Genomic DNA, 115,343 nt, shown 5'->3' with positions numbered 1-115,343 from the left:
TTCTAAAAATCCTACGTATGAAACGTGTGGGGAGGCTTATGAAAAGTAATGACAATCTCCATCCACATCTTTTTATTTTTGCTGGAGAGCCTAGTGGAGATTTACATGGCGCTCACTTAGTGAAAGCTTTTAAGGAGCTATATCCTAGCTGCTGGTTCAGTGGCGTGGCTGGCCCTGCTCTGCGAGAAGAAGGGATTGTCAACATTATGCCCATGGAAAAATTTGCTGTCATGGGTTTCTCAGATGTCATTAAAGCTTTGCCTAGTCTTTATAAACAATTTTATTATATACGCGACTATGTGTTAAGCACTTGTCCTGAATTAGTAATTTTCATTGACTATCCAGGCTTTAATTTACGCATGGCTCGTGCTCTGCGAAAAGCAGGATATAAAGGTAAGCTCGTCCATTACATCTGCCCTTCTGTATGGGCGTGGGGCAAAAAGCGTATCCAACATATGGCTAAAACATTGGATATGTTACTCACCATTTATCCTTTTGAAAACATAAGCTTTAAGCCTACTTCCCTTAAAGTCCAATATGTGGGTAATCCCCTTCAAGAGTATATTTCCCAACATCTTTACGCCCCTTCTTGGAAAAGTCACTTTTGTCCACCCGAGCATTTATTGATTTCCATCTTTCCTGGCAGCCGAGAAGCTGAAATCAAAAATAATCTTTCTAAGCAATTAGAGGCAGCTCTCCTTTTTCAAAAAGAAAATCCTTCTACAACTTTTGGCATCTCTTGTTCTAACGCATCCCTTAAACCGCTTATTGAAAAGATCCTTAAAAAGCATCGCTTGCTTCATGCTTTTATTGTGGATAAAGCACACACCTACGATTTGATGCGTAATAGTCATAGTGCCATAGCCAAATCAGGAACAGTTACCCTTGAATTAGCACTCCACTGCTGCCCTACAGTGGTTGTCTATCAGCTCTCTACCCTTAATTGGTTGATTGCTAAATTTATAATTAAATTGAATCTACCTTACTATTGTATCGTTAATATACTCAGTGGCCAGCGCTTATTTCCCGAGCTTATAGCAGAGGGTTTTACCCCTAAAAAGGTCGCAAAAGAGCTAGAAGACATTCATGCAGGCTCTTCAAGAGCACGTTGCCTAGAAGGCTGCCAGCAAATTGTTGAGCTTTTCCAAGGAACCCATGCCAGCCAGAATGCCGCGCAAGCTATACATTCTTTATTATCATGAAAGCTATTAAACGCTATTTTTCTCATTATTTGGTCCCTCGTGTACTTGCTTATGCCGGTAAAGCTTTTTTAAAACTTTTACTGATGACCTGTCGCATTCAATTGGAAGGACTGGAGGAATTTTGTAAACATGTTAAGCAGGGAAATTGTATTCTTATGCTTTGGCATAATCGCTTGATGTTGGTAGCGACTATTTTTCAGAGCTATACCCCGCAATTTAATTATACGGCTTTTATTAGCCAAAGTCGTGATGGGGAACCCTTAGCATTATTCGCGAATAGTTTTAAAAATGGACGTACTATACGTGTTAAGCACAATGCAAAGCATGAAGCTTTAAAGGAAATGATCAACAGATTAAAAAATAGTTTAGATATAGTTTTAATTACTCCGGATGGCCCACGCGGACCACGTTATCAAGTTAAGCCCGGTCTTGCTTTAGCAGCTAAACAGACAGCTGCTACCGTATTCCCTTTCAGCTGGTCAGCTAACCGCTTATGGCAATTAAAAAGTTGGGATAAAATGATGCTTCCTCAGCCTTTTTCAAAGATTTATATGAAGATTGGCTCCCCTATATCCTATCCTGCTCACATTAATCTAGACCATTATTCTCATATGCTCGAAAATGCTCTTATAGATACCGATCAATCAGCTTATCTACATTTTAGCAATAAGCCTTTATAAATAATGATGAAACATTTTGATTCTTAGGGTGCCAGGCAACTAAAATCTATTGACAACAAGGTAATGATAAGTCATAACCATTCATTAAAACAGTTATTTTTTTTAAGAGTAGAAGATTTATGGAAGAGACTAAAGCTATTCAAGTGCCAGCAAGTGAGATTCAAAATATTTTAAAATTTATACAAAATAAATTTTATCGTATACCTCTTTACCAATATCGCATTAATGCTGGATTTCCCTCCTTCGGTGAAGGAGATATCGAAAAAAGAATTGATTTAAATGAACTTTTGATTAAAGAACCGGATGTCACTTTTCTTTTAAAGGTGTGTGGAGACTCGATGATCAATGCAGGGATTCATCATAATGATATTATAGTCGTTGATCGAAGCATAGAGCCCTCGGAAGGAAAAATTGTTATCGCTTCTTTGAATGGTGAATTAACTGTCAAACGTCTACGTCGCGTAGCGGATAGGCTGATGCTAGTCGCTGAAAACAAAGCTTATGCCCCTATTGAAATCACTGAGGATACAGAATTACGCATCTGGGGAGTGGCAATAAGCGTTATTCACGCTCTTTAAGAGCTACGTTAAAGAAAATAAAGCTTAACTAAAGACATGATCGGTAAGATGTTCAAGCTTTTCTTAAGCTCTTAATTTCATGGCTTTTAAGAGCTTTATCAAGAAAAAGTGTTTCCTTGTTTTAAATGGATTAGAAAAATGCTCAATTTAAAGCATCCCTGATTTGCATTAAAAGATTATTTTTAATCATATGGCTAACACCTTTAATGCTATTAAAAAAAGCTTTAGTATTAGAATGTCCATGGCATTTAATAACAAGGCCTTCTACCCCACATAAAAGAGCTCCTTGGTATTCGGCATAATAGAAAAGAGCTTGTAAATACTCTAAAGGCTCTTGTAAAAAGTTTAGAGGATGATCCTGCCGAGTTTCCCTCAGATATTCAAAAATAAAATCCGCAAGTCCTTCGCTCGTTTTAACAAGAATATTACCTGTAAATCCATCCGTCACTAATACATCTACCTTTCCATAGAAAACTTCCCGTCCCTCTATATTGCCATGAAATTCCATGTAAGGAACCCCATCTATAGAGTGCTGGCAGACATCTTTTAAAAGCTGATAAGCTTTACGAACGACAGAAGTCCCTTTTTTAGATTCCGACCCAATATTCAGCAGCCCAATTTTAGGTATTTTTATGCCGCTCGTGCATTTTTGATAGGCAGCTCCCATGTAAGCATACTTTACCAAATGCTCTGCTTTACAGGAGACATTGCCTCCTACATCCACAATAGCTAAGGAGCCATTTTTTGTCGGCAAAGTTGCTAATAGAGCAGGTCGTGTGATACCAGGCAGTTTGGGCAAAGAAAGAGTAGCACTAGCAACTAAAGCGCCTGTATTACCAGCAGAAACTAAGGCATCTATCTGCTTTTTTTTGAGAAGCTTGATTCCTACAGCGGTCGATGATCTTTTTTTCTGGCGTAGAGCAATCAGGGGGTCTTCCCCCATTTCTATGAAATTAGCCACAGGTAAAAAAGTTAAGCGATTGAACTTTTCTGCAGGCAGGCTTGTTTTTGCTTTAGCCCTATGCTCGTTGATAACGGATTGAGTAGCTAACGCTATAAGCCTAAGAGAGGGATCTAATTGATCAAGCGCTTGAATAAGAGCATCAAAAATTATCGTTGGCGAGCTATCGCTCCCCATTAAATCAATCCCGATGCGCAATATTCAAGTTCTCCTTTAAACTAAGCTTTTCGAGCCATGACAACACGCCCATTATATTGTCCACAAGAAGGACAAACTACATGCGGCAGCTTAGGAGATTGACAGTTAGAGCAATTAGCTAATTGTTTAGGCTTTTTTGCATGGTGTGCGCGCTTAGAATTTTTGCGGGCATTAGAGTGACGGTTACGTGGTACTGCCATGGGGTGTTAACTCCTCATCAAATTATAAAGTTTATAAGTGGGCAAAGGGACGGTACCCTTCATCTTCTGAATTACCGTCGGGAGAATCGCTATCTCGAAAAAATTTATTAAGCTCGCCCCGATAAGGGCATTGGCCGTTATTGCATTCCGCAAAAAAAGGAGCGGTCAGCAAAATGTTTTCTCTTAGCATCTCCTGAAAGTTGTAAATTCCCGATTTTATTTCTTCTGCCGGCACGGTATGATAAAAATTTTCTAATTTTATCGGTGTTTTTACCGCTTCATTGCAGATCACACACGGGAGAGTGGCAAACGTTTGAATGTCAAAATGTAAGACCAAATCGTTTTCTGCTAAATAAGCTTCCCCTTCTACGACCACTGGGTCAACAAAGCTTAACTCTTTTTCATGAATATCTAAAAACTCAGGGCCAAGCTTTTCAACAATAGCTTCTGCATGGCCATCTCTAAGTTGTTCAACATATATTTTAAATGCTTCGTTCATTCTTAAAATTCTACTCAAAGAGTTGATTTTTATCCAGTAAAAAAGCAAGCCTAGCTTTCCTAAGCTTGCTAAAGTCTGCCAAAGTCATCCACTTCTACTCATCTTGGTCTAAAAATTAACCTTATAGTCTAAGCAATTAATTTTTTAAAAATTAGAGAGTTGCTTTTCTATTATCCATTTTCTAAAGAAGCTTATTGGAATGATCGACCTTACTCTTTTTTCTAGCTAATAACAGGTTTATCGGCTATGATAGCTCTTTAAATCACGAAAGGTGTAAGGGCTTTTTCAATAGCCTAAATGCTAGGATGTTAATACCATAAAAGTTCAACATGTATCCAGGCATTTATTGTCTTTGGTAGATCACTTGAGTAAGCTTTTGGCCAGGCAAGGACGCTCCTACAGTTTTGCAAAGCTATCATGTTTTTCATACATAATCATGAAAGACGCTTAAGATAAAATGATCCTAGCCTATTGATCTCTAGACATCCCACGACTTAGCTCAAACACTTTTCGTCCAAAATTAGGTAATTACAATGGACGAAATCCTTTTAAATATTGAATCCAAAGAAATCCGCTATGCTCATCTGCGCCATGGCCAACTACATGACTTAATCGTAGAAAGAAAAAAAGAAAGACAGTTAACGGGCAACATCTACCGGGGCCAAGTTACTAATATTCTTCATAACATTCAATCTGCTTTTATTGATATTAATGAAGGAGAAAATGGTTTTATTCACATCTCTGACATCATTGAAAACACGAAAAAATTCGAGCAAGTTTATGAGATGGATTTTGATCTAGATTATGACATCAAAACTCTAGATGATAAGCAGCAGCAAAATTTAGATATCGAGCAGGTCATGAAAATTGACCAGGATGTTCTAGTACAAGTGGTCAAAGAGCCTATTGGTTCAAAAGGTGCACGTTTAACCTCTAACATTTCCATCGCCGGGCGCTATTTAGTCCTGCTTCCCAACTCCATTCACCGGGGTGTTTCTCGTAAAATTGAGGATCGCAATGTGCGTGAAAGATTAAAAAAGTTAATTCGCGCTTTTGAAATGCCCAAAGATATGGGCTTAATCTGTCGAACGGCTAGCGCGATTGCCACTCCTGAGATGTTGATTGAAGAAGCTAATGATTTGCTCAACACCTGGAATAATATCATGGAGAATTTCAAGAAATCCAGTGAACCCACTCTTCTATTTGCTGAATCCGATATTATCAAGCGTGCAGTGATCCATGCGGTCGATAAACGTTATGAAAGAATATTGGTAGATGACTATAACGTTTATCAAACATGCAAGCGCTTATACAGCCGCTACGCCAATGAGCATGCTTTATGCATCGAATATTATCGAGATAAAGTTCCTATGTTTGAACGCTTTAATGTAGAGAGGGAAATAGAAAAAACTTTACGCCGTAAAATTTGGCTACCTAGCGGTGGTTACCTCTATTTTGATCGTACTGAAGCCATGCATACGATCGATGTCAATTCTGGGAGAAGTTCTAGTAACAAGACAGACGTAGAAGAATCGTTAGTAAGGATTAACTTAGAAGCTACGGAAGAAATTGCGCGGCAATTACGTTTGCGCAACGTGGGAGGGTTAGTCATTTGCGATTTTATCGATATGCGTTTACGTAAAAATCAACGCCGAGTTTTAGAACGCCTCAAAGAATTTATGAAAGAGGATTCGGCAAAATGCACAATTTTAGGAATGAGCGAATTTGGCTTAGTTGAAATGACACGCCAACGTAATCGAGGTTCTCTACACCAGACTATTTTCTGCAGCTGTCCTTATTGCGGAGGCAGTGGCCTTGTTAAAACGCACGAAAGCATCTCTATCGAGATTGAAAGGGCCCTTAAAAAAGTAATTGGATGCCATCAGCAGTTTGCTTTAAAACTGATCATTCATCCTGAACTAGAAAAATACTTAAAAGTTATTGACCAACAGTATTTATTTAAGCTGGCCGAAGAATTAAATGCGCACCTTCAAATTGCTACTGATGACAATATGCACATCAATGATTATCATTTCCTATCCACGATAAATAATAAAAAAATAGATGTCTGAGGTTTGGCATGGGCTACATGAAACTATTGAAGAGCCTAAAAAGTGAGGAAGCCCTTAACTCCAAACAATATGAAATTCTTGAAGGCTTTTACCTAAGTTTTACTCAAGCTGTCACTGAAAATAATAAGCCTATGTCAGCTTATGAACCTATTATCACCCAATATCTACAATTTGTCATTCAGGAAAACCAACAACCTTATGCATTTGAGCCTTATCATCGTGCCATTCGCACTCCCTATGACTACTACCGTCTGGGATTAGAAATGATGCGCCCTCTTATTGCTTTTGCTTATTCTAAAATCCACCACGCTCGATATATTGAAGAAATTGAAACGCATTTAGCTAATCAAGAAAATGTTATATTATTAGCTAATCACCAAATTGAACCTGATCCTCAAGTTATTTGTCTAATGCTAGAAAAAGACCATACTCGTTTAGCGGAGGAAATGATTTTTGTAGCGGGACATCGAGTCATTACTGATCCTCTAGCCATTCCGTTTAGTAAAGGATGTAATTTATTATGTATTTTTTCTAAAAAACATGTAGAAAATCCTCCCGAAAAGAAACAAGAAAAGCTTCTTTATAATCAACGTGTCATGCATCAAATGAGCCAACTGCTTGCTGAAGGCGGCAAATGCATTTATGTCGCCCCCAGTGGCGGCAGGGACCGTGCCAATATAAATACCGGCCAAGTAGAAATAGCTCCTTTTGATGCTCATAGTATTGAGATGTTTTGGTTAATGGCTCAGCATTCTGGGAAAAAAGCCCATTTTTATCCTTTAAGCTTGTCCACATACGATTTATTACCGCCTCCTCAAAGTGTCGAGAAAGAATTAGGAGAAAGGCGCCAGGCAAAATGCGCTCCAGTACATTTATCTTTTGGACAGGAAATAGATATGATTAATTTTCCTGGGAGCCAACACTTAGATAAAAAAACTAGGCGCATAGCTCGTGCTCAATACATCTGGGAGCTTGTTATACAGCAGTACTGTCTTACCAGAAGCTGTGCATCCTTTTCCAGCCCCCAACAATAAGCTTATCGAAAGCATCTGGTCGGTTTCCTCTCTACAATCTATAGCTAACGGTGAGCTGATTGTGGCTCTAAATATTTAAGACTTTTTTATGTCCTACAAGCTTATAAGCTTTTAAACAGGTCCATATGCAACTATATGCTTTAAAAAAACTTACCTTAATTTGAGAGGGGGCTGAGGAAATATTGATTCTCTTTTTAAACCATAGATGAAGTTTTATGAGCATATTATATAAAAAGTCACTAATTTTACTTGAGATTATTCAAATGATCGAGGAAGCTATTTTACCTCTTATCAAGAAAGGGTAGAAAATCAAATCAACATGGAACAGGCTTTCATTCTTAAGCTGCTGCCAGAAATATATTTAAAAATTTTTTACTTAGAAGGATTCAGATGGTTAATAAAGTTTCTTCATTTCCTTATCAAATTGAAAAGGAAAATCTAATTCATGAGGAACACCCCTTTCGTTCTGATATCCCCTCAGAAATATGGATAAAAATTTTCCTCAGCCTATCGGTTAGAGACTTAGTTACCTGCCAACAGGTATGCAGAGGGTGGCATCAATTAGCTACCGACCCTTTCTTATGGCATTCTTTTGTTTGTCAAAAGTTTCCTTCTTTACCTCATTTGAGCCAAGGAAAATATACTCAAGATATGTACATCACCCAAGTTGTTATCTCAACAAATATTAAAGAAAAGCGGTGGTCGCAAACATTTGAGCTAGACTATGAAGAAGGCGAGGGTAAGGCAACATTTTCTCCTGATGGTCAATGGATTGTTACCTGCTCGCAAGACCACGTAGCTTGCGTGTGGAATGCTCTTACGGGTAAACCTCTACTCACCTTGTCGGGACATACAGCGCACATTAACAGTGTAGCGTTTGCATCGGATGGAAACTCGATAATCACAAGTTCTAATGACAGTACCGCTCGCGTCTGGGGTTGGGAGGTAGACAGATGGATATGTAAATACATATTAGAAGGCCATCTTAAATCGATTGTATGTGCTGCTTTTTCTCCGGACGGAAAATGGATTGCTACAGGGTCTTCTGATAGTGATGTTCGACTATGGGATGCCGAAACTGGGGAATACAAGCATACTTTAAATGCTGGAAATGAGTCTGCCATCAAAAAATTAGCTTTTTCTCCTGAAGGCCCATGGATTATCATGGAATCTTGCAATAATACCGTGCAGCTATTTGACTTCCAAACACAAAAATGTTTATTTTTTTCTCAGTCTACTACGTTCTATAGCTGGGCTTTTTTCTTGGATACAAAGATGATAATCTTGTCCCAAGGTAAATTTATGGTTTGGTATGAACTTTCTAAGGCTATGCGACTTATATATACAGCGACGCAATATAAAGACCCTCCTCTATGTGCAGCCTTTTCCCCTCACGAATCTTTGCTTGCTATTGGATTTGAAAAAGGCATTGTTCGCCTTTGGAACTTATATTCAATGGAAGAATGCCTATCGGACTCAGTAAGGGAAAACGCTGGCATCAAAAAAATAGTTTTTTCTCCAAACGGACAATGGATGGTTACAGGCTCTTTGACCCATTGTGATCTATGGGAGGTACAGACATGGGAGCATTTATATTCTATACCTCTACCTTATCATAATGAGCTAAGTTTTTCTCCTCATGGTGGTCAATTAATTATAGGCAAGGTAGTTATCAATTTTTATCCAGCGAACAAGCAATTAATAATTAGCCATCCAGTCTCAGACAAATGAAATATTATAATTAGTGTAAAAGTGGTCAGTGTGTGTGTAGCGCTACCTAAGCTTTTGATGCTAAGGTGTAAATGTAAATCGAAAAACGTAGTAAATAGAAAAAAACAGCTATTTGCGAGCTTTTTTGACTTTGCAGATGCCCGCAGAACCGCATCTGAAGCTCTGTATACCCTGTGACCGCTTACTAATTATACGCTTAAAAAAAACTAAGTCTGCATATTCAATCCTCTAAAAACTACCTCTCTACTTAAGGAAATGGTTTCATAAAGTATAGGGCTGCATAAGGAGCTGCTCAAAAGCTTATTATTTAATTTTTCTGAAGATCTATGTACAATCAAATTGACATGATGCATTCATCAGGTTTAAGAAAAAGCTTGAGATTATCTAGAAAATATCGCCTTAAAGACAACAGCTAGGCGTAGGGATGTGAACCATAAAAGATTGCATATTACCATGCTTAAGACCTCTTTACCAAACATTCTATTTTTCTGAAATGAAGGAAAAATTATAATTCAAAACATAGACGTAGTTTTTAAAACCTATTGCTCTCATTTTCTTCTTTTTCCTCACTAGAAGAAAATGTACTTCTTTGCTTAAGTTGCTCAGGCGTATTGATCAGAGTGTAATAAAGCCCCTTGGCTTTATCCATATGCCCTTTTATAAGCAAGCCTAGACGGCGTTTATTGTCTTTGCCTATACAGGCATGCGCAAAGCTTAGCAACTCACCATGCGTGAGTGTTCTAAGCGCTTGAATTCGTTTATCTATCCAATCAAAACGTCCCTCATACTTGAAGGCTAAGCTATGTAAAAGAGCTCCCAAGGATTCCATATTATGGGGAGGTTTCTCCAGCTCTTCTAAAAGAGAATTTTTAATTATTTCAAAATTTTTGGGAGTCAAATAGTTTTTTTCAATTCCCTGCAAAAAGCTTTCAATAAACAGTTCAAAGCGCGCTAAAAGATCACGAGAATCATGAGTATTAGATTGTACAACAAATGCTAGAAATAGTTTACGTTCAATTTCTTCGGCTGCGCTAGAAATAAGATAACCTGTCTGCTGCCGAGTGCGTAACTCAGCAAAAAAGGGCTCCTTCATCGCTTTCATCAATATCTGCTGAGCAGCACGTTCTTTAAGTGTAAAGCTAGAATTTTCGATAGCTAATAAAGTGGCACTGCCTTGGACGGGAATTTTCATTTCCAAGAGAAAAGGGCCTTCAGCTGAAGATAAATCAATGATTTCAGCGTGTTTGTGCATTTGCTTTGGATAAGGAGCGCTATCTAAAGTTTTGATTAAGTTATCTGCATATTCTTTAGCCTGATTTTCAGTGACGTTTCCATAAATCAATCCTTCGACAAAAGACTGCCTAAATAACGACTGGACATCTTCCTGGAACTTAGCAAAGGAAAGTTTACGTATTGCGCTTATTTTCTGATCCACTGCGGCATATTTTTTATAGATCGTTTGTTGAAAGAGCTCTTTAGCTCTTTTTAAAGGGGCTCTCTTATTAAAGTTTTGATAACGCCTTAGCAGTGATTGTTTAATTATCTTAAACGTTTGTTCTGAAAGCTTTAGATCTTTTAGCTGTTTAAGAATTTCTTCAAATAAAAGAAAAGCATGGTCATTATAACCGGTGATTTTGAAAGCTAGCCCATACTCGGTACGTGCCACACTAAAATTTAAACCTGCCACAGTGGCCGCATAGCTAAATTTGCTAAGATTTTCTTCCACTGCTTTAATGTAGATATCGCCCATCACAATTTTATTAGCATCCCCTATATCTATCGCAGGAGTTCTAATATTAAAATTCAAATAAAGTTGAGGAATGAGGAAATGCTGATCTTTTGCATAGTAAATCGTACCATGTTCTGAGTCTTCAATGAGGTGAGGGTGAGGCAGAGGGGAAAGGTGTGTCTCCTTGCTAGGTAAGGCATGAAGCAAATCCAAAGATTTAGGTAAAAAAGGATTGGGAGGAGGCAAAGTAATCTCAGCAATAGGGGTAGCAGATGCCCATTCTTGCATTTTAAAAGGCTCTATAGCTTTCATTGCATAAGCCACCTGTAGCCACTCTTCTTGATGGGTAGATTCTACTCCGGTCAAGGAAGAGGGTGCTTGAATCAAAAAACGACAGTTGGAGGGAGTTAAATAGTCCAATAAATTCTGTACATCTGCCTGGCTAAATTTTTGAATCACTTTAGTTTGCTCAGGATAAGTGGCTATATTTTCTCTAACTAAAAGGTCGGCATTTTTCATAGCCGCTGTAAACACCTCCTCTCGTTGTTGATATTCATAGTTGAGTAAGTTAATTTGTCTAACCTCATCATAGATATAACGAGGAAAAGGCTTTTCTTTCATCAGCGCTAGAGTTTGAAAACAACGTAAGATTATACGATCAATAGATTGAACTCCTTTATCGGTAAGATCCATTTGCACAAACAAAACTAAATTTTTTTCTCCTAGATTAAAAGTGCTGCATCCTAAATTTTCTGCTAATTTTTCACGTTTCAATTGCGCTAATAAGCTCTCCTTACCTTCATGTCCTAATACCTGGCAAATCAAACGATCAGGGTAGGTATCTTTCATTTCAGCAAATTCTTGGGGTAAATCCCACACTAACGTCAATTTGCGTATATTTTGGATAGGGGTGATATAAAAAAGTTTAGCTTCCATGTCAGGATTGTTTAGATCCATAGGAGGAACATAACAATCCTTATGTTTATCAGAGATATCACCAAATTCATCAACCGTTAACCGTGTCATTTCTTCTAAAGGTAAGTTAGATACAAGTAATAAACGCATAATATTAGAGCTATAATACTCGTTATACCATGCTTTTAAGATCTCTTGCGAAGCGGCTTTTAAAGTAGTGGAATTTCCTATGTTAAAACGGTAATTAGGATGTCGAGGATTCTGTATATGCTTCATGACCATCACCTCGCGAACGTCATCGTTTTCATAGTTTTTAGCATATTCCTGATCAATAGCGTTCAATTCTCGCACAATCCCTGACACGTTAAATAAAGGCTCTTTAAAAAAGCTGGCAAAGCGATCTAGCGCTTGAGGAAAAGCTTCATTATCGATGGAAAACATATAAGCGGTGTGATCATTAGCAGTAAAAGCATTAGAAAATCCGCCATGTTCTGTAATAAAACGTTGAAATTCTGATTCGTTGGGATACTTCTTTGTCCCTAGAAAAAGCATATGTTCCACAAAATGAGCAAGGCCAGGATATGGGTCGGGATCTTGCCAACTACCTGCTCCTACAACCAGAGTTGCAGAGGATTGATTTGTTTGAGGATCGGAAATCAAAACGGCTTGTAGTCCATTGTTAAGTTTGATTTTAAGTACTTGTGTTTGAGAAAAGGTAGGAGTTTTGACCTTCAGTAAAGCTTTATCTTCAATCAAGGTATAGCCCTTATTTTCCAGCGCTGGTAAAAGGGGGAAACCCAATAAAGAGCCCATACATCCTAAGGTAATTATTAGATAATTGATCTTCATAGCTTTGATGGTAGAAGGTTTAAAAAAAATCGAATATAGAAGATCTGCCAAAGAGACTCAAGAAAAAATTGAGAAAATAGAAGAGTAGAAAATAGAATTAAAAAAGTTTAAGTTTAAGAGAGGCGACGGCTGTCCTAGCTAAAACAAGTCTCGCTTGCTTCTTCTCTCCTCTCCTTGCCTTTTAAAGGTTTTACATTTTATAATAAACGAAAAAAAATAATCGAGGATGTTATCCCTTATGCTGGACATTAAGCTACTACGCAAAGATGCTAAAGGAATAGAAGCAAAACTAAAAACAAAAGATCCTAGCATCAATTTAACTATTGTGATGGATCTGGATACGCAATTGCGTACTCTAAAAACACAATTAGAGGCTTTAAAGGCCACACGCAATGAATTTTCTCAAAAAATTGGAGAGATGCGTCGCTTCAACCAAGATGCCAGTGAAATGGTTAAAGAAGTGGCTTCAATGGCTGATGAGATCCATTCGCTTGAGCATCAATGCCAGCAAGTAGAATATTCTTTTAATTACGAAATTTCTAAACTTCCTAACGTTCCCATGGAGGACATTAAGATTTCTGCTGATCCTAAGGAGAATGTTATCTTTAAAGAGGTGGGAAATAAAAGAGATTTTGATTTTGCTTTCAAAAATCATGTCGAACTTAATGAAAAATTAAAGTTATTTGATTTTGAACGCGGCGCCAAAATCTCTGGCTCCGGATGGCCTGTGTATCGAGGCTTAGGAGCACGTTTAGAGTGGGCACTTATTCAATATATGCTTAGTGTTCAAATCAAAAATGGTTTTGAACAATGGATACCCCCTCTTTTGGTAAGAAAGGAAATTGCGTATGGATCCGGGCAACTGCCTAAGTTTGAAAATCAACAATTTAAAATTCATGATGAAGATTATAATCTTTATTTGATACCTACCGCAGAAGTCCCTTTAAATGGACTTCATGCTCAAGAAATTTTAAATCCAGAAGAGCTTCCTCTGAAATATACTGCTTACACGCCATGCTTTCGCCGAGAGGCCGGAGCTGCAGGCTCTAACGAGAGAGGCTTAATTCGCGTCCATCAATTCAACAAAGTAGAAATGTTTTGCTTTTGCTCCCCTGAGCAAAGTTCTCTTCTTTTTGAAGAAATGTTAAATAACGCAGAAGAAATTTTGCAAGGACTAGAACTTCACTATCGCATGGCCTTGCTAGTAACAGGAGACATGTCCTATGCTTCGGCTCGTACTGTGGATATTGAAGCTTGGCTGCCAGGACAGAATCGGTATTATGAGGTCTCTTCTGTCTCCAATTGCACGGATTTTCAGGCCAGACGTTCAAATATCCGCTTTCGCCGGGAAAAAGAAGGAAAACCTGAATTTGTTCATACACTCAACGGTTCTGGCTTAGCTACCTCACGTTTAATGGTTTCTTTGCTTGAAAACAATCAAAATGCGGATGGCTCCGTTACTATCCCTAAAGTATTGCAAAGCTATCTAGGAGTAGAAAAGTTAGTCCCTCATTAAGATGGCAAACTACTTAAAACCCAAGCTTAATAAATATGATCTAACCTTTGTTAAGAAGATGAAAATTAAAAGCCACATCTCTTCATGTTTTTTTCACTGGGTTACAGGTAGGCTTCTAAGGTTTAAAGCCTTCCAGCAGACGCTAAAAATATTTGGGTGGTAGCTTTGTCTTAACCTCCTTGAATGAGACTGGATAGGATAACCAAGAATGAAAAATTTAGGTAAATAATAAAAACAGATCAGAAAGTTATAAAATAAAATTTTTATGTTTACTTCTTATTTTTTACCCACACCAATAGGCAAAAAGAATAAATATTCTAAAAAACCCATTTTTCCCTAACTTATATAAAAAACGGACTCCCCTCATGTCTCATTCGCTTATTGACGATTTAATGCTTTTACTCGATCAAGCTCCTACAGCTTGGCATGCAGTAGATTATATAGGCAGATCTCTCCATGCTGAAGGATTTACTGAACTGGAAGAAGCCCAAGAATGGGAACTAGAAAAAGGCAAAGGCTATTTTCTTAAACGTAATGGGTCTTCAATTTGTGCTTTTATCACTCCTCAAGAATCGTTCAAAAAAGCCCACCTTATTGCCTCACATACAGACAGCCCTGGCTTCAAATTAAAGCCTAACCCTGAATTTCGCCGCGATAATATGACTATGCTTGCTACCGAAATTTATGGAGCGCCTCTTCTCACCTCCTGGTTTAACCGAGACTTAGGCCTAGCGGGAAGGGTCTTTTTAGCTGGCTCTAACAATGAAATTAAACAGGCGTTAGTTAATATTGATAGCCATCCATTAATCATTCCTCAACTTGCTATCCACCTTGACCGTGAAGCTAATGAAAGAGGCCCCTATTTTAACAAACAAGAGCATTTTTCAGCCTTGGCCGCTTTAGATGCAGATCCTCAGCAATCATACCTTTTGAAAATATTGGAAGATAATATAAAAGATTCTTTCGAGTATATCTTGAGCCATGATTTATTCTTATATCCTTTAGAGAAAGCTAAACTTATAGGCCCTGAAATGCTGAGCGGTTATCGCCTAGATAGCTTGGCCAGCGTTCATGCAGGTTTGACAGCCCTTAAAACCAGCCATCCGCAAAAAAATATTCTGAATTTAGCTGTTTTTTGGAACAATGAAGAAATAGGCTCAAAAACAGCCCAGGGAGCTGACTCCCCTTTTCTTTTACAGGTTTTAGAACGTATAGCCATAGCTTTAAAGCTTTCTAGAGAACAATTTTTGGCTCTTTTACCTCAATCTTTATGCTTATCTGTAGATTTAGCCCATGCCTTGCATCCCAATTACATGGAAAAACACGATCCGCGTCATGCTCCTTTAATGAATAAAGGCCTTGTAATTAAATACAATGCAAATCAACGCTATGCCAGCGATGCTCAATCTTCAGCTAGCATCGTCCATTTATGCGAAAAGCATGTCATTCCTTATCAATTCTTTTCATGTCGCAATGATATTCCTTGTGGTTCTACCATTGGTCCCCTCCAAGCTTCTCAAACAGGCATTACAACAGTTGATATAGGCTCACCCCAGCTAAGTATGCACTCTGCTCGTGAGCTTATTGCTACCCAGGATCATCTAGAAATGTGTCGCTTGCTAGCAGCTTTTTTGCAAAGTTAATTTAAATGAGTAGAATGAAGAGATAAGAATAAAAGGGTGTTAACATTATCATTTTGCTGATACCCTTAATTTTAATGAATAGACCAAAAAATCTATAGTCTTTGCCTTCCTGCAAAATCTTCATTGTGCGACCTATTGCCACCCGTAGAAAGACTTCAACTTACATTCCTCAGCAAAAAAAATAATTAGGAATTTTGAAGGCTAATCGAGTAAGATGTTTTCTTTAAAGGTTTAAACTAAACGACTGAAAGCTATGCAAATAGATACGCAAAACGTCGATCATTTAGGATTGGTAGCTTAGAATGTGTGAGGAGATAGGATTAGTTGACCTTATTGATCAAGCAGCAGGTAACCAGGCGAAGAATAAGCATCTAACCTATGGGCAAGCTGTTAAATGCATGATCTTAAACGGATTGGGATTTGTAAGTCGGAGGCTTTACATGTATTCTGAATACTTTGAAGATAAACCCATCGATCATTTATTAGGTAAGCCAGAGTTACCCCTGAGCAAATTGATGATAATGTTTTAGGCAGAACGCTGGATAAGTTATTTGAAGTGGGCGTGACTGAGCTTTTTACTAAAATAGCTTTACATACGATCATAATGCTTGGTATCCAAGTAAAAAGTTTGCATTTAGAGGCAACAAGTTTTCATGTAGATGGAAACTATGAGAGCCTATTAGAACAAGGAGAAGCGTGCATTCGTCTAGTACAAGGCTACAGTAGAGACCATAGGCCCGATTTAAACCAAGCTGTCTTGCAACTCATCACCTCTAATGAAGGCAATATCCCTTTATACATGCAAGCTGCTGATGGCAATAGTAGTGATAAAACCGCCTTTACGCAAATTGTTGGCGAACATCTTAAAAGCTTTCGGCAAGCCGTAGAGAATCGTTATATAGTAGGAGACAGTGCTCTTTATACGCCAGCCACCTTGCAAGTTTTTAAAGAAGAACAAAGCTTATTTGTCAAGCGTGTGCCCATGCAAATCAAAGAAGCTAAAGAGCTCATATTTGAAGTGCCTTACGACAAGACGGTAGAGATAGCAGAAGGCTATCGAGCTTTTGAGAGTACCTCTTGCTATGCCGGTGTTGAACAAAGATGGGTAGTTATTTTTAGCCAAGCATTATCTTAAGGGCAGTGAAAAAGAATCCAAAGCTTTCTTTAAGTTTATAAAGCAAGAGTTTTTTGTCCAAATGATGCTAAGCGCCAATTAGATAAGTTTGCAAAAAAGCTTAAATATATACAAATTATAGAACCTCAAGTTATAGCAACTCAAAAGCATACTACATCTGGTCGACCAAAAGCTGGGCAAAAAGTCTCTATATCTAGCTATTACCTAGAAGGAACAGTAGCTTGCTCTTTGCTTAACAAGGTAGATTTGGAGAGGAGTAAAGGGTTTTTCATCTTAGCGACTAATGACATGGATGTAACCTCTTTTCCTGCACAAGAGTTGTTGAAAACATATAAGGCTTGAGCAAAGTGTAGAAAGAGGATTTAGATTCTTGAAAAACCCCGATTTCCTTGTCTCTTCTTTCTTTTTAAAAAAGCCAGAAAGAATTGAAGCTCTTTTAATGGTAATGACTCTATGCCTTTTAGTCTATTCTGCGCTTGAATATAAAATTCGAGAAAAATTGCGAGAAAATGGTGAGAACTTCATAAATCAGCTTAAGAAACCTACGCAAAAGCCAATAACCCGCTGGGTGTTTTTCTGTTTCCTAGGCCTCCATATGGTCTTTATTGACCATAAAAAATTGCAAATTACCAATCTGAAAGAACGCCATAGAATTATCCTTAGATGCTTAGGGCCTCCTTACCAAAAATTCTATTATTCTGAAATGCGGTGAGAAATCACGGCTTTAAGTACCCCTTAGGTAGATGTTCAATGGTGCTAGAAGAGATAAGATTCATTGTATGGCCTCTTTTTAAGTTTTATGCATGCTTCTTGGTGGCTCGTTAGAGGTATTTATATACATGGAGAATAAGACAAAACAGGCAAATAACATCTAAAAGCAGCTTAGCGGCATGCTTAGGCAAGCTAGCACCATAAAAACCATTAAAAATTCTTCTTATCCTTTATCAGAGAAGCATTAACTTCGGATGCTAATGGTTCTATAATAAGTCGGAAGGCTATCTATATTCTCAAAACCTTCTGGACCTATAGATATCTTCATTTTAACAAGCTAAATGCTGCAAATACATACTCTCCATTTATAATCTAAAACGTTGCTTTATTTTGTTAGGAATACTTTCCAGTGGATTTCGATCTAGATAAAGATTTAACTCGTTTGGCAGATGGCCTATTTCTGCTGGAAGGGAGGTAAGCTGGTTGCTGCTTAATTTAAGTTTTTCTAGCCGAGTAAGCTGCCCTATTTTTGTTGGAAGAGTAGTAAGCTGATTATTGTCTAATTTAAGCCTTTGCAGCTGCGATAACTGCCATATCTCTGCCGGAAGGGTGGTGAGTTGGTTCTTGTTTAAGTAAAGCCTTTGCAGCTGCGATAGCTGTCTTATCTCTGCAGGAAGGTTGGTAAGCTGGTTGTTTTCTAAGTGAAGTCTTTGTAGCTGAGATAGCTGCCCTATTTCTGCTGGAAGGGTGGTAAGATAGTTGTTTTCTAAGTAAAGGCATTGCAGCTGAGACAGCTGCCTTATCTCTGCAGGAAGGGTGGTAAGCTGGTTGTTGCTTAATTCAAGCGTTTGCAGCTGAGATAACTGCCCTATCTCTGAAGGTAATAAGGTTAAGCCTATCCTTGCTACATTTAACTTCCTAATATCTTTGCTATAGCTTTCAATCCACTCCTTAAAAAGCCTGCCTCTTTCTTTTAAAGGTAAATTTTTAATTTCTTCTTTCCCTAAATATTCTTCTCCTCCCCGAAGTTCTTTCCATATTAAAAGTCGATTAATGTTTACAAGATAAGAGTGGTAATTAGTGAGGGTAAAATCTCTTTTTTCTTCGATGCTTCCCTTAAATTCTAAAGGAGAAATAGACGTAGCTTGGGTAAAGGTTTGCCTGAAAATTGCATTTACCTTTGCTGCCTTTGAAAGCTCTTCTTCTAGCTTATAAATCCTATCTAAAACAAAAGTCTGCTTGTTAACGTCTCCTGCAGGAAAATGCATCTTACTTATTTGCTTATAGAGGGAAGGCATGACTTCTGTAGCCAGCAAATGTCGCCATCTCGTACAAACACTAGACAAGGAAGGTGCGGCGCAAACCTTTAAAATAGGAACTAATATTTCATTAGGTAGATGTTCAATGGTAATAGAAGAGCAAGGATTCATAGCATGGTCTCCTTCTAAGCTTTATGCTTATTTTTATTTATCTTTTAGGGACATTCATATACATGGAAAAAGCAAAATAGGCAAGCTAGATTTAAAAACAGTTTAGCGGCTTGCTTAGGCAGGCTAGCAATGCAAAAGACCATTAGAAATTGTTTCTATCTTTTAGCAGAGTGACATCCTCTCCACCTCGGGATGCTATCGGAAGGTTAGCTATATTCTTAACATTTTCCAAATGCATTAATTTATTTAGTACATTAAGTGATGCAGATACAACCTTTTCCAGTTATAGACTAAAAATCTGCTTTATTTCCTCAGGAATACTCTCTAAAGGATTCCCATTTACCTGAAGCTTTTTTAAAGCAGTTAGCTCTTTTATTTCGGGAGGGAGGGAGGTGAGCTGGTTATTATTAAGGTCAAGCTCTTCTAGCTGAAATAGCTGCCCTATCTCTGCCGGAAGAGTGGTAAGCTGGTTATTGTCTAAGTCAAGGTGATGTAGCTGTGATAACTGTCCTATGGCTGCTGGAAGAGTAGTGAGCTGATTGTTTTCTAAGTAAAGCCATTGCAGCTGGGATAGCTGTCCTATCTGTGAAGGAAGAGTGGTAAGCTGATTGTTATTTAAGCAAAGTGCTTTGAGCTGAGATAGCTGCCCTATCTCTGCAGGAAGAGTGGCTAGTTGGCTTTGGCTTAATTCAAGCCTTTGCAGCTGTGAAAGCTGCCCTATTGCTTTAGGAAGGATGGTAAGCTGGTTGTCGCTTAAGTAAAACCATCGCAGCTGCGAAAGCTGCCCTATCTCTGCAGGAAGGGTGCCTAGTTGGTTGCTGTTTAGCCAAAGATATTGCAGCTGAGACAGCTGCTCTATCTCTGCCGGAAGAGTGGTAAGCTGGTTGGTGTTTAAGCCAAGCATTTGCAGCTGCGAAAGCTGGCCTATCTCGGTAGGAATGGAGGTGAGCTGGTTATTGTCTAAGTTAAGCGTTTCTAACTGAGAAAGCTGCCGGATTTCCGCAGGAATAGCGGTTAGCTGGTTATTATTTAAGAAAAGGTATTGCAGCTGCACTAAATACCCTATCTCTGCAGGAAGGGTCGTAAGCTGGTTATTATTTAAGCGTAGCTCTCGTAGCCGCGGTAGTTGCCTTATTTCTGCAGGAAGAGTGGTAAGGTGGTTATTATTTAAGTAAAGGATGTAGAGATTTGGTAGCTGTCCTATCTCTGTAGGAAGGGAGGTGAGCTGGTTGCTATCTAAGTAAAGACCTTCTAGCTGCGATAACTGCCCTATCTCTGCCGGAAGGGTGGTAAGTTGGTTGTTATTTAAGTAAAGGAATTGCAGCTGCGATAGATACCCTATCTCTGGGGGTATAAGGGTCAATCCACATTCAGTTAAGTCTAAGCTTCTAATATTTTTGCTATAGTTTTTTATCCAATCTCTAAGTAGCTTTCCTTTTACTTGTAAAGGCAAATATTTGATAGCTTCTTGGTCTAAGTATTCCTCTCCACCAGGGATTTTTTTCCATGTTAAGAGGCGGTTAATATTTACAAGATATGAGGAGTAATTAATCAGCGTAAAATATCTTTTTTCCTCGGTTATCCATTTAAATTCTAACTCTAAAGGTGAAAGCGAGCTAGCTAAAACAAAGGTTTGTCTAAAGATTGCATTTACCTTTTTTGTTACAGAAAGATCTTCTTCTAGCTTATAAATCCTATCTATAATAAAAGCCTGCTTGTAAACATCACCATGGGGAACATGCATCTTACCTATTTGCTTATAAAGGGTGGGCATGACTTCTGTAGCTAGTAAATGTCGCCATCTTGTACAAACGCTAAATAAGGAAGGTGTGACACAAGCTCCTAAAATAGGAGCAAGTATTTCATTAGGTAGATGTTCAAGGGTGATAGATGAGCTAGGATTCATGGTAGGGTCTCCTTTAAGCTTTATGCCTATTTTTAGTTGCTTTTTAGAGAAATTCGTATATATGGAAAAAGTAAAATAGGCAAGCTAGATTTAGAAACAACTTAGCGCATGCTTAGGCAGGCTAGCAATGCAAACGACCATTAGAAATTGTTTCTATCTTTTAGCAGAATGACATCCTCTCTACCTCGGATGCTATTGGAAGGTTGTCTATATTCTCAACATCTTCTAAGCTCATCAATTTATTTCTTTACTACATAAGTTGTTGCAAATACAAATTTTTCCAGTTATAGCCTAAAACGTTGCTTTATTTTCTCCGGAATATTTTCCAGTGGATTTCCATTTAGATTAACATTTAACCAGTCTGGCAGGTAACCTATTTCCGCTGGAAGAGAGCTAAGTCGATTATTATTCAAGTTAAGGTCTAACAGCTGGGATAGCTGCCTTATCTCTGCTGGAAAAGCCGTGAGCTGGTTGTTGTGTAAGTGAAGCCATAGCAGCCGTGATAACTGCCCTATCTCTGCCGGAAGAGTGGTGAGCCGGTTATTGTGTAAGTAAAGCCATTGCAACTGAGATAATTGCCCTATCTCTACTGGAAGAGTGGTAAGTTGATTGTTATTTAAGAAAAGGTATTGCAGCTGCGATAGATACCCTATCTCTGCCGGAAGAGCCGTAAGCTGGTTGCTGTTTAATTCAAGTCTTTGCAGTTGAGACAGCTGCCCTATCTCTGCCGGAAGAGTGCTAAGTTGGTTGTTTTGTAAATGAAGGCTGTGCAGCTGTGATACCTGCCCTATCTCTACTGGAAGAGTGGTAAGTTGGTTATTATTTAATCGTAACTCTCGTAGCCGCGGTAGTTGCCTTATTTCTGCAGGAAGAGTGGCAAGGTGGTTATTATTTAAGTAAAGGATGTAGAGATTTGGTAGCTGTCCTATCTCTGCAGGAAGGGAGGTAAGATGGTTGCTGTCTAAGTAAAGCCCTTCTAGCTGCGATAGCTTCCCTATCTCTACTGGAAGAATGGCAAGTTGGTTATTATTTAAGTAAAGGTATTGCAGCTGTGATAGATACCCTATCTCTGCAGGAAGAGTGATAAGCTTGTTGCTATCTAAGTAAAATCCTTTTAGCTGCGATAGCTGCCCTATCGCTGAGGGAAGAGTGGTAAGCTGGTTGTTTTTTAAGTAAAGCCATTGCAGCTGAGGAAGCTGCCCTCTCTCTACCGGAAAAATGGTCAGTTGGTTATTATCTAAGTAAAGCTCTTCTAGCTGAAATAGCTGCCCTATCTCTGCCGGAAGAGTGGCAAGCTGGTTGCCTCCTAAGTTAAGACTTTTCAGCTGAAGTAGCTGCCCTGTCTCGGCAGGAAGAGTGGCAAGCTGGTTATTTTCTAAGTTAAGCGCTTTCAGACGCGATAGCTGTCCTATCTCTATGGGAAGAGTGGTAAGTTGGTTTTGTTCTAAGTTAAGACTTTTCAGCTGAAGTAGCTGCCCTATCTCTGCAGGTAATAAAGTCAAGCCCATTCTTGTTAAATCTAAGTCTTTAATATCTTTGCCATATCTTTCAATCCAATCTCTAAATAGCTTTCCTTTTACTTGCAAAGGCAAATATTTGATTGCTTCTTGGTCTAAGTATTCCTCTCCACCAGGAATTTTTTTCCACATTAAAAGTCGATTAATATTTATCAGATAAGAAGAGTAATTATTCAGAGTAAAATATCTTTTTTCCTCGGTTATCCATTTAAATTCTAATTCTGAAGGTGAAAGAGAGCTAGCTAAAGCAAAGATTTGCTTAAAGATCGCGTTGACTTTTGTAGCTTCGGGAAGTTCAGCTTCTAATTTATAAATCTTATCCAAAATAAAAGCCTGCTTGTTGACATCTCCTTGAGGAACATGCATCTTGCCTATTTGCTTATAAAGAGAAGGCATGACTTCAGTAACCAGCAAATGTCGCCATCTTGTACAGACGCTATATAAAGAAGGCGCAGCGCATACCTTTAAAATAGGAGCCAGTATTTCATTAGGCAGATGTTCAAGGGTGATAGATGAGCTAGTATTCATAGTAGGGTCTCCTTTAAGCTTTATGCCTATTTTTAGTTACTTTTTAGAGAAATTTGTATATATGGAAAAAGCAAAATAGGCAAGCTAGATTTAAAAGCAACTTAGCGCATGCTTAGGCAGGCTAGGAATGCAAAAGACCATTAGAAATTGTTTCTATCTTTTAGCAGAGTGACATCCTCTCCACCTCGGATGCTATCGGAAGGTTAGCTATATTCTCAACATCTTTCCAATGCATTAATGTATTTTTCTTTAGTACATTAGATAGCAAAGATCCAAACTTTGCCAGTTATAGACTAAAACGTTGCTTTATTTCCTCAGGAATACTTTCCAACGGATTTCCATCGAGTTGAAGAGCTAACCCCTGCGATAGCTGCCCTATTTCTGTAGGAAGAGCGGTGAGCTGGTTGTTACCTAAGTAAAGCCCTTCCAGCTGCGATAAATGACCTATCTCTGTCGGAAGAGTGGTAAGCTGGTTGTTTTTTAAGTAAAGCCATTGCAGCTGAGAAAGCTGCCCTATCTCTATCGGAAGAGTGGTGAGCTGGTTGCTGTTTAAGTCAAGTGCTTCCAGCTCAGAAAGCAGCCCTATCTTTGCCGGAAGAGCGGTAAGCTGGTTGTTTTTTAAGTAAAGCCATTGCAGCTGGGCGAGCTGCCCTATCTCTACCGGAAGAATGGTCAGTTGGTTATTATCTAAGTAAAGCTCTTCTAGCTGAAATAGCTGCCCTATCTCTGCCGGAAGAGTGGCAAGCTGGTTATTACCTAAGTGAAGTAATTTAAGCTGAGACAGCTGCCCTATCTCTACCGGAAGAGTGGTAATCTGATTATTGTTTAAATTAAGCTTTTTCAGCTGCGATAAACACTCTATCTCTGGGGGTAGAAAGGTCAAGCCAGATTCAGTTAAATCTAAGCTTTTAATATCTTTGCCATGATTTTCAATCCACTCTCTGAAAAGCTCTCCTTTTTTTGTTAAAGGTAAAGCTTTGATTTCTTCTCTCCCTAAATATTCTTCTCCTCCAGCAAGTTTTTTCCACATTAAAAGGCGGTTAATGTTTACAAGATAAGAGCAGTAATTAGTTAGAGTAAAATATCTTTTTTCATTAGGTTTATCTTTAAGCTCTAAATCTAAAGGTGAAAGAGGGCTAGCTAAAGCAAAGATTTGCTTAAAGATTGCATTTACCTTTTCTGCTACAGAAAGATCTTCTTCTAGCTTATAAATCCTATCTATAATAAGAGCCTGCTTGTAAACATCATCATGGGGAACATGCATCTTGCCTATTTGCTTATAAAGGGAAGGCATGACTTCAGTAGCCAGCAAATGTCGCCATTTTGTACAGACGCTATATAAAGAAGGCGCAGCGCATGCCTTTAAAATAGGAGTCAGTATTTCATTAGGTAGATGTTCAATGGTGAGAGAAGAGCTAGGATTCATGGTATAGCCTCTTTGAAGCTTTATGTCTATTTTTAGCTGCTTTTTAGAGGTATTCATATACATGGAAAAAGCAAAATAGGCAAGCTAGATATAAAAACAGTCTAGCGGCTTGCTTAGGCAAACTAGTACTATAAAAGCCATTAGAAATTCTTCTTATCCTTTAACAGAAAAGCATTATCTTCGGATGCTAGCGTTTCTATAATAAGTCGAAAGGTTATCGATATTCTAAACACCCTACAAACGCATCCATTTATCTCTTTAGTAGATTAGGTGCTACAAATACAAACTTCTCCATTTATAGCCTAAAACGTTGCTTTATCTCCTCAGGAATACTTTCCAGTGGATTTTCTTTTAGATTAAGATTTAACCCTTCCGCCAAATAAGCTATTTCTGCTGGAAAGGAGCTAAGCTGATTATTACATAAATTAAGCACTTTCAGCTGAGATAACTGCCCTATCTCGGCACGAAGAGAAGTAAGCTGATTATTGCTTAAATAAAGCTCTAACAGCCGTGAGAGCTGCCCTATCTCTGCAGGAAGTGTGGTGAGTTGGTTATTATTTAAGTGAAACCTTTGCAACCGCGATAATTGTCCTATCTCTGTAGGAAGATTTGTAAGCTGGTTATTGCTTAAGGAAAGCCATGCCAGCTGAGATAGTTGCCCTATCTCTGCAGGAAGGGTGGCAAGCTGGTTGCCGCTTAAGTAGAGGATGGATAGCTGAGAAAGCTGCCCTATCTCTGCAGAAAGAGTGGCAAGCTGATTATTGATTAAGTAAAGCCTTTGCAGCTGCGATAGCTGTCCTATCTCTGAAGGAAGGAAAGTAAGCTGATTATTGGTTAAGTAAAGCCATTGCAGCTGAGAAAGTTGCCCGATTTCCATAGGAAGAGCGGTTAGCTGGTTCTTATCTAAGTTAAATCTTCGCAGCTGCGATAGCTGCCCTATCTCGGTGGGAAGAGACGTGAGCTGGTTGCTGCTTAACCAAATCTCTTGCAGCTGTGCCAACTGCCCTATTTCTGCAGGAAGAGTGGTAAGCCGGTTGCTGCTTAATTTAAGCCTTTGCAGCTGAGACATCTGCCCAATCTCTGCAGGAAGGGCGGTAAGCTCGTTGCTGCTTAATTCAAGCGTTTGCAGCTGAGAAAGCTGCCCAATCTCTGCAGGAAGGGCGATAAGTTCGTTGCTGCTTAATTCAAGCGTTTGCAGCTGAGAAAGCTGTCCTATTTCTGCTGGAAAGGAGGTAAGCTCGTTGCTGCTTAAGCAAAGTTGAGAAAGCCGCGATAGCTGACCTATCTGTGCTGGAAGAGAGGTAAGCTGGTTATTCTCTAAGTAAAGGTGTTGTAAACCAACCAGCTGCCATATTTCTGCTGGAAGGTTGGTGAACTGGTTATTGTTTAAATAAAGTTTATTGAGCTCCCATAGTTGCCTTATCTCTACAGGGAGAATGATAAGTTCGTTGCAGTTTAATTTAAGCTCTTGGAGCTGAGAAAGCTGCCCTATCTGTGCCGGAAGGGAGGTAAGTTGGTTTCTATCTAAGTTTAAGATCGCTAGCTGAGAAAGTTGCCCTATTTCTGTAGGCAAAAACGTTAAGCCAACTCCCTGTAAATCTAATTCCTTAATATCTTTGGCATGATTTTCAATCCACTCTCTGAAAAGCTCTCCTTTTTTTGTTAAAGGCAAATACTTGATTTTCTCTTGCTCTAAGTACTTCCTTCCACTAGGGAGGTTTTTCCACATTAACAGGCGATTAATATTTACAAGATAAGAGGTATAGTTAGTCAGGGTAAAATACCTTTTTTTCTCAGCTTTACATTTAAATTCCAACTCCATAGGAGACAGTGAGCTAGCTAAAGCAAAGATTTGCTTAAAGATTGCATTTACCTTTGCTGTCTCTGAAAGCTCTTCTTCTAGCCTATAAATCCTACCTAAAATAAGAGTCTGCTCGTTAACATCTCTATGAGGAGCATGCATCTTACTTATTTGCTTATAAAGGGAAGGCATAACTTCTGTAGCCAGCAAATGTCGCCATCTCGTACAAACGCTAAATAAGGAAGGTGTGACGCAAACCTTTAAAATAGGAGCTAGTATTTCATTAGGTAGATGTTCAAGGGTGATAGATGAGCTAGTATTCATTGTAGGGTCTCCTTTAAGCTTTATGCCTAATTTTTAGTTACTTTTAGAGAAATTCGTATATATGGAGAAAGCAAAATAGGCAAGCTAGATTTAAAAACAACTTAGCGGCATGTTTAGGCAAGCTAACAATATAAAAAAACATTAGAAATTCTTTCTATCTTTTAGCAGAGCCAGCCTTCCCTGCTTCCGATGCTATCCAAAGATTATCTATATTCTTACACATCTTTCCAAGGCATCAATGTATTTTTCTTTATTACATTAGATAGCAAAGATCCAAACTTTGCCAGTTATAGATTAAAGCGTTGCTTTATGCCCTCAGGAATACTTTCCAAAGGATTTCCATTTAGATCAAGGCCTAGCTCCTGCGATAACTGTCCTATCTCTATCGGAAGAGTGGTGAGCTGGCTGCTGCTTAAATCAAGCTCCTGCAACTGAGATAGCTGTCCAAGTTCAGCAGGAAGGATGGTGAGCTGGTTTTGTCTTAAGTTAAGACTTTTCAGCTGGAGCAGCTGTCCTATCTCTGCAGGAAGAGTGGTAAGCTGGTTTTGTCCTAAGTTAAGACTTTTCAGCTGAAGTAGCTGCCCTATCTCTGCGGGAAGAGTGGTGAGCCGGTTATTATTTAAGTTAAGCTCTCTGAGTTGCGATAGCCGCCCTATCTCTTTAGGAAGAGAGGTGAGCTGGTTGTTGTCTAAGCAAAGCGTTATCAGCTGCGATAAACGACCTATCTCTACCGGAAGAGTGGTAAGCTGGTTATTGTTTAAATTAAGCTTTTTCAGCTGCGATAAATACCCTATCTCTGGGGGTAGAAAGGTCAAGCCAGATGCAGTTAAATCTAAGCTTTTAATATCTTTGCCATGATTTTCAATCCATTCCTTAAAAAGCCTGCCTTTTTCTTTTAAAGGCAAATACTTGATTTTCTCTTGCTCTAAGTACTCCCTTCCACTAGGAAGGTTTTTCCACATTAACAGGCGATTAATGTTTACAAGATAAGAGGAGTAATTAGCCAAAGTAAAATATCTTTTTTCCAGAGTTTTGGATTTAAATTCTAAAGGAGAAAGAGATTTAGCTAGGGTAAAGGTTTGCTTAAAGATTGCATAGACCTTTGCTATTTCAGGAAGTTCAGCTTCTAATTTATAAATCCTATCTATAATAAGAGTCTGCTTGTGAACATCACCATGGGGAACATGCATCTTGCCTATTTGCTTATAAAGGGTAGGCATGACTTCTGTAGCCAGCAAATGTCGCCATTTTGTACAGACGCTATATAAAGAAGGCGCAGCGCATGCCTTTAAAATAGGAGTCAGTATTTCATTAGGTAGATGTTCAATGGTAAGAGAAGAGCAAGGATTCATGGTAGGGTCTCCTTCTAAGCTTTATGCCTATTTATATTTATTTTTTAGGGATATTCATATACATGGAAAAAGCAAAATTAGGCAAGCTAGATTTAAAAACAGTTTAGCGGCTTGCTTAGGTAAGCTAGTACTATAAAAAGCCATTAGAAAAGGCTATGAGGTGCTTTTTTATAGAACATACCAGCTTTTTCACTGGATATCTATAGGCCATGGAGATGGGAGCTATAGAAAAAGGTTACAGCAGATCACAAAAACTATCCACCCTGGCACCAGCTATAATTGATGATAGTTCCATCCTAAGATAAAAAATTTAATGAATGAGCATCGATCAGCCAATAGCAAAGGTGGGACTGTTTAAGCTTACCTAACAGCAATCTTAAATAAAAGCATTTAGCTTTTCTGTATCAATGAATTTTGATTGAGGTGGAGTTGTTGTTCAATTTTTTCATAAGGAACAAGGGCAGCTTCCTCATGGATGCCTTCGCAATATTGTGCCGCTGCTTTCCAACTTTCTTCCGAAGCCAGATTCTCTTTCCACCACGGAAAGGTGCGACATTGTCGTGGGCGTTCTTGATAGATAGAACATTTTTTATCTTTTAAAAAAATACAATCATATTCATTGTTAAAATTTTTCTTTTCAATCAGTGAGTATCGATTCTCGCGCTGACGGGTGTATTTTTTCTTAAACATCTCTAAAGACATCTTTAACAGCTTAGCAACTGCTTGCATCTCTAGTTCTGTTATCCATACGTATCCTGGCGAGCCTGTGCAGCATTTTCCACATTCAGTACATTGAAAACGTAAGCCTTCTTTATACCAAGGTAAAGCTTTAGAAGTTTGGGTATTATCATTATTTTTATCCATCACGTCCTCCTGCAACAGCCTTAAACAAATTTAAGCCCTATAAAACATAATAAGGTCTACCTATCAATGGCCAAACAATAGATCTAGCGGCAATTTCTTAAGCTGTAGCCCAAGCAAAGGGAATGACCTCGGCAATCGTAGAAGCCTGGTGACGTAGCATCATCAAGCGATCAAAACCTATTGCAACGCCACAAGCATCAGGAAAACCTTTTTTTAAGGCTTCCAAAAAAGCTTCATCAATGGGTAGCTGATTTTTGCCTAAACTATCCCTTATTTGATTTGCTTCCATCAAACGCTTACGCTGCTCACCTACATCTCCCAGCTCATGATAGCCGTTAGCAAGTTCTAAGCCGGCGTAATAAATCTCAAACCGTTCCGCGATCTGCTCGTCATTTTGCCATTTTGTCTGAGCGAGAGCCGCTTGGGTGGCAGGATAGTCAGTCAAAACACAAAGCTTATCTTTTCCTAATTGCGGTTCAACCACCATAGCTAAAATAAGATTTAAAAGAGCATCTTTCCCTTCTTTTTCAATCTGAACGTAGGGTTGAATACCTCTATTCTGCAAATATTCTATCAAATCAGGAATAGAAGCTTTAACATAATCTAAATTAGCGTATTCCTGCAGAGCTTCACGATAACTTATGGTGTAAGCAGGCAAGGGACCCAAGAACAGACGAACAAAATCTAAAGCTTCTGCAATCATAAATTCATAAGAGACACCTAAACGATACCACTCGGCCATCATAAATTCAGGATTATGCTTACAACTAAATTCAGCGTCACGAAAAACATGTGATAGCTGATAAATATCACTCATTCCTTCTGCAAGAAGCCTTTTCATCCCATATTCTGGGGAAGAATGCATATAGCGTATTTCAAGGTTTGCATAGCGGGCAGGAATTAAATCGATATTAGCATCAATAGAAGCCCCTTGAGTAAGAATAGGACAATCCACTTCTAGGATTTGTTGCTTGGCAAAAAACTCTCGTGCTTGGGCTAGCATGTAGGCCCGATCCCTAAGGATCTTGACTCTATTTAACTGGGCAGCCATCTATGAAACGCGAGAAACATATTCGCCAGTGCGCGTATCAACTTTAACTTTTTCACCCTGTTCCACAAAGATAGGCACCTGAATTTTAGCGCCACTTTCTACCACAGCAGGCTTCAACACACGACCCGAAGCTGTATTTCCTCGCGCTCCTGGAGAGGTTTCAGTTACAATCATGTCGATGAAAGTAGGAGGTTCTAGTGTAACGGGCTGCCCTTTGTAAAATACTATAAAATACAAATGGTCTTCCATTAACCACTGAGCATTATCGCCTATGCTTACAAAAGGGATTTTAACCTGGTCAAATGTTTTATCATCCATAAAGACTACCCCATCGGCCTCTTTGTAAAGCATGCGCATTTCAGCTTCAACTACATCGGCCACATCTGCTTTATCTCCTGATTTAAAAGTCTGCTCAATGGTACGGCCTGTAGTAAGATGCTTTAATTTCACACGATTAAAAGCTTGTCCTTTGCCGGGCTTAACAAATTCATTGCTTACAATTGTATAAGGTTGTCCATCCACTTCCACTTTTATTCCAGCTTTGAACTCATTTGTACTAATTTGTGCCATAAAAATTCCTTAAACTCTGCTTTTTTTTTTAAATAATAGATAACAATTTACCATAAGTGAGATAGATTTGTCCAGTTGTACAAACAATAGATTACTTAAGTAGACGCTGTTACATTTTCTTACTCCTGACAAATGGCTATATGGCCAACGAAGGCAAAAATCAATCTACCAGGCGATTAACTCCTAAACTTTAAGCCTCTTAATGTTATATTTACGCCTGTACAAATTTAAGCTAATGATTAACAGCTAGAAGCTTTCCCCAATATATTGGGGGGCATGAGTACCTCTACTATGCTAGGTCGGGCTTTTTCCAACCTTCATCAATCTTTTAAGTACTTACTCTACCATCCTTCTGGCCAATTTGATAGCAAGTGTTCTGAAGCTAAAGGATAAACATCTTATCGACACCAAACTTCTGCTACGAAAAAAATGTATGATTAAAATAGTGAACGAGCTAGGGAAAAAACATATCTCTAATGAAATCCCCCTTTTCTTAAAAAGTGGGGGTCTAGCAAAAATCTATGCAGAGCCTACCCAAGAAGGCGAACTATGGAAGAAAATCGAAAATTTACAAAAGAAACCTTGGCTTACGTAAAGGAGGATAATAAAATGAAGCGAAAATTTATCTTAAATGAGAGTATTCTTATTCCTTAATAATAAGGAGGTTAGGGATTTTATGACCTCCGCATCACTCACCAAATTGTGCGAAATATCGACATGAGTGAGCGACCTATTGCTTTCCACAAGGTTAGCTAAAGCAGTAACACCCTTGTCGCATATCAGGTTAATCTTAAGAATAAGCTCGCTGATTGAAGGATTGTATTTTAAGGCTTTAGATAAAGCTAGAGCACCTTCATCCTCTATGCGATTATTTTCGAGAACAAGCTTAGTAATTGAGGTCTTGCCCTTTAGGGATTTAGCTAAAGCAATAGCGCCTACATCTGCCAGTTGATTATTAGAGAAGTTTAGCTCAGTGAGCGAATAGTTTCTTTCTAAGCTTTTAGCAAAAACGATAGATCCTTCTTCATTTAGTTGATTATCACTAAGTTCAAGAATGGCAAGCGAGGAATTACTTTTTATCCCCTCAGCAAAAGCCATGATACTTTGAGAGTCTAACGGTATATCATAGAGTCTTAAATGGGTAATTGAAGGTGTACCCTTTAGAGCTTTTGCTAAAGGGATTGCTGCCGGATAAGCTATCTCATTACCCCAGAAGCTCAGCCGATTGAGCGTCTGGTTATTTTCTATGACCTGTGCTAAAGCCGTAGCAAATGGATAAGCTATTGGAAAGCCGGAAAGGTCTACCTCTTGAAGCGAAGAATTTAGCCTAAGACCCTCTTTTAAAGCTTTACATTCTTCTTCTGAGAGAAGCTCTTGGGTAATCTGAAGAGTGCGAAGAGTATTCTCAAATAAGGCTCTAACTTGCAAGGTAATCGCTAAAGAAGAAGGAGGGAGATTGTACCGCATTAGCAAGGAAGGATCGCGGTGAGGTAACGTTAAACTTCTAAGACGTGGATAGGTCTCGATGAGCAATGCAACCTGATGGGCAGGAAGATTTACGCATCCTTCTAAATCAAGCTCTTCTAGAGAAGGAGCTTCTAGCTGTAGAGAGGTTAATGCTGCATTATTTTTTAAAGCAAGAAAACGCAAGTTGGGAGCTTTTAAAGCCAGCTTAGAAAGACGCTTACAATTAGACAAATCAAGATAATTTAAGCAAGGCAATTCTACGAAAGAAAAAGATTTTAAGGCATCGCAATGACTAGCATCTAACTTGGTAAGAACCTTAGAAGCTTCTAATAACCGTTTTAAAAGAGATCTATCTAAAGATTTACAATTTTTTAAAGACAAGCTGTTGAAAGAAGAAGCAGCCATAGCTTTAAGCAAAGCTAGCTCTTGCTTTTGCTTAGAAATTTTTAAGAAAGCTAGGGCAGCTTCACGTAAGCCATCAGTTAAAAGTTCTTGAAAAGGTTCGATATTTCCTTTTTTTATAGCAGCGGCGACCGCTTGAAGATGGCGAGGACAGCTTTGGCTGATCAGCATCTCTAATTCTTTTAAAGACTCTTGAGGCAAATAGCGCTTTTCATGCCTGGCTAGATCTTTAGCGGGTATATTGCTTGATTTTAAAAGTGAATTGGTAGTGCTACTAGTTACTAAGCATTGCTGAGCTTTATCATAGAAATGTCCTGGCCCCTTCAAAAAGCGCTCGTAAGGAGAAGCTGTTGTATCTTGCAAAAGGTGGGCATAATATTTTCCCAGTGAAGGATCTAAGCGGAAGAGAAGTTCTAGAGGAGTTATCGCGGCGTTGCTTTCTATAGCATGCTGCATACAGGTAAGTTTTTGGTAAAGTCTAACAATAGTTTTTGGAGGCAAAAGAATAGAAATCACAGGTTTTTGCTTGTTATAAGCATACACATAATCACGTTCTTTTTCGTTAAAGAGACTCTCATAGCGCTGCTGCTGCTCATTGAGATTCTTTAGCCAAGTTTGCAATATTTCTAGGGGCTTAATTTTTAGGAAAACTTTTCTCGTTTCAGAATGAAGAGCAGTGTGCATTTGATTTAAGCAAAATAAGATACATTTAACTTTCAGTTTTTCGTCCTTGGAAAAAGAGGGAAGAAAAGCATGGTCGTTATCGATACTTACGATTTGTTCTTTTTTTTCACCTTGATGATTAGTAAAGGATTGCAAGATGTAATTATCGGGTTTACCATCCTCCGGATTAACTAACATAGCTAAGAGCATCATATTGTGCACCCGATGCAAATCTAGATTGGTTAAAGTGCTGCCTGCTTTTAAAACCCCATCTAAATTCTTTCCATCGCTTGTTTCTGAAACTAACAGAGGATAAGGGTGATGACGAATATTGTAGCATTTGAATAATTCAGTCTCGGGAACGCCATGCCCAATAATCAAGCGATGAAGCCTTCCTACCGCATACTCCATTCCTGCCATCTCAGGATAAGGCTTAAAATGAAGCTTACGATGCAGATAGCTAACCGCTACAACAGCACTGCGTCCATATGTACGAGGCAGCTTATAAAATTCTAAGCCTGCATCAAGCGGAAGTTGCTGCACGACGTGGGGATGTAACTTTGCTTTTCCAGAATCGACGCCTTCCCATTCAAATCCTTGACCCGTAGCTTTTGAAGTAAAGACAGCAAGAGAGCGTAGGTAAGCGAAGGCTGGTAATTGAGCTTCAAGGCAGGAAAGAACTTGCTCGAGATGAGGGTCATGGGCATGTTTATTAACAAATTTTAAAATCTTAGAGGGATGGGCTTTAGCACCAGCCCCATTTTTAGCTAGCTCAATGAATATAAAGAGATTGTCTTCAGCCATAGCTTTTTCTAACGGCGTCTCCCCTTGACGAAGAAGATCTGGGTAGTCCAAATCCGCTCCCCTCTTAACTAGCTTGGCTAATAAAACACTAAAGCGACAAGATGCATAAGAGGCACGGTTAATTAAAGGAAAAATAGGAGGAGAGCTCTGTCCGTCTAAAACATTAGGATCAAGCTTTTCGTGTGCCAACAAAAGTTCTGCGATTAAGAAAATTTGCTCTTCTTCCAAGTTAGGTAAGTGATAGATGCGCATAAGCTTATGTAAAGCTGTTTGTCCTGCTTCATCGGCTTGATTGATTTCAGCTCCTAGTTGAAGAGCTAGCTTAACCAAAGAAGCCCTACCTAGGTCGATAGCCGTAAACAACAAATTTTGCTTTTGTGCCAAGGAAAGAGGCAAAGGCGGACAAAACGAAAGATTAGCAACAGCTTTTAGTGGAGTAAGCTGGGTAGGAATACGATTGGACCAATCTAATGAGGATAAAAAAGCACCCACTTCTTCTTCAAGGGAGATCAGATACGGTAAAGCTTTGGGGGAAGATAAATGTGTAGAGCCGACCAGAGCTTCAACAGTTGTGCTTTGATGGTGCAGAGATAGTAAGGCGTCGAGTGGATTGGCATGCGTTTGCATAAGAACTTGGTAGCAGGCAAAGGCGGTCGGCTCTAAAACTTTAAAAAGATCGTGGTGAGTGACTAAATCTTGCTTAAGCTTATCCTGCAATAGCTGCAGTTTTTTAAAAAATATAGTCAATAGTCCCTTCGGCAATAAAAGGGGAATATCCAACTTTTTTTCAGCTGTCTCATCTAAAAAATCTTTGTTTGTTAACTGTTTTTGGAGAATAAGCCTTTTATATTGTTGATTTCTTTGGTCTAGTCGCTTAATCCAGTGCAGCAAAAAATCGAGGGGGTTTAAATTTTTTAGAAATTCTTTGTTTAAGGGGGCAATAGGTTGGTCCATGCATCCTTTCAGCAATAGAGGCAGGCATTTTAAATGAATTCCATGCCCTTTTTCTGCTGGAATAATCGCAGGCTCAAAAGCTTGATCATTATCAATGCAGACAAGCTTTAAGCCTTCCAGCTCTTGATCTTTCCAAATAAGTTCTACAATATAGTTATCGGCTTTGCCATCATTAGGTAGGATAAAGAGACTGGCCAGGATTAAGCTGCTAAAAGCCTCTTTATCAATTTTTTGTAATAAAGGTGGAAGATGACGAAAAAGCTCTTTTATAGATTTTTTAGGAAAAAGCTTAGCGATCCAGCGTAAAGCTAAAGATAGCTCAACTAAAGAAGCTAAAGAAGCATTTGCGGCTAGCTTAGGATGTAACTTTAGTATGGTTAAAAGCTGCCAAAAATTATTTTCTTCCTTATTTTCTAAAAAGTCTTTACGAAAAATGTCCAAGCCTTGCTCGTCAGATTTTAAGCTAAAATCTCCTGTGCAGGAAAATTCTTTTAAACGCAACTCTTCTGGCAGCTGCTCCACCCATGTTTTATAAGCATGGAAAAGCTTTCCAGGAGCAGATGAGTAAGGCTTATGTGCTTCTTCTAAGAAATAAGGCCAGCTTTCAATAAGCTCTTCAGCCGTTAGTTCATCGCATAATAAATCAAAGATTTCCAAGATACTGATGAGGTCTACGAGCAAAATCGCTGGAGGGCGTTCGGCTTCAAGAGAATGACCTATTGTATAGCCTACCTGCACTGTATAAGACTCATAGCCAGTAGCTTTACATAATCTCTCTTTAAGCTGAGGATATTCTTTAAATATCTGAAAAGAGGTTTTGCCTTGCCATAATTGCTCATTAAAGATCTGTTTGGCTTCCTCATCTGGTAAGGCGTGCCAATTGAAAATCCTAATATGTGAAATTTTAAGGAAAGAGGTAGGAGCGGCAATTAGAGATTTTGGCGAAAAAGCTTGGGTTAAAGAAGTAGCAGCATACTCCCAAGCCGGCTTCAAATAATCAGAAATAATTGCCGCTTTAGGATTACCTTTACAATGTAAACCGCCTAAAGAAGCAACTGCATGCCTACCATGCGTATTGGTACGGCAAGGCAGCCCTAGATCATCCATAGAAAGCATAGCAAGAGCTTTATTTATATCGAGGAGAAGAAAACCCACGGAATCTCCACAGACCTGGGCTTTCAAGGCTAGTAAAGCTTCTCGCTTCTCTAAGGCAGAAGCCTCAAGGAGCTGGGTTATAAAGTTAGTATAATAGGTCTCTAAGATTTTTAGCTTATCTTTAAAAGAGGAAGTTGTAATTGAAGTGATAGTATCCACAATAGTAGCTAAGACTCTATGAAAAGGTTGTAAACGTGGGTAGGAAGCCACGCTTATTCCCTGTTCAATTATCTCCTTTCTTTGTTCTTCCGTGACTATAAACCAAGGTAACTTAAGATTAGGCACAAGCTTAGCCAGTTTATTTCTTTCTTTGGCAGTATAAAGAGAAGATTCGGCATGAAGGTGGGCTATGGTTTCTCCTAGGAGATCTTTTTCTTGGCCTAAATAATTTATTAAACGCTCCTTTAAAAGCTTTTCTTCCTGTGTGCTTTTTATAGGCATTTGAGGCCATATTTGGGGGCAAAGAGGAGATAAAGAAGGAGTAGCGCAGTTTTGCTGTGTAAAAGGTGAAAAAGAAACATCGCTGTCAGGGCCTTCTGATTCTATGACGGGCTCTTGATGGAAAACGCGCTGCAAAGGGCCTAGCGGGTGAGTGATTTGCATATAAATTCTTTAACTTCTTTGATTGTTACTAAGAGGTTGTTTTTCCCTGGAGAAGGCACTTTAGCTTATTAAATAAGCATCTATCTTTCTTCATAAAAAACAGTTTAAATCCCTAAAATTTTGCCCCAAATATTAAAATTGAATTTTTAGAGATTTTTTCTTATTTCGTCAAGAAGAGGTTATTTTCACGCACTTATTTTAAATACAAGTCAGCTAAAAAAATCTACTTTACAAAAGATATTTTTTAGCGAAACAGGGAAAAAATTTGATTGAGGATCTTAGGAGTATTTACGCCCACCTACCTTTTAGAGGGTCGGATTAGCTATAGCAACATCACTAATTTCCTTACTATCTAGCTCTTTAAAAACCTAACAACTATGGCAATATGCTAAAAGGCAAGCTTGCCAAATGCAACCAGCTAAAGGTAAAATTATTCATTGAGGATACGACAAAAAAGGATCTTATGTGGATTAAAATAACATCAGTGGTTAGCATTTTTCCTTACCATTAAAGCAAAATTAAGCTAGGAGCCAAGCTTTTTCTTCCACGCACTCTTTGCTATAAATTATGCTTATCTGTAATTTTTATAGGCTGCGGAAAGCTAGTTTTTAGGTAACAGTTCAGATACCCCCCAACCAATGCCTGTTCACCTCAACGAAATGGCCATCAATAAATATTGATTTCCTTTAGTATGAGAGATTTGCTATTCTATAGACATGAATGCAGATAACCCAAATTTTATGCCCTCTATTTCCGGTAAAGATTTTGATGCTCTTCCAGCTGCTATTCGCACTTATATTCGCTATCTTGAAAAGATCATCGAACAGCAGCAATCTCAGATCCAACAGCAACAGGCCCAGATTCAACAGCTGCAAGCTCATATCCAACAGCAGCAAGATCGTATTAGTAGCTTAGAGGATCAACTTACAAAGAACAGTTCTAATAGCAGCAAACCTCCTAGCAGTGATGGCTTGAAGCGGAAGCCAAAAAGCCAACGTCGCCCATCAGGCAAAAAACCAGGTGCTCAACAAGGACATGTGGGAAAAGGCCTTCTTCAGGTGGAAAAACCCGATTTCTTGGTGATTCATACACCCACAATGTGTCAAACATGCCAAACAACCCTTAGTGAAATCAAAGGTGCTTGTGTAGAAAGACGTCAGGTTTTTGAAATTCCTCCTTCTAAGTGTGAGGTGACAGAACATCGGGTGGAGGAGAAAAAATGCCCTTGCTGTGGAAAAAATAGTAAAGGAATATTTCCTGAAAACGTTAGAGGGCCTGTGCAATATGGCGAGAGAGTTCAAGCCCTGGCAGCTTACTTTGCCGATCAACATTTTATACCCGTGGACCGCGTCTGCGAAATTTTTGAGGATGTGTTTGATGTAACTCTTTCACCTGGCACTTGTGTAAATATCGACAAAAAACTCTTTGAGAAACTTGAAACCTTTGAAAATAGTCTGAAAACATACTTGCTAGCCACACGCGTTTTACACTTTGATGAGACAGGCATCCGCTGTGAAAAAAAACTATCGTGGGTGCATGTAGCCTCTTCACCAAGGGCTACTTTATACACCCTGCATGCTAAGCGCGGGCAACAAGCCATGGATGAGGCAAACATTTTACCTCAATTTAAAAGTATAGCCATTCATGACCATTGGTTTCCTTACTTTTCTTATGAACAAATGTTGCATGGATTGTGCAATGCGCATCATTTGAGAGAATTGACGTTTATGCATGAGGAAAAACAGGAAATGTGGGCAAAACAAATGAAAGAATTACTGCTTTTTGCCCAGCAAGAAGTAGAAAAACATGTAAATCAAGAAGCTCTACCTCCAAAGCTTTTACAAGACATTGAGCAGGCTTATAAACAGAAAATTATTGATGGGCTTACCTATCATTCTAGCCTGCCTCCATTGCCAAAAGGTAAAAGAGGTAAGCAAAGGCAACGGGAAGGTAAAAACCTTCTGGACCGTCTAAAAGAAAAGCGAGAGTGCGTGTTGCGGTTCATGTACGATTTTGCCGTACCCTTTACCAATAACCAAGGCGAACAAGACATTCGTATGGTTAAGTTAAAGCAAAAGATATCGGGTTGTTTCCGTAAGCCTAAAGGAGGGCAGATTTTTTGCCGCATCCGCAGCTACATTTCTACGGCACGCAAACAAGGCTGGAATGTCTGGGATGCCTTGGCAGATGCCATCCGAGGCAGCCCTCGTCTATTAGCCATAGATCGACAGGCCAACTTGCAAGAAGCCATTACCTAGCTTCTATTCCATTCAAACGTTCCTGAATAAAAAAAGGGTATCTGAACTGTTACGTTTTTAGGTGGGTAATCTAAAAAAGTCCTTATCAAAATTTAAGGGTATTTAATTTCCAATGGGAAGATAAAAAGATAGTCTTTATCTAAAGACTTAAAAGCCCTTCCCCGTAACTTTATTTCTTCAGTTCCTTAAGAGCCGAGAGGCATTTATAGCCATTCTCTACATTATTACTAAAACATTAAATTCTCATGCAGAAGGCTGCTTCAATCCCCATCAAGCTTAATTGAAGAAGGCTTTGAAATTGGCTAAAGAAGAATAGCATTTATTGCTTGCAAGTTCATTCGTAGCCCTCTTTCAACGTTTCTTGAATCTAAAGTTTTATCTTTAACATCTCCCATGGGAAGAAAATTTCTCTCTTCTAGAAAAGGCTTCTCACTCAGAATTTGAGACCTAAGTTTTTTTTGGTAGGTTTATTTAATATTAAATTGTCTCTAAGCCCTTGCAAGATAGCCACCAAGCAAAGAAGTTCTCGATGACATGCAAAAAGTCTTAATTTTTAGCCTTTAAAAAAATTCAAAGCTAGAAATATATTAAGTAAAGGCCTACGCATTTGAAAATGCTTAAAACAAAAACTGAATTTTTTATATACCATCTTAGGATGATAAAAACTAACAGCGAGGATATATATGTTATATTGGTCATTAACATTTTTGATTATTGCTATCGTGGCAGGTTTAATGGGTTTCAGAGGTATTGAAGGCATAGCCGCTACTATCGCGAAAGTTTTATTCATCGTTTTTCTTATCCTTTTTATTATTACTATGGTATCCGGCTATGGGATGATGGGTACCCCTCAGCCTTAAATTAAAGGATAAGCAGCAATTTTTTCTAAAGAGATACTAAGTTACAGGCTTTTCTAAATTTTTGTAGCTTGGTATCCACTTTAGAAAGCTAATCGCTTGAGGCTTGCTAAACATAGACGCTTTAAGCTTTCAAGTATAAAGAATTTACTGAGAGAGCAAAACTTGCTAGAAAATTAGACATTTTTCTCACAAGTTTTTAAGCGATATAATTCCTAAGATTATTTTCACCTGCCTTATAGATAACCCTAGCATGATTGCATGCTTATAAAAAAATTTGCGACGTAAGATCTTCTTTCTAGGCCAACGGGATTTAGCCTGCCCTGGATTAAAATTATTAGCAACCCTTCAGGATAAAACCTTTAAAAACAAGCTGGAGCACGGTAACCAAGCGGCTAATTATGAAAACCTCACCTGCAAGCAATTTCTTCTTTTTTTATCTCCTCTCTTTATTCTAGCTGCTAAGGCTCTAATCAAGTCAAATCGTATAGACGCAACCTGCCTTATTCACCCTTTTTCTCACCTTTTCTTTCGGTAGCCTATATGATTTTCCCCCTAAAACTATGCAAAAAAACAAGCTTAAATCAAAATATTCTTGAAAGTATTGATAAAATATTATCCAATCAGTCTTAATCAACAAATGTAAACATACTAAAGGTAGATATTTATGCTTCCAGCCTTACCTGCAGAGGAAATGATTTTAAGACTTTTGCTATCAGGCGTGCTGGGTGGTTTAATCGGATTTGAAAGAGAACGATTGAGCTGGGTCGCTGGCCTACGCACGCATATGCTTGTATGCCTAGGATCTACCCTTATCATGCTTGTTTCCCAGTACGCTTTCCATGAAGTCGTGCATGAAGGACTAATTAATCTAGATCCTTCACGCGTAGCTGCCCAGGTGGTTAGCGGAATTGGTTTTCTAGGAGCCGGCACCATCCTTTTTTTAAAAAATGTGATCCGCGGTCTGACAACAGCAGCAAGCTTATGGGCCGTGGCGGCAGTTGGTCTAGCTATTGGAGGAGGGCTTTACTTGGCAGCAGTTAGCACAACCTTGCTTATTCTAGTCATCCTTGCTGGAATAAAACCTCTTGAAAAAAGATTTATCAAAAAAAATCGAGCCGTAGGTCTACGGTTTGGCGCCAAAAATGGTGCTATTCACTTAGCTTCCCTGCAAGAGATTTTAATCACTTTAAATAAACGTTATGATTCTAGCCGCCTACAAATAGAAAAAGTAGGAGATAAAGAAATTTTTCATTTATTGTTCAAGGCTGCTTCCCAAGCTCATTTTATAGAAATAATTGATGAACTACGTAAGCTAGAGGGCATTGAAAATATCGAACTTATTGATGATGCAGGAGCCTTCCCCTAGCTCTCAATAGATCTTTAACCTTTCCTTAACCTTAAAACCTAACTTTTTTATTTTTGGTTATCTCGCCTTTTTGACCAACCTCTTAGATTCAGAGTATAAATCTTTTAATGTCTCCAAAAAGAGGAGAAAGACTAAAGCCGCGAGACGGACAAACCTTAAAGGCACTAAAAAATGATGCTTCAAAATTTATTCAAGGCTAGGGAAAAAATGATAAAGGTAGGCAGCTCTACAAGAAGCTTGAAAGAAGATTTTTTCTCTAGGCAGCTAGCCTATCAGCGAGCAGCGTTGAACCCTAACCCCCTAGAAATGAATAAGATAGCAAAATTTTGAATATCTCAAGAGCCATGTTGATAGCTTAGGGGATAAGAGCTAGTATATGCCCTACTATAGCAAACCAAACGATTAGATCATTTAAGCCACTAAATTCCTAATAGTTAGGGATATCTATAAACAGGTAAGCGATCATAGGGAGGGAACCCGCTTAAGCTCTTGATACTAAGAAGATAATGCAAATCAGATAGTGTGCAAGAAATAGAAAAACAGATATTTGCAAACATTTTGACCTTGCAGATGCTCGCAGAATCCTATCTAAAGCTGAGCTTATCCCGTGATCGCTTGCATAAACCGGAGTAAGTTTATTCGTTTCTCTTATTCGGAAAGAAATAATTCTCTATTATATATTTAAAAGACTATTCATAATAAAATTATATCCTTAATTTATATAAACAAGTATAATAGTGTTTGAATGCTTATTTTTAACTCGTGGAGCTTCTATGGTTAATCCTCTTCATCAAGCTAGCCCAAACCTTATGATTCAACAGCCTGCAGAATCTCAACAAAAGATTTTTCAGGGCTTTAACATATCTTCCGACGGGAAAAGTGCGATAAAAATCCTCCGGGTAGGAGGTAAAGAATTAAAATTTACAGTCTTCTTTCCTAGTAATATGCAGACTGATGGCCGCCGTCATAAATATCTGCAGCATTTTAATGATGATCAATTGAATCGCTTGGGGCAGTATGCGCTTGACTTAGGCCTGGGGCAAGCAAAAAAAGAGGCTCGAGGAAAATTAGAAGCTATTGTTCTAAACACCACCTCTTCTGGTAGCCTTAATGAAATATTAAAAAAATATAGCAAGCTAGAAGCACCTAAGCAGATCTCTGTAGAGTATTATAAAGAGCGCCTTAATATGCTGCAACACAGCGATTCTTTGGCTCAAGATAAAGAATTACAAGATAAACTCAAAAAATATGAGGGAAAGATAGCTGCTCTTCAACAAATTCAGGAGATGTGGAAGAAAAACTTTTCTCCTTCCCAGGAACAGCCAGAAACTGTCACTCCTGACCAAACAGCAGAAGAAGAAACTCTTCAACCAACAAAAACTAGGCCTGCAGATGATCAACATGACGAAGAAAAACTGTTAAGCCAAAGAGATAGAAGAAAAAAAGAAGCTTTGCTGAAAAAAGATAAAAGCACCCCTCCTTTAAGACCTCCCCATAAAGGTAATGTTGAGGAAGAGAAAACGAGCATTGTGCACGAAGAAGCCGCCGCAAGCTAAAAGTCTCTTTAGTGGTTAATCTTTTTCAATAGCCGACAAAACAAATAAGCTTCCTCTTCTCTCATAGTTTTCTATACAAGTCAAAATTTACAAGCGCTTGGCTAGGAATATATGCTACTTTCCTTACATTAAGAAAATAAATAAGACAAATAGATAAGAAAAAAAGGGTTTAAATAAGTTTTATAAATTAAAACAGTTTCTCTCAGGTTTTTAACTATCTTAAAAATGTTAAATTTTACCCTAAGAATTTCCTGATTATTAGATAAATTTGATGTTCTGATAATCATGCATAGCTTTAGGCGTTTGCTTTTTGCCACATCTCCTCTCTGCTTCTTTAATAGGCCGCTACGCTTGAAATCTCTTCCTCCTCGCTTTATGATCTATATACTTACCGTAAATAAGTATCATAAATTTTATCGAATCGCAAATAATATACTTGAATTTTTAATTAACTGCAATTTTTTAAATTATAAGGTCTTATGTTTCTTTTCCTTTCTTAGCTCTATATTCTACATTAACTTTTAATTGATAAGTTTGCAGAAGCAAGAGTGCTACTTTAGCATCTAATTGTTGAGCTTCATCCCTTAGCTGTTCGATTCTTTGGCTTAACTTTATTACTTTAAAATTTAACTGGGTGAATTTAGGATTTAGTTCTTTTTCTTTAAACCCAAAATTTTCTATTTCAGTGTAAAGATCTTCTAGCTCGGCACTTAAATGTGTTTCTTTATGTATTAATTGTTTTTCTTTAAAACTTAAGAGTTTCCTTTCACTCGCTAACTGTACTTTTTTTGCCTCAATGTGTTTAAATTCTTTTTCTTCTTTCTTATAATCTGTTAAATTGTTAACAGCATTTATATGATTAATAGAAGAATCTAAAGGAGCCAAGGGGAATGTCATAAAAAACCTCTTATAGATTAAGGTTAAACCTCTAATATAAAAAGATTAGAGATCAGCCAAAAAATTTTCAAGCTTTTTTAAATAAAAAAATAAGCGCAATTTAGTGACAGATAAGGTGCCTTAAAAGCGAAATGTAAGAAAAGGAAGAGAAGGTATGAAAGATTTTAATAAAAACAACTAGAATGCTCATCGGCCTGCTTCATTAATAAGAAAACACTTCACTAAATATAAATAATCACTCTACAAATCAAGTTACTAAATAAAATAAATATCTTTCTCATCGTAGAGTAACTTCGCATTTTATAAAGATAATATAATTAATAGATAAAAAATTAAGAGCTTCTTTGTTAATTAACTTTACCTCCTAGGGCTTTGCATAAAGTCACATAACTTAAGGCATATTCTTCTTCCGCTACAAGCCATTGCATCCTCCGCCGATGAGCCTCGTCCTCTGCTAGATTAAAGGCAACGAAATCACCTATGCCCTGCTGATAAAGAAGATGCGCTCTCTTTAAAGAACTAGCAGCATATGAATAGATATTTTTATTCTCTGCCAACCGCTTTTCTTCACTTTGCAGCGAATGTAAAGCAAGCTGAACCTCTTCCACAGCATTTAAAAGCTTTTGATGGTAATGGGAAAAAGCTACTTTGGCGCGCGCTTTATAGACATTTACACTGGCTTTATTTTTGCCTGCATCGAATAAAGGAAAAGAGGTTAAAGGCTCGTATAGCCAATACAAATTTTTAAAACTTAAAATATCTGCTAGCTGCTTACTCATTCCCCCAATACTCCCTATTAAGGCAAAATGAGGTAGAGCTTCGGCCATTACTCTTCCAATACGATAAGTCGCAGCAGCTAGCTCGCGATCTGCCTGACGTATGTCGGGGCGCTGATGCAATAAATCAGAAGGCACCCCTAAAGCTACCTGAACCTTAGGTCGAGGCATAGGCGCATAGCATAAAAGATTTTCCTCAAAAGGCCATAGGGTCTCCCCCATCAAAGTAAGTAATCGGTGTTTATATTGCTCGAAATATTTCTTAAACTGTAAGATGGCATTTTTACTTTCACAAATTTTTATTTCAACCTGGGCGATAGAGTCTAAAGTGGAATGATTAAGTACTAATCGTTCCTTTAAAAGATTAGCTCGGGCTTGCAGAATTTGCTGATAGTCTTCCTCTGCTAACAATTGATGTTGAATGCTTCTTAATCGAAGATATGCTTTTGAGACCTCTGCTGTAATTGAAAGTTGAATAGCCATCAAATTCTCATGGGAAGCCCCAAGTTCTGCTTTTCTTGCCAAATTTTCACTGCGAAGCCTTCCAAACAAATCAATTTCCCAGGAAACCATAGGGCCCAGATGAAAGAAATCATAACGTCTTTGGTTTTTGACATTTTGAGTTTTTAAGTAATTGATCAAGCTTGGTTGCTGAAAAAGAATCCCATCTGCTGGAGAGACTGCGTTAGTATGACCCATACCCATATGAACCATAGGGAAATAATCCGCTCTAGATTCTAACAATAAAGCTTGATATTCTTGAAGGCGCTGATAAGCAATATGAACTTCGGGATTATTTTCTAAAGCTCTATTGATCAATCTCTCAAGCACCGCATCGTGAAACGCTGCCCACCAGTTAGGTAACTCATCCTCTTCTTGGACCACTGAAGGCACTTGCTTAAGTAAGATCTGATCCTGCCCTATCTCCCAGTGATCAGGCAGCCTTATTTGAGGATTTTTATAAGCAGGGCCTATCCTCTGGCAGCTAGTATAGATACCACTCATCGCTATTAATGCTAGGCTGAGGTAAAAAAACTTATTCATGGTGGGTGTCATTTCTAGAATCTGGTATAAAAACATCCATTACTTGACCGACAAAAAAACATTTCTGTGAGGTTTTAAAGCGATAAATGAGCTGCACTACTCGCGTGTCTATACGTTCCATAATTGAGCCCGTAAGATTTTTCTTAGGAACCATCAGAGGCTTAATTTTTACAAAACTTAAAGGGATAGGCTTATGATTTTCTCCTCTAAAAAAACCTATTGCCTCTTGGTAAGGCCTAAGATAAGAGATTTCATCTTCATTAACCGACACCTCTACAAAACACTCTTCAATATCCCCTAAAATCATCAAAGGTTCTGCTTTAGAGGCTTGAGCTAACTCACCCGCATGAATGTTAACCTTTAATACCGTGGCCTCTAACGGAGCTCTTATTAAAGTATCATCTAACTTCTGGCGAGAAAGCTCTAAAAGAGCCTTTTGATACGCCACCTCAAAGTTTGCTGCATCCAAATCAGGTTGCCAAGCGCCTGCCTTCAATTGCTGAAGTTGAGCCATTAAATAGTCATATTTGGCTCTTTCTACCTCTACAAGATAATTCTTTTGATTAAGTTCTCCGGGGCTTATCGCCTGCTTAGCTAGGAGATCTTGAGCTAATCGTTGTTGCCTTTCGGCTTCATCTAGTTCTACTTTAGACTGATGGAGAAGAGCTTGCTGAGATGTTAGGTTTTCACTTCTAGGAAGAGCTCGTAAGCGCTCTAATTGCGTCTTTGCCTTTGCTAAAGCTGCTTCGCTTGCTGCCATCTCATGAAGCAATTCTTTATTTTCTAATTGAAGCAGAGGATCACCTAGACTTACTTTATCACCTTCATTAACAAAAACCTTATCAATTCTTCGCTCATTAGAAGCTCGGATAGCGACCTCTTCGCTTCTTGGAATGACTATGCCCATACCAAATATAGCATTTTTTCTGGCAATAAAATGTAAATAAGGATCTTCTAAGTAATGAATATTAGGCTCTTTTTTAAAAAAGACCATCCAGTTAGCTGCTAAAAGCCCTATAAAAGCTAATAAAGCTAAAACTATGAAATATTTTCGTTTTTGGTTCATCCTCTTGCCATGCTTTTAAATAATCTTATTATTTGGCCCTTTTTAAGGTTTATAAAAAAACAGCTCCTTTTTTCTTATTTTCATAGAGGCTATCACCAGTCTTTAAACAACCTTTTTTATTTTTTAGCTCATCTTCTTTGTAAAGCTTCGCAGCTTGCTCGGGAGTGGCTTTTTGCTATAAGTGAGAAGAAATTAAAAAACCTTCTCATTCCCCTTTAAAAAAATCTTAAAAAAATTAATAGATTTTCTCGATTATTCCATCATTCAATTCTATGATGCGATCAGCGTACTCTAATATTCTTTTATCATGGGTAGCTACAATCACTGCATTTTTTGATTTTAAGGCATGCGTCTTTAATAAATTCATCACGATTAATCCGTTTGCATGGTCCAAAGAACTGGTAGGCTCATCGCAAATGATTAATTGAGGCTGATGGATAAGAGCTCTAGCTAAAGCTATCCGCTGCTGTTGACCTCCTGACAGCTCCTGAGGCCATCGATTGGCTAAAGGAGCAATACCTATATCTGCTAGAGCTTCATAGGCACGATTTCTTGCTTCTTGTTTAGACTTATTCTGTAATAAAAGAGGTAATTCAATATTTTCAATGCAAGTTAAAGAGGGCATTAAATAAAAATTTTGAAAAAGAAACCCAATATTTTCGCATCTGAACTTAGTTTTCTCTTCCTCATTCAAATCGCGAGTATTTTTTCCAAAGATTTGGATCCTTCCTTTGTCTTCTTTTAATATGGTGCTTATGATAGAAAGAAAGGTTGTTTTGCCACATCCTGAAGGGCCCATTAAAAAAGCTAACTGGCCACTAAAAAAGTCAACGGTCAAGTATTTTAGGACCATCTGTTGCATCTTAGCAGTGCCATAGCTTTTTACTACATCTTGACATCTAACAGCTATTTCTTGTGCCATATTTTTGTCTATTTGCTCATTACAATTTTAGGATCTTCTTTCAAAACTCTGCGGATACATATCCGGGCTGCCAATAAGTTAATTGAAACGATCGTAAAAGCTGCAAGTAATAAAATTAAGGGGGGAAATAGAAATGCAATCGTACCTTGCGACAAGATAATCATTTGACCTGCTAAAGTTGCAGCCCCTAATCCTAGCCCAAAGCCTATGATTCCTGCGACCAACGCTTGGAAATATATCATCTGAGCTATGGTAAGCGGGGTGGCGCCCAGAGCACGGAGCATGGCAAAAAAGGGCAAAGAGTCAATCGTTAACATATAAAACATAATACCTACAATAGCAATGCCTAGCAAAAAACCTGAAAGGACTGTGGTTCCAAAATTAATCAACACGCCTGTACCTAAGAAATACCAGATGGAACGCCACTTAAATCCTTCTCGAGTGAAAGCTGAAAGCCCAGTTTGATCTTTTATATGTTGAACCACTTTTTCAACATTTTCTCCAGGCTGTACTCTGGCCAATATGAAACCTAAATGACGATTTTTAAAAGGCGTTAGATTTTTATACTGCTGATAGGCCATATACATAATTGGTTGAGGATAAAAGCCTAAGGTTAATTGAGCGATGCCCACAACGACAACGTACTGATCAGCTACTTCCAAACTATCCCCTAGCTTAAGATAAGAAGGTTTACCATCGGCCCCATCAGTCACTAAAGCTTTTTGAACAGCATGTTGGTCTAAAATAATGCCTCCCTCGTGTCGCAGGCTTTCCACCACCCCTTTAACCATGTGTTGAGGAGCACCTAACAGAGAATTTTGATCGATTGCCACCACTTGAGCTTCATGGAACAACCCATTAGAAAGCTTTAAAGGTAAATAGGTCATCGACAACGGGGCTGCCCAAAGGATTCCGGGAACACTTCTAACCTTATCAATTTGGCTGTCAGACATTTCGCGTATTTTATCTATATGCTCAGTTCCTGGATCCATCACCCAAATTTCTGGAGTAGGTATGTCTGTGATGAGTCGATAGGAACGTTCCACTAGCCCTAAAAAAATAGCCGATTGCTGGCAAATCAGAAAACTGGAAAGAAAAATGCCAAATATAAGACCTAAAAATTTAGCTTTATCTCCTATTAGCATTTTAAAAGCTACTACGAGCATGATAAGAATCTCTAAGATATTTTAAAATTAGCGCTTGAAAAAAAAGCACTCGACTTACAGCAAACATAGCAAACTTACCCTATATAAAAAAAATTATAATCTTTAGCAAGCAATCATTTTAAAAAAATCGAAGCTTTGCTCTCTATTGAGGGAAAAGCCTAAAGAGTGATATAAGTTATTATCCTAGTTAATGTGAGGGAATAAAAAAGCTTATATGATTAATGTTCTTTCTGTTCAAAATCTTACAAAGATTTACCCTGGAAAAATTCCTTTTACAGCGATTGATAAAATCTCTTTTGATTTAAAAAAAGGAGAAATTTTAGGGTTGCTAGGACCTAATGGATCAGGCAAGACGACTACAATTCAAATGCTTTTGGGTACACTGGCCTACACTTCGGGAGCTATTTTTTATTTCCAACAAGACTTTGCTCAAACTCGTTCAAAAATCCTTGAGAAGGTTTCGTTTGCCAGCACCTACACCAGTCTTCCTTGGATTCTAACCGTTAAAGAAAACCTAGAAGTCTTTGGTCTACTCTATGGTCTTACCCGAAAGGAAAGTGCTATAAAATTTGATCCCCTCTTAGAACGCTTTGGAATCCTTGGGAAGAGGAATCAGCGGGTAGCTTCATTATCTGCGGGGCAAGTCACTCGTCTCATGCTAGTTAAAGCTTTTTTTACTGATCCTCAGATAGTGCTTTTAGATGAACCTACCGCCTCGTTAGATCCTGATATAGCCAGCGACATCTGTTCTTTTCTTCTTGAACAAAGAGATAAAAAGGGGCTTTCTATCCTTTTTTCCTCTCATAAAATGGAAGAAGTCATGGAAGTTTGTGATCGTACAATTTTCCTTAAAGAGGGTAAAATCATTGCTGACGATCTTCCCGAAAAATTAGCTAAAAGCATTTCAGCCGTTCACGTTAAATTATGCGTACATGCAGGCCTTAATCGTACCATAGCAGTAGCCGCAAATGCTGGTTTTAAATATAGTGTTGATCATCGAAATATCGAAATTCTCATCGAAGAAGATAAAATTCCTGCTTTTCTGCATGCTTTAAGTAAAGAAGGAGTAAACTATGCCACTATTAAAATAAAAGAGCCTTCTCTCGATGATTTCTTTCACCATATAGCCAAGAAGAACAATGAACTTTAGTAGAATCAAAGGCGTTTTCTTTCGTTATTATTATAATGCGATTAAAGGACCCAACCAGCTATCCGATATCTTTTACTGGCCTCTTGTAGATATTCTTCTCTGGGGCTTAACCTCACGGTGGATACAACACCAAAATCATGTAGCCAATCTTCCTTTGGTGCTTATGACAGCTTTAATCTTTTGGCAAGTGACCTGGCGTGGATCGGTGGATATTTCTATAAATATTCTTCAAGAGTTCTGGAATCGCAACTTAGTTAACCTTTTTTCTACTCCCTTAAAGATTTGTGAATGGATAATAGGAACGATATTACTCTGCTTATGCAAGCTAATTTTAACAGTAGCCTTTGGAGCAGTTACAGTCTACTTACTTTATACATTAAACGTATTTACCGTGGGATGGCCATTTCTTCCTTTTGCTATCTTGCTACTTATGTTTGGATGGACCCTCGGCTTTGTTGCCGCCAGTATCATTATTTACTGGGGCCATCAAGTCGAAATGTTGGCTTGGATGATCGGTTTTCTATTTGCGCCTTTCAGTGCTGTATTTTATCCTGTAAATATCTTGCCCGCATGGGCCCAGAAAATCTCCTGGCTCCTGCCCTCCACCTATATTTTCGAGGGCATGCGAAGTATTTTAGATGAAAAACCCTTCCCTTATATCTACCTTTTTTATAGCTTAACTTTGAACGCTATTTACCTAACATTTTCTATTTTTCTTTTTAAATGGATGTTTGAAAAGAGCCGCCAAAAGGGTTTAGGGCGCTTAGAATAAAAGCTTTTACCTTGATCTAACACTGATTTAAAGAGGAAATATGCCTTTTACAATTGAAGGACAATGGGTACCCAGCAAACCAACTTCTTCAAAGCCTTCGAAAGGCGTAAAGATTCGTTTAGTCAAAAGAGGTAAAAATATTTTAACAGCTATTTTAAATTTAAATATGCCTTCTAACGAGCTCATTCATCTAGCCTCTCATCTCAAAAAAAAGCTTGGGTGCGGAGGTGCAATCAAGGATGCAGATATTGAAATCCAAGGAGATAACGTCAGCAAAGTTAGAAAAATTTTAGAGGAATATGGCATTAAATCTTCTTAAAAAATTCTTTTATTCTTTGAATGAAAGAAGTTGCCAAAGCTTACGCTTTAGATAAAAAGAAAGCAAATTTAAAAATAGGAAGAACCTAGGGCTTAAAAAGTTATGCTGATGATTGTGCGCCACGACCTCTGACAAGCCAACGGCGGGTCAAAGATGCTGTATAAGAGATTAGGGAAGGCCCCTAGTAACCGATGACTTAGACATTAGGTTACAAACCACCTTAAGCTGCATGGGTAAAGAGTCCAGGTTGTAGATGCAATATGCTATTGTAGACGTTGATCAAAAGATTTAAAAGGCTGTTTTATAATAGTGGCAATACCACCTATTACCAAAGCTACTGAGCAGACAGCACTTATAACTACGATCCCTTTTGGTATCGCTAAAATTAAGCCGGCTAATTTCATAATTTTAAATGTTGTATAGGTAGCTAAACTATAAGATACAATATTTTTAGCTCCGATAGGGATGGGACCTAAAAGTATCGTAGATCCAGGAATAATACGCTTACTTAATTCATAAACAACCTTTTCTGTTAAAGCAATACCCGCAAAACATATAGCTGCAGTGGAAGGATTAAGAATCTTTGCACCTTTAATGGCATTTACAAGATGAGCTCCAGCAAAGCCTTGAATAGCACAAAAAGCTTCGTCAAGTATTGGATATGAACTTCTAATCATAAAACAACTCCTAAATCAATTCTAAGGGTAAAGCACCGTTAAAGATGATAACTTATCGGGATTAAATAATATTTTCAAGCTTTTTAATTACAATGATGTAGATGTGCTTACTCAAACCGGGAGCTCATAACTTTCTTGGTGTACGTTAATTATCCTGCAATTTTTCCAATACAATAGAATATCCCAACGCAGAAATGATATTTGCAAAGGATATAAGCGTTAGGTTATCCTTTTTGCCTGATCGGATGTCTTGAACGATAGAAGGTGATAAGCCTGCTACTTTGGCAAGCTTTCTAACAGAAATATGATCTTCCTCCATTAAAGCAATGATCAACTCAGATAATAAAAGCTCTTGGTGTTCTTCACCAATCCTTTTCTTATGAGCTGGATCTTGAGCAAGCCTTTCATGGGTAGATAAAACTTTTTTAGCCATAATAATCCTTCCGATTTGACTCTTACCTTATATTAGAGAAGTGTCCTGGGATATGCCCAACACCGGAGCGTTCTTGAACCAATTCATCGAAGGAATGCAACAGCTCTATGAACTTCAAGCCTTCTTAGATGTTCGGCTTCTTCGCCCTGGAGAGGCTCCTTCTAGGGTTAAAGAGGATTTACTAGTATTGCCGGGAACTTAAAGAGAAGTTGCTCTCCTTTATCTCCCTAATATAAATAGAACTAATGTAATACACATTACTCAATAGCAAGACCCTCCCTCACTTAGCGTGGTCCGAAAAAACCAAAAAGCATTACCGTCCAAGACCTTACTGCCAATCTCGTTTCGATTATTTCTTACATTGCGAATATTTCGAATAAGTGCTATTGTAAGAATAGAAGACCATTTAATAGGAGTATCTAGGTTATGCAATCTTTTCACTTACCTGAGCCTATTATGCCTAGCGAAAGCGAGGTAGAATTAGCTCGAGCTTCTAGCCGTATCCTTTCTTCCATGGACTTGCAGAAAGGAAAAACCGTTAAAATCCTACTTGAAACTGATAATTATCAACAGAGTTCGGTTACCTTGCCTTTTTCAGCCTTTAAGCTGTTGATGACAGTGCTCACTCAAATGGCAGAAGGAAATGCAATCACGTTAATTCCTGTGCATGCGGAACTTACAACCCAAGAAGCTGCAGATTTACTTAACGTTTCACGCCCTTATCTGATTCGACTTCTAGAAGAAAAAAAAATTCCCTTTCGTAAGGTAGGGACAAGGCGCCGAATTCTGTTCCAAGATTTAATGGATTATAAGGCTAAAATTGACGCAGCACGTCGTAAAATTCTAGATGAGTTGGCTGAAGAAGCACAAAACCTGGATATGGGATATTAAATGGCTAGCTTTATCGTGATTTATGACTCATGCGTCTTGTATCCAGCTCCTCTAAGAGATCTTCTGATGCGACTCGCATTAACAGAGCTTTATCAAGCGAAATGGACAAAAGATATTCATTGCGAATGGATGCGCAGCCTTTTAAAAAATCGATCGGACTTGACTGAAGAGCGTCTGGAAATGACACGAGCCAAAATGGACTTACATGTCAAAGATTGTTTAGTTTTTGACTATGAAGAGCTGATTGACAATTTGAAGCTACCAGACCCAGATGATCGACATGTATTAAGCAGCCATCAAAGCAAACGCACAAACTATTGTGACCTATAGTTTATCGGATTTTCCTCCATCAGCTGTGGCCAAATATGGGATTGATGCTCAGCACCCTGACGAATTTCTAAGGCATCTAATCGATTTGAGTCCCAGCAAAGTTATGAAAGCAGTGCAAGAAACCAGATTAAGTTTGAAAAAACCTCCAAAAACCTATCATTACGATTTCTCTTCCAAGAAGACTCTTCTATTTTAAAGGAAGTTGATAAACGCAACTCCCAGCATTTGTCAATTGGTATTTCTAGGTTATTTTTGAATAGATTCCCCAAAATGTACTCAATTGACATGAATGAGTGCATTTTGTAGAATCGCTAGTATGAAAAAATACGAAGATAAATTAGAAAAATTGTTAAACAGGCCTTTTTTTACTCTTAAAGAAGCGGAAAATCAAGGCATTCCAAGATGGTCTGTTATCTATTTAACTAAAAATGGTATCTTGGAAAAACTTTGTCCAGGTGTTTACCGATCCTCCACTTATGAACCAAAAGTAGATTTTGACTTGGAAAACCTAGCTTTTACAGCAGCTAGTATTCCAGAAGGAGTGATCTGTCTCATTTCTGCTCTTTGTTATTACGACCTAACAGATCAAATCATGCGTGAAGCTTGGATCGCCATCCCAAATCAAAGACGTTCACCAAAACGTCCTAACGCTCATATTGTGAGAATGCGTAATACTGACCTTGGAAAGGAAACACTCACCATGGGAGAGTACACGGTTCATATTTTTGATAGAGAGCGAACAATTGTAGATGCTTTTCGTTACTTAAGTAAAGAAATCGCTCTTAAGGCATTAAGGCAATATTTTACATTAGCGGATATAAAGCCTGATTCAAAGAAATTAATTGAATACGCGAACATTTTGCGCGTTAATATCAACCCTTATATTTTGTCTTATACCACATGACTGCTGATCTAGAAAAATCTCTTAAAGCTCGTTTGCGAGTGATTGCCAAAGAAACACGTCGGGATCCAGCTGACCTTTGGCAAAACCTTATTTTAGAAAGATTTCTTGTGCGCTTAGCAAAATCGAATCATAGAGAGCGATTTGTTTTAAAAGGCGCCGTATTATTGTCTAAATACATTAATCTAGGCCGAGAAACTAAAGACTTAGATTTTCTTGCCAATGGAGTTAGCAACAGAGTTGATGATCTTTCTCTTATATTTGAAGAAGTCTCAAAGATAGAACTCGATGATGGCTTTACTTTCCAAAATATTAAGGTGGATCAACTTACTCATCCTCATATGCGTTACTCTGGAGCTGAAATCAGCGCAATGGCTTACTTTGGGCAAATTAAGCGCAAGCTTTCAATCGATATTGGTTTTGGAGATATTGTTGAACCAATTCAATATTCGATTCCTTTGCTTAAGGGCGCAAAAGGAGCTATATTTGAATCGAGCGTGAATCTTTCCTGCTATCCTAAAGAATTCATATTTGCAGAAAAATTAGAAACCATCGTTTATCGTGGGTTTTTAAACAGTCGCATGAAAGATTTTCATGATGTGCATTCACTTATCCTCAACGAGTTTTCTACTTCTTTTCGCAATTTAAAATTAATTATAGAATCAGTTTTTGAGCATAGAGGTGCGGCTTTAAAGCTTCCTATCGCATATAAAATAGCCGAATTACCGCAACTTAGGACATTTTGGCAAAGCTACTTGAACGGCTTAAAGATTGATGAGAATACTCTCCCTAAGAATTTTGATGATTTGCTTTCTAGGATCAATGAATGGTTAGTTAGCAAAAACATAAAATAAAAAGTTCGAAAGCTTGCTAAACTGAAGAGTCAACTAACCAGTCACGAAGCCAATCTGCTCAAGTTTGATCAACAGAGATTTATAACTGGTGAATTAGAGGTAGACTCCTATAACCGCCTTAAGTGTCATACTCAAGACCAGATTGAGAAATTAAAGCGCGATATGGAAGATATGAAACTTACTGACACGGCTTTTGAAAAGTATAGCCGCTACGGAATTAACCTTTTGACCCACATGGATATTTACTTCCAAATGGCACCCTTGGACGTGAAACGGAAAATGCTTGGTTCGATATTCCAGGAAAATTGATTTTTGCAGATGGAAAGTATCGAACCGAAGGAATGAATCCAGTTTTGTCGCTTATCCTTCAGAAAACGAGAGAGTTACAAAAAGAAAAAACCGAAAACATTGTCATTTCTGAAAATGTCTCCGGGGATATGCCGATGACCGGACTCGAACCAGCACTTAGTTGCCTAAAGTAGATTTTGAGTCTACCGCGTCTACCATTCCGCCACATCGGCTAAAAAAATTAAAGATGATCATAATTCTTGTTAGCCTAAAACTGCAAGCAAAAAAGGTAAAAACTCCTCTAACAGCAATCCTATTCTTTCGATCGCTACCTAGGCTGGCTAGCCTCTCATTTATTTTTTAGCTTTTTTTTCATGCCGCAGTAGCGGCCTCTTTAGGTTGCAAATACTCACTATTCAATTGCTCTATAGTTAATTGTCTAGTGATTAATTGACGCCAAACCCAACGCAAGGGTCCAAAAACCGAAGCATAGGGCCTAGAATCGTAAAGGCCAAATAGCGCTCGATTAATAAAAAGTAAGGAAATAAAAAAGATAAAGGGAATGATGCCCACAAATCTTTGCATCTTTAAAGATAGGCTTGGTTTAGGATTAGCTTTGCAAAGAATAGCAATTTTTCTGCAAAACAACATTTTATTATGGATAGTATACTGTGCAGTAAAGCGCTGCTTTACAGTTTTTTCTACTGAGCAGATGACTTGATAATTTTTTCCGATATAACGCTGCCCAAACGTAGGAACTTTATCTTCACTATGGTGGAAATTATACATATGCGGACGGCGGTGAGGCAGCCTTGTTTTAAGCTCATCCCATTTTTTCCCATAGGTTGCCGATATGCCTGGAGCATTGAAAGAGAAAACCCCATGAACTAAGCTAGGATTATCTATTGCTGTATAGCGTGCAAGAGCGCCGCCTAGGCTATGGCCGGTTACCAATGCATTCTTATTCTGTTCTAACCATTGAGTGATGTTTTTCTTTCCCCTTGCATAAGCAATATAACCCACCCCACGAGGATCAAAGTCGGCAGCTAATGTGGCTAAAAAACCTCTTTGCGATAATCCAATACGTGTTCCAGAAAAAGCTAAAATAGGCGGCGCCTTTTCATTTTCATCTACCGTTTTGAAACCATAAGCGTACATTCCCATCCATAGACGGATTTCACTTGCTTCATACTCTACCATGCGACCCTCAAAAGGAATTTGGAACCGCTCACCCTCTTTAGGATTAAAGTAGGCTAATTGCTTGCCTACTAATTCTAGGGAAATAAGCTTTTCCAATTCGATATGTGGATCTTTCTTAAAAACCACTTTGTTAATAAGGTTTATTTTGTAAGCTTGATCAAATAGTTTTTGAATGTTAGCTTTTATTTTAGGCTCCCAATGTTTGTTAGCAATACTTGAAGAAAAGATAGAAAGCCAAGTCATTGTTTTAGAACCAACAGGCTTAATGGGTTTCACAAAGCCCAAAGACTCAAATTCGAATCTTATCTTTCCTAAAAGTTCATTATAATTTTCAAACACCTGACAAGCCTTTAGAGAACTTAAATTTTTTTGCTGCCCGCTTTTTATTCCAGCTTTATGAAAAGCATATCTTTTTAAAATTTTAGCAGCAGAGGGAGAAAGCTCGACCTTAAGCTCAGTCTTTAAATAGGCATCCAAACTTTTTGACAGTGTTTTCTTATCTAAAACTGAAGACTTTAATTCACCTTTAAGACAGGTTTCTGAAAATTGCGACCACGAAAAAAGATTTACCATAAAATAGCACTCATTTTATTTTTATATAAATAAATTAAGTGTTATTTTAATTGTTATTATTTAAATTCAGAATAAATTGATATTAATTTAATATTAAGATATTAACTCTTGAATAAAACACTTTTCCAGAAAAGGTTTTATTTCTAAAGTTTTTTTAAATTGATAATATTGCTTTAAAAGCTCAGCGTGACGAGTTTCGCTGCTTGATTGCCGAATCGCACGAATCAATAGATTCTTGGGAGTGTGTTCCATGTCGATGAATTCGATAACTTGAGTCTTGTAACCTAAAATTTCTAATAGCTTGGCGCGCGCTGCCTCAGTCACTAAAGCAGAAAAACGCTCTTTTAATATGCCATGGGATAAAAGAGGCTCTAAGCTTTCACATTGCACCTGTTTATATAGCTCATGTTGACAGCAAGGAACTACCATAATTACTTGCGCCTGCCAGCGCACGGCTTTTTCTAAGGCTGCATCGGTAGCTGTATCGCAAGCATGTAAGGAGACCATTAAATCTATAGGTTCATTTCCCATATAAGCATTGATATCCCCTTGTATGAAATGCAGATGAGTAAAACCTAATTTCTTGGCTAAATTCTGGCATTGGACTACCACATCAGCTTTCAAATCTAATCCTGTAATTTGCACCTTATACTTGAGTTGAAAATGTAAATAGTAATAGAGTGCAAAAGTTAGATAAGCTTTGCCACATCCAAAATCAACGATTTGCAAAGTTTTATCTTTAGCAAAATAAGGAACAATATCCTGGACCATTTCCAAAAAACGATTGATTTGACAAAATTTATCGCGTTTTCCCGGTAAAACTTTTCCCAAATTAGAGCTCACACCTAGCTCTTGCAAGAAAGGAATGGGCTCATTTTCCTTAAGAAGATAATTTTTTGAGCGGTTGTGATTGAGTAAAGGAGTAGCTTTTTTACTAGCAGGCTTATGAATGATAGTTGCCTCACCTTTTTTACTAATAAGTATCTGATAATCTTTAGAGACGGTACAAAAAAGAGCTTGCTTATAATGTTTTAAAGCTTCGAGAATTTTTTCAGTTCCTTCTTCTACAGAATAATTTTTATGGATAACCTTTTGATTTTGCTGATGGCTAAATTGCAATCTCCACTTATTTTTAATAGAAAAAGGGCGAATGGTAATTTTCTGAGAAAGAATTCTATCTCGTGGGGAACTTAATATGGCCTGTAAAAAGCTATTTTCTTGTAAAAGCTCTTGAATCAAAGAATTTATTTTATCTAACTTCATAATGGCTTAAATAATAAAGAATTTAGAATTTGAAAATAAGTCTTTTGTTTGCTTAAATTGTTTTTTTTATTACTCTGCTCTGTTAAATGAGAGGGTTTCCATGACGCAAGAATTTTTAAATAAAATCGATAGCCAAATTCAAGATAAACATTTGCTTAACCATCCTTTCTATCAAGCATGGAGCCGAGGAGAGCTATCTAAAGAGTGTTTAGTAGAATATGCCAAAGAATATTATCAGCATGTAAAAGCATTTCCTTGTTACCTTTCTGCTCTTCATTCTCACACAGAAGATGCCGACACAAGGCGCCATCTTCTTAATAATTTAATTGAAGAAGAAGCAGGTTTACCTAACCATCCTGATTTATGGAAAAGTTTTACGCAACAATTAGGTGCCAGCACTGAAGAAATAGAGGCCCATCGTCCCTCTCCAAGTATGCAAGCAATAATTCATACTTTTATGGAAAGCTGCAAAAACTCTAGCACCGCCGAAGGAATTGCTTCTTTATATGCTTATGAGAGCCAAATACCTTCTATATGCATTTCAAAAATTAAAGGTTTAAAAGAACATTACGGCATGCAAGAACCCAGCCATTGGAAATATTTTTCAGTACACATAGAAGCTGATAAAGAACATGCTGCTGTGGAAAGGAAGCTACTGGAACGCTATGCAAATAAAAGTAATGAAGCTTTAATCGCCGCCTCTGTCGAACGTACTCTCCTTGTTCTATGGAATTTTTTATCTAGTTTATGCACGCGCTACCAGCTGGCTTGTTCAACAAGTGAATCCATTTAAAATTTAAATAAAAATGTTAACAGGAAAAGTTTAATGAAAGACTCTATCATTCAATCAGCACTACGTGCTTTTCTAATTGCTTTATTTACCGTAATAGGAGGCTGCTTAGCCATTTTATTGATTATTTTTGGCATGAGTGCTTTTAATACCTCTACCTCTACTGAACCTACAAAGGATTTTAATATTGAAGTTTTAGCTAACGCTGAAGGAAAAAGAGAAGCGTTCTCTAACCAACCTGTCATCTTAAAAATTAATATTAATGGGATTGTGGGCTTAGATAAATTAGATCAACATCATATTAGTCAAATGTTAATTCAATCACGTGAAGGTATCCTTAAGAATAATCTTGTTAAAGGCATCTTACTGCACATACAAACACCAGGTGGAACTGTAACTGATGCGGATGGTATTTATCGAGCTCTTAAAGCTTATAAACATCAATATAATGTTCCTATCTATGCATTTGTAGATGGCATGTGCGCCTCAGGAGGCATGTATATTGCAGCAGCTGCAGATAGGGTTCTTGCAACTGATACGAGCATTATCGGTAGCATTGGCGTAATAGCCCCTTCCGTCCTTAATATTTCGCAACTTCTGGAAAAGCTAGGTATTCAATCCTTAACTCTTTATGCAGGTAAGGGTAAAGATGGTTTAAATCCTTTACGGCCTTGGCATGCAGGTGAGGAAAACAATTATAAAGAACTTATCGATTACTATTATAACGAATTTGTAAATATTATGACCGCTAACCGTCCTCAGTTGGATAAAACCAAGCTGATTCAGGAGTATGGAGCCAAAATTTTTCCTGCTCAACAAGCTAAGGAATTAGGCTATATCGATGAAAGCGGCGTAACTTTAAACGAAGCTATTTCTCAACTTGCTAGGCAAATGAGTATTGAAGGTCCCAATTATCGTGTAGTTCAGATGCAGAAAGAGACCTGGATTAGCGAAATTTTTAAAACGCAATTAAAAGCTTTGAATGGTTCCATAAAACATGAATTGCAAATTTCACCTGCCTATGATCCTAGGTTATTAGGTCAATTTCAATATATGTTTCGTCCTTAAAGCCCTTATACCTAAGCAATTTAAGTAGCAGTTTGCTTTAGGTAAAATTTAAATGCAAAATTAAGGTGAGGTTAAGGAATCCTCTGAACTCCTCTTAAAGTTTGCATTTAAATTCAAACCCCCTCTCATCTAGAATAGTAGTTAAAGGTCTTAAAAAGGTTTATGATGAATGACATTTATATCATTGATGCATCGGGCTATATCTATCGCTCTTATTTTGCTATTCAAAACATTACGAATCACCAAGGAGAGTCCACGAATGCCTTATTTGGCTTTATCCGTTCGGTCTCAAAACTCATTATTGATTTCCAGCCTTATCATTTAGTGGCGGTCTTTGATGGTCCTCGCAGCATTAATGCACGTACTAGTATCTATGCCGACTATAAAGCCCATCGACCCGATATGCCCCCTGACCTTCTTTATCAAATCCAATGGGCAAGAGAATACTGCGCGCTGCGAGGCATCCCTATTTTAAATATTCCTGAAGTAGAGGCTGATGATACAATGGGAAGTATTGCAGTATGGGCCTCTCAACAGCAACAAGCCAAGGCGTATATTTGCACAAGCGATAAAGATATGTGTCAGCTAGTAAATGATCAAGTCTTTATTCTTAATACTTTTAAAGATAATCTAATCATGGGAGCCCAAGAAATTGAAACAGTTTATGGAGTGCCTCCCCATAAAATTATTGATTTTTTAGCTATAACAGGTGATGCCTCCGATAATATTCCGGGTCTTTCAGGGTTTGGCCCCAAAACTGCTTCCGCACTTTTACAGCAATTTGGCTCGTTGGAATACATCTTGGCCCATCCGGAAGAAATTCCCGGAAAAAAAAAGCAAGAGACCCTCATTCAAGAAGCTGAAAAGGCCCTTCTTAGCAAGCAACTTGTTACTGTCAACACTCATGTAAGTATTCCTCGCGAAGAAAGCTTCTATCGCTTGATTCCCTGCCAGAAAGAGCAGCTAAAAAGCTTTTATATCAGCAAAAACTTTAACTCTTTACTTAAAGAATTAGAAAAAGAGATACCCTCCTCGAATCCACTTGGATTAAGTGCAAGCGACGAACAGGTCGCCTATCAGTGCGTAGATGATGAAGAAAGCTTGAACGCTCTTGTAGGTGAACTCATGCTTCAAAAGGAAATTTGCTTTGACACAGAAACGACCTCGATACATGCCTTAAAAGCAGAACTGATAGGCATAGGCCTATGTTACCAACCTTCTCAAGCATGGTATGTGCCTGTTAATGGTCAGCTGGGCCTTGAAAAAGTAGTTCAGACTTTAAAGCCTCTTTTTGAAAATTCTTCTATTGGCTTTTATGGCCACAATGTTAAATACGACCTCCATGTACTTAGCCTTTACGGCATTCAAGTGGCCAACATTACCTTCGATACTATCTTGGCCTCTTACTTGCTTAACTCGCATAGGCGCCAACATTCTCTCGATACCCTTTCTTTAGAATACTTTGGTAAAGTGAAAATATCCATCCATTCATTGATTGGAAAAGGCAAAAAAGCCATTACCATGCGTGAAGTGCCCCTTGAACAAGTGATGGCCTATTGTTGTGAAGATGTAGATTTCACCTGCCGTCTTAAGAAAGTATTGAAAAAGCAGCTGCAGGAAAGAAAATTATATTCTTTATTAAATAATGTTGAGTTACCTCTTCTTAAAGTTTTGTTAGAGATGGAACGGCAAGGAATTTATTTAGACAAAGAATTTTTAAAGAATTTTTCCATAAAGGTTACTGCCCAAATTAGGGTGCTTGAAAAAGAAATTTATTTAATGGCAGGCGAAGAATTTAATTTAAACTCTCCTAAGCAAATGAGCGATATTCTTTTTAACAAACTAGGCATACAGCCTCCCAAAAAGACTGCCACAGGCAACTCTACCAGTGCCGAAGTTTTAGAATTTCTTCAACATCAATATCCTATTGCTAGTAAATTGATGGAATATCGCATGCTAGAAAAGCTGCGCTCCACCTATGTAGAAACTCTACCCTTAGAAGTTAACCCTAAAACCCATCGCATCCATTGTACCTTTAATCAATCTGTAGCTGCTACAGGCAGGCTATCTTGCCAAGATCCTAACCTACAAAATATTCCTGTGCGCACCCAATGGGGCATTCAAATAAGGCAAGCATTCCGTCCTGAAAAATCAGGGTGGAGCTTCTTGGCTGCAGATTATTCGCAAATTGAACTGCGTCTTCTTGCTCATTTAAGTGAAGATCCTACCCTTTTGGAAGCTTTCCAAAGTAATCAAGATATTCATTTAAGAACCGCTGCAGCAATTTTTAATGTCCCTCTTGAACATGTGACAAAAGAGATGAGATATCAAGCTAAAACGGTAAATTTTGGAGTCATTTACGGCCAAGGCCCTTTTGGGCTTTCCCAAACATTAGGGATTGATGTCAAAGATGCTAAGCTTTTTATTGAGATGTATTTTAAGCAATATAGCAAGGTTAAAGAATACCTAGAATCCGTTAAAGAATCGGTACGTAAGCTAGGAAAAGCAGTCACTCTTACAGGCCGCGAAAGACTTATTCCAGAAATTAATAGCAAAAACATGCAAATCCGGGCAGCAGCAGAAAGGCTCGCTGTCAATGCCCCTATCCAAGGTACGGCAGCCGATCTGATCAAGCTAGCTATGATACAAATTAATGAAAGGCTTCACAAAGAAAGAAAATTAGGTTACATGGTTATACAAATTCATGATGAATTAATTTTTGAGCTTCCTGATTTTGAAATTCTCTCGATAGAGCCCATGGTTCGTGAAATCATGCAAAATGTTTTTAAATTAAAAGTTCCTTTGATTGTAGATATCAGTATTGGCAAAAATTGGAAAGAATGTTAGCATTGTCTAAAGTTGCCGTAACGGGCGGTCTTTCGTGTGGCAAGACATCAGTCTGTCATTTCTTTAAGAGGTTTGGCGCTTACGTAGTAAGTGCAGACGATATTGTACACCGACTGCTTTCCCCTACCACGAATCTCGGTCAGCGCGTTATTCTACTAATTGGCAGCGATATAGTCATAAATAATCAAATCGATCGTTCTAAAATTTCACAAAAGGTATTCAAACAACCCTTATTGCTTAAATCTCTTGAAAGTATCCTACATCCTGCAGTTCAAGATGAAATTAAGAAACACTATGATTTAGCTAATCAACAAAAAAACAGAAAGAAATTATTTGTAGCTGAAATTCCCTTGCTTTTTGAAGCTAGGCTAGAAAATTTTTATGATACAGTGATTAGTGTCGTAGCTGATTCAGACAAAAGTAAAAAGCGTTTTCAAAAAGCTACAGGAAAAAGTATTGAAGAATATGAAAGGCGCTCAGCAAGGCAGCTGTCTATCGATGAAAAAGCTCATAGGGCTGATTATGTTATTGTCAACGATAGCAACCTATACGATTTAGAAATTGAAACAAAAAAGTTAATGAACATTTTAACCCATTAAATTTAGGAGTCTGATTCTTAAATGGATCCAGAAAACACTCATTTAGAGACGCCCTACTCTACCTTTGAAGAGGGCGAAGAGAATCAACAAGAGCACCCATCTATCAACACGACAGCTATTGTTCCCCCTGGCGAAACAATTAAAATCGCTGAAATTCAACGCATGAATATCGATCAATTAAACGCGTTTAGTAAAAAAATTGGCCTTAAACACCTAGGATCTCTTACTAAATCTCAAATGGTTTTTGAAATCGTCAAGGCGCTTTCAGAAAATCCTGCCGAGATTCTGTATGGCGAAGGCGTATTAGAAATTTTGCCTGACGGATTTGGCTTTCTACGCTCCCCCAACTATAACTATTTACCTTCCGCAGAAGATATCTACGTTTCCCCAGCGCAGATTAGGCGTTTTGATCTGAAAAAAGGTGACACCCTTTCTGGGACTATTCGGCCTCCTAAAGATAAAGAAAAATACTTTGCTCTTCTCAAAGTGGATAAAATTAATGGAAAAACTCCAGAAAAAGCCCGCGAGCGAATTCTTTTTGAGAATTTAACAGCTCTGTATCCAAGCAAACGTATGGTCATGGAAACAACAAAAGACAAGCTATCCACGCGTGTTTTGGATCTTGCAGCTCCTATTGGTAAAGGCCAGCGTGGACTAATTGTAGCCCCCCCTCGTACAGGTAAGACGATTATCCTTCAAAATATTGCTAATGCTATAGCTATTAACAATCCAGAAGTCATTGTTATCGTCCTCATGATCGGAGAAAGACCTGAGGAAGTCACAGACATGCAGAGAATTGTTAAAGGAGAAGTCGTTTCCTCAACTTTTGATGAACCCCCTGAAAGACACGTACAAGTAGCAGAAATGGTCATCGAAAAAGCAAGGAGATTAGTCGAGCATGGCAATGATGTCGTTGTTCTGCTAGACTCTATTACAAGATTGGCCCGTGCCTACAATACAATAGAACCCCATTCCGGGAAAATTTTGACAGGCGGTGTAGATGCTAATGCTTTACATAAGCCCAAACGTTTCTTTGGCGCCGCAAGGAATATCGAGCAGGGAGGTTCGCTGACAATTATTGCTACTGCATTAATTGATACAGGGTCTCGTATGGATGAGGTTATTTTTGAAGAATTCAAAGGTACAGGTAATATGGAGCTAGTGCTTGATCGACGTTTAGCTGAGCGGCGTATTTATCCAGCGATTGATATTATTAAGAGTGGAACCCGTAAAGAAGAGCTTCTCTACCATCCTAACGAGCTAGAAAAGGTCTATTTACTACGGCAAGCTGTAGCTGATCTAGCGCCTAACGATGCAATGAATCTAGTTGTAGGCCGCCTGAAAAAAACTAATAGCAATGTGGAATTTTTATTATCTATGAAAGAATAAGTTATTTAAGCTACTTTTTTTTTATTTGATTAATTTAAGTAAGCAAAAATGCCTTTATTTTTTAAGTCGAACACATACAGAAAATAGGATGCAACATGCGCAAAATTCAACTTCTCGTCATTTCTTTAATCCTTCTAGGCGGAGGATGGTGGCTCTGGTCTAATAAGGGAGATGTAAAAAATATAGTGACTCGCTATGTAGAAAATGGTGAATTTCAAACACTAGAAGCGCGCTATACTCCCCAGCAAATTATGGATGCTCATTCTCGTGAGCTTTTAGGAGATACTAGCTATCAATATAAGGAACCCCAGTATAAATATCATCCTTACTTGCTGATGGAAGTTAAATTTACAGCCGATAAAAAAACACGCGAAGGGGTAATTTTATGGAGTTTAACAGATGGAGAAATGGTTCTAAACACTGAAACATGGGAAAGGACCCATGGTTTTGAAGATGCTATTAATGCACAGGCCACACGTGAAGAATTTAAAATACTTAACGCTTTAGCCAAATTTAATGGCATTCGCACGAAAGAAGATTTGCTAGCAGATCTGCAACTAGAAGCTGATGTGGTAAACCCATGGATTGAAAGTGCTCTCCAAAAGCAGCTAATCACTCGTAAGGGCAATCTATTGCAATTACATTTTGAAAACCCTAAAATCCTTGTGACTCCGCAAACAAAGTTTAATAGAATGTTGGTTTCTAAGCCTTACAACTATTCTCAACGTGTTTCTGAAAAGTATACTCCTTCTCAAATCGAAAGGGTTGCTAAATGCGCTTTTGGCCATGATTTCAGCATCCGCCGTATAACTGAAGTATATCTACCTGTTTATGCCATCCACGTAGAAAACCCCGATGGTTCTCTTACCATCACCCATTGGAATGCTGTAACAGGCCAGATGATCAATCCTAAGTACTTTAAAAATGGCCAAGAAAGAATTAAACCAGCCGGGTAACAACAGCAGGCGCGCACTTTGAAAATATACATGGCGTTTTTGATCGTTAAGAAGCCATCTAAACCACGCGAAATATTTTAATAGTTTTTGCCTGATCACTTAAGATATTTAGGTTTATTACAGCCCCTTCATGAGAGAGGATAATATTTGCTTATCACCTCAAATTCTATCCTCTCTTTTTAAGTAACCTTCAATAAAAATAGGCTGAATGTTTAGCTGCTATTCTAGGCTTTCTACCTGCATCGGAAATTTAGAAGCCTAGCGATACTGGCAATTCTCAATTCTTTCTAATGTTTTACTCGCCCTGCCTCACCTTATCACCTGAAGCAAAGCGCAAATCTTTTACCTCTATTTCTCTATCGATCGACTATGATGTTGGATCGTTTGAGAGAGCCAATTACATTTTCATTGCTAAACCTTTTTCTTGTGGGAATGGGATTTACTTTTTCCTCTCTATCGCTAGAGGGTTTTCTTAATCTTTTTCTTAAGCCTTTGTGCTTGGATACGTAGCTTTTTTAATCCTTGATAGCCTTTAAGATCTGTTAGCACTTTTGCTTACACTCGATGATATACTTTTTTATTCTTGACAGTTAGGCAACTTTTCTTGATGACTCAAAGGTTACATTTTCTTGTACTGCATTTAAATGTTTACGAGAAGGCCTTAAAACAAAGATTTCATCTAGCGTCTTTTCGAAATCACGGAAGAGTTCTTTTGAATTTTCATGCTCAACAATTTCTCTTACAACTTGACACAAAGCATCCACTCTAGACTTTTCTACTAGGCTCCCCAAGGTTGCTAAAGGGAGTTTGTTCTTAATGAAATTTGTTTGAGACAAATGAAAAAGAAAGCAGTGGTCAAACAGCAGGCTTAGAATCAAAGGTCGCTCTGATCCCTCAACGCCGCACTGTTTGGCCAAACTGCAAAACCCACAATGACTACTCCAATCTTCAATAAAAACCTCTACTAACCATCTCACAGTATATCCTTGCATCACATCTTTCATATTCCAGGAAAGATTTGCAGCCATAAGATAGCGATACTCATTTTCGCCCTCATATTTAAGGGCTATTACCAATCGTTTTTTATGATGAGAAGGAACATATAACCTTGCTCCCCCGGCTTGCACCACATTTTTTTTATCACCGCGAATGAAAATTTCCTGATTCCAGCCTTTGTAGGCTTCAAAGAATTCTTGGCACGAGAGAGACTTTTTACCTCACATGACTTTTTGATTCTTTCTGAGCTGAGTAATGATTTGCACTCCAGGCCAAATACCTTCTACTCCATCTACAAACAAGCTGTTGCCGTAAAGAGCATCAGCCAGTACACAAGTGACCTTAAAAGCAGGAAATTCACAAGCAAAATTTTTAAGTAATTGTAAAGCTAGTGTATACTTTTTTGGATATTCTATTGACCTTTTAGGCTCTTTTGGACGGTCTTTTTTAGAAACCCCTAACTTTTTTAGCTTCCTCACTTCCTGTTGCCATCTTGTGAGTACGGGATCGGGAGAATAAAAGGCAAAGGAGAAGGGAATGCAAAATTTTTTAGTAACTAGCTGAAGAAATACTATATTTTGACCACAAAAATAACCACTAGTTTTTTTATCACGGATTTTATGTAAATGATGCAACTTCTCAGCATTTTTTGATCGACTGTGATCTTTATCATCGATAACAAGAACCCCTTCTGTGATGCCATGTTTATGCAGGACCGCGCGAACACTACAAATTAGCAGCCTATTCCAAGCAATCTTAGCACGTCTAAACATGGCCGATAAAGCCATCTTTTTATAACTTTTAAGCCCAGCCCTTTCAAATTTTGCCCAACAGATTGAGTTAGTAACTAATATTCCCATCAAACAAAAGGCTAGCCAACACCATTGAATTTTGGATAAGCTATTGAGGGAATTTTCTTGTTTGAGAGCAACTTCAAGTTGATTTAGATATTCTTTAATAAAGGGAAGCGGTTGGGAAAACATAGACAAAAAATTATTTTTAATGAGTTGATAAGCTACCACATTATTTTATTAAAAAATAGTCAACAAGAAAAAAGTACATCATCGAGTTACAGCTTAATTTTAAGGAGGAGATTTTTTGAATAGCCTAAAATTATGCTTTTTACTTTTAAATACAATGAAAGGGATAGACAGCACATTTAAAACAAAGGCCACCAGCCTTGCCATTATTTTCAGAAAAATTCTGGATGAGAGCCTAGCCTAGCCAAATACAGACATTTATAATCCGTCCTATAAATCAGCAAAACGTCAGGTTTAAGATGACACTCGCAATAGCGAATATAGTCTCCGGAAAGAGCATGATCGCAATATTTTTCAGGTAATTTTTTCCCCGCTCAAAGTCGAGTAACAATTTTATCCAACTCGTCGATTATTGCTTGCCTATACTGATATTTTTTATAAGTCTTTTTAAATCGACTATAAGGCTTAAGATCTAGCACTGGGTTTAACTCCCATATTTTCCCAAAAATCATCCATGGATTTATAAACCATTCCGCCCCCCTCATCAAGTTCTTTCATAGCTGCAAGGGTTTCCTTGTTGGGGGTACAAGGGAAATCCTTTCTAAGATAAGAAAGCACTAATTCACTAAGATTCAAATGAGCCTTAGCGGCTAATATCTTGATGTAAACCCTTTCCTCAGGGGTACACTCTATAGTCATTCTGACTTTATCCTGATTGGTATGAGAATGAGCACCCATATACACCTCCTTGGTTAAACCCCTATTTCATCATTTCCCCAGGATTTTTGTAAATGCCATCTACCCAGAGAATCCTCGAAGAATAGAGCCCCCTCATACATGCGAATGAGATCAATAGATGGCCGCCTTGTCTTTTACTAAACGTGGTTATGTTCGCCATTTATCGCTCTACTTTCCTCTTCTCATCTCCTTGTATGTTGTTACTTTACCTGAGGAGAGGTAATAAACTGAGTGTAGGTGGCCTACCTTACATTCCTCAGCATAAAAAATAATTTGGGATTCTAAAAGACTATCAAGTAAAATATTTTCGATTAGGTCATCTGTCTTTTTATAGATTTTTTTCAAATTGAAAATCTATAAAAAAACTGGCGTTCACCTTTATAATGTTTAATTAAAGAAAAAACAAAAACATCCATAAAAGGAACGCCATGAAAAATGTTACTATAAATTCTAGAGAAGATCAAGAAAGACGACTTCAAATCAAAAACATCCATCAGCAGATGAAAAATTTGGCTGTTCAAGGAACGGGAATTAGTCCTTGGGAAGCTCAAATTTTAGTAGGTCTGATTGAGGAAGTGTACTTTTCCGAACTTAACCAAAGCCATTTAAAACCAGGGCAAATTAAATATCATTGTGTAGCAGCTGAAGAAGGAGCTGGCAAATCTTTAAAAGAGTGCAAGATGTTACCTGTGGTTTTGACGTTGTTTGACCAACGAGACAAAGGAAATTTTTCCCAAGATAATAATAAAGATAGAAGTGTTGAGCTAAGAAGGAGAAGACTTGTGCGTATAGCTGAAGAAGCTAAAGAGCAAGGAGGATACTTAACTCAAGAGGACCTAGCAGAATTGTTAATGTGCGATATAAGAACCATTCGAAGAGATATTAAAGAGCTTAGAACAATAGGCATCTTATTACCCACCCGAGGTCAACAAAAAGATATAGGCCCTGGTGTCAGCCATAGAGCTATTGCCATACGGCTTTGGCTGGAGGGCAAAGAGCCTGTGGCTATTGCCCAGCATATTAAGCATAGCATAGAAGCTGTGGAAAACTATCTACAGAAGTTTAAAAGAGTAGCCTTTCTTAAAAGCAAACATTTCAATGAGTTTGAAATAGCCTTAACGGTAGGAATTTCCATCTATGCTACTAAAACCTTTTCTCTGCTATATGAAGAGTTTAAAGATAAAGCCTTTTTTAAACAAAGATTGGAGGAAGTTTATATAGTTGGTGCCCAATATTATCATGCGCAAGACGAAAAAAAAAGAATGATGTCGTCGAACGACTCTATCAGGAACGAGCGGAGGCTGCCATGAAGAAGAATATCGATGCAAACCATGCTACATTTTGCCCTCAAGCATTTAAATGCTTTGAAGGTGCTTTGGAAGCGTTTTTTTCTCATGAGTGCCCGCAGCTAGGAGGAACAAGGACAAGGCAAGTACTGGTTAAATCAATAGCGGATATGGTGCGTCAATTTTATCCGCAGACCTCTCATATGCAGCCGGGGCAAGTTACATGGCCGACAGTCCACCGCAACGAGTTTTCATCTTATGGAAAATCTATTCAAAATACACGTTTAACAACGGTAATTTTAGATTTGGTAAGCTCGCAAGATGCTATAGAAAGAGCCAAGGGGAAAAAATTAAGGGTTATAAAAAAAGAAGCTGTGGCGCGGATGTGCAAGCAAGCTTTTGATCAAGAAGGTTGCTTAACCCATGCGGAATTAGCTATTTTGTTGAAGATATCACCCCACAGCGTAGGCAAATATATCAAGGAGTGGGAATTAGAAAACCGCGAGGTTCTTCCGAGAAGAGGATCTATCCATGATATAGGCCCTACTTTAACTCACAAAACAATGATCATTGAAAAGCTCTTTATCGAGCAAAAAACTGTTCAGCAAGTGAGCAGAGAAACAAAACACTCTTTACCGGCGATACAAAGGTATATATCCACTTTCAAGCAAATATTGCTATGCAAACAAAAAGGTATGTCTACAGAAGAAGCAGCTTTTTCGGTGGGTAGGACATCGCGCTTAGTTAATGAATATGAAAAGATTATCGAACAATATAAGGAGAAAAATTATGTTATAGCCGCATTATTGAAAAGTGAAATTGGAATTGAAACAAGAACCCAGATAACAATAAATGAAGGTGTTGATAAAAAATATTAATCAGAAAAAAGATTAGGTTAAATGCCAGTTAATGACAAGTGTCCTTATTTTCTATAAGCTAAATAATGAGATTAAGAAATGGTTAAATAGATATGCAAAACATTGACCATTCAGGAGGGATAGCTGAGAATATATGAGGATATAGGGGGAGTTGGCTTTATTGATCAGCCAGTAGGCAACAAGGCAAAGAATAAGCATTTAGCCTATGGATAAGCTGTTAAATGCACAATCTTTAGTGAAGAGAACTTTGTAAGCCGCACTCTTTACATGTATTCTGAGTATTTTGAAGACAACCCGATGGGTCATTTATTAGATACGCTCCTAATCCCTAGCCAGATTGGCAAGAATATTTTTAAGGAAAACACTTGATAAGATATTTGGAATGGGAGTGACTAAGCTTTTTACTAGAGTAGCTTCGATTAAAGTGCTTAGCATCCAGGTAAAAGCCTGCATTTAAGGACGATAAGTTTTCCTCCAGATGAAAACTATGAGGGTTTATTTAGCACAAGGGAGAATCGTGCATTCGTCTAGCCAAAGGTTACAGTCGCAATCCTAGACTAGATTTCAATCAAGCTGCCTTGCAAGCTATCAGTTTCAAGGAAGGAAATATCTCTTTATATATGCTGCCAATGGCATTAACAGCAACAAAACAGCGCCGACGTCACTTATTGCCAAGCACTCTACTAAGGAGCTTACCTCAGGCAGAAGAGAATCGCTATACAGTAGTCGACTGCGCTCTTTAGGCCCCGGACACCTTTTACATAAGCCTTAAAGAAAGTACAGAGCTTATTTGCCATGCCTATGCCCATGAAAATTACTATAAGATTTTAAAACAAAATGTTTATAGATTATTTTAATTGCTAAGAGGTTTTAATAATCGGTAGCCCCTGATCCCCTACCTGGCAGTTGTAGCTTAAAGCATTTAGTTAACTAACTGTCAGATATGACTACCTTAGGGGACTCAAAGCGGCGCCTTGCCCCTCGAAAAACACCTTTGGCTTGATGATTTAAAGTCGCATCCAGTTCAAGCATAATTTTCACGCCTTTATCTACATGATCGATCGTATATTCTTGGTAAACTTTTTCAGAGCTTTGTTTAGTTTTCACTCCATCTTTACCTAAAGGCAGATCGGAGATAAGAAGAAGAGCCCCAAGGGGAAGCTTATGGTAATAGCTAGCCATAAAAAGGGTGGCGCATTCCATTTCTATCGCTTGAGGACGTGTTTTTTCTAAACGGCTTTTAAAGTTTTCGTTAAACTCCCAAAAACGCTTGTTCGTGGTGTGCGTAATGCCAATGTGATAAGTGGAATTTTGCCGATCAAGAACATTACTTACACATTTTTGTACAAGAAAATTAGCCATCGAGGGCACCTCCTGCGGAAAATAAAAGTCCGATGTCCCTTCTCCTCTTATACCTGCCACCGGCACAAAGTAATCCCCAATTTTATGATGCTTTCTCAAGCCTCCACACATACCTAACAGCAAGGCGGCACGAATAGGCAAAAAAGCGCACAGATCGATGATAAGGGCTGCTGCTGCAGACCCTATTTTGAAATCCAAGATACTTACTTTTTCCTCTGGAGAGTGGGCTACAGAAAACATAGATCCCTCTAGGATAGGTAGATTACGATCATTAGCAAATTGCCTAACATAGCGAGGGAAATTAGTAAGCAGCAGGTAAGGTTGAAAATCTTGCACGGTCGATCCTGAATAACGCTCTAAAGTATCTGTAGCAATCTTTTCTTCCAGGGGATTCACATTGAAATTATAATTACAATCTTCTTCCATTAAATTTACCTTATTTATTAGTGTCATTTCTCAACTTCTAACGAATCAAAGTTGCGTATAAAAGGCCAAGGAGCAATTTCTCAGCTACTCCAAAAAGAATAGTAACCATTCAAAAAAGACTTTAAAAAAGCAGTCTAGCTCGGGCCTCATTCTTTTCTCAAGCATTCTTTATCTTTTTAAGAAAGGGAGGGATAGAGCCTGTGGCAAGTGATTTGCCTATCTTTTTCTTCTTTTAAGATCTTTTTGGTTCCTCATCCTCTTCTTCGATAAAAAATGCATTTATCATTGTGGGAAAAAAAGCGCTACCTTTTTATACAAAAAGAATATTAATCTCCTCTTAAATTCTTAATTCACAATTCATGAGGGAAGCCCATTATCTGCAGAATTTAAGGTGGAGAAATTCCCTTACTTTTTACTAAGAAGGTTTTGACAAAAGCTCCTTCTCTGCATATTTCTTGCTACTGTAGATCGCACACCCTGTTCCACACAGGCAAAAAAACCCTCCAACTATTAAGGGTAAATAGGAATTAGCAATAAATCCTAGATAACCTCCTAAAAAAGGACCTACACATCCTCTAAGCCCCACCAATACTACATTGATTCCCGTAAAGGCAGCACTATTTTCTTTCCGAGCAAACCTAGGCCCTGATAGATTCCAACACATCTCGCTGCCTGCCTGCATAATTCCATAGACAAAATAAGCCACGTACACCCATATCCAATGTAAGCTAGCTGTTATCAAGAATATAGGAAATAAAGTAGCTAGAAAACAAATCAAAAAAGTTAAAATATAAATGTTTATCTTATTAAAAAATAAAGCCCATATACGGGTAGTCAATGCAAAGCCTATCCCTTTGCAAACAGAGATAGCAATGACTAATTCAGTATAAGAAAGGTGGAGCACTTCTAATGTAAAAACAGGTAACGCTGGCTGCATAATCATAAGCCCTAGCCCTCCACACATAAAGATCAGTTGGAAGTGGGCAAAATCTGGACGCGCTCTCATTAACTTGATAAAATTCCTCCAAGGCTGCACGAGGGTGTCTTTTAAATTCTGCTTATCATTTAGAGGAGGGGGTTCCTCTTTAGGCAAAGGGATAGTAACTAATAAAAAATTGCTCAATAAACTTATTCCTGCTGCTATAAAAAATCCCCACCGCCAAATGCCAGGACTGTTATCCATCCATCGAGAGATAAATAAAGGAAAGAAAAGGCTAGTTAAATAATTAATTGAAGAGCCTACGGAAAAGATTTTACTTCTTGCTTCGGCATGAATTTTAATTTTTAGGATTTCCATCCATGCAGGTATAATGGCTCTGCTGGCCATCATATAAACTGCAAAAGCGAAGATATAAAACCAATTATTATCAATAAAGGGGAAGAAAAAACAGGGCAAAAGTCCTATAACACTTGCACATCCTATGCTCTTCTTTAGCAAGTCATGCCTTTTCTCTACAAAGGAGTTCCAATAGAATGAAGCAATAGCTACAACAGGCTTAGAACTAATGAGCAAAGTGATCTGTAAAGGCGAGGCATGCAAATCTTTATAAAAGATAAAAACTAATAAAGTATACATCGCCCACAGCGGGGCATTTAAGAGATGGCTCCCTATAAAGACATAACGTGTGTTTTGGCAAACTTTCATAGCAGAGAATTGTATAAATTATTTTCTGAAAATACAATATAAAATATGGAGGGCTTTTAATAATTAAGCCTCTAGTAGCTCAATCCTTTATTAAATTATTTTAATTAACAAAAGAAAGCCGTAGCTTCTCTAACATCTACCAAGCTAATTTATCGGAACTTCCTCCTTTAAGATGTTTGGGTTATATTAGCTAAAATGTTACACTACTTTTCATTTTAAACTAAACAATTACTGGAAAGATGTGAGCCCCTTAGAAAATAAAGTAGACCTGCAAGCTGAGATTTTTAAACGCCGGACATTTGCCATTATCAGCCATCCTGATGCGGGCAAAACGACCCTGACAGAAAAGCTGTTGCTTTATTCCGGTATGCTTCATACCGCAGGAATTGTACGGGGGCGTAAAGGACGCAAAGCTGCCGCTTCCGATTGGATGGCTATGGAACAAGAAAGAGGGATTTCTATTACCTCCTCGGCCATGCAGTTTCCTTACAAAGAGACATTGATTAATATTTTAGATACCCCTGGTCACGAAGATTTTTCTGAAGACACCTATAGAACTCTCACAGCTGCTGACTGTGCTATTATGGTTATCGATGCTGCTAAAGGGGTTGAGAAACAAACGCGTAAGCTCTTCGAAGTGTGCCGACTTCGCAAAATCCCAGTCTTGACCTTTATTAATAAAATGGACATGCCTGGACGCGATCCCCTCGACCTTATGAATGAAGTAGAGAATGTGCTCGGCATTCAATCTACAGCTTTTAATTGGCCGATTGGCTGCGGAGCTTCTTTTAAGGGTGTATACGATCGATTAGAAAAGCAGGTGCTTCTTTTTGCAAAAACATCAGTTGGTGGCGCGCAAAAAGCTGAAATCACCCGTTATCCTCTAAATAGCCCTGAAATCGTTCTGCTTATGGGAGAAGAAGCTCACCATCATTTAATGCAAGAGCTAGAATTATTAGAAATGGCGGGTAACCCTTTTGATTATAAGCATTTCTTAGCAGGTAACGTGACTCCCGTATTTTTTGCATCGGCTTTAACCAATTTTGGTGTTGAACCTTTTTTTGATGCCTTTATCCATCTTGCCCCGCCTCCACAACCTCGCCTAGTTAACTTAAACAATGGAGAAGAAAAAACGCTCGACCCTGTAGAAGCACCGTTTAGTGCCTATGTTTTTAAAATACAAGCTAATATGGATAAAAAACATCGTGATAGCATGGCTTTTTTAAGGATTTGCTCAGGTAGATTTGAGCGCGACATGCTTGTTAAGCATCATCGCACGGCTAAAGAAGTACGCCTTTCGCGCCCTCATGGCATGCTGGCTGGAGAACGTACCATTGTGGATACAGGCTATGCTGGCGATGTAATCGGTGTAATCAATCCCGGTGTATTTTCCGTAGGCGATACCATTTCGACTAAAGGCGGTTTCAACTTTAAACCTATTCCGCATTTTCAACCCGAAATTTTTGCGCATGTTTCTCCCAAAGATGTGGGCAAGCGTAAATCCTTTGATAAAGGTGTTTATCAATTAACAGAAGAAGGAGCCATACAGCTTCTTAAACCTTACGAATATGGCGCTGAGCTAATCTTTGCTGCTGTAGGGCAGCTACAGTTCGAAGTGATGCAATACCGCTTAAAAGATGAATATGGTGTCGATACAACCGTTTCTTCCTTACCCTACAAATGCAGTGCTTGGCTACTGGGTGATATTAAAACTTTTCAAAAACCTAGTAACAGCTTAATCGTCCAAGACCGTTACAATCGGCCGATCGCTTTATTTACTGAGACATGGGAAAAGCAGTATGCTGTTAAACAAAACCTTGAGCATCAACTGGTAGATATCCTTTAATAAAAAAGCTTTTTTTAGAATTTTCATTAACTTTTTTGCTAAAGCACCTAACTTTTATCTGTGTTAAAAGCATAACAAGCATAACTTTGCTTAACCTTGTCCCCTCAGCCTTCAAAGGCCAAGCTTTACTACAATAGACTTTAAGTGAGCTAACTTATGGACTGTTTTTTAAAAAATTAAAGACCTATCTAAAAGCTTTAATTTTCTTCGGCCGTTCTTTCTATTGTCTGAAGAATCTGCTTAGGGAGAATAGAACTTTTTTGAGGCTTAACCCTAGCGGCTAGTCGAGGTTTGTATTGATGGGAATAATTTTCGGTATCAGACTCATTTTGCTGATTACCTAAAAGCAGTTTATTATAACTGTTTTGCTTTTCCATCTGCTCTGAAAGAGCTAAAATTTGATCCCGCAGAGTTAACAGCTCAATGTTATCAGCGCCTGCCAATCGAGCTAAATTTTTTAACCTTTCTTGATCGCTTTCAAGATCGGCATGCTCGGGATGAAGGTCTTTTAACTTATTGATTTCCTGCACCATTGCACCTCTGAAAGCTTGCATAGAATTTAGGAGCGGCTCTCTACTATTCATGATCACTTGAAAGGCTGGAGCATTTTGCGCCATAATAGCATACTGCTCTTCTTCCATATTGGCTAACAACTCACGCAAAACATTTACGAGAGCGCTCATGGCAATTTTTAATGCTTCGTCTATCATCTTTACCTCATTAAGCTCATCACGTATAATATCATTTTTTCTATTGGAAAAATGCATATTTTATTAGGTTTTATGTATTCAATTGATTTTAAAAGGCTTAAGGAATGGTTCTTAGCTGAGAAACGCACTCTTCCCTGGCGTCATCATCCATCTCCTTATGCTGTCTGGGTATCGGAAGTCATGTTGCAGCAAACTCAAGTCTCCGTGGTTATTCCTTACTTTCATCGATGGATGCAGCGATTTCCCTCTATAGCTTCCCTTGCTGAGGCAGATCTTGATGAGATCATTAAAATATGGGAAGGTTTAGGATATTATTCAAGAGCAAGAAGCTTACATCAAGCCGCTCAATATGTTGTAACTCATCATCAGGGGCAACTCCCTTCTAATGAAGAGGAATTAAAAAAGATAAAAGGATTAGGCCCTTACACCGTGGGGGCCATTTTAAGTTTTGCTTTTCGTCAACGTGCTGCAGCTGTAGATGGCAATGTTATTCGCGTCTTATCCCGTTATTTTGAGATTAAAGAGGATTTTGCTAAAAATAAAACCGTAAGTAATTTACGTAAAATTGCCCTAGAAATCCTCCCTGAGGATGAGGCTTGGATTCAAAATGAAGCTCTCATTGAACTAGGGGCAACAATATGTAAGAAAAAGCCTAAATGTATGGAGTGTCCTTTAAGATCTAGCTGTAAGGGCTATAGGAATGGTACAGCTCAGCAATTACCCTTTAAATCCACCAAAGTGGAAACAAGCTATCTATATCGAGCAGTTCCTATCATTATATTTGATAATAAATTACTTGTCAAACGAGGACAAAAAGGTGAAATCATGTCCGATTTACATGAATTTCCTTATTTTGAAACTCCTCCCCTGGGCTGGAGCTATCAGCGTCTTCAAGAAGAGATATTTCTGCAATGGTCTTTAGAAACTCAATATATCAAAGAGCTTCCCCAAGTTAAGCACTCTTTTACAAGATATCAAGCTAGTTTAAAGCCCGTACTCTTTCATTCTTTGTATGAAAGGCCTATTACGGATCATACCTGGCTCACTCATGAAACGCTGAGGCAGCTGGCCTTTTCCTCAGGTCATCGTCGTATCTTCATGGGCCTAAATTTAAAAGCATGACTTTAAAGACTTCTTTTTCCCACCTTTCAAATCGAAAGCTTTAAAATTTATCCCTTAAAATGCTAATGATCCTAGCAAAACTCCCCCTTAAAATAGCGGCGCAAGCTTTTGCCTTTATTAAATAACAACTTGCTAAAAAAAAGTATGAGGAGTAAATCTATTAGGTAAAAAGAAGCACCTTCACCTAAACTTGAAGAAGGTGTTAACTTATAAAACTCAAGGAGCCTAAATGATCCCCTCCAATTCAACCTCTAGCATACAGACAGACTTTCGAGCTACAGTTTCAGCGAATATAGAAGATGCTGTCTCAGGGGAGTTGATGAATAAAGCGGTTACCTTAGTCCCTTGTGGCCACACCTTTAATGAAGATACCATCATCCAATGCTTAGCTCGTAATAAGCTCTGCCCCTTAGATAGGCAGCCCATCAAAAATTATGTGCCCAACTATACGATCAGGCATCTGGCTGAAACAGCCACCTCTCATCCTTTAGAAAGAGAGCCTAAACAAGAACCTAGCGAAGAAGCCGAAAAGCATTTCTTAAGAGGTAAAAAACACGTTGAACAAGAAGAGCATGCAGCAGCCATAGGAGCTTTACTGCAGGCTCTACAATTAAGCCCTACTTATGAAAAAGCCCAAGCCTACCTAGAGTTTTGCCTTAAACGCTCCTCAAGCTCTCCTTCGGTTGTATCCCCCTCCTTTTCAAAGCCCAATATTGTCCCTTTAAATAAAAGTAAAGAAAGAACACTTTCCTCTTTAGAGCCTTCTAGGGAAGGTTATACTGAACTTTTGTTCAATCTTCTAGAAGAACCGCAAATCCAAGGCAATCCAACTTTAAAGAAAATGCTAGAAAGCCAATTGGAAGAGTTGATGAGCCAGGAGAGTGAAGAGCTGACCGAGAAAGAAAAAGTAAGTTATAAATGGACAAAAAATTTGCTAGGTGAAAATAAAAAGATAAGGCAAATTGCCCTAGAAAAACTACAGCAAATTCATAGCCCTTCTTCCCCTCTCCCAACAGTTGTTCCTCAACCTCCTGCTTCCTCATCTTCTTTAGCTATTCTCTCAGCTAAAGAAACTCAAGCTGTTTCTCCGCAGCCAATTTCTGCGGTTACTCCTCAATCTCCCCTTTATACACCTCCTTTATCTAGCTTACCTGTTAAAGAAATTCAAGCCCATTCTTCACCCGCTATGAGCACTCTTTACTACGAGATAGTACATTTCCATTTTCCTCACAAAGGGGGAGATTTTACAGAGCAAGCTCGTATTATAGATCAGATTTATAAAATTGAACCTACCCTTGCTGTGGAAGAAAAAGCCCCTTACATCTTTAAGCAAGTCTTAAGCCTAGCCAAAGATCTTTCTCCTATAGATTTTGGAGAAGAAAATACCATCAATGAAGCTCTCACCCTCTCTAATTATTCTTCCTATCTACTCAATATTAATCGCCTCTTACTTTGGCAGAAGCTGCCTGAAGGGAAAGAGAACTTAAGCAAAGAAAGCATTAAAGCTTTACCTTTAAAGCAAAAAGGAGAGCTTCTAAAGGCTTATATAGAAGAACTAAGCAAATGGATGAAAGAGCAAGATAAAAATTTCACTCACCTAGACTTAAGTGAATCAGGCTTAACTTTTTTACCTCCAGAGATAGGGCAGCTGTCTCAGCTGAAAGAGCTTGACCTAAGTAAAAACAACCTCACCACCCTCCCTATCGAAATTGGGCAGCTTTCTCAGCTGCACAAGCTTAACTTGCAGCAAAACCAGCTAAACGCTCTTCCGGCTGCGATTGGACAGCTTCCTAAGCTGAAACGTCTCTGGTTAAGCAACAACCAGCTAAACGCTCTTCCGGCTGCAATTGGACAGCTTTCTCAGTTAGAATGGCTTGACTTGAGCAGCAACAAGCTAAATGCTCTTCCTGCTGAAATTGGACAGCTTTCTCAGTTAGTATTGCTTTACTTGCAGCAAAACCAGCTCACCGCTCTGCCTGCAGAAATTGGGCAACTAGCTCGATTGAGGACGCTTAACTTAAGCCGAAATCAGCTAACCTCCCTCCCTACAGAGATAGGCCAGCTGACTCAGTTATATCGTCTTAACTTGCAACAAAACCAATTAGCCGTTCTTCCTACTGAAATTGGGCAGCTTTCTCAGTTATGAACGCTTGACTTGCAACAAAACCAATTAACCGCTCTTCCTGCTAAAATTGGGCAGCTGTCTCAGCTAAAATTTCTTCAGATAAGCAACAACCAGCTAAACGCTCTTCCTGCTGAGATAGGTCAGCTATAGTGGTTTAAATTTTAAATTTCTATTCATTAACATATACTTAAAAAAGAGTAATCAATGGTTTGAGCAAGAGTCGAGAACTTACTTAAGTTTGCTGCCACAATCTTTTTAAAATTAGCCCAAAAGGTTTCAATAGGGTTTAGATCTGGAGAATAAGGCGGTAAAAATAAAATCTCACACCCTGCCTTTTTAATAAGTTCATCAGTGGCTTGCGATTTATGGAAGGTAGCATTATCCATTATCAGAACTTGTCCTGCTTTAAGTTCAGGTATCAATATTTTTTCTAGCCAAATGTTAAACAGAAGAGAATTACAAGTACCTGTATAACAAAAAGGAGCTAAAATTTTAGACTTGCATTTAGCTGCTATAAAGCTTTCTCTAGCAAATGAACGACCTGCTATAGCACCATAAATCTTTTCTCCTATAGGTGATCTTGCATGCTGGCGCTGTAAGTAGGCATTTATCCCGCTCTCATCTATGTAAATCCTATTTTCTTCCGGAATGTTTTCTAGCTTTTGTCTAAACTCCTCTCGTTTATTCTCATCTCTTTCCTTGTAGAAGGGTGTCTTTTTTTTAAAGTGATTTTCAGTCTTTTACAGGCATAAAAGACTGCAGTTATTGTCACTCCGAATGCCTCAGCTATTTCCCTAAGGTAGGCATCAGGATTTTGTTTTATATATAATTTTAGCTTTTCACTATCTATTTTACTGGGGCTCTGTCGTCTTTTTTTAGGAGCTAGACAACCTTGTTTTTTCCGCTTAATCCAGTTGGTTAACGTGCGAACTGTTACACCAAACACCTCACTAGCTGTGGCCATTGAGCCGCCATTCTCTATATAATTCAAAGCTTTTTTTCTTAAATCGTGTGAATATACCATGCCAATTGATTATACATACATCCTTAGAAAAATAAAATTCAAATAACTATAGCTCAGCTGCACTCACTTAACTTGCAGCAAAACCAGCTTACCTCTCTTCCTGCCGAAATAGGACAGCTTTCTAAGCTGAATGAGCTAGAGTTAAGCAACAACCAGCTAATTGCTCTTCCTGCTGAAATTGGACAACTTTCTGAGCTGGATGTGGTGGCTTCGGTTGTTTAGACAGTTTTTTGCAAAATTAAGTAAGAAACTTTACCTTTTTAAGGTTTGTTCGATACAACATTAATCATCTTCTTCCACAATTTAATTCAAATTTTACGTAGCTTGGAGTTTCAATGACCATGTTGGTTTTGCGCCTATTATTTTATCTTACTTTTTTCATTTTCACCTAATAAATTATTATACCATATGCCTCCGCTGGGGTTTTGTATTTTAAAGACTGATGTGGACGGTTTTTATTATAAAACTCAAAATAGCTGGTAAGTCCTTGATAAACCTCAAGTCCGTTTTGATAATCTTTCAGATATACATCTTCATACTTGACTGACCTCCACAAACGCTCTACAAATATATTATCTGTTGCTCTTCCTTTTCCATCCATGCTAAAAGCAATATTTTTTTCTCTAACAAAATCTACAAACCTGTTGCTTGTAAATTGTGATCCTTGATCTGTATTAAAAATCTCTGGAATACCTTTTAAAAATGCTTCTTTTACAGCTTCAATACAAAAATCAACATCTAGCGTATTTGAAAGGCGCCAAGAAAGAACATATCTACTGTACCAATCCATCACCGCTGTTAAATATAAAAATCCCTTCTTCATTGGTATGTACGTTATGTCCGTACTCCATACTTGATTACACTTATTTATCTGCAAGCCTCTCAATAAATAGGGGTATATATGATGCTCAGCATTAGGTTTACTTAAGTTCGGTTTTTGATAGATGGCTTCAATACCCATTAATTTCATAAGCCCACTAATCCGCCTTCTACCTACTTTTAAACCCTGATTATGCAAACAAATAGTCATCTTTCTAGATCCATAAAAAGGATGCCTGGTATATTCTTCATCTATCAAGCGCATTATCTTAAGGTTGAACTCACTTTCTTCTCTTGGATGGTAATAATAGGTAGATCGCTCTATCCCAAGAAGTACGCATTGTCTTTCTACAGAAATCTCTTTTGATTGGCGGTCAACTAAAGAGCGCTTTTCAAGCCTTGTCAGTATAGTTTTTTTTTAAGCCAATCTAACTCAACCTTTAAACGACCGATCTGTTGATAAAGGTTGTCAACCAACTTTTGATCTGTCTTACTAACTTTATCCATACTGCTAAAAAGTACTGGTAAAGCTTCTATGAGATGCTTTTTCCATTGAGAAATTTGAGTTGGATGCACCGAATATTCTGTAGCAAGCTCATTAATGGTTTTGAACCCTTTAAATGCTTCTAATGCAACTTTTGCTTTGAACTCCGACGAGTGTCTTTTTCTTTTTGTGGACATAGCTTTTCCTCTTTAATATTAAGTTTTTATTTTAAACTGAGGGAAAGTTTTTTACTTAAATTTTGTCCAAAAAAGCGGAGCCACTATAGGAAAAGCTTTTTCTATATGGCAACCAACTTACCTCTCTTTCCGCAAAGGTAAAGCAACTTTCTCAGTGTGCCATTTTTGATCACAGAGCTGGCTTATCTAATAGAAAAAATGTTTAGCTTAGATACAAGTAATAAAGATGCTTCTACCCGCTCCTTCTCTAGCCTAAAGTACACCTTTTCAACCCACATTTTATTCACTCCTATCTTCTACACAGGCAAACTATTCTTTTTTACCTTCACTATCCATTCTTAATCTGCGGGCTTCAAGCCTCGGCAGTCTCTTAATACCATCCTATATATCCATAAAATGGAGAAGAGAAAGAAGAACAGCATGCTTAGCCTCCACTATTAAGGATAGCTAAACAAAATGTGAGAAGACATTTCTCTTCTAAAAAAGCAAAGCCTCTACAGCTGAAAATGCTGCCTAATCTTCTCAGAAATAGTTTTAAAAAGATTTCCCGTTAAATTTAGCTCGTATAAAGATGGAGATAGCTTTTCTATCTCAACAGGAAGGGAGTTGAGCTGATTATGGTCTAAATGAAGCCATTTTAGCTTGGGAAGATTTCCTATATTAGGGGGAAGGCAGATAAGAAGGTTTTGACTTAAATAAAGTTCTTCCAACTGATTCAGTTGATCGATTTCCGCAGGTAGGGAAGTAAGCTTATTTTGACTTACGCGAAGTTCTTCTAGCTGCTTTAGTAGCCATAGCTGCGCAGGAAGAGTAGCAAAATGGTTTTGGCTCAAGTTAAGACCATATAACTGAGTCAGCTGGCCTATCTCTGTAGGGAGGGAGGTTAACTGATTTTGGCTTAAGTTAAGCATCCTCAGCCGAGCTAGTTGTCCTATTTCTGCAGGAAGAGACTTAAGCTGATTTTTGCTTAGATCAAGCCTCTGTAGCTGAGTCAATTGGCCTATTTCTGTAGGAAGGAAATTCAGCCTGTTGTGATGTAAACATAGCCATTCGAGCCCAAAGACCTTCCCTAACTCTACAGGGAGGGAATTAAGCTGGTTTTGATTTAAATCAAGCTTTTGCAAGCGAGACAGCTGAGCTATTTCTTTAGGCAAAGAAGTGAGACAGTTTTGGCTTAGATAAAGCTCTTCTAAATGAGTGAGCAGGCCTATCTCTGCAGGAAGGCTTCTAAGATCATTTCGGCTTAAATTAAAATTTTTTAGTAAAAACAGCTGGCCTATTTCCGAGGGAAGGGAATTAAGCCGGTTTAAGTTTAAATAAAGATTTACTAGTTTAAAAAGCTTTCCTATCTCTAAAGGAAGCCAGCTGATTAGGTTGTCACTTAAGTCAAGCGTCCGTAGATGAGAAAGTTGACCTATTTCTCCTGCTACCAGGGTAAGACGATTACGACTTAAGTAAAACCACTCCAGCTGAGTTAGTTGGCCTATTTCTTTAGGAAGGAACGTCAGCTGATTGGAGCTTAAATTAAGAGAAACAAGAGCAGAAAACAGGCCTATTTCAGGGGGTAAATAAGTTAAACCTAAGCTGGATAAATCTAATAGCCTAACATTTTGGCAACTATTTCTAATCCACTGACTAAAAAGCTTACCTTTTTCTTCCAAAGATAAAAGGTTAACTTCTTCTTGTGCTAAGTATTCCTTTCCTCCAGGGATTCTTTTCCAGATAAGCAGACGATTAATGTTTAAGAGATAGGAAGAATAGTTAGCAAGCGTTAAATATCTTTTTTCTTCCGTTTTATTTTTAAACTCTAAAGGAGAAAGAGATTCAGCTAAGGTAAAAACTTGCTTAAAGATTCGATCCACTTTCTCTGAAGCAGCCAATTTAGAGTCTAATTGATAAATCTTGTCCAAGAGATGAGCTTGCTGCTTTTCGTTTCTATTGATGACATGCATAGCCGCTATTTTTTTATAAAGGGAGGGCAAGATTTCAATAGCCACAAGCTCTTGCCATCTTTTACAGATGCTAAATAAAGGAGGTGTGATACATTCCTTTAAGATAGGCAGCAGCAATTCATTAGGTAGGTTATCAATAGAGGTAGAAGAAAAAGGCTGCATTATATTTCCTTTTAAAGTTTCTTAACAGCTGGAGCGGTATTTCTATAAAAGTCGATCAAAAAAATTAAAAGGCCTGAACTGGTTATGAGTTTTTTAACGATAGGCTAAACCTTTATATATTTCATGAAGAGTAGCAGTAAATATCTTTTACTCTTAAAAAGCTCTTAGCTTTTTCTTTTGCACTTTTTTTCTCAAATTAGCCTTTTTCGAACTTTAAGCCTAGAAATTTTTACTCAGCTAGCTATTTGCCTAAAGACCGACTACCCTCTTTTTTCTTTAAAAATTTTTCAATCTGCTTTAAGCGATAAGTGCTTAATTTTGTCGCCAATCTCCTAAAAGTTAATCTTTTTTAAGACAAGGCCAAATGCCAAATATAAAAATTGATATTTATTAATATAAAAGGCTGCCAGTAATCTCTCCTTCTCTTTAGCTGCCTAATAATCTGAAGGTCCCTGCTGCCAAACTTCTTCTATTTTCATACAGCAGCCAAAGATGCTGCCCTAACTTTTTAGATGCTTTTTATAAAAAACTAGATAATAATTTGAGAAAATTTAAAAAGGAAATACAATGCAGCCTTTTTCTTCTACCCCTATTGATCATCTACCTAATGAATTGCTGATTCCTATCTTAGAGGAATGTGTCACACCTCCTTTATTTAGCATCTGTAAAAGATGGCAAGAGCTTGTGGCTATTGAAATCCTGCCCTCCCTTTATAAAAAAATAGCAGCTATGCATGTCATCAATGGAAATGAAAAGCAGCGAACTCATCTCTTGGACAAGATTTATCAATTAGACTCTAAATTGGCTACTGCAGAAAAAGTGGATCGAATCTTTAAGCAAGTTTTTACCTTAGCTAAATCTCTTTCTCCTTTAGAGTTTAAAAATAAAACGGAAGAAAAAAGATATTTGACGCTTGCTAACTATTCTTCCTATCTCTTAAACATTAATCGCCTGCTTATCTGGGAAAAAATTCCTGAAGGAAAGGAATACTTAGCACAAGAAGAAATTAAGCTTTTATCTTTGGAAGAAAAAGGTAAGCTTTTTAATCAGTGGATTGAAAGCTATGGCAAAGGGATCAAAGTATTAGATTTATCTAGATTAGGTTTAACTTATTTACCCCCTGAAATAGGCATGCTTTCTCCTCTTGTTTCTCTTAATTTAAGCCAAAATCAACTGACCTTTCTTCCAAAAGAAATAGGACAATTGACTCTGCTACAAAACCTTAATTTAAGTCAAAATTATCTTACCTTTCTTCCTAAAGAAATCGGCCTGTTTCTTCAGTTAATTTCCCTTAATTTAAACGAAAACCAACTCACCTGCCTTCCAAAAGAAATAGGTGACTTACATTGGCTGCGACATCTTAACTTAAGTAACAATCATCTCGTCTCTCTTCCAAAAGAAATCCAGCAGCTGTCGCGACTATATTCGCTTAACTTAAACCAAAACCAACTATCTTTTCTTCCAAGGGAAATAGGTTTAATACCTGGGCTAGGGTGGCTTTATCTCAACCATAACCAATTGACCTCTTTTGCTATGGAAAGCGGTCTATTCTCTCAGTTATATTCTCTTAGCTTAAGTCATAACCAGCTCACCTCCTTCGTTATAGCAATGGGGCAGCTTTTTCCGATGCAAAACCTTGATTTAAGCTATAACCACCTTAACACCCTTCCTACATCAATAGACCAATTACCTCAACTTCTCTCCCTTAAAACGCAAGGAAATCCACTCGAAAATATTTCAGAGGAAATAAGGCAGCGTTTTCCACCCATAGAATAATAAACCTTGTTTTAATTTAAAGAAGGGCTAAAAAGAAACAAAAGGCTTTTGCTAGCCATGCTGTAGGCTAATGAAGATAAATTTTTAGCCTCGTATTACTCTTATACGCTTTAAAAAACATAGTCTATATATTTAATCCTCTGCAAGCTGTCGTGCTCCTTAACAAAAGAACGTTTATAAAATATGGGGCTGCATAAGAAGTAGTTCAAAAGCGGTATTCTCGTCTGTCTTAAAGATTAAAAAGTCCAACTCCACCTTTCTATTTTTTTAACCTTGAGAATGGATTTAGCCATCTTTACGATTAGCTTCGTAAAGTTTAAGATATTTATAAAAAGCGGTATGTCCATTATAAGCAGAGATTATAAATCCCTCATATCCCCCCATAAACCCTCTTTTAAGGATATAACTCTTAAGGAAAGAAAAGATACCATGCGTCAAAGCTTTAGATAAGGAGGCAGTTTTTTTACCTTTGTTCTGCTCAGCAAATAATGTCGAATAGGTCTGCATCTTACTTAAAAAGTCAGCGATAGAATTATAAGAATAATGAATAAGAGGGCTGTTTAAAGGTACATGTTGCATATGCTTGACAATGATAGCTTCATGCACTTGAACATTAGTAAAGCCTGTTTCTTTTCTATTATAAAGCCTATATTGACGATCTGGATACCAACCACACCAGCGAATAAACTTATTATTAAAATAATTGTGTCGTGGGAAAGAATAAACTACTTTTTCTTGCAAAGAAGTTGCTAAAATCTCTTGAATCATCGCTGGTGTCACAAGTTCGTCACTATCTAAAGATAAGATCCAATCATGTTTTGCATAAGCAGAAGCCTTGTTATGAGTAGGACCAAATCCTTCAAAAGTAGCTAAGATAACACGCACATTAGAGTAACTTTTTGCTATCTTTATAGTATCATCTACAGATCCCGTATCATAAATTAGGACTTCATCAAAAAGACTTACACTATCTAACACTTGAGCCAGGTATTGGCAGCTATTCTTGGTCAAGATAGTGACTGAAATAGGTATCATGACATCCTCATCGTTTTAATTTTTTAATGTTTTTTATTTTTTCTAGCTCGCCTATCTTCCCTATTCCTATTTTCATCTTAAGATGGCAAAAAATTGTCCTTTTAAAACACCTAAGGCTAAGCCTCTAGAATTTTCCATGCTTCAAGAGTCAATCCTCCCTCCTCTCTTAAAAAAATTTAACCACCAGCCAAGGCAAAAACCTATTCTTTTGAAAACAGTTTTAGATGATTAATCTCTTGATAGGGGTTTTTAGTAGATTAAACAACAACTTGAGGTAGGATCTATCCTTCCTGCTAAAGAAGCAAGCTTTCTATGTAGGGGCTAAGCACTTTATTTCAAAAGTAAAGTAAGAGCCTCTAAGCTTTTTAAAAAATTATCGAAGGATAGCAAACAGGAATATAATGCTTTAATTCTACTAAAAAGATTTATATTTCCCCTCCTTGGAGGTTGTAAGCCTTCACAAATTTCTCATTTGTTTGCTCCATCATAAGATTCTTTAGACTCATTGGTCAAAATAAATTTCATCCATATTGACAGGGATTAGCAGCTTCTATATTTTTTCGTATTATAAAGGTTATAAATGCCTAAAAACATGCCTAATATTAAGGAAAGCTATTTATGCGTCCATTACTCCCAGACTCCCTTATTAGCAGCCATCATGTCGATTTAGCCATTCGCCCTCGCCGCAATCGCAAAAGTCCTGCTATACGCTCTCTTATCCAAGAAAACCATCTCCTTCCCCATCAGCTGGTCGCTCCATTATTTATCATAGAAGGCCATCAACGCCAAGAGATGATTGCCAGCATGCCTGGCATCTCCCGTATCTCTGTGGATCTGCTTGTCAAAGAAGCCATTGAGCTCTATCAACTAGGCATTCGCGCCATTGATCTTTTTCCTGTTATTCCTGAAGAAAAAAAAGATAACTTAGGTAAAGAAGCCATAAATCCTCATAATTTACTCTCTCGAGCTATACAAGCCTTAAAGCAAGCGATCCCTGAGATGTGTGTAATAGTCGATATTGCCTTGGATCCATACACTAGCCATGGTCATGATGGAATTGTAAACGAGTCAGGCCATATCCTCAATGACCCTACCCTTTACATGCTGGGAGAAATGTCTATTCTTGCAGCACAAGCTGGTGCTGACATTGTCGCTCCAAGTGATATGATGGATGGACGTGTAAGATACATTCGTGAAAATTTAGATAAAGCAGGCTTTAAAGAGGTAAATATTTTATCCTACGCAGCCAAATATGCCTCCTCTTTCTATGGCCCCTTTCGTGAAGCACTACATTCGGCTCCTAAATTTGGTGATAAAAAAACTTATCAAATGGATCCTGCCAATAGCCGAGAAGCCATTCTTGAATCTATTTTAGATGAAGCGGAAGGAGCGGACATGCTTTTGATTAAGCCTGCCTTAGCTTACTTAGATATTATCTCTATTATCCGAGAAAAAACTCTTCTGCCTCTTGCTGCCTATCATGTGAGTGGGGAATATGCCATGATCATGGCTGCTGCGGAGAAAGGATGGCTAGATGCAGATAAAGCTTTTATGGAAAGCCTTTTGTCCATCAAACGAGCAGGCGCTGATTTTATTCTTACCTACGCTTCAAAAAGAATCGCTCGCTTAATTAAGATGCAATAGCCTTTTCCTTGTTTTTCTCATTCCCTCCACAATTGGAGATAGGCGATAGGAGATTATACTTCTTTTAACTTTTCCTTAAGCTAGTGCGGGAAAAGAAGTTAATGAGACGAGGTTAGACAGTGGATGGAATACAAAACTACTGAGCTTTAATTCAGCTTCCTACCTTTAAAAGATGCGAAAAAAATAAGCCTACTTGATTAGCTTGACAAATAAATTATAGTAAGAGGTTGTTTAGCAAGGCGATAGCTTATCTTTCTACATAAGGCTCTTTTTATACCCTTCTTCCTTAAGCTTTAAGAGTAATTGTGAAATTTATCCTTTTTTTCTGTTTATTTTTTTAGTTAATGCTCAGTCTATCTTTCCATCCCACGCTTAAATGAAGGGCTTTAATTATTGGCACTACCTTCATTCTCTTTTACCTACATTTACGTTTCATTATTAGTGGCTTAAGTCAAAAAAATTTTTTAGTTATTTTATTCAAACTTTAACTACAGCTTTTCTTTAATCCTCCATTGAATTAAATAAATTACTAGTTGTATGAATAAAATAACTACAGGATTTTTAAGGAGAAAGTATGGTAAGAGAAATTCCTAGTACCATTTGCCAAGGCGGACCCTTAACAGAGGAAGAGCTTTATAAAATGGATGCTTATTGGCGGGCAAGTAATTATCTCTCTGTTGGGCAAATTTATCTCCTTGATAATCCGCTTCTTAAACGTCCTCTTACTATTGAAGATATTAAGCCTCGCCTATTAGGTCACTGGGGAACAACCCCGGGCTTAAATTTTATTTATGTGCACCTAAATCGCCTGATTAAAGCTAGAGATTTAAATATGATCTACTTAGCAGGACCCGGTCATGGCGGTCCAGGTTTGGTAGCCAACGTCTATTTGGAAGGAACCTATAGTGAATATTACCCTAACATTTCTTCTGATGAAGAAGGTTTGAAAAAACTTTTTAAGCAATTTTCTTTTCCTGGTGGAATACCTAGCCATGTAGCCCCCGAAACTCCCGGCTCTATTCATGAAGGAGGAGAATTAGGTTATGTACTTTCTCATGCCTATGGGGCTGTTTTTGATAACCCCGACCTTATTGCGGCATGCGTAGTGGGAGATGGAGAAGCAGAAACAGGACCGCTTGCTGCTTCCTGGCATTCTAACAAATTTCTTAATCCAGCAAAAGATGGTGCTGTTCTTCCTATCCTTCACCTCAACGGATATAAAATAGCTAATCCTACTCTCCTAGCTAGAATCAGTCCTGAAGAGCTAAAGAGCCTTTTCGAAGGATATGGCTACAAACCTTATGTAATCGAAGGTTCCGATCCTTATCAGATGCATCAAAATATGGCTCATACACTTGACAGTGTCATAGCAGAAATTAAGAAAATTCAAGAAGATGCGCGTAAAAACAAACTTATCGAGCGTCCACGTTGGCCTATGATCATTCTTAAAACCCCTAAAGGGTGGACAGGGCCGCAAGAAGTCGATGGCAAAAAAACTGAAGGATTCTGGCGCTCCCACCAGGTCCCTTTATCCAATATGGCTGCTAAACCTGCCCATGTACAGCAATTAGAGAAATGGATGAAAAGCTATCATCCTGAAGAGCTCTTTGATGAAGATGGAAGATTCCTCGCTGAACTTGCTGCTTTAGCTCCTCAAGGGAAACGTCGTATGGGAGATAATCCCCATGCTAATGGAGGTTTACTCCGCAAAGAATTAAAAATGCCTGATTTCCGCGAGTATACCCTTGAAATTGAAAAGCCTGGCCAGATTGAAGCTGAGTCCACCCGTATCATGGGAAAATTCTTACGCGATGTCATGAAAAACAACTTACATAACTTCCGCGTGATGGGTCCTGATGAAACGGCTTCCAACCGCTTAGATGCCATCTATGAAGTCTCAAAAAAAAGTTGGATGGCTAATTATCTTCCCGAAGATGAAGATGGTAGTGAGTTATCTGCCGAGGGGCGCGTGATGGAAATATTAAGCGAACATACATGCATGGGCTGGCTGGAGGGTTATGTTTTAACAGGCAGGCACGGTTTCTTTTCTACTTACGAGGCTTTTGCTCATATTATAGATTCTATGTTTAACCAACATGCTAAGTGGCTACATACCACCACCTCCTCTATCCACTGGCGTGCACCTATTTCATCGATTAACATTTTGCTAAGCTCCCACGTTTGGCGACAAGATCACAATGGTTTTTCCCATCAAGACCCAGGCTTTATTGATCATGTGATGAACAAAAAAGCTGAAGTCGTACGTGTGTACCTTCCACCCGATGCTAATACCTTATTATCTGTTACCAATCACTGTTTACGTAGTAGAAACTATGTGAATGTGATCGTTGCAGGCAAGCAACCAGCATTGCAATACTTAGACATGGAATCTGCTATTAAACATTGTACCGCAGGCATAGGAATTTGGGAATGGGCCAGTAACGATCGCGGACATGTTCCTGATGTAGTGATGGCTTGTGCTGGTGATGTGCCTACTCTAGAGACTCTAGCCGCTGTAGATATTCTTCGCCAACAAATCCCTGAGCTCAAAGTTCGAGTAGTTAATATTGTCAATTTGATGAAGCTCCAAAATCCCACTGAGCATCCGCATGGATTATCTGATAAAGATTTTGATGAATTATTTACCACGGATAAACCTGTCATCTTTGCCTATCATGGTTACCCTTGGCTCATTCATCGACTTACCTACCGCAGAACTAATCATGAAAATATTCATGTACGTGGATATAAAGAAGAAGGCACAACTACAACTCCTTTCGATATGTGTGTGCGCAATCAAATCGATCGCTTTAGCCTTGTAGGAGACGTGATCGATCGAGTACCCAAGTTAGGCTATCTAGCAGCATATATTAAGCAAGATATCCATAATAAGCTTATCGAACATGAAGAATATATCACTAAATATGGAGACGACATGCCGCTTGTTCGTCAATGGAAATGGCCTTACTAATGCAAGCATAAAGATAGAAGAGGGCAGGCACTTTAAAAAGGTATATTGTTACTTAAAAGAGAGTAAGCTGCTTATTACCTTCTTCTTTATTTAAGAACATACTTTTTTAAGTGCATAGATAGGCAAGGAGCCGCTTGAACGAATAAGGCGATAGCATTCATTAGTTCCCTTTATCTTTAAAATTGCTTTTTTATTTAACGCTATCTATCAATTTTTTCAGGCTGTTAGTAAATTGGTAGGTTTTCTTTAAGTACATGGCTCTATTTTCTAAACCTATTCTCCTTAACTCTTTGATAGGTAACTCTTTTAGATTATTAATAACCACCTCAAGCTGTACCGGATCCGCATAATAGTTTGTTCCTAATAATTGTGGGCTACAGTCCTTGAAGGGAACAAGGCAACGTGGATCCTTAATAAATTCATTCATCGGAGGAGCATCTATCGTGACGACTACCGCCCTAGTTGATAGGGCTTCCATAATATAATGACCGAAGCCCTCCGTTTCACTGAGACATAAATGAATTCCGCAGCTATTTTGCAAATCTCTTAGTGTAGGCTCTTCTACTCGGTGAGTAATCCAATGCAAGTTAGCTTGGCGCGGTCTAACAGTGCAAAAATGTTTAAGGATAATTAATAAAGGAAAAGAAGAATTACGTAACCAGCTATCTACTATCGGCTGCGTTCCTTTCTGCTCACTTCCTCCTGCTAAATGAAAAAACAAAGAAAAGTCTTTTTTTATATGGGAGAGATAACAATCATGACTTGTAAAGCCTAAGAAAAAGCATTTTAGCTTTAAGTTTTCAAAAATCCTTTGTGTTTCTTGAGTACGGCACAAAACAAGATCTATTAAGTCTAAAAGCTCTAAATCTTGCGTATACCATTCGGCATTAGGAATAAACCAATTGAGGGAAGCATAAGGAAGCCATGAAGGATTGATAGACTGAAAGAATATATTAATATCTACCTCAGAGGTAGGGGGCTCATCATATATATTTCCTAAGTAAACTTGATGTCCCAGCTCTTTAAGAGCCCTGCTAAGGATTTTTTGGTCTGCTTCCAATCCCTTTCCATTCAACTCACTCAATATATTAAACTTAAGTTCTGCAGTTTGAACTGAAGGGGGCGTTAATAGCCAAAAGCTTATTAAAAGCCCTAGTCCTACCATTATTTGATACATATCCTTTACCCTAAGAAAAGTCTCTTTTTAAAAAAGGAAATAAGGAGACCAAGATTGAGAGGTAGCGATCCTTTTTTCCTTTTTACAAATTTATAGTATATATGAATAATATCGAAATTAAGGAAAAGAGATTTTTTAATTCTTCCCCATTTTTGTTAGGGGATGCCTTAAAATTCTTGTTTTACCTTTATTGGGGTACCCATTATTAAAGAAATTCTAAAATCCGTAGCTTAATCCCTTATAAGGGAGAACTAGATCTATTTGCCGATGATTAAGCTGATGTTAAGCCGGATTAATAAGTTAAAAGAAAGGTTTTGAGATACCCGCTTAGCTTGAAGGAAACTCAACGGCTTGAAATCTCTTAAAAAACTTTTGAATTTTAAGCCATGGGGCAAGCTTCCTATAAAACTAAAATTAAAAGTACTAAAAGTTTAAAAATATTCTCCATCTCTGTTAAAATGCACTATATTTACATGTAATCTAAAAGAAAATTTTATCTTTTAAAGGCTCCTTTTCTGCTTAAAAACAGGTTCTCATATGGATTATGCTTACCTAAAGAGCTGCTTAAGTATGTATTAATTTTTTCTTTCAACAGACGGTTTAAAGTTAGTAAAAAACTGGGGAAGCCATAAAGATATTTTTTATCTTACAAACGCGCCCATTTCTTACCCTGCTAATTTAGGCAACCAAGCTTTACATAAAGCTTCTCTATGTCTGTTTTTTAATTTCTTTCTTTTTATCATGCCATTTGGCTTTAAAAAGCAGAATTGAGAGATATTTACAGAAAGGTTAATAGACCACCTGAGCTATCTATATAGAGATAGTTTTTTTAAGAAAGCTAAAATAAATGACATTTATATTTGCCCTCTTCATCCTTTAGAAAGGACTGCTTTGAGTAGAAATCTTCCAGCGCTCATCTTGGATGAGATCGTAAAGATCTCGGCCAGTGAAAGCTGTCACCCCTACATCTCGTAGCCATGCAGAAAGCCCATAGCGCCAGTAATCACGAGCATAGCAGGTATAGAAGGCATCCAACGGCATAGAAAAAGCTACCCCTTTATCATGATAAACAGAACCGTTAATGACATCATGGCCATTAGTATGAGTATACCAAATAGTGATAGTAAGCCCACTCTTAAATTTGCGAGACACTTCCCCGCGGATGCCCCAGTCGTTAGCAAGAAATTTTCCTGCTTTTAATTTAAGGTTTACATTCGCCCACTCCCAATTATAGTAAAGATTCAGAAAATATTGGGAGCCAATAAATTTTTTATGAGTGAGCGTGTAAGAATGAGGAGTAGAGAACTTTAATTGACGAATTTTATTCGTAAACCAAACACCATTTAATGCACGCTTTCCAACTAAAGCACCTTCTATACCTACAGCCAAGGGCTTGTTAAGTGGGCAATATAAAAATTCTGTCGCTAAACCGCCATATTCCTCTTCAAAGAGTCCCAAGGCTACTCGGCTATACCACCCTTTACCCATATTCCAATTTTTTTGAAGATATGCCTCATCAACAGTTAATCCTTTTTGTTGGAAATAGCGAATCATATCTGTACGCACATGAATAAGATGCGAAGGATTCAACCGATCAACGGGAGAAATATGGTGAAGATTAGAAAAAATATTCCATCCAAGTAATACACTATAATAAACATCTCCTGCCAAGAAACCATTAAAGCCAGCGTTTAATCCTAGCGAGTACTTCATTTTGCCACGAGAACTGCCAAAAAAAGAATGAGTCTTAGGAAGCAGCTCAAAATTAAAGCCAGAGCGAGTATTTTTGAACAGTTGTAAATCTTCTCTTGTCGGTGAGGAGGAAAGCTCTGTTTTATGGGTTAATAAATCTAATTCTTGTGCGCCTCTTTTCCCCTCGCCAAATTGTCTGACCCACTTCATATGATAGTGATATTCTTGCACAGGAAAACCTAAGTCCGATTCCAGGACTATGTTAACTTTTTCTATGTCGCTGGGGATCAGCCCAGCTAGAAGATAAGACAGCTGCTCTTGCACATCATATTCCGAACGAAAAAGACGATTGATTAGATGAATCCGCAAGGCCGTTGAGCGACAGACAGAGATGTTTTGATTAGCAAGCCTAATTTGTAGGATTTCAAAACCTTGCTCTCGAAAAGCATTGATAAGTTCTTGAGCAAGAATAAAAGGAGGCCTTAACTCTCCCATAGGTTCACGGTTAACGGGGGCCTTATAAGGTAGAGGAGTGCCAACTTTAGGAAGAAAACCTTTAGTTGTGCCGAAATTGTAAAAAGTCGATAGGGAAAAGGCTAAAGTATGCCCTTTGATATAGCTAACAGCCAAATCATACTGGTCTGCTAATCGATATTTAAGCCCAAAATTTATAGGGCTTTTTTTTACCCTTCCTCTTGGATGCTTTTCTATTTCTGGATCTTTATACGGGGTAGCGTCATATTCAGCAACCAAAGCAAGATTTTTAAGGTAATTTTGCTGACTTTGCCGAAAAGGCATCCACACAACCCCTCCAAACCATTTTTTTAAGCGCTTAGTGCCATATCCTAAGCTTACTTCCAAGTTTTGGTTAAGTAACACTTGGGTAAAGACTATATAGTTAGCTATAAAATTTTTAGTCCCCATGAAGTCTTGCAAGCCTACAGCTACACCGGGCAGCTTATAGCCACTCTCTTCAGGAAGTAGGAGAGCAAATTTTAAATTGGCCCCTTTGTCGGATAAATCTCCAAAGCCAAGAGGCGTTAAAATGGGATCTGCCACTCCCTTAAAGACCCTATAGCTTCCTGAGACTTCAAGTCTGCTAAATAGTTGAGCTCTTAAGCTAAAGTTTTTGTAAGGATGGACATGGGAATATCCTACACCTATTTCACCTGATTCTCCCATGCGTGCTGAGGGCATATTAAAATAACCACCTTGCTGATAAAAATCGTAGGTAACAGGCATCTTTTCAGAAAGCTTACGGTTAACATATTCAATAACGATAAGATCGTTAAAAAGCCTCTCAGCTTGATCTTCAGCACTTATGCAGATGGACCCTCTCCCTATAAAGGGGAGTACACATGCCAAAAAAAATATGAATCTGTGGAAAAAAGATGCTTTTTTCATGAGCCAAGTTAAGCTTTTATATTGAGAAAAAAGAATAATTCTTCACCAATGAAATTGCAAGAAGGAAAGCTGATCCCTTTCTTCTCTAGCGTTGTTGCATAAATGGGAAAAAGCATCTGCAGTAAGTTGGCTCTTTAACGCTTAAAAGCTATAAAGTTTAGTCTACTAGCTCACAAAACTTAAAGGCTGATAAAGCAAAAAAGCTCACCTACCGCCTATGCAGTTAGCTCAAATATAATACAGCTTTAGCCTAAAAGAAGAAGCATAACTTAATGATCATAGGAATAGAGTTATTAAAGGAGGGTGGGAAAATAAAAGCACAGCAAAGATGAGGTCTATTCTAATAACTCCGTCCTATACGCGTTGATGGATAAGGCTGCTAGCATTTACTTCTTCCAAGCTCAACAAGAATTTTTATTGTTGCTGATTGCCTTGCTGGCTTTATGACTACCTGTTCCCTGTTATCCTTGCATTTACAGGCACGCTAGAGAGCTTGGGCAGTATCTTAAAAAGTTAAGTAGCAAGCGTCCAAAAGAGATAACCTTCGATTCGCGTAGAGTAAAGGTTTAGGGCGAAGGGGAATGGAAAGTGTACCAGCATGCCAACACTAAGCGGAGGACATGAAGTAAGACTCACCTAGACGTCTGCTTAGACATGCATAAAATTATTTTTAAGTGAGCTAATAAAAAAAGCAGTAAAGCCGATGAACTGATACCCAACATAGATGTATCACAAGCTACCAAAAGTTATAAAAACCACTTACAAAGATAGCCGTTATAATAAATAAGCTTTCTACCGATCATTGTACATTCAGGCCATAGATGCTCGAGAGTCCTTTTTAGAAGAGGAAGAAGACTACAAAAAAAGAGGCAAATCATCCTTTAAGAGACGAGTTTATTAAGCGTTTTATAAAAAAAGCACCACATTATTTAAACATTAAACAAAAATATATTGACCTAAAAAATAAAAAACAAAAATAATAATTAGTTTAATTAAAAAACAATAACAGATTTTTACCTGCATATGTTGGCAACCATACAAATAGGCTTATTATTTTCCCTTACTAAATTTACTGTTATCTCTATAAGACAGCTGCCCGATGAGCTGCTATTGCCTATCTTTTCTGCAAGCTTTCGACCTCGAGGAAGTTGAACTGACATGCCATCAATGGAAAAATTTGGCCCATGACGAGACTTTATGGAAGAATCTTTATCAAAAGCATTTTGAAATATATGGGCCCGATGAGGGACCTTTCAAAGAAAGCTATTTTGCAGCTCATCGAGTAAAGCGTGGATATGGAAAAAAACAATGACATTTTTAGGGTCCTTAAAACAGGTGGAGCGAAATGTTGAGTTAGCAAAATATGTGGGTATAGGTCTGCCATAAAACCTGTAAAATACATAATGAAAACAATAAATTCTTAATCTTACCTTTAAAAGCAAGCCAACCTACAAGCAAGAGTAAAGCGGAGTTTGCAACCGCTAATAGTTTATACAAAACGTTCTTTAAACATGATAATCAAGAAGATAAAATGGTAAATACATTGACAAATGCTGATATCAATAAAAATGGGATGACTATTTCCCCCAATGATTCTACTGTTACATCTATAAAACAGCTGCCTGATGAGCTGCTATTGCATATTTTTTCTTTTTTGCAAGCTTTCGACCTCTTAGAAGTTGAACTGATATGCCATCGATGGAAAAATTTGGCCAACGACGAGACTTTATGGAAAAATCTTTATCAAAAGCATTTTGAAATATATGGGCCCGATGAGGGACCTTTCAAAGAAAGCTATTTTGCAGCTCATTGGGAAAAGTGCCTAGACGAAAAAACAATGACATTTTTAGAGTCCTTAAAACAGGTGGAGCGAAATGTTGAGTTAGCAAAATATATGGGTATAGGTCTGCCATGAAACTTGTAAAACACATAATGAAAATAATAAATTCTTAATCTTATTTTTGAAAGCAAATCAACCTACAAGCAAGAGTAAAGCGGAGTTTGCAACCGCTAATAGTTTACACAAAACGTTCTTTAAACATGATAATCAAGGAGAAAAGATGGTAAATACATTGACAAATGCTGATATCAATAAAAATGGGATAACTATGTCCCCAAATGATTCTACTGTTACATTTATAAAACAGCTGCCCGATGAGCTGCTATTGCATATTTTTTCTTTTTTGCAAGCTTTCGACCTCTTAGAAGTTGAACTGACATGCCATCGATGGAAAAATTTGGCCGAGGAGAAGATCTTATGGAAAAACCTATACACAAAGCATCTTAAAATATATTGGCATGAGGGGAAATCTAACAAAAAAAGTTATTTTATTACCCTTCACGGAGAGCGTGAACATGAAAAATTAATGGCATTCTTAGGGTCTATAAAACATGTGCATAACCTTGAATTAGCAAAATGTATAGGTCTGCCATGACATCTGTAAAATGCATGAGGAAAATAATAAATTCTTAATCTTACCTTCAAAAGCAAATCACGGTGCAAAGGCAGTGAAGTAAAGTTTGTCGCTGGTAATATTTTAGTAAGCCGTCACGAGAGTTGGCAGTGCTTAATAGTTTAATTCTAAGGCAATAATGTAAATTAATAAGTGCAGTAAATAGATAAAACAGCTATTTGCGAGCATTTTTGACTTTACAGATGCCCGCAGAATCACATCTAAAGCTAGGTATACCCCTTGACCGCTTACATACTTTACACAAAACGTTCTTTAAACATGATAATCAAGGAGAGAAAATGGTAAATACATTGGCAAGTACTGATAACCATAAAAATGGGCCGGCTATTTCCCCCAATGATTCTACTGTTACATCTATAAAACAGCTGCCCGATGAGCTGCTACTGCATATTTTTTCTTTTTTGCAAGCTTTTGACCTCTTAGAAGTTGAACTAACATGCCATCAATGGAAAAATTTGGCCACCGACGAGACTTTATGGAAAAACCTATACCCGAAGCATCTTAAAATATATTGGCATGAGGGGTGGGAATCTAACAAAAAAAGTTATTTTGCAGCCCATCGAGTAAAGCGCAGATATGAAAAAACAATGGCATTCTTAGGGTCTATAAAACATGTGCATAACCTTGAATTAGCAAAATGTATAGGTCTGCCATGACATCTGTAAAATGCATGAGGAAAATAATAAATTCTTAATCTTACCTTCAAAAGCAAATCACGCTGCAAAGGCAGTGAAGCAGGGGTTACGGCTACTAATAATTTATACAAAACGTTCTTTAAACATGATAATTAAGGAGAAAAGATGGTAAATACATTGACAAATGCTGATAACCATAAAAATGGGACGACTATTTCCCCCAATGATTCTACTGTTACATCTATAAAACAGCTGCCTGATGAGCTGCTATTGCATATTTTTTCTTTTTTGCAAGCTTTCGACCTCTTAGAAGTTGAACTGACATGCCATCAATGGAAAAATTTGGCCACCGACGAGACTTTATGGAAAAACCTATACCCGAAGCATCTTAAAATATATTGGCATGAGGGGTGGGAATCTAACAAAAAAAGTTATTTTATAATCCTTCAAGAAGAGCGTGAATATGAAAAATTAATGGCATTCTTAGGGTCTTTAAAACAGGTGGAGCGAAATTTTGAGTTAGCAAAATATATAGGTCTGCCATGAAACCTGTAAAATACATGAGGAGAATAATAAATTCTTAATCTTACCTTCAAAAATACATCAAATAGCAAAGGCAGTGAAGTAAAGTTTGTCGCTGCTAATAATTTAGTAAGCGGTCACGAGGGTTAGCAGTGATTAAGTGTTTGACGATAAAACAATAATGTAAATTAACAAGTGCAGTAGATAGAAAAACAGCTATTTGCAAGCATTTTTGGCTTTACAGATGCCCGCAGAATCACATCTAAAGCCAGGTATACCCCTTGACCGCTTACATGCTTCACACAAAACGTTCTTTAAACATGATAATCAAGGAGAGAAAATGGTAAATACATTGGCAAGTACTGATAACCATAAAAATGGGCCGGCTATTTCCCCCAATGATTCTACTGTTACATCTATAAAACAACTGCCAAATGAGCTGCTACTGCATATTTTTTCTTTTCTGCAAGCTTTCGACCTCTTAGAAGTTGAACTGACATGCCATCAATGGAAAAATTTGGCCCACGACGAGACTTTATGGAAGGATCTGTATCGAAAGCATTTTGAAATATATTGGCCCGATGAGGGACCTTTCAAAGAAAGCTATTTTGCAGCCTATCGAGAAAAGCGTGGACATGAAAAAATAATGACATTTTTAAGCTCCTTAAAACAGGTGGAGCGAAACTTTGAGCTAGGAAGATATATGGGTATAGGTCTGCCATAAAACCTGTAAAATACATGAAGAGAATAATATATTCTTAATTTTACCTTCAAAAGCAAATCACGCTGCAAAGGCAGTGAAGCAAAGGTTGCGGCTGCTAATAGTTTATACAAAAACGTTCTTTATACATGATATTCAAGGGGATAAGATGGTAAATACATTGGCAAATGCTGATAACCATAAAAATAAGATAGCTCTCTCTTCTACTGAGTCTACTGTTATCTCTATAAAACAGCTTCCTGATGAGCTGCTATTGCATATTTTTTCTTTTTTGCAAGCTTTCGACCTCCTTGCAGTTGAACTGATATGCCACCGATGGAAAAATTTGGCCACGGACGAGATTTTATGGAAGAATCTTTATCAAAAGCATTTTGAAATATATGGGCCCGATGAAGGACCTTACAAAGAAAGCTATTTTGCAGCCCATCGAGTAGAGCAAAGAAATAAAAAAATTGATGAAATTTTTCGGTCCTTAAAGCATGTGCATAACCTTGAATTAGCAAAATATATAGGTCTGCCATGAAATCTGTAAAATGCATGAGGAGAATAATAAATTCTTAATCTTATCTTTGAAAGCAAGTCAACCTACAAAGGCAGTGAAGCAGAGTTTGTAGCTGCTAATAATTTATACAAAATGTCCTGCGCACACCTTAATTAAGGAGATAAAATGGTAAATACATTGATAAATGCTGATAACCATAAAAATAAGATAATTACCTCTTCTACTGAGTCTACTGTTATCTCTATAAAACAGCTGCCCGACGAGCTGCTAGTGCATATTTTTTCTTTTTTGCAAGCTTTCGACCTCTTAGAAGTTGAACTGACATGCCATCAATGGAAAAATTTGGCCAACGACGAGACTTTATGGAAGAATCTTTGTCGAAAGCATCTTAAAAAATATTGGGTTGATAAGGAGCCTTACAAAGAGAGCTATTTTGCAGCCCATCGAGCAAAGCGCAGATATGAAAAAACAATGGCATTCTTAGGGTCTATAAAACATGTGCATAACCTTGAATTAGCAAAATGTATAGGTCTGCCATGACATCTGTAAAATACATGAGGAGAATAATAAGTTCTTAATCTTGTTTTTGAAATCAAGCCAACCTACAAACAAGAGTAAAGCGGAGTTTGCAACCGCTAATAGTTCATACAAAATGTTTTTTAAACATGATAATCAAGGAGAAAAGATGGTAAATACATTGACAAATGCTGATATCAATAAAAATGGGACGGCTATTTCCCCCAATGATTCTACTGTTACATCTATAAAACAGCTGCCCGATGAGCTGCTATTGCATATTTTTTCTTTTCTACAAGCTCTCGACCTTTTAGAAGTTGAACTAACATGCCATCGATGGAAAAATTTGGCCGAGGACAAGACCTTATGGAAAAACCTATACCCAAAGCATCTTAAAATATATTGGCATGAGGGGTGGGAATCTAACAAAAAAAGTTATTTTATAACCCTTCAAGAAGAGCGTGAACATGAAAAATTAATGGCATTCTTAGGGTCCATAAAACATGTGCATAACCTTGAATTAGCAAAATATATAGGTCTGCCATGAAACCTGTAAAATACATGAAGAAAATAATATATTCTTAATTTTACCTTCAAAAGCAAATCACGCTGCAAAGGTAGTGAAGCAGGGGTTACGGCTACTAATAATTTATACAAAACGTTCTTTAAACATGATAATCAAGGAGAGAAGATGGTAAATACATTGACAAATGCTGATAACCATAAAAATGGGACGACTGTTTCCCCCAATGATTCTACCGTTACATCTATAAAACAACTGCCAAATGAGCTGCTACTGCATATTTTTTCTTTTCTGCAAGCTTTCGACCTCTTAGAAGTTGAACTAACATGCCATCAATGGAAAAATTTGGCCCACGACGAGACTTTATGGAAGGATCTTTGTCGAAAGCATTTTGAAAATTGCTGGGTTGATGAGAAGCCTTACAAAGAAAGCTATTTTGTAGCTCATCGAACAAAGCGTGAACACGAAAAATTAATGGCATTCTTAGGGTCTATAAAACATGTGCATAACCTTGAATTAGCAAAATATATAGGTCTGCCATGAAACCTGTAAAACACATAATGAAAATAATAAATTCTTAAGCTTATTTTCGAAAGCAAATCAACCTACGAGCAAGAGTAAAGCGGAGCTTATAGCCGCTTACATACTTTACACAAAACGTTCTTTAAACATGATAATTAAGGAGATAAGATGGTAAATACATTGACAAATGCTGATAACCATAAAAATGGGGCGATTATTTCCCCCAATGATTCTACTGTTACATCTATAAAACAGCTGCCCGATGAGCTGCTATTGCATATTTTTTCTTTTTTGCAAGCTTTCGACCTCTTAGAAGTTGAACTGATATGCCATCAATGGAAAAATTTGGCCCACGACGAGACTTTATGGAAGGATCTTGGTCGAAAGCATTTTGAAAAATGTTGGGTAGATGAGAAGCCTTACAAAGAGAGCTATTTTGTAGCTCATCGAGTAAAGCGCAAATATGAAAAAACAATAACATTCTTAGGGTCTATAAAACATGTGCATAACCTTGAATTAGCAAAATGTATAGGTCTGCCATGAACCCTGTAAAATACATGATGAGAATAATAAATTCTTAATCTTATTTTTGAAAGCAAGCCAACCTACAAACAAGAGTAAAGTGGAGTTTGTCGTTGGTAATAATTTAGTAAGCGGTCACGAGGGTTAGCATTGCTTAATGCTTTTGATGCTAAGGCAATAACGTAAAATAATAAGTGCAGTAAATAGAAAAAACAGCTATTTGCAAGCATTTTTGACTTTACAGATGCCCGCAGGCTCGCATCCAAAGCTAGGTATACCCCTTGGCCGCTTACATACTTTATCCAAAATGTCCTGCGAACACGCTAATTAAGGAGATAAGATGGTAAATACATTGACAAATGCTGATAACCATAAAAATGGGACGACTATTTCCCCTAATGATTCTGCTGCTACATCTATAAAACAGCTGCCCGATGAGCTGCTATTACATATTTTTTCTTTTCTACAAGCTTTCCATCTCCTAGAAGTTGAACTGACATGCCATCAATGGAAAAATTTGGCCCACGACGAGACTTTATGGAAAAATCTATATCAAAAGCATCTTAAAATATATTGACATGAGGGGAAATCTAACAAAAAAAGTTATTTTGCAGCCCATCGAGTAAAGCTCAGATATGAAAAAACAATGACATTTTTAGGGTCCCTAAAACAGGTGGAGAGAAATTTTGAGTTAGCAAAAGTATAGGTCTGCCATGAAACTTGTAAAATACATAATCAAAATAATAAATTCTTAATCTTACCTTTAAAAGCAAATCCCGCTGCAAAGGCAATGAAACAGAGTTTGTCGCTAGTAATATTTTAGTAAGCCGTCACGAGAGTTGGCAGTGCTTAATGGTTTGATGCTAAGGCAATAATGTAAACTAATAAGTGCGGCAAGTAGATAAAACAGCTATTTGCAAGCATCTTTGGCTTTACAGATGCCCGCAGAATCACATCTAAAGCTAGGTATGCCCCTTGGCCGCTTACATACTTTACACAAAACGTTCTTTAAACATGATAATTAAGGAGATAAGATGGTAAATACATTGACAAATACTGATAACCATAAAAATGGGACGACTATTTCCCCCAATGATTCTACTGTTACATCTATAAAACAGCTGCCCAATGAGCTGCTATTGCATATTTTTTCTTTTTTGCAAGCTCTCGACCTTTTAGAAGTTGAACTGACATGCCATCGATGGAAAAATTTGGCCGAGGACAAGATCTTATGGAAAAACCTATACCCAAAGCATCTTAAAATATATTGGCATGAGAGGTGGGAATCTAACAAAAAAAGTTATTTTATCACTCTTCAAGAAGAGCGTGAAGATGAAAAATTAATGGCATTCTTAGGATCCATAAAACATGTGCATAACCTTGAATTAGCAAAATTTATAGGTCTGCCATGAAACCTGTAAAATACATAATCAAACTAATAAATTCTTAATCTTACTTTCGAAAGCAAATCAACCTATAAACAAGAGTAAAGCAGAGTTTGCCGTTGGTAATAATTTAGTAAGCAGTCACGAGGATTAGCATTGCTTAATCTTTTGATGCTAAGGCACCAATGTAAATTAATAAGTGTAGTAAATAGAAAAAACAGCTATTTGCAAGCATTTTTGGCTTTATAAATGCCCGCAGAATCACATCTAAAGCTGGTTATACCCCTTGACCGCTTACATACTTTATACAAAATGTCCTGCGAACACCTTAATTAAGGAGATAAGATGGTAAATACATTGACAAATGCTGATAACCATAAAAATGGGACGACTATTTCCCCCGATGATTTTACTGTTACATCTATAAAACAACTGCCCGATGAGCTGCTATTGCATATTTTTTCTTTTTTGCAAGTTTTCTGCCTTCTTGAAGTTGAACTGATATGCCATCAATGGAAAAATTTGGCCAAAGACAAGGCCTTATGGAAAAACCTATATTAAAAACATTTTGAAATATATTAACCCGATAAGGGACCTTAAGAAAAAAGCTATTTTGCAACCTACCGATTAAGTCGCCGTATCTTGAATAGTTGAAAGAAAGCATCCTATGATAAAAATTTTTGAAAAAGACACAAAATAGTTTATACTCCATCTTCCATTTTACTTTTTCCATATGTTGCAGCATTCAAGCTTTCCTTTTTCAAAAAAATTATCTAGATAGAGTTTAAACAAGTAAGACAAAATGTTATCAAAAGTTTACCTTAATTCCCTCTCCTCTCTTTAAGAGCTTGGCTTTATTTCAATTCGAGCAATTTGTTTATAGTAACAGTTAAAAGTTTAGCCAACATGATGTCATCTTCCGTAGCGATACTTTTTTTCCTTTCTATCTCTCCCCATATTGCATCAAAACTTCCTTTAAATTGTAAAGCTAGATATTCTCTGTTACCTACTGCTTGTATATGCTCAATATTTATGTTAAGTGCTTGATAAATGGCATCCTGGCCGCTTTCTGCTGAAGCTTTGCTAGCTTGTATCTCTTCTTTCTGAGATTCTTCGGACTCTGCAGCAGCTACCGAAGAACTAGAGGCATGAGAAATAATCTCTGTGGGGGAGAGATCTTCTGTTTTATTGCTCGCTTGCGATTCCCCCTTATCAGCATCGGACGGTACAGAATCATTCAGCCATTCAGGAGGAACAGGTTGAGGCTGAATGTGCTCTTCTGTTTCAGTAAAAGTATTTAATGAAGGCGCATCCAGGATTATATAGGGAGTTTCTGGTTGTGATAAGCTTTCCGTCACCATTTGAATGCCCTCTTTGATAAAAACCTTTTCTTTTTCGGAAAAAGTATCATAGTCAAAAAGATGGCTCTTTCCTGCAATAACTATAATTTTGTCAGCAGAGCTTAAACTTTGCTGAATATTTTCTACCATTCCCCTATTACGCTCAGGAATCGGTTGTATCGTTATTTCTCTTAGCATTTCGTGAAACGTTTTTACATATAACTTTAAAGAGTATAAGAAGCTTAAGGATGCTTCCTTTTGATTGACATGAGATTGAAGTTCTTGTAAATGACTTTTTAAGTCATCTAAATTGCTTTCTACACTTGAACGTAATGATGGATGGCTATTGTCTTCTATCCATTCAGGTATCAGTACAAAGGTTAACCTATGTAAGATACCCTCTATTTCTTTCCTGTTGCTTGTAGAAGAGTCAGATAAATAGGCAATAAAGTCATGGCACAATCTCATATGAAAAGGGCTAGCAACCTTATTATAGAAAGACTCTATTACTGCTTTTGAGGCATCTGTATCCCAAGATGATATGTCGATATGCTTCCGATAGGTACCAGGTAATGAAGCTATATACTCTGCTCTTTTGTTTATATCTCCTTCTACTAAAAGCTTAACCTTACCCTTATTTTTGCTTAAATATTGAAAAGCTACCGCATTTACAAGCTTACCTATCTGTTCCGCCCCTTGCCCATGAGTTTCACCAATCATGATGACTTTAGCCTTCATAACTTGAGCCGGGAGAGAACCTGAGGCCTGGCTTCCCTCCGAAAGATTACTTGCTACCGCAGTAAAATTGAGTAAGTGATTGGTTAAATCGTTTCTTGAATTGAAAGAAAGATCTGGTTCCATAATGTTATTCTCCTTGAATGAACATGAATTTAAAGCAGTACCTTTCTTGCAATTCCTATGCCAAGATGGGAAAACCAACTTGTTTGTTGCAAGCAAGAGAAAAAGATAGGGAAGGACATAAAGATGCTGAGGGATAAATTGCTGAAATGTTAGCGAATTAAGCCACCTTCTTAGCTTTAGTCTTAAGATTGTCACATTTAGAAAAAGCGATACGCTTATAAAGAACTCTTACTTAGACTGATAAAAAGCTTTAAGTGAACATAGGCAATCAATGAATGAGGAAAAGAAAAATCTTTTTTTCTAGCCCATTTTTCTTAGTGATTTTTTTAGACCGTCGAATGATAAAAATACGGAAATTAAATTTAAGGAATGTTTTTTATGTTTTTGAAGTTTAAAAGCTTAAGATTAAGTATGGAATGCACGATTTCGTGTTAAAGAAAAGCAATTTTGGCTTTAAAAATTACAAGGAAGGGAGCAAAAACTTGTGCCATTAGAAAGCCCGTTTGACCTATTACCTCAATCCCCCCTCCAACTCTTTAAAAAAAGATCTAGATACTTAAGACTTAAGCTATAGAGGAAGAAATTAGATTATGAAGGTACCGGGCAATCCAGCCCCCTAACCACTTTATAATAATTTTTTAAAGAGAGCGTTTACCTTCTATTTCCGTTGCTTTTTTGCTGCCAAATGACACTACTGATTTAAGTTTAAGATAAACGAAAGAACGCTACCACCATTCCTGGCCCGTCAATTAAAACAATAAGAAGGTAATAGCTTAATAAGATAAAGCAAAAAGGTTGAGAAGCATGAAGGGCATATTTGTGCAGACACTTTAAAGGTTTCTATAAACACGCCATCTGAGAGCTGACACTGAAAAAGGATGCCGAAAGTTTAATAACACGGGTAGAAAAATGCCTAAGCCTATTTTCGGTCCTTACAAAAATCTGCAAGGATCTAAAGTGTAGCTTTTAGGCAGTTTTACGTTAAGCTAAGACCTCGCTTGCATAGCGTTTTAAGCCCTGATCTATAATCTCCCCCATTTCTATTTTAGAAGGGTCTACAAAGGAGGGTAAAGCAAAATCTTCTCCACAGACCTCTAACAACCCTAAAGATTCTGCTAATTCATAATCCTCTGCCATGACTGCCTTTACTAATAGCATAGTGGGTATAGCTAAAGGTTGAACTTGGTCGTAAAGGGTAGAATCAATGAAAGCGCGCTGCTCGCCGTGTTGATTGGTTGTAAAGCTATAGTCTTTCTTAAATCTAGCTAAATGCCCGGAAAGATAACCTTTACTAAAAGAATATTTATTTATCCCTAATCTGAAAAAATGAAGAAACTCTCGCGAGTTATTTTCAGGAAATACACAGCAGGTATAATCTTCGCTGCCTAAAAAATCAGTTTCTTCTACCTTGCGTCCTGTTAAAGGATCTCCTGAAATCAAACGTTGGCAGCCTGGTTGTAGACGTCCGGCTAACAAGGAAGCGATGGGATAGCCTGCTTGCACTTTAAAGTAGCCTGTGCGGTCAGGTAGAATACCGGGACCGGCTATACTGATGACACGTTCGATATGATAATGACCATGGGCTAAAAAATATCCTAAGGCTACCACCTGCTGGGCATTAACTACCCATACAATATCATCGGCCCTCTTGATAGGATCTAAAGCTTGGATATGCACCGACACATTGCCAATAGGGTGAGGCCCTTCAGCCGTATGTTGCTGAACATTTTGTGCTTCTATAAAAGCTTTACATGTAGAGCCTGCGCGATAAATTAAGTGGACTGTACCGGTAGTTAACTTTGCAAGGGCATTTAAGCCTAGCTGAAATTCATCTTTATAGCCTTGCACCTGCATTTCTGCCGGCGGATTATAAGGAGCCGACTCAATTGCTTTGACAAAGATAGAGCGCGGAGCCTTATAAGGATCGGCTAAATTATTAAAAGGCCTAACACGAATATTAGAAAAAAAACCTTTTTCTTTCATTAACTCTATAAGATTTTCTTTAGACATTCCTTCAAGAGGTTTAGCAGGACGCTCGGCAAAAGGTTCGTCTTCCCTTACAGTAATTATAATCTCTTGTAAGATCCTTTTATACCCTCGTCTTATCTCTTTAATAACTCCTGAAGCAGGGGCAACAAACATTCTTCCTGGGCATCCCTTATCTTCTACAAGAGGCTGGCCTATTTTGACAGCTTCATCTTGTTTAATAAGAAGCTTAAATTTCAAGTCGGCAAAAGGTTTTAAATCTAGAGAAACTATAGAGGGAGCATCTAAAGAAATTACTTGGCTTGCGGAGGATAAAGAATGCGCATGCTCATTAGGTTTCCCACCTAAAGGGATATCTAAGCCTCTTGTTATTTTTATATATGCCATGAAGGGATGCCTCGAATAAATATAGCAATTTAATGGAAAATTACTGAAAAGAATAGTTTTTAGCAAGCATTCAAGGAAGCTTAAGAGAATTTTTTAAGGTTAAACAAAACTTTCTCTCTTATCACACTCACCTTATTGATCCCTTATTCGACCTTTACTTTTAATTTAAAAGCAAAAGCTACATGCAGCTCGCTACTCTCTTTAATAAACTTTTAACGCGAACTTTAGCCAATTGGGGAAAAACAAAAAAACCTAAAAACTCATTCTTTATGAAAGTTAAAGCATGAGTTATAGGTTTAATAGGTAATGTGTAGGCTAAAAAATTTAAGCGCTACTAGGGCTAAAAAGATATTTTATAATAACTGCTAATATAGCTCCTACAAAAATCCCTGGAGCAGAAATAAATAGGGCTATAGCTACAACTCCTAGCACAATTCCCCTCACGATTCCTTGCTCATCAATAAACTCATTAAAGTGACTAAAAAGATCTTGAATTTCTACAGAATAATAAAGTCCCGAAATAATCCCTATTAGCATCCCTCCTGAAAATTGCTCAAAAAACAAGAGAATAATGCCTAAAATCATAATAATATAAGCAATGGAATCTTTTGTGTTAGTCTTAGCAAAATCGATCAAACCATGTATTTTCTTCTCTCCCTTCTTAAGATGCTCTGCCTCTACTCCCTGTATACCCTCTTGAGATGGATCTTTATTCTCTTCGCCAGCGTTCATTTAGCCCCCTTATCGGTAGTATTATTACTTGTTTGTCAATATAGATCAGGTTTCAAGAAATATTCAATAAAATAATTGATAAAAGAAAGTGAATTAACCTTTACAATAGGCATGCTTCAAGTCAAATCTTCCTAAGCTTCTAATTGTAAATAGGCTAAAATCTATCTACTAATTTTTATTTCTCTATCCCCTACTAGGAAATTCTTAAACAATATAAAGGAGATATTTTAAGGCTTTTCATTAAAATTTTCTATAAAGCTTTCTTTCACTCATATAACCCACTAAATTTCATAAATCTAATAAAATTCCTCCATCAAAATGAGGAGGATCCGTTATAATTCTTCCTTGGTAACTATAAAGTGTGATATGGAAAAAAAATGGCTTTTTGGCGTTAATTTAGCAATGACTTTTACAGTTATAGCACTCTTGATAAGTGCTTTAGCTTATCGCTGGACTCGTCCTCTTGAAATTCCCGTCAACACGCTTACTGATATAAAAAGAAACTTACCCAGGAGCTGCTACAGTCAACCACAAGAGGCTTACGATGCAATCAGGCATTCCATTCTCCAGCTAAAACACTTTCCTATTACCCTGCAGTTACCCGATCTTCGTAAGCATCTAATTTACTACGGCACAAATGATCGACCCGATGCAAAAGAAGCTCTCCCTTTGCTTCATTTTGCTTTTAATGGAAACCCCTCGGTTTCCTCAATTTCCCCGGCAGAGAAAATGTATATTTCTTATGATCGCCAGGCAAATCCTTCGCAATACATGTTCAATCCCGACAATCTCCCGACCCCTCTTTGGCTTCATGCTGCAGCAAACAATCAAGACGCTAGTATAAAAGTCAATATGATAGATGATAAAGGTCAGATCATTCAGGAACCTTGCTCTTACGCTAAGTTTACTTTGCCTAAAAAAGAATATGTGCGTACGCATGTTCCCTGGGAAATAGGAAAGTGGCGTGTTGACGGTAGCTTATTAGCCCGCCAAAAAGCACGATGGTATGGTATAGATCGCTTTTTAGAAGATCATGGAGGCAGCGAGCATAGCCTAAATATGGGTAAGCAAAGGCTTGATTTTGGCGAAGGCGAAGGGGTTTATTCACTTTTTGTTGGCTTAGGTGATACATTGATATGGAAAGAGGACCAATGGAAACTTGTCAAGCCAGGTATGGATTCTTTAGGTTACCCGTTATTAGTTATCAAAAAAATTGATGATCGTTTAATGCAGCTAGAGCTTTGGGATATAGAGGGGCGTTCCAAGATAGCTCTTAATCTTCTAAAATCTTCTGAACCTTGGATGCCTCAAAATGCCTTACAAAATTTTAAATTTTTAGGATCTCATACCCACTCTCAATTTGTTTTTGAGATTAGTAAGAAAAGGATATTATTAAAGCCTAAAGATTGGTTAATCTTAACCAGTAGCGGATGGAAAAAATTAAGTAAGCCTCAAGAGGTTGATGATTATGTCTCCCGCAAATTGGTGGGCATATTATTCATATTTGGGGGTATCGAACGTAAAAATGAGCAACAATTGTTAGTAGGTACTCTTTATAATTCGTCGCGTTCGGAAGCTAAACCCTTAGAGCTTCCTATTAATTCTGCATTTTTAGGTAGAAGAAAAGCAGAAGGAAAGGAAAAAGATCTACCCTCCAATAACTCTTTGCCGCCAACCTCTTCCCCTGCGGATCTAAATTCTCCCCCACCTCTCCCTATAATATCTAAAAGATTTGAAACTGAAAAAACTCTGGAACCCTTGAATAGCTTATGAACACAACTAAAAATTTCTTTTGCTTTTCCTTATTAAGCATTTTTATTTTCATAACAAGGGTATTATCACCTTTATGGGGGCAAACAATTGCTGAGAAAAAAGCTAGTTTTACGCAAAACAGTAATGATCTCCATCCAGAGATGCAAGAACATTTAAGGGACATCAATCATGAGCTAAAAGAACAACAAAGCCAGCTACGCGATTTATATGCAGAAGTGGAAAAGCTTTATAGCATGAATGCTCCTGAAGAAGCTTACCACAAGCTTTTAACTCAAATTAACACCTTGCGTAAAAGCATTCAAGATGCCCAAAAAGGGTGGCAGCAACTGTCGGCTGAAATGGCGGCTACAGAAGGTTACTCTTTATGGCATCAACCTGACACTAATATTGGGCAACTTGTTATCGACTATGGTTCTCAAAATTATGTTTATTTGCTTTCTCCTGAGATTGCCACGGTAAAATTAAGTGTAGATTCTAATCTCCCTATTCCTCGGGCCTCGTGGGATGAAATGCTGGAATTAATTCTTGTACAAAACGGCATAGGTTTTAAACAGTTAAATGCTTACCTGCGCCAACTCTATTTTCTTAAGCAAGATAGATCGAATCTAAAGATGATTACTAATAAGCGAGAAGAGTTAGACCTTCTACCTGCAGAAGCACGTGTTCTTTTTATGCTTTCCCCTGAAGCTGCCGAAATCAAACGTGTGTGGCATTTTTTAGATAAATTTATCAACCCTACCACTACCGTTCTTCAGTTGATTGGTCGAGACATTTTAGTGGTAGCACCTAAGATAGACCTTCAAGAACTGCTCAAGCTCTATGACTTTATCTCTGCCAACCGGGGAGATAAAGAATATAAACTCATCCCTTTAAAACGTATTGCGGCTGAAGAGATGAGTAAAGTTCTCTCCGCTGTTTTCGAGCAACTCTCAGGAACCTCTCCTTCCCTGGGAAAAATTTCTGAAAGAAATGAAAAAATATCTGCTCCATTAGATTTTGCACACGTAGCCAAAAACTTTTCCTCAGAAAATAACAGCTCGACGGTAGAAGCTAACAGCCTGCGTATTATTCCTCTTAGCAACTTGGCTCCCGCTCTTTTTCTTTATGGAACCAACGAAGAGATTAAAAGAGCGGAAAAAATTATTTGTGAAGTAGAAAGCCATATGGGAGGAGTTAGCGAAAAAGTCATCCATTGGTATACCACGCGCCACTCTGATCCTCTTAAATTAGCCGATATTCTTCTCAAAGTTTATGCGCTGATGGTCCAACAACGTCCAGGCATGCGCACTGATAATCAAGCTTTCTCTGAATCATCTTCTCCTGAGCTTGCTGCTTCCTCGAATGGGAAAAAAGAATTAAATAATGGCTCTCCTTTCAATGCTTTTGAGGGAGGCTACTATTTAAACGACCGTTATATCGTTAATCCGGATCCTTACGAAGAAAACAACCGTGCTATCGATCCTAATGGGGGCCGTACCAACTTTATAGTGGACCCAAAAACAGGAGCCATTGTCATGGTGGTAGAAGCTGAGCTTCTTCCCAAGCTTAAGGAATTAATTAGAAAATTAGACATTCCTAAAAAAATGGTACAGATCGAGATTCTTCTTTTTGAAAAAAGGATTAGCAACCAGGATAATATTGGCTTAAATTTATTAAAGATTGGCTCGGATGCTTTAAATGCCCATGCAACCGGCTTAGACTATAATGTTAACTTTTTCCAGCCCCTCGTTAATAAAATCCTGCCTGATAATAGAGGCATTACCACCTTTTTTATGAATCGAAAAAAATCAAGTAGGATTCCTGCATATGATGCAGTGTATCAATTTTTAATTTCACAAGAAGATATTTCTATCAACGCCAGCCCCTCAGTATTGACTTTAAATCAAACGCAGGCCCACATCGCGATCGAAGATGAGATCACTGTTAATACAGGGGTGATCATTACCCCTGTAACTAATACCACTGCACTTAACAACACCTTCGCTCGTGCACGGTACGGAATTAGAATTGACATCACTCCTATCATCCATACGAGCCACGAAGGGTTAGGGGGAGAGCCTAATAGCAATTTTGACGATCATGAAGAGGAAGGCGATTCTATTACGCTTCAAACAGATCTGGTCTTTGAAACAATTAATGGTGGCCTTAATCCCTCGCAGCCCGATGTAACTAGGCGGGTGATTAACAATGAAGTCCGCATACCTGACGGCCAAACCGTTATTTTAGGGGGATTAAGAAGAAAAATTACCGATGATGCTAAAGATTCTATCCCTTTTTTAGGAGAAATCCCCGGCCTGGGCAAGCTTTTTAGCTCGACTGCAATGACGGATAATAGTGTGGAGATGTTTATCTGTATTACTCCCAAAATTGTTGCTGACCCCAAAGAAGACCTTGAGCTTTATCGCTATAGAGAGCTTACACGCCGTCCAGGAGATATTCCTTCTTTCTTGTATGCCCTTGAAGAAGCAAAGAATGCGGAAAAAGATCGCTTATTACGGGGCACAGTACAGCTTCTCTTTGGAAGAGAACAAGAGCGCTGTGAGCCTTTACCTTTGGGAGAATATGACGGAAGATAAATATATAACCTCAGGCCACCTGCATTCAAAAAAAGAAGCGCCCAAGCAAAATGATGATCATAATCGCCATCTTGCTCTTCAATTCGGCATGGTTATTTATAATGATCTTTCCTCCTTCCGTATCTCTAAAGAACTAATAAAAAAAACCCCCTACACTTTTGCTAAGAAAAATTTTATCCTTCCTCTTCAAGAAGATAAAGAGACGGTGTTAGTCGTTATAGCGGATCCCTTACACCTTGAAGCTTTAGAAGAATTGCGTCTTATCCTCAACAAGACAATTAAAGCCGCTTATTGCCCTAAAGATGTGATCCTTGCTTCGATCAATGATTGCTATAATTTAGAACATGGCGAAGCTTCGGAAATGCTTGCTCACCTCACACGCGGCGATGAACGGGTAGAAGCTGAAATTGAAATATATGACCTTTTAGACAATAGCCAGCATCAAGCCCCTATCGTTAAGGTTATCAACTTAATTTTAACAGAAGCTATCCAACAAGGCGCCTCCGATATCCATTTTGAGCCTTCTGAAAATGGTTTACGCGTAAGATATCGTATCGATGGAGTCTTACAAGCGCGTCATAGTCCTGCTCCTGATCAACAAGCTCAGTTGCTCACCCGTATAAAGGTGATGTCTAGACTCGACATCGCTGAGCATAGGCTTCCTCAGGACGGACGCCTCAAGCTAAAGATGGGACGCCGCGAGATTGACTTTCGCGTCAGCACAGTTCCTGTATCTGGAGGAGAGCGTATTGTCATGCGTATTCTTGATAAAGGCAATGTCATTTTAGGGCTAGATAAAATTGGCATGCCCCCTAACTGTTATAAGGACTTTAAAAAATTAATCGCCGTTCCTGAAGGCATTATTCTTGTGACTGGACCTACCGGAAGTGGTAAAACCACGACATTATATAGCGCTATTTGCGAGATGTACAATGATGAAACCAATATCATGACGATTGAAGATCCGGTAGAGTATAATTTGAAAGGTATTGCTCAAATAGGAGTCCATCCAAAAATCAAGTTAGATTTTGCTACAGGCTTACGGCATATTCTACGGCAAGATCCAGACATCATTATGATTGGCGAAATCCGCGATAAAGAAACAGCAGAGATTGCTATTCAAGCCTCTCTTACCGGCCATCTTGTATTAAGTACTCTTCATACCAATGATGCTCCCTCTGCCATCACCCGTCTTGTGGATATGGGCATAGAGCCCTACCTACTCTCCTCTTGT

Annotated in this window: 96 protein-coding genes, 1 tRNA gene and 3 pseudogenes (2 of these 100 cut by a window edge); 59 read left to right on the top strand and 41 right to left on the bottom strand. The window is 37.9% G+C overall.

Annotated elements, in window-relative coordinates; translation table 11 throughout:
- The 4 genes from TY21_RS00675 to TY21_RS00660 all read left to right on the top strand — a co-directional run.
- Positions 1-49, top strand: partial view of a lipid-A-disaccharide synthase N-terminal domain-containing protein gene (locus TY21_RS00675; protein WP_042243102.1) — the 3' end only. Its footprint begins 656 nt before the window's first position; only the last 49 of its 705 coding nucleotides appear in the window; its start codon lies off the left edge, out of view; it ends in the stop codon at positions 47-49.
- Positions 39-1,202: a lipid-A-disaccharide synthase gene (gene lpxB / locus TY21_RS00670; RefSeq protein ID WP_042243099.1), complete on the top strand. Its 1,164-nt coding sequence runs from the start codon at positions 39-41 to the stop codon at positions 1,200-1,202. Before TY21_RS00675 ends, lpxB begins: the two co-directional genes overlap by 11 nt.
- A complete protein-coding gene (locus tag TY21_RS00665; RefSeq protein ID WP_052354612.1) occupies positions 1,199-1,882 on the top strand; it encodes a lysophospholipid acyltransferase family protein in 684 nt (227 codons plus the stop codon). The genes lpxB and TY21_RS00665 overlap by 4 nt, the downstream gene beginning before the upstream one ends.
- A gap of 119 nt (positions 1,883-2,001) precedes the next feature.
- Positions 2,002-2,460 (top strand): LexA family transcriptional regulator, encoded by a 459-nt coding sequence (locus TY21_RS00660; protein WP_042243092.1) that lies wholly within the window; start codon positions 2,002-2,004, stop codon positions 2,458-2,460.
- Positions 2,461-2,602: 142 nt separating this feature from the next.
- On the opposite strand, the gene plsX is transcribed toward TY21_RS00660, so the two are convergent.
- The 3 genes from plsX to TY21_RS00645 are packed head-to-tail and all read right to left on the bottom strand — an operon-like array spanning position 2,603 to position 4,318.
- A complete protein-coding gene (gene plsX / locus TY21_RS00655) occupies positions 2,603-3,619 on the bottom strand; it encodes a phosphate acyltransferase PlsX (RefSeq protein WP_130589440.1) in 1,017 nt (338 codons plus the stop codon).
- Between the two features lie 20 nt (positions 3,620-3,639).
- Positions 3,640-3,819: a 50S ribosomal protein L32 gene (gene rpmF / locus TY21_RS00650; protein WP_039386081.1), complete on the bottom strand. Its 180-nt coding sequence runs from the start codon at positions 3,817-3,819 to the stop codon at positions 3,640-3,642.
- A gap of 31 nt (positions 3,820-3,850) precedes the next feature.
- Positions 3,851-4,318, bottom strand: a complete 468-nt coding sequence (locus TY21_RS00645) for a DUF177 domain-containing protein (RefSeq protein WP_042243116.1) — start codon at positions 4,316-4,318, stop codon at positions 3,851-3,853.
- A 533-nt stretch (positions 4,319-4,851) separates the two neighbouring features.
- On the opposite strand from TY21_RS00645, the gene TY21_RS00640 reads away from it, so the two are divergent.
- From TY21_RS00640 to TY21_RS00630, 3 genes are all read left to right on the top strand, one after another.
- Positions 4,852-6,390: an Rne/Rng family ribonuclease gene (locus TY21_RS00640; RefSeq protein WP_042243089.1), complete on the top strand. Its 1,539-nt coding sequence runs from the start codon at positions 4,852-4,854 to the stop codon at positions 6,388-6,390.
- A gap of 17 nt (positions 6,391-6,407) precedes the next feature.
- The gene (locus TY21_RS00635; protein ID WP_232044371.1) at positions 6,408-7,424 is read left to right on the top strand and encodes a 1-acyl-sn-glycerol-3-phosphate acyltransferase; all 1,017 of its coding nucleotides are present in this window, start codon (positions 6,408-6,410) and stop codon (positions 7,422-7,424) included.
- 390 nt (positions 7,425-7,814) lie between these two features.
- Positions 7,815-9,155: an F-box/WD40 repeat-containing protein gene (locus tag TY21_RS00630; RefSeq protein ID WP_042243082.1), complete on the top strand. Its 1,341-nt coding sequence runs from the start codon at positions 7,815-7,817 to the stop codon at positions 9,153-9,155.
- Between the two features lie 532 nt (positions 9,156-9,687).
- On the opposite strand, the gene TY21_RS00625 is transcribed toward TY21_RS00630, so the two are convergent.
- The gene (locus TY21_RS00625) at positions 9,688-12,612 is read right to left on the bottom strand and encodes an insulinase family protein (RefSeq protein WP_052354609.1); all 2,925 of its coding nucleotides are present in this window, start codon (positions 12,610-12,612) and stop codon (positions 9,688-9,690) included.
- Between the two features lie 274 nt (positions 12,613-12,886).
- On the opposite strand from TY21_RS00625, the gene serS reads away from it, so the two are divergent.
- The 5 genes from serS (at position 12,887) to TY21_RS00600 (ending at position 17,654) form a co-directional block, all read left to right on the top strand.
- Positions 12,887-14,164 carry a serine--tRNA ligase gene (gene serS, locus TY21_RS00620; RefSeq protein WP_042243076.1) on the top strand — a complete coding sequence of 426 codons (1,278 nt, stop codon included), beginning with the start codon at positions 12,887-12,889 and terminating at the stop codon, positions 14,162-14,164.
- A 365-nt stretch (positions 14,165-14,529) separates the two neighbouring features.
- Positions 14,530-15,807 (top strand): M18 family aminopeptidase, encoded by a 1,278-nt coding sequence (locus TY21_RS00615; RefSeq protein WP_042243073.1) that lies wholly within the window; start codon positions 14,530-14,532, stop codon positions 15,805-15,807.
- A 302-nt stretch (positions 15,808-16,109) separates the two neighbouring features.
- Positions 16,110-16,337 (top strand): DUF4277 domain-containing protein, encoded by a 228-nt coding sequence (locus TY21_RS00610; RefSeq protein ID WP_079979986.1) that lies wholly within the window; start codon positions 16,110-16,112, stop codon positions 16,335-16,337.
- The gene (locus tag TY21_RS00605; protein WP_079979985.1) at positions 16,319-16,942 is read left to right on the top strand and encodes an IS1634 family transposase; all 624 of its coding nucleotides are present in this window, start codon (positions 16,319-16,321) and stop codon (positions 16,940-16,942) included. Before TY21_RS00610 ends, TY21_RS00605 begins: the two co-directional genes overlap by 19 nt.
- A gap of 370 nt (positions 16,943-17,312) precedes the next feature.
- On the top strand, positions 17,313-17,654 hold the full coding sequence (locus tag TY21_RS00600; protein WP_079979924.1) for a hypothetical protein: 342 nt from the start codon (positions 17,313-17,315) through the stop codon (positions 17,652-17,654).
- 364 nt (positions 17,655-18,018) lie between these two features.
- Here TY21_RS00600 and TY21_RS00595 read toward each other — a convergent pair whose 3' ends face one another.
- The 6 genes from TY21_RS00595 to TY21_RS00570 all read right to left on the bottom strand — a co-directional run bounded on the left by TY21_RS00595 (position 18,019) and on the right by TY21_RS00570 (position 27,937).
- Positions 18,019-19,083 (bottom strand): leucine-rich repeat domain-containing protein, encoded by a 1,065-nt coding sequence (locus TY21_RS00595; protein ID WP_052354535.1) that lies wholly within the window; start codon positions 19,081-19,083, stop codon positions 18,019-18,021.
- Between the two features lie 283 nt (positions 19,084-19,366).
- Positions 19,367-20,989 carry a leucine-rich repeat domain-containing protein gene (locus tag TY21_RS00590; RefSeq protein WP_052354536.1) on the bottom strand — a complete coding sequence of 541 codons (1,623 nt, stop codon included), beginning with the start codon at positions 20,987-20,989 and terminating at the stop codon, positions 19,367-19,369.
- 284 nt (positions 20,990-21,273) lie between these two features.
- Complete coding sequence (locus TY21_RS00585) at positions 21,274-23,034, bottom strand: leucine-rich repeat domain-containing protein (protein ID WP_197725067.1); 1,761 nt, start codon at positions 23,032-23,034, stop codon at positions 21,274-21,276.
- Between the two features lie 286 nt (positions 23,035-23,320).
- Positions 23,321-24,460: a leucine-rich repeat domain-containing protein gene (locus TY21_RS00580; protein ID WP_197725066.1), complete on the bottom strand. Its 1,140-nt coding sequence runs from the start codon at positions 24,458-24,460 to the stop codon at positions 23,321-23,323.
- A 295-nt stretch (positions 24,461-24,755) separates the two neighbouring features.
- The gene (locus TY21_RS00575) at positions 24,756-26,585 is read right to left on the bottom strand and encodes a leucine-rich repeat domain-containing protein (RefSeq protein WP_052354538.1); all 1,830 of its coding nucleotides are present in this window, start codon (positions 26,583-26,585) and stop codon (positions 24,756-24,758) included.
- 287 nt (positions 26,586-26,872) lie between these two features.
- Positions 26,873-27,937 carry a leucine-rich repeat domain-containing protein gene (locus TY21_RS00570; protein ID WP_079979926.1) on the bottom strand — a complete coding sequence of 355 codons (1,065 nt, stop codon included), beginning with the start codon at positions 27,935-27,937 and terminating at the stop codon, positions 26,873-26,875.
- 142 nt (positions 27,938-28,079) lie between these two features.
- Between TY21_RS00570 and TY21_RS11765 the strand changes: the two genes are divergently transcribed.
- Positions 28,080-28,220, top strand: coding sequence for a hypothetical protein (locus TY21_RS11765; protein WP_368668658.1), 141 nt, complete (start codon positions 28,080-28,082; stop codon positions 28,218-28,220).
- 107 nt (positions 28,221-28,327) lie between these two features.
- Here TY21_RS11765 and TY21_RS00565 read toward each other — a convergent pair whose 3' ends face one another.
- From TY21_RS00565 to efp, 3 genes are all read right to left on the bottom strand, one after another.
- A complete protein-coding gene (locus TY21_RS00565; protein WP_042241407.1) occupies positions 28,328-28,801 on the bottom strand; it encodes a YkgJ family cysteine cluster protein in 474 nt (157 codons plus the stop codon).
- Between the two features lie 97 nt (positions 28,802-28,898).
- A complete protein-coding gene (gene epmA / locus TY21_RS00560) occupies positions 28,899-29,852 on the bottom strand; it encodes an EF-P lysine aminoacylase EpmA (RefSeq protein WP_042241411.1) in 954 nt (317 codons plus the stop codon).
- A complete protein-coding gene (efp, locus tag TY21_RS00555; protein WP_039386112.1) occupies positions 29,853-30,422 on the bottom strand; it encodes an elongation factor P in 570 nt (189 codons plus the stop codon).
- A 433-nt stretch (positions 30,423-30,855) separates the two neighbouring features.
- Here efp and TY21_RS10900 point away from each other — a divergent pair, with 433 nt between their 5' ends.
- On the top strand, positions 30,856-31,017 hold the full coding sequence (locus tag TY21_RS10900; protein ID WP_158622989.1) for a hypothetical protein: 162 nt from the start codon (positions 30,856-30,858) through the stop codon (positions 31,015-31,017).
- Positions 31,018-31,049: 32 nt separating this feature from the next.
- Here the strand turns inward: TY21_RS10900 and TY21_RS00550 are convergent, their stop codons facing one another.
- Positions 31,050-36,470, bottom strand: a complete 5,421-nt coding sequence (locus TY21_RS00550) for a hypothetical protein (protein ID WP_042241414.1) — start codon at positions 36,468-36,470, stop codon at positions 31,050-31,052.
- Between the two features lie 740 nt (positions 36,471-37,210).
- On the opposite strand from TY21_RS00550, the gene TY21_RS00545 reads away from it, so the two are divergent.
- The 4 genes from TY21_RS00545 (at position 37,211) to TY21_RS00530 (ending at position 42,510) form a co-directional block, all read left to right on the top strand.
- On the top strand, positions 37,211-38,728 hold the full coding sequence (locus tag TY21_RS00545; RefSeq protein ID WP_158622988.1) for an IS66 family transposase: 1,518 nt from the start codon (positions 37,211-37,213) through the stop codon (positions 38,726-38,728).
- A 683-nt stretch (positions 38,729-39,411) separates the two neighbouring features.
- On the top strand, positions 39,412-39,588 hold the full coding sequence (locus tag TY21_RS00540; protein WP_079979973.1) for a DUF1328 domain-containing protein: 177 nt from the start codon (positions 39,412-39,414) through the stop codon (positions 39,586-39,588).
- A 664-nt stretch (positions 39,589-40,252) separates the two neighbouring features.
- The gene (locus TY21_RS00535) at positions 40,253-40,954 is read left to right on the top strand and encodes an MgtC/SapB family protein (RefSeq protein ID WP_042242667.1); all 702 of its coding nucleotides are present in this window, start codon (positions 40,253-40,255) and stop codon (positions 40,952-40,954) included.
- Positions 40,955-41,727: 773 nt separating this feature from the next.
- Positions 41,728-42,510, top strand: coding sequence for a hypothetical protein (locus tag TY21_RS00530; protein WP_042242670.1), 783 nt, complete (start codon positions 41,728-41,730; stop codon positions 42,508-42,510).
- Between the two features lie 477 nt (positions 42,511-42,987).
- Here TY21_RS00530 and TY21_RS00525 read toward each other — a convergent pair whose 3' ends face one another.
- The 5 genes from TY21_RS00525 to TY21_RS00505 form a co-directional block, all read right to left on the bottom strand.
- Entirely contained in the window at positions 42,988-43,395 is a 408-nt protein-coding gene (locus TY21_RS00525) for a hypothetical protein (protein ID WP_130589438.1), read from the bottom strand.
- A gap of 359 nt (positions 43,396-43,754) precedes the next feature.
- Complete coding sequence (locus TY21_RS00520) at positions 43,755-45,227, bottom strand: efflux transporter outer membrane subunit (RefSeq protein WP_042242682.1); 1,473 nt, start codon at positions 45,225-45,227, stop codon at positions 43,755-43,757.
- A complete protein-coding gene (locus TY21_RS00515) occupies positions 45,220-46,293 on the bottom strand; it encodes an HlyD family secretion protein (protein WP_042242684.1) in 1,074 nt (357 codons plus the stop codon). Before TY21_RS00515 ends, TY21_RS00520 begins: the two co-directional genes overlap by 8 nt.
- A gap of 235 nt (positions 46,294-46,528) precedes the next feature.
- Positions 46,529-47,215, bottom strand: coding sequence for an ABC transporter ATP-binding protein (locus tag TY21_RS00510; protein WP_042242691.1), 687 nt, complete (start codon positions 47,213-47,215; stop codon positions 46,529-46,531).
- An 8-nt stretch (positions 47,216-47,223) separates the two neighbouring features.
- Positions 47,224-48,360, bottom strand: coding sequence for an ABC transporter permease (locus TY21_RS00505; RefSeq protein WP_158622987.1), 1,137 nt, complete (start codon positions 48,358-48,360; stop codon positions 47,224-47,226).
- Between the two features lie 235 nt (positions 48,361-48,595).
- Between TY21_RS00505 and TY21_RS00500 the strand changes: the two genes are divergently transcribed.
- Genes TY21_RS00500 through TY21_RS00490 form a run of 3 tightly spaced genes read left to right on the top strand, consistent with a single transcriptional unit; the run spans position 48,596 to position 50,622 of the window.
- The gene (locus tag TY21_RS00500) at positions 48,596-49,531 is read left to right on the top strand and encodes an ABC transporter ATP-binding protein (protein WP_052354602.1); all 936 of its coding nucleotides are present in this window, start codon (positions 48,596-48,598) and stop codon (positions 49,529-49,531) included.
- A complete protein-coding gene (locus tag TY21_RS00495; RefSeq protein WP_042242697.1) occupies positions 49,521-50,303 on the top strand; it encodes an ABC transporter permease in 783 nt (260 codons plus the stop codon). The genes TY21_RS00500 and TY21_RS00495 overlap by 11 nt, the downstream gene beginning before the upstream one ends.
- 40 nt (positions 50,304-50,343) lie before the next feature.
- The gene (locus TY21_RS00490; protein WP_042242700.1) at positions 50,344-50,622 is read left to right on the top strand and encodes a translation initiation factor; all 279 of its coding nucleotides are present in this window, start codon (positions 50,344-50,346) and stop codon (positions 50,620-50,622) included.
- Positions 50,623-50,885: 263 nt separating this feature from the next.
- On the opposite strand, the gene TY21_RS00485 is transcribed toward TY21_RS00490, so the two are convergent.
- Both TY21_RS00485 and TY21_RS11245 read right to left on the bottom strand, forming a co-directional pair.
- The gene (locus TY21_RS00485) at positions 50,886-51,299 is read right to left on the bottom strand and encodes a hypothetical protein (protein WP_042242703.1); all 414 of its coding nucleotides are present in this window, start codon (positions 51,297-51,299) and stop codon (positions 50,886-50,888) included.
- A gap of 145 nt (positions 51,300-51,444) precedes the next feature.
- Complete coding sequence (locus TY21_RS11245; RefSeq protein WP_042242706.1) at positions 51,445-51,732, bottom strand: helix-turn-helix domain-containing protein; 288 nt, start codon at positions 51,730-51,732, stop codon at positions 51,445-51,447.
- 73 nt (positions 51,733-51,805) lie between these two features.
- On the opposite strand from TY21_RS11245, the gene TY21_RS11600 reads away from it, so the two are divergent.
- The 5 genes from TY21_RS11600 (at position 51,806) to TY21_RS00460 (ending at position 54,708) form a co-directional block, all read left to right on the top strand.
- Entirely contained in the window at positions 51,806-51,934 is a 129-nt protein-coding gene (locus tag TY21_RS11600; RefSeq protein ID WP_255501503.1) for a hypothetical protein, read from the top strand.
- 224 nt (positions 51,935-52,158) lie between these two features.
- Positions 52,159-52,623 (top strand): helix-turn-helix domain-containing protein, encoded by a 465-nt coding sequence (locus TY21_RS00475; RefSeq protein ID WP_042242709.1) that lies wholly within the window; start codon positions 52,159-52,161, stop codon positions 52,621-52,623.
- A 66-nt stretch (positions 52,624-52,689) separates the two neighbouring features.
- On the top strand, positions 52,690-52,953 hold the full coding sequence (locus TY21_RS11240) for a hypothetical protein (protein ID WP_232044369.1): 264 nt from the start codon (positions 52,690-52,692) through the stop codon (positions 52,951-52,953).
- Positions 52,954-53,269: 316 nt separating this feature from the next.
- Positions 53,270-53,857, top strand: coding sequence for a type IV toxin-antitoxin system AbiEi family antitoxin domain-containing protein (locus TY21_RS00465; protein ID WP_042242712.1), 588 nt, complete (start codon positions 53,270-53,272; stop codon positions 53,855-53,857).
- Between the two features lie 38 nt (positions 53,858-53,895).
- Complete coding sequence (locus tag TY21_RS00460; protein ID WP_158622986.1) at positions 53,896-54,708, top strand: nucleotidyl transferase AbiEii/AbiGii toxin family protein; 813 nt, start codon at positions 53,896-53,898, stop codon at positions 54,706-54,708.
- A gap of 438 nt (positions 54,709-55,146) precedes the next feature.
- Here TY21_RS00460 and TY21_RS00455 read toward each other — a convergent pair.
- The 3 genes from TY21_RS00455 to TY21_RS00445 form a co-directional block, all read right to left on the bottom strand.
- Positions 55,147-55,229 (bottom strand) — tRNA-Leu (locus tag TY21_RS00455).
- A 139-nt stretch (positions 55,230-55,368) separates the two neighbouring features.
- On the bottom strand, positions 55,369-56,769 hold the full coding sequence (locus tag TY21_RS00450; RefSeq protein WP_042242718.1) for an alpha/beta hydrolase: 1,401 nt from the start codon (positions 56,767-56,769) through the stop codon (positions 55,369-55,371).
- Between the two features lie 93 nt (positions 56,770-56,862).
- Positions 56,863-58,032 (bottom strand): SAM-dependent methyltransferase, encoded by a 1,170-nt coding sequence (locus TY21_RS00445; protein ID WP_042242721.1) that lies wholly within the window; start codon positions 58,030-58,032, stop codon positions 56,863-56,865.
- A gap of 100 nt (positions 58,033-58,132) precedes the next feature.
- On the opposite strand from TY21_RS00445, the gene TY21_RS00440 reads away from it, so the two are divergent.
- The 6 genes from TY21_RS00440 to TY21_RS00415 all read left to right on the top strand — a co-directional run bounded on the left by TY21_RS00440 (position 58,133) and on the right by TY21_RS00415 (position 65,681).
- Entirely contained in the window at positions 58,133-58,825 is a 693-nt protein-coding gene (locus TY21_RS00440; protein WP_042242723.1) for a CADD family putative folate metabolism protein, read from the top strand.
- A gap of 33 nt (positions 58,826-58,858) precedes the next feature.
- Entirely contained in the window at positions 58,859-59,890 is a 1,032-nt protein-coding gene (locus TY21_RS00435) for a S49 family peptidase (protein WP_042242727.1), read from the top strand.
- 162 nt (positions 59,891-60,052) lie between these two features.
- Positions 60,053-62,737: a DNA polymerase I gene (polA, locus tag TY21_RS00430; protein WP_232044368.1), complete on the top strand. Its 2,685-nt coding sequence runs from the start codon at positions 60,053-60,055 to the stop codon at positions 62,735-62,737.
- Positions 62,731-63,336, top strand: a complete 606-nt coding sequence (coaE, locus tag TY21_RS00425; RefSeq protein ID WP_042242733.1) for a dephospho-CoA kinase — start codon at positions 62,731-62,733, stop codon at positions 63,334-63,336. The genes polA and coaE overlap by 7 nt, the downstream gene beginning before the upstream one ends.
- Before the next feature lie 21 nt (positions 63,337-63,357).
- The gene (rho, locus tag TY21_RS00420; RefSeq protein ID WP_042242735.1) at positions 63,358-64,725 is read left to right on the top strand and encodes a transcription termination factor Rho; all 1,368 of its coding nucleotides are present in this window, start codon (positions 63,358-63,360) and stop codon (positions 64,723-64,725) included.
- Between the two features lie 95 nt (positions 64,726-64,820).
- Positions 64,821-65,681 carry a hypothetical protein gene (locus TY21_RS00415; protein ID WP_042242740.1) on the top strand — a complete coding sequence of 287 codons (861 nt, stop codon included), beginning with the start codon at positions 64,821-64,823 and terminating at the stop codon, positions 65,679-65,681.
- Between the two features lie 590 nt (positions 65,682-66,271).
- Here the strand turns inward: TY21_RS00415 and TY21_RS00410 are convergent.
- From TY21_RS00410 to TY21_RS00395, 4 genes and pseudogenes are all read right to left on the bottom strand, one after another.
- Positions 66,272-66,808: a hypothetical protein gene (locus tag TY21_RS00410; RefSeq protein WP_130589436.1), complete on the bottom strand. Its 537-nt coding sequence runs from the start codon at positions 66,806-66,808 to the stop codon at positions 66,272-66,274.
- 90 nt (positions 66,809-66,898) lie between these two features.
- Positions 66,899-67,660, bottom strand: a complete 762-nt coding sequence (locus tag TY21_RS00405; RefSeq protein WP_130589435.1) for a transposase — start codon at positions 67,658-67,660, stop codon at positions 66,899-66,901.
- A gap of 209 nt (positions 67,661-67,869) precedes the next feature.
- Positions 67,870-68,016, bottom strand: a pseudogene (locus TY21_RS11760) (type II toxin-antitoxin system YafQ family toxin); the annotation flags it as partial.
- A 106-nt stretch (positions 68,017-68,122) separates the two neighbouring features.
- The gene (locus TY21_RS00395; RefSeq protein WP_042242965.1) at positions 68,123-68,395 is read right to left on the bottom strand and encodes a hypothetical protein; all 273 of its coding nucleotides are present in this window, start codon (positions 68,393-68,395) and stop codon (positions 68,123-68,125) included.
- Between the two features lie 428 nt (positions 68,396-68,823).
- Here TY21_RS00395 and TY21_RS00390 point away from each other — a divergent pair, with 428 nt between their 5' ends.
- Both TY21_RS00390 and TY21_RS00385 read left to right on the top strand, forming a co-directional pair.
- Positions 68,824-69,705, top strand: coding sequence for a DUF1670 domain-containing protein (locus TY21_RS00390; protein WP_130589434.1), 882 nt, complete (start codon positions 68,824-68,826; stop codon positions 69,703-69,705).
- On the top strand, positions 69,702-70,559 hold the full coding sequence (locus tag TY21_RS00385; RefSeq protein ID WP_130589433.1) for a DUF1670 domain-containing protein: 858 nt from the start codon (positions 69,702-69,704) through the stop codon (positions 70,557-70,559). Before TY21_RS00390 ends, TY21_RS00385 begins: the two co-directional genes overlap by 4 nt.
- Before the next feature lie 930 nt (positions 70,560-71,489).
- Here the strand turns inward: TY21_RS00385 and TY21_RS00380 are convergent.
- Together TY21_RS00380 and TY21_RS00375 are read right to left on the bottom strand one after the other, a co-directional pair.
- On the bottom strand, positions 71,490-72,347 hold the full coding sequence (locus TY21_RS00380; protein ID WP_042239990.1) for an AMP nucleosidase: 858 nt from the start codon (positions 72,345-72,347) through the stop codon (positions 71,490-71,492).
- Between the two features lie 415 nt (positions 72,348-72,762).
- A complete protein-coding gene (locus TY21_RS00375) occupies positions 72,763-73,992 on the bottom strand; it encodes an MFS transporter (RefSeq protein ID WP_042239994.1) in 1,230 nt (409 codons plus the stop codon).
- Between the two features lie 241 nt (positions 73,993-74,233).
- Between TY21_RS00375 and TY21_RS00370 the strand changes: the two genes are divergently transcribed.
- Positions 74,234-75,838 (top strand): peptide chain release factor 3, encoded by a 1,605-nt coding sequence (locus TY21_RS00370; protein WP_042239997.1) that lies wholly within the window; start codon positions 74,234-74,236, stop codon positions 75,836-75,838.
- 197 nt (positions 75,839-76,035) lie between these two features.
- On the opposite strand, the gene TY21_RS00365 is transcribed toward TY21_RS00370, so the two are convergent.
- The gene (locus TY21_RS00365) at positions 76,036-76,605 is read right to left on the bottom strand and encodes a flagellar export chaperone FlgN (protein ID WP_042240000.1); all 570 of its coding nucleotides are present in this window, start codon (positions 76,603-76,605) and stop codon (positions 76,036-76,038) included.
- On the opposite strand from TY21_RS00365, the gene mutY reads away from it, so the two are divergent.
- The 3 genes from mutY (at position 76,600) to TY21_RS11740 (ending at position 79,945) form a co-directional block, all read left to right on the top strand.
- Positions 76,600-77,670 carry an A/G-specific adenine glycosylase gene (mutY, locus tag TY21_RS00360; protein WP_042240003.1) on the top strand — a complete coding sequence of 357 codons (1,071 nt, stop codon included), beginning with the start codon at positions 76,600-76,602 and terminating at the stop codon, positions 77,668-77,670. The two genes, TY21_RS00365 and mutY, sit on opposite strands and share 6 nt — an antisense overlap.
- 229 nt (positions 77,671-77,899) lie before the next feature.
- On the top strand, positions 77,900-79,816 hold the full coding sequence (locus TY21_RS00355) for a leucine-rich repeat domain-containing protein (RefSeq protein ID WP_052354457.1): 1,917 nt from the start codon (positions 77,900-77,902) through the stop codon (positions 79,814-79,816).
- A gap of 9 nt (positions 79,817-79,825) precedes the next feature.
- Complete coding sequence (locus tag TY21_RS11740; protein ID WP_305037047.1) at positions 79,826-79,945, top strand: hypothetical protein; 120 nt, start codon at positions 79,826-79,828, stop codon at positions 79,943-79,945.
- Positions 79,946-79,971: 26 nt separating this feature from the next.
- Here TY21_RS11740 and TY21_RS10895 read toward each other — a convergent pair.
- Positions 79,972-80,460 (bottom strand): annotated as a pseudogene (locus TY21_RS10895) (IS630 family transposase); the annotation flags it as partial.
- Positions 80,451-80,819, bottom strand: coding sequence for an IS630 transposase-related protein (locus TY21_RS00345; protein WP_042243465.1), 369 nt, complete (start codon positions 80,817-80,819; stop codon positions 80,451-80,453). The gene TY21_RS00345 and the pseudogene TY21_RS10895, both read right to left, overlap by 10 nt.
- A gap of 57 nt (positions 80,820-80,876) precedes the next feature.
- Here TY21_RS00345 and TY21_RS00340 point away from each other — a divergent pair.
- Positions 80,877-81,017 (top strand): annotated as a pseudogene (locus tag TY21_RS00340) (leucine-rich repeat domain-containing protein); the annotation flags it as partial.
- Positions 81,018-81,207: 190 nt separating this feature from the next.
- Here TY21_RS00340 and TY21_RS00335 read toward each other — a convergent pair.
- Both TY21_RS00335 and TY21_RS00330 read right to left on the bottom strand, forming a co-directional pair.
- Positions 81,208-82,319, bottom strand: a protein-coding gene (locus tag TY21_RS00335; RefSeq protein WP_130589431.1) for an IS3 family transposase whose coding sequence is annotated in 2 segments (ribosomal slippage) — positions 81,208-82,046 and positions 82,046-82,319 — 1,113 coding nt in all. Because the reading frame shifts where the segments join, the coding sequence is not laid out codon by codon here.
- A gap of 494 nt (positions 82,320-82,813) precedes the next feature.
- Positions 82,814-84,433: a leucine-rich repeat domain-containing protein gene (locus TY21_RS00330; protein WP_079979895.1), complete on the bottom strand. Its 1,620-nt coding sequence runs from the start codon at positions 84,431-84,433 to the stop codon at positions 82,814-82,816.
- 567 nt (positions 84,434-85,000) lie between these two features.
- On the opposite strand from TY21_RS00330, the gene TY21_RS00325 reads away from it, so the two are divergent.
- Positions 85,001-86,209 carry a leucine-rich repeat domain-containing protein gene (locus tag TY21_RS00325; protein WP_052354504.1) on the top strand — a complete coding sequence of 403 codons (1,209 nt, stop codon included), beginning with the start codon at positions 85,001-85,003 and terminating at the stop codon, positions 86,207-86,209.
- A gap of 285 nt (positions 86,210-86,494) precedes the next feature.
- Here the strand turns inward: TY21_RS00325 and TY21_RS00320 are convergent, their stop codons facing one another.
- A complete protein-coding gene (locus tag TY21_RS00320) occupies positions 86,495-87,244 on the bottom strand; it encodes a glycosyltransferase family 2 protein (protein ID WP_042240588.1) in 750 nt (249 codons plus the stop codon).
- 618 nt (positions 87,245-87,862) lie between these two features.
- Between TY21_RS00320 and hemB the strand changes: the two genes are divergently transcribed.
- Both hemB and TY21_RS00310 read left to right on the top strand, forming a co-directional pair.
- Entirely contained in the window at positions 87,863-88,888 is a 1,026-nt protein-coding gene (gene hemB, locus TY21_RS00315) for a porphobilinogen synthase (RefSeq protein ID WP_174232783.1), read from the top strand.
- A 574-nt stretch (positions 88,889-89,462) separates the two neighbouring features.
- Entirely contained in the window at positions 89,463-91,859 is a 2,397-nt protein-coding gene (locus tag TY21_RS00310; RefSeq protein ID WP_042240585.1) for a phosphoketolase, read from the top strand.
- 190 nt (positions 91,860-92,049) lie between these two features.
- On the opposite strand, the gene TY21_RS00305 is transcribed toward TY21_RS00310, so the two are convergent.
- Together TY21_RS00305 and TY21_RS00300 are read right to left on the bottom strand one after the other, a co-directional pair.
- On the bottom strand, positions 92,050-93,036 hold the full coding sequence (locus tag TY21_RS00305) for a glycosyltransferase (RefSeq protein ID WP_130589430.1): 987 nt from the start codon (positions 93,034-93,036) through the stop codon (positions 92,050-92,052).
- 876 nt (positions 93,037-93,912) lie between these two features.
- Complete coding sequence (locus tag TY21_RS00300; protein ID WP_079979894.1) at positions 93,913-96,132, bottom strand: YjbH domain-containing protein; 2,220 nt, start codon at positions 96,130-96,132, stop codon at positions 93,913-93,915.
- 1,099 nt (positions 96,133-97,231) lie between these two features.
- Between TY21_RS00300 and TY21_RS00295 the strand changes: the two genes are divergently transcribed.
- The 14 genes from TY21_RS00295 to TY21_RS00230 all read left to right on the top strand — a co-directional run bounded on the left by TY21_RS00295 (position 97,232) and on the right by TY21_RS00230 (position 105,015).
- Positions 97,232-97,444 carry an F-box-like domain-containing protein gene (locus TY21_RS00295; RefSeq protein ID WP_042240582.1) on the top strand — a complete coding sequence of 71 codons (213 nt, stop codon included), beginning with the start codon at positions 97,232-97,234 and terminating at the stop codon, positions 97,442-97,444.
- Positions 97,445-97,663: 219 nt separating this feature from the next.
- Positions 97,664-98,047 (top strand): F-box protein, encoded by a 384-nt coding sequence (locus TY21_RS00290; RefSeq protein WP_130589429.1) that lies wholly within the window; start codon positions 97,664-97,666, stop codon positions 98,045-98,047.
- Between the two features lie 145 nt (positions 98,048-98,192).
- Entirely contained in the window at positions 98,193-98,567 is a 375-nt protein-coding gene (locus tag TY21_RS00285; RefSeq protein ID WP_130589428.1) for an F-box protein, read from the top strand.
- 317 nt (positions 98,568-98,884) lie between these two features.
- Entirely contained in the window at positions 98,885-99,262 is a 378-nt protein-coding gene (locus tag TY21_RS00280; protein WP_158622985.1) for an F-box protein, read from the top strand.
- A gap of 144 nt (positions 99,263-99,406) precedes the next feature.
- Positions 99,407-99,787: an F-box protein gene (locus TY21_RS00275; RefSeq protein ID WP_042239644.1), complete on the top strand. Its 381-nt coding sequence runs from the start codon at positions 99,407-99,409 to the stop codon at positions 99,785-99,787.
- Between the two features lie 316 nt (positions 99,788-100,103).
- Positions 100,104-100,487: an F-box protein gene (locus TY21_RS00270; protein WP_042240275.1), complete on the top strand. Its 384-nt coding sequence runs from the start codon at positions 100,104-100,106 to the stop codon at positions 100,485-100,487.
- A 145-nt stretch (positions 100,488-100,632) separates the two neighbouring features.
- Positions 100,633-101,007: an F-box-like domain-containing protein gene (locus TY21_RS00265; protein WP_042240277.1), complete on the top strand. Its 375-nt coding sequence runs from the start codon at positions 100,633-100,635 to the stop codon at positions 101,005-101,007.
- 144 nt (positions 101,008-101,151) lie between these two features.
- Entirely contained in the window at positions 101,152-101,526 is a 375-nt protein-coding gene (locus TY21_RS00260) for an F-box protein (RefSeq protein WP_130589425.1), read from the top strand.
- Positions 101,527-101,671: 145 nt separating this feature from the next.
- Positions 101,672-102,049, top strand: coding sequence for an F-box protein (locus TY21_RS00255; protein WP_158622984.1), 378 nt, complete (start codon positions 101,672-101,674; stop codon positions 102,047-102,049).
- Positions 102,050-102,193: 144 nt separating this feature from the next.
- Positions 102,194-102,568, top strand: coding sequence for an F-box protein (locus tag TY21_RS00250; protein WP_042244125.1), 375 nt, complete (start codon positions 102,194-102,196; stop codon positions 102,566-102,568).
- Between the two features lie 147 nt (positions 102,569-102,715).
- Positions 102,716-103,090 (top strand): F-box-like domain-containing protein, encoded by a 375-nt coding sequence (locus TY21_RS00245; protein ID WP_042244128.1) that lies wholly within the window; start codon positions 102,716-102,718, stop codon positions 103,088-103,090.
- A gap of 319 nt (positions 103,091-103,409) precedes the next feature.
- A complete protein-coding gene (locus TY21_RS00240) occupies positions 103,410-103,646 on the top strand; it encodes an F-box protein (protein WP_042244130.1) in 237 nt (78 codons plus the stop codon).
- 457 nt (positions 103,647-104,103) lie between these two features.
- Positions 104,104-104,481, top strand: a complete 378-nt coding sequence (locus TY21_RS00235) for an F-box protein (protein ID WP_042244132.1) — start codon at positions 104,104-104,106, stop codon at positions 104,479-104,481.
- Between the two features lie 318 nt (positions 104,482-104,799).
- Positions 104,800-105,015: an F-box-like domain-containing protein gene (locus TY21_RS00230; RefSeq protein WP_079980023.1), complete on the top strand. Its 216-nt coding sequence runs from the start codon at positions 104,800-104,802 to the stop codon at positions 105,013-105,015.
- A 293-nt stretch (positions 105,016-105,308) separates the two neighbouring features.
- On the opposite strand, the gene TY21_RS00225 is transcribed toward TY21_RS00230, so the two are convergent.
- The 3 genes from TY21_RS00225 to TY21_RS00215 all read right to left on the bottom strand — a co-directional run bounded on the left by TY21_RS00225 (position 105,309) and on the right by TY21_RS00215 (position 109,760).
- A complete protein-coding gene (locus tag TY21_RS00225; RefSeq protein ID WP_042244136.1) occupies positions 105,309-106,655 on the bottom strand; it encodes a hypothetical protein in 1,347 nt (448 codons plus the stop codon).
- A 981-nt stretch (positions 106,656-107,636) separates the two neighbouring features.
- A complete protein-coding gene (locus tag TY21_RS00220; RefSeq protein WP_042244138.1) occupies positions 107,637-109,028 on the bottom strand; it encodes a Na(+)-translocating NADH-quinone reductase subunit A in 1,392 nt (463 codons plus the stop codon).
- 324 nt (positions 109,029-109,352) lie between these two features.
- A complete protein-coding gene (locus tag TY21_RS00215; RefSeq protein ID WP_042244140.1) occupies positions 109,353-109,760 on the bottom strand; it encodes a hypothetical protein in 408 nt (135 codons plus the stop codon).
- Between the two features lie 366 nt (positions 109,761-110,126).
- Between TY21_RS00215 and TY21_RS00210 the strand changes: the two genes are divergently transcribed.
- The 3 genes in view from TY21_RS00210 to gspE are tightly spaced (each overlapping or abutting the next) and all read left to right on the top strand, a layout consistent with a single transcriptional unit that may run on beyond the window.
- On the top strand, positions 110,127-111,533 hold the full coding sequence (locus TY21_RS00210) for a hypothetical protein (protein WP_052354680.1): 1,407 nt from the start codon (positions 110,127-110,129) through the stop codon (positions 111,531-111,533).
- Positions 111,530-114,109 (top strand): type II secretion system protein GspD, encoded by a 2,580-nt coding sequence (locus TY21_RS00205; protein WP_042244142.1) that lies wholly within the window; start codon positions 111,530-111,532, stop codon positions 114,107-114,109. Before TY21_RS00210 ends, TY21_RS00205 begins: the two co-directional genes overlap by 4 nt.
- Positions 114,096-115,343, top strand: partial view of a type II secretion system ATPase GspE gene (gene gspE, locus TY21_RS00200; protein WP_079980024.1) — the 5' portion only. Its footprint extends 381 nt past the window's final position; 1,248 of the gene's 1,629 nt are visible here — the first part of the coding sequence; the start codon lies at positions 114,096-114,098; its stop codon lies off the right edge, out of view. Before TY21_RS00205 ends, gspE begins: the two co-directional genes overlap by 14 nt.

It is taken from the genome of Neochlamydia sp. S13 (assembly GCF_000648235.2).
Classification (GTDB): Bacteria; Chlamydiota; Chlamydiia; order Chlamydiales; family Parachlamydiaceae; genus Neochlamydia.
Note: the sequence above shows the minus strand (reverse complement) of the source record. Positions and strands in the feature narration are given on the sequence as shown.

Excerpts from the sequence above, each read along its gene's own strand:
- lpxB (WP_042243099.1), top strand. The coding sequence starts at position 39 with ATGAAAAGTAATGACAATCTCCATCCACATCTTTTTATTTTTGCTGGA.
- TY21_RS00665 (WP_052354612.1), top strand. The coding sequence starts at position 1,199 with ATGAAAGCTATTAAACGCTATTTTTCTCATTATTTGGTCCCTCGTGTA.
- TY21_RS00660 (WP_042243092.1), top strand. The coding sequence starts at position 2,002 with ATGGAAGAGACTAAAGCTATTCAAGTGCCAGCAAGTGAGATTCAAAAT.
- rpmF (WP_039386081.1), bottom strand. The coding sequence starts at position 3,819 with ATGGCAGTACCACGTAACCGTCACTCTAATGCCCGCAAAAATTCTAAG.
- TY21_RS00645 (WP_042243116.1), bottom strand. The coding sequence starts at position 4,318 with ATGAACGAAGCATTTAAAATATATGTTGAACAACTTAGAGATGGCCAT.
- TY21_RS00640 (WP_042243089.1), top strand. The coding sequence starts at position 4,852 with ATGGACGAAATCCTTTTAAATATTGAATCCAAAGAAATCCGCTATGCT.
- TY21_RS00635 (WP_232044371.1), top strand. The coding sequence starts at position 6,408 with ATGAAACTATTGAAGAGCCTAAAAAGTGAGGAAGCCCTTAACTCCAAA.
- TY21_RS00630 (WP_042243082.1), top strand. The coding sequence starts at position 7,815 with ATGGTTAATAAAGTTTCTTCATTTCCTTATCAAATTGAAAAGGAAAAT.
- TY21_RS00625 (WP_052354609.1), bottom strand. The coding sequence starts at position 12,612 with ATGGGCTCTTTATTGGGTTTCCCCCTTTTACCAGCGCTGGAAAATAAG.
- serS (WP_042243076.1), top strand. The coding sequence starts at position 12,887 with ATGCTGGACATTAAGCTACTACGCAAAGATGCTAAAGGAATAGAAGCA.
- TY21_RS00615 (WP_042243073.1), top strand. The coding sequence starts at position 14,530 with ATGTCTCATTCGCTTATTGACGATTTAATGCTTTTACTCGATCAAGCT.
- TY21_RS00610 (WP_079979986.1), top strand. The coding sequence starts at position 16,110 with ATGTGTGAGGAGATAGGATTAGTTGACCTTATTGATCAAGCAGCAGGT.
- TY21_RS00595 (WP_052354535.1), bottom strand. The coding sequence starts at position 19,083 with ATGAATCCTTGCTCTTCTATTACCATTGAACATCTACCTAATGAAATA.
- TY21_RS00590 (WP_052354536.1), bottom strand. The coding sequence starts at position 20,989 with ATGAATCCTAGCTCATCTATCACCCTTGAACATCTACCTAATGAAATA.
- TY21_RS00585 (WP_197725067.1), bottom strand. The coding sequence starts at position 23,034 with ATGAATACTAGCTCATCTATCACCCTTGAACATCTGCCTAATGAAATA.
- TY21_RS00580 (WP_197725066.1), bottom strand. The coding sequence starts at position 24,460 with ATGAATCCTAGCTCTTCTCTCACCATTGAACATCTACCTAATGAAATA.
- TY21_RS00575 (WP_052354538.1), bottom strand. The coding sequence starts at position 26,585 with ATGAATACTAGCTCATCTATCACCCTTGAACATCTACCTAATGAAATA.
- TY21_RS00570 (WP_079979926.1), bottom strand. The coding sequence starts at position 27,937 with ATGAATCCTTGCTCTTCTCTTACCATTGAACATCTACCTAATGAAATA.
- TY21_RS00565 (WP_042241407.1), bottom strand. The coding sequence starts at position 28,801 with ATGGATAAAAATAATGATAATACCCAAACTTCTAAAGCTTTACCTTGG.
- epmA (WP_042241411.1), bottom strand. The coding sequence starts at position 29,852 with ATGGCTGCCCAGTTAAATAGAGTCAAGATCCTTAGGGATCGGGCCTAC.
- efp (WP_039386112.1), bottom strand. The coding sequence starts at position 30,422 with ATGGCACAAATTAGTACAAATGAGTTCAAAGCTGGAATAAAAGTGGAA.
- TY21_RS10900 (WP_158622989.1), top strand. The coding sequence starts at position 30,856 with ATGATTAAAATAGTGAACGAGCTAGGGAAAAAACATATCTCTAATGAA.
- TY21_RS00550 (WP_042241414.1), bottom strand. The coding sequence starts at position 36,470 with ATGCAAATCACTCACCCGCTAGGCCCTTTGCAGCGCGTTTTCCATCAA.
- TY21_RS00545 (WP_158622988.1), top strand. The coding sequence starts at position 37,211 with ATGCCCTCTATTTCCGGTAAAGATTTTGATGCTCTTCCAGCTGCTATT.
- TY21_RS00540 (WP_079979973.1), top strand. The coding sequence starts at position 39,412 with ATGTTATATTGGTCATTAACATTTTTGATTATTGCTATCGTGGCAGGT.
- TY21_RS00535 (WP_042242667.1), top strand. The coding sequence starts at position 40,253 with ATGCTTCCAGCCTTACCTGCAGAGGAAATGATTTTAAGACTTTTGCTA.
- TY21_RS00530 (WP_042242670.1), top strand. The coding sequence starts at position 41,728 with ATGGTTAATCCTCTTCATCAAGCTAGCCCAAACCTTATGATTCAACAG.
- TY21_RS00520 (WP_042242682.1), bottom strand. The coding sequence starts at position 45,227 with ATGAATAAGTTTTTTTACCTCAGCCTAGCATTAATAGCGATGAGTGGT.
- TY21_RS00515 (WP_042242684.1), bottom strand. The coding sequence starts at position 46,293 with ATGAACCAAAAACGAAAATATTTCATAGTTTTAGCTTTATTAGCTTTT.
- TY21_RS00510 (WP_042242691.1), bottom strand. The coding sequence starts at position 47,215 with ATGGCACAAGAAATAGCTGTTAGATGTCAAGATGTAGTAAAAAGCTAT.
- TY21_RS00505 (WP_158622987.1), bottom strand. The coding sequence starts at position 48,360 with ATGCTAATAGGAGATAAAGCTAAATTTTTAGGTCTTATATTTGGCATT.
- TY21_RS00500 (WP_052354602.1), top strand. The coding sequence starts at position 48,596 with ATGATTAATGTTCTTTCTGTTCAAAATCTTACAAAGATTTACCCTGGA.
- TY21_RS00495 (WP_042242697.1), top strand. The coding sequence starts at position 49,521 with ATGAACTTTAGTAGAATCAAAGGCGTTTTCTTTCGTTATTATTATAAT.
- TY21_RS00490 (WP_042242700.1), top strand. The coding sequence starts at position 50,344 with ATGCCTTTTACAATTGAAGGACAATGGGTACCCAGCAAACCAACTTCT.
- TY21_RS00485 (WP_042242703.1), bottom strand. The coding sequence starts at position 51,299 with ATGATTAGAAGTTCATATCCAATACTTGACGAAGCTTTTTGTGCTATT.
- TY21_RS11245 (WP_042242706.1), bottom strand. The coding sequence starts at position 51,732 with ATGGCTAAAAAAGTTTTATCTACCCATGAAAGGCTTGCTCAAGATCCA.
- TY21_RS00475 (WP_042242709.1), top strand. The coding sequence starts at position 52,159 with ATGCAATCTTTTCACTTACCTGAGCCTATTATGCCTAGCGAAAGCGAG.
- TY21_RS11240 (WP_232044369.1), top strand. The coding sequence starts at position 52,690 with ATGCGACTCGCATTAACAGAGCTTTATCAAGCGAAATGGACAAAAGAT.
- TY21_RS00465 (WP_042242712.1), top strand. The coding sequence starts at position 53,270 with ATGAAAAAATACGAAGATAAATTAGAAAAATTGTTAAACAGGCCTTTT.
- TY21_RS00450 (WP_042242718.1), bottom strand. The coding sequence starts at position 56,769 with ATGGTAAATCTTTTTTCGTGGTCGCAATTTTCAGAAACCTGTCTTAAA.
- TY21_RS00445 (WP_042242721.1), bottom strand. The coding sequence starts at position 58,032 with ATGAAGTTAGATAAAATAAATTCTTTGATTCAAGAGCTTTTACAAGAA.
- TY21_RS00440 (WP_042242723.1), top strand. The coding sequence starts at position 58,133 with ATGACGCAAGAATTTTTAAATAAAATCGATAGCCAAATTCAAGATAAA.
- TY21_RS00435 (WP_042242727.1), top strand. The coding sequence starts at position 58,859 with ATGAAAGACTCTATCATTCAATCAGCACTACGTGCTTTTCTAATTGCT.
- polA (WP_232044368.1), top strand. The coding sequence starts at position 60,053 with ATGATGAATGACATTTATATCATTGATGCATCGGGCTATATCTATCGC.
- coaE (WP_042242733.1), top strand. The coding sequence starts at position 62,731 with ATGTTAGCATTGTCTAAAGTTGCCGTAACGGGCGGTCTTTCGTGTGGC.
- rho (WP_042242735.1), top strand. The coding sequence starts at position 63,358 with ATGGATCCAGAAAACACTCATTTAGAGACGCCCTACTCTACCTTTGAA.
- TY21_RS00415 (WP_042242740.1), top strand. The coding sequence starts at position 64,821 with ATGCGCAAAATTCAACTTCTCGTCATTTCTTTAATCCTTCTAGGCGGA.
- TY21_RS00405 (WP_130589435.1), bottom strand. The coding sequence starts at position 67,660 with ATGTTTTCCCAACCGCTTCCCTTTATTAAAGAATATCTAAATCAACTT.
- TY21_RS00395 (WP_042242965.1), bottom strand. The coding sequence starts at position 68,395 with ATGGGTGCTCATTCTCATACCAATCAGGATAAAGTCAGAATGACTATA.
- TY21_RS00390 (WP_130589434.1), top strand. The coding sequence starts at position 68,824 with ATGAAAAATGTTACTATAAATTCTAGAGAAGATCAAGAAAGACGACTT.
- TY21_RS00385 (WP_130589433.1), top strand. The coding sequence starts at position 69,702 with ATGAAGAAGAATATCGATGCAAACCATGCTACATTTTGCCCTCAAGCA.
- TY21_RS00380 (WP_042239990.1), bottom strand. The coding sequence starts at position 72,347 with ATGGAAGAAGATTGTAATTATAATTTCAATGTGAATCCCCTGGAAGAA.
- TY21_RS00375 (WP_042239994.1), bottom strand. The coding sequence starts at position 73,992 with ATGAAAGTTTGCCAAAACACACGTTATGTCTTTATAGGGAGCCATCTC.
- mutY (WP_042240003.1), top strand. The coding sequence starts at position 76,600 with ATGCATATTTTATTAGGTTTTATGTATTCAATTGATTTTAAAAGGCTT.
- TY21_RS00365 (WP_042240000.1), bottom strand. The coding sequence starts at position 76,605 with ATGCATTTTTCCAATAGAAAAAATGATATTATACGTGATGAGCTTAAT.
- TY21_RS00355 (WP_052354457.1), top strand. The coding sequence starts at position 77,900 with ATGATCCCCTCCAATTCAACCTCTAGCATACAGACAGACTTTCGAGCT.
- TY21_RS00345 (WP_042243465.1), bottom strand. The coding sequence starts at position 80,819 with ATGGTATATTCACACGATTTAAGAAAAAAAGCTTTGAATTATATAGAG.
- TY21_RS00330 (WP_079979895.1), bottom strand. The coding sequence starts at position 84,433 with ATGCAGCCTTTTTCTTCTACCTCTATTGATAACCTACCTAATGAATTG.
- TY21_RS00325 (WP_052354504.1), top strand. The coding sequence starts at position 85,001 with ATGCAGCCTTTTTCTTCTACCCCTATTGATCATCTACCTAATGAATTG.
- TY21_RS00320 (WP_042240588.1), bottom strand. The coding sequence starts at position 87,244 with ATGATACCTATTTCAGTCACTATCTTGACCAAGAATAGCTGCCAATAC.
- hemB (WP_174232783.1), top strand. The coding sequence starts at position 87,863 with ATGCGTCCATTACTCCCAGACTCCCTTATTAGCAGCCATCATGTCGAT.
- TY21_RS00310 (WP_042240585.1), top strand. The coding sequence starts at position 89,463 with ATGGTAAGAGAAATTCCTAGTACCATTTGCCAAGGCGGACCCTTAACA.
- TY21_RS00305 (WP_130589430.1), bottom strand. The coding sequence starts at position 93,036 with ATGTATCAAATAATGGTAGGACTAGGGCTTTTAATAAGCTTTTGGCTA.
- TY21_RS00300 (WP_079979894.1), bottom strand. The coding sequence starts at position 96,132 with ATGAAAAAAGCATCTTTTTTCCACAGATTCATATTTTTTTTGGCATGT.
- TY21_RS00295 (WP_042240582.1), top strand. The coding sequence starts at position 97,232 with ATGAGCTGCTATTGCCTATCTTTTCTGCAAGCTTTCGACCTCGAGGAA.
- TY21_RS00290 (WP_130589429.1), top strand. The coding sequence starts at position 97,664 with ATGGTAAATACATTGACAAATGCTGATATCAATAAAAATGGGATGACT.
- TY21_RS00285 (WP_130589428.1), top strand. The coding sequence starts at position 98,193 with ATGGTAAATACATTGACAAATGCTGATATCAATAAAAATGGGATAACT.
- TY21_RS00280 (WP_158622985.1), top strand. The coding sequence starts at position 98,885 with ATGGTAAATACATTGGCAAGTACTGATAACCATAAAAATGGGCCGGCT.
- TY21_RS00275 (WP_042239644.1), top strand. The coding sequence starts at position 99,407 with ATGGTAAATACATTGACAAATGCTGATAACCATAAAAATGGGACGACT.
- TY21_RS00270 (WP_042240275.1), top strand. The coding sequence starts at position 100,104 with ATGGTAAATACATTGGCAAGTACTGATAACCATAAAAATGGGCCGGCT.
- TY21_RS00265 (WP_042240277.1), top strand. The coding sequence starts at position 100,633 with ATGGTAAATACATTGGCAAATGCTGATAACCATAAAAATAAGATAGCT.
- TY21_RS00260 (WP_130589425.1), top strand. The coding sequence starts at position 101,152 with ATGGTAAATACATTGATAAATGCTGATAACCATAAAAATAAGATAATT.
- TY21_RS00255 (WP_158622984.1), top strand. The coding sequence starts at position 101,672 with ATGGTAAATACATTGACAAATGCTGATATCAATAAAAATGGGACGGCT.
- TY21_RS00250 (WP_042244125.1), top strand. The coding sequence starts at position 102,194 with ATGGTAAATACATTGACAAATGCTGATAACCATAAAAATGGGACGACT.
- TY21_RS00245 (WP_042244128.1), top strand. The coding sequence starts at position 102,716 with ATGGTAAATACATTGACAAATGCTGATAACCATAAAAATGGGGCGATT.
- TY21_RS00240 (WP_042244130.1), top strand. The coding sequence starts at position 103,410 with ATGGTAAATACATTGACAAATGCTGATAACCATAAAAATGGGACGACT.
- TY21_RS00235 (WP_042244132.1), top strand. The coding sequence starts at position 104,104 with ATGGTAAATACATTGACAAATACTGATAACCATAAAAATGGGACGACT.
- TY21_RS00230 (WP_079980023.1), top strand. The coding sequence starts at position 104,800 with ATGGTAAATACATTGACAAATGCTGATAACCATAAAAATGGGACGACT.
- TY21_RS00225 (WP_042244136.1), bottom strand. The coding sequence starts at position 106,655 with ATGGAACCAGATCTTTCTTTCAATTCAAGAAACGATTTAACCAATCAC.
- TY21_RS00220 (WP_042244138.1), bottom strand. The coding sequence starts at position 109,028 with ATGGCATATATAAAAATAACAAGAGGCTTAGATATCCCTTTAGGTGGG.
- TY21_RS00215 (WP_042244140.1), bottom strand. The coding sequence starts at position 109,760 with ATGAACGCTGGCGAAGAGAATAAAGATCCATCTCAAGAGGGTATACAG.
- TY21_RS00210 (WP_052354680.1), top strand. The coding sequence starts at position 110,127 with ATGGAAAAAAAATGGCTTTTTGGCGTTAATTTAGCAATGACTTTTACA.
- TY21_RS00205 (WP_042244142.1), top strand. The coding sequence starts at position 111,530 with ATGAACACAACTAAAAATTTCTTTTGCTTTTCCTTATTAAGCATTTTT.